Origin of the sequence: Limnohabitans sp., from assembly GCF_036804465.1 — a bacterium.
Lineage (GTDB): Bacteria > Pseudomonadota > Gammaproteobacteria > Burkholderiales > Burkholderiaceae_C > Limnohabitans.
Genome location: NZ_DAIRSK010000008.1, coordinates 34000 through 118616, shown reverse-complemented (window position 1 = coordinate 118616; position 84617 = coordinate 34000). Strand labels below are relative to the sequence as shown.

Sequence of the window (84617 nt, the reverse complement as noted above, 5' to 3'; positions counted from 1 at the left end):
CGTGTTTGCACATGACGGCGAGATGGTGCCCATGAGTTTGGTGAAAACCAATCAGGCGCAAGTCAGCGGCGCACGTGTGCTCTCGTCGCACAACGCTGCGGCCATTCGCAACATGCTGCACATGGCGACCATCCAAGGTGGCACAGCGCCCAAGGCGCAAACCATGGGCTACTCGGTGGGCGGCAAAACGGGCACCGCCCACAAGGTGGAAGGCAAAACCTACGCCAGTAAAAAATACCGTGGCTTCTTTGTTGGCATTGCACCCATTGACAACCCGCGCATCGTTGTCGCGGTGATGGTGGACGAACCCACGGGGGGTGCTTATTACGGCGGCGACGTGGCAGCACCTGTGTTCAGTCAAACTGTGCAGCAGACCTTGCGCATGATGGGCGTGCAACCTGACATGGCGGTCAAGCCCCAAGTGGTGACCCAGGTTGAGAAGGAGTCGTTTTGATGAAACGACTCCATAGCCCCCACGATGCCGCGCAGTGGCTGCGTACCCAAGTGAGAGGTGCGCTGCACACCGACAGCCGTCGTGTGGGTGCGGGCGACGGTTTCATCGCTTGGCCGGGTGGCGTGACCGATGGCCGCCAATTTGTGGCATCGGCTTTGAAGCAAGGTGCAGCAGCGTGTGTGGTCGAACAATCAGGCGCGGATGTCTTTGACTGGAAAGCGCACCCCGCCATTGCCACCTACGATGGCTTGAAAGCAGCCAGTGGTTGGATTGCCGCCGCCTATTACGAACAACCCAGCCTTGCGCTGGACGTGGTGGCCATCACCGGCACCAACGGCAAAACGTCCACCGCATGGTGGCTGGCGCATGCGCTGCAAAACGCTGGCCAGCGCTGTGCCATGGTGGGAACCTTGGGGGTGGGCGAAGTGGGCCAACTCGAAGTCACAGGCATGACCACACCCGACCCTGTGTTGCTGCAAGCCCGGCTGCGCAAGATGGCCGATGCGGGTGTGAGCGCTTGCGCCATCGAAGCTTCTTCCATTGGTTTGGCCGAGCATCGCTTGGACGGCACGCAGATCCGCGTCGCACTGTTCACCAACTTCACGCAGGACCATTTGGACTACCACGGCGACATGGCCAGCTATTGGCAAGCCAAGTTGGCATTGTTCAACTGGGCTGGTTTACAAGCGGCGGTGGTGAATGTGGATGATGCGCAAGGCGCGGCTTTGGCCATTGAGCTCAAAGCCCGCGGTGACTTGGGTGTGTGGACGGTCTCTTGTGCTTCCCATTCAGACGCTCACAGTCCAGCGGTCACCAGCGAACACCTGCCCGTGCAGCACATCGTGGCAAGCCAAATCAAGCACAGCGCCAAGGGCTTGCGCTTTGATGTGGCCGAAGGTGAAGAAATTCACTTCTTGGACACACAGTGGGTCGGTCATTACAACGTGAGCAATGTGTTGGGCGTCATCGCCTGCATGCGTGCGTTGGGCTACAGCTTGGCCCATGCTGTGCAAGCCTGCCGCGACTTGCCCGCCGTGCCAGGCCGCATGCAAACCGTGGGTGAGGTGGGCGAGCCGTTGGTGGTGATTGACTACGCCCACACCCCCGACGCTGTGGCGCAAGCGCTACACGCATTGGCGCCCTTGGCCAAGTCTCGCGGCGGTGAACTGAGCTGTGTGCTGGGTTGCGGCGGCGACCGTGATAGCGCCAAGCGTCCTTTGATGGCTGCCGCTGCCGAACAACATGCCCAACACCTTGTGTTGACCAGCGACAACCCGCGCAGCGAAGACCCGCAAACTATTTTGAACCACATGCTTTCGGGATTGACGCATCCTGCCAGCGCCATCGTGATGGTCGACCGTGCCCAAGCCATTGCACAAACCGTGCAAAACGCGCGTGCGCAAGACGTGGTGTTGGTGGCTGGCAAAGGGCACGAAGATTATCAAGAAATTTCGGGCGTCAAACACCCCTTCAGCGATGTTCAGCACGCACGTGAGGCCTTGCAACATCGGGCTGAACAAAGGAGGGCGCATGTCTGACATGAACCTCGGCTTAAAACAAATCAACGCATGGCTGACGGGTGCTCAGTTGCACGGCAATGCGGCTTTGACCATTCAACGCGTCAACACCGACAGCCGCACCTGCCAAGCGGGTGACTTGTTTGTGGCCTTAAAGGGTGAACGTTTTGATGCCAATGACTTTTTGCCACAAGTGGCAACTCTTGGAGCGACTGCTGCCTTGGCTGAGCGCGGTTTAGACGAGGTTAAGTTGGGCGGCGTTCAAGTGCCAGACACACGCATTGCTTTGGGTCAGTTGGCCAAAGGCTGGCGCGGCCAGTTCAACTTGCCCGTGATTGCCGTCACTGGCAGCAACGGCAAGACCACAGTCACACAAATGATCGCCAGTATCTTGCGGGCAGGTTTTGGCGATGACGCTTTGGCCACGCAAGGCAATTTGAACAACGACATTGGTGTGCCACTCACGCTGCTGCGCATGCGCGCCCATCACCGCATTGGGGTGGTGGAGCTCGGCATGAACCACCCCGGCGAGATTGCAGGCTTGGCGGACATGACCCAAGCTACCGTGGCATTGGTGAACAACGCCCAGCGCGAACACCAAGAGTTCATGGCCACGGTGCAAGCTGTAGCTCAAGAAAACGGCGAGGTCATCCAGGCCTTGCCTGCTGACGGCGTGGCCGTGTTTCCAGCGCACGACGAATACAGCCCGCTTTGGCAAGCTGTGGCAGGCAAGCGAGCTTGTATGCGTTTCTCGATGGCAACCAATGCAACCGATCACGCCGAAGTGCAATTGCTCAAAGCCGATTGGTTGAATGACCACTGGGCAGTTGAGGCGCAAACACCTGCGGGTGTATTGCGCACGCAACTGCACATTGCAGGCCGACACAACGTGGGCAATGCCTTGGCTGCCACGGCTTGTGCATTGGCAGCGGGGGTGTCATTGGCCACCATTGAGCAAGGCTTGCGCAGTTTTGAACCCGTCAAAGGCCGCTCACGCGCCTTTGGCATTGAGTGCCAGGGCCGTGCCATCACCGTGGTGGACGACACCTACAACGCCAACCCCGACTCGGTGCGTGCTGCGATTGATGTGCTGGCCGAGTTGCCTGCGCCACGTTTGCTCGTGCTGGGCGATATGGGCGAGGTGGGCACACAAGGCCTCGAGTTCCACCAAGAGATGGGCTTGTATGCCGCACAAATGGGCATTGAGCATGTGCTGTGCTTGGGCGACTTAGCCGCACACACAGCCACCGCCTGCGGCGCGAATGCACAACACATGAACGACATGGACACCTTGACACAACGCGTCTTGCAACTGCTGCCGCAGCTGGGCAGCGTGTTGGTCAAAGGCTCTCGCTCCATGAAGATGGAGCGCGTGATTGAAGCGATCACCGCCGGCCACGACCACCATTCCAAGGAAACCACGCCATGCTGTTGAACTTAGCCCAATGGCTGCAAACCCTTTCGCCAGAATTTGGCTTTTTCCGCGTCTTTCAGTACCTCACGTTTCGCGCAGTGATGGCAGCGTTGACGGCCTTGCTGATTGGTTTGGTGGCTGGCCCATTCGTGATTCGCCGCTTGGCTGCGTTAAAGATTGGCCAACCCATTCGTGAGTACGCCATGCAGTCGCATTTGGCCAAGAGCGGCACACCCACCATGGGCGGCGTGTTGATTCTGATTGGCATTGCGGTGTCCACCTTGCTGTGGGCTGATTTGTCCAATCGGTTTGTGTGGATTGTGATGATCGTCACGTTTGGTTTTGGCGCCATCGGTTGGGTCGACGACTGGCGCAAAGTGGTCAACAAAGACCCTGAAGGCATGCCGTCACGTGAGAAATACCTGTGGCAGTCGCTCATCGGCTTGTTGGCTGCGCTGTATTTGGTGTTCAGCATTTCTGAGAGCAGCAACTTGCGCGTGTTGGAGTTGTTTTATTCGTGGGTGCAGTCTGGCTTTGATGTGAGCTTGCCACCCAAAGCGGGATTGCTGCTGCCCTTTATCAAAGAGGTGAGCTACCCACTTGGCGTGTTTGGATTTGTGATCATGACTTACTTGGTCATTGTTGGTTCTAGCAACGCGGTCAACTTGACCGACGGCTTAGACGGCTTGGCCATCATGCCCGTGGTGATGGTGGGTTCGGCACTGGGCGTATTTGCTTATGTGACGGGTAGTTCGGTCTATTCCAAATATCTGTTTTTCCCCTACATCCCAGGTTCTGGTGAACTGATGATTTTTTGTGCTGCCATGGCGGGAGCAGGCTTGGCCTTTTTGTGGTTCAACACGCACCCCGCTCAGGTGTTCATGGGCGATGTGGGTGCCTTGGCCCTAGGCGGCGCACTGGGCACGATTGCCGTGATCGTGCGACAAGAAATTGTGCTGGCCATCATGGGGGGTATTTTTGTGGTGGAAGCCTTGTCGGTGATGTTGCAAGTGACTTACTTCAAATACACCAAGAAGAAATATGGCGAAGGTCGTCGCATCTTGAAGATGGCACCTTTGCACCATCACTTTGAAAAAAGCGGCTGGAAAGAAACCCAAGTTGTTGTGCGCTTTTGGATCATCACCATGCTGCTGTGCTTGGTGGGGCTCTCTACCTTGAAGCTGAGATAAGACGATGCAGCAACTCCACAACCAATCGGTGCTGATTCTGGGCTTGGGTGATTCCGGTCTGGCCATGGCGCGTTGGTGCGTTCGCAACGGTGCGCAAGTGCAAGTGGTGGACACGCGTGAACAGCCGCCGCATTTGGCTGGCCTGCGTGCTGAGTTGCCTGATGTGAAATTTGTGCATGGTGCGTTTGACGCCAGTTTGGTCGAAGGCCAAGGCGTGCGGGCGGTGTTCAAGAGCCCGGGCCTGAGTCCTGAGTCGGTTGCATCCGTGTGGCATGCAGCCTTGGCCGCTGGCTTGTGGGTGGGTACCGAGCTGACCCTGTTCGCCCAAGCATTGGCTGATTTACAAAGCAGCATGGCCTATCACCCCAAGGTGTTGGCCATCTCGGGCACCAACGGCAAAACCACGGTCACCTCTTTGACGGGGCAGTTGCTCCATCGGGCCGGCAAACGTGTGGCCGTGGCTGGCAACATTGGCCCAACCATGCTGGACACCTTGTCACAAGCACTCGACAAGGCTGTCCAAGCGCAAGCCGTAGCCCCTGCGGATCATCCGTTGTTGCCCCAGGTGTGGGTGTTGGAGTTGTCTAGCTTTCAATTGGAAGAGGTGACCAACTTTGAGCCTAGCGCTGCGAGCGTGCTCAACCTCACACAAGATCACCTTGACTGGCACGGCAGCATGCGTGCTTATGCAGCAGCTAAGGCGCGTATTTTTGGCAAGCATGGCGTGATGGTGCTCAACCGCGAAGACGCTGGCGTGATGGCCATGTTGTCCTTTACGCCCGCTGATGCGCCCGAAGTAGCCGCTAAGCCCACGCGAGCCAAGACAGCCCAGCCACAGCCGCGCAGCCACATCACCTTTGGTGGCGACATGCCGCAGCGACCAGGCGATTACGGCATTGAAACCGTCAATGGCATGACGTGGCTGGTGCGTGCGCTAGAAGCTGATGAAACTCGCAAGCGTAAAAAAGACGAGCTGGAAGAAATTCACATCCAACGCCTCATGCCCGCCGATGCGCTGCGCATCCGTGGCCGCCACAACGCACTCAACGCTTTGGCAGCTTTGGCCTTGGCGGGCAACGCAGGGGGTGACTTGGCGCCCATGTTGTTTGGCTTGCGTGAGTACACAGGCGAGCCCCACCGCATGGAAGCAGTGACCATCCTGAACGGCGTGGCGTATTTTGACGACAGCAAAGGGACCAACGTGGGTGCCACTGTGGCCGCCTTGCAAGGCCTGGGCGCGGACCACCGCTTGGTGGTGATTTTGGGTGGCGATGGCAAGGGCCAAGACTTTGTGCCTTTGCGTGAACCTGTGTTGCGCTATGCACGCGCCGTGGTGTTGATTGGCCGCGATGCGCCCGCCTTGCGTGAGGTGTTGCAGTCCACCGGCGTCAAGCTGTTGGACGCTGCGACCCTCGAGGAGGCGGTCAAGCTCAGTTGCGAGCAAGCCCATGCGGGCGATGCGGTGTTGTTGTCACCCGCTTGCGCGAGCATGGACATGTTTCGCAACTACGCGCACCGCGCCGAGGTGTTTGTGGGCGCCGTGAAGCATTTGGTGGCAGAAGCAGGAGGCATGGTGTGAGTGCTGTGCAGCAAATCAAACAAGGCTTTGGACGCCTGTGGGGTTCACAGCCTCAGGCCAGCATGGATGCCTTGCCTGTTCGTGTGCACGGCACCGAGTTCACGCGCACAGCGGCGTCGCCTGTGCATGTCAAAGGCTTTGACCAACCTTTGGTGTGGGTCACCTTTGCCTTGCTGATGTTTGGCATGGTGATGGTGTATTCGGCATCGATTGCCATTCCAGATAACCCACGCATGGGTTCAGGCTACGCACCCACACACTTTTTATTGCGCCATGCACTGTCGATGTTTGTGGCTTTTGTGGCTGCTTTGTTTGCATTTCAAATCCCGCTCAACACCTGGGAGCGCATCGCGCCTTGGGTGTTCATCGCCTCCATTGCCTTGCTCATCGTGGTATTGATTCCATTCATTGGCAAGTCTGTCAATGGCGCACGCCGTTGGATCAACTTGGGCTTCATAAGCTTTCAACCATCCGAGTTGGCCAAATTGGGCGTGTTGCTTTACGCCGCCAATTACATGGTGCGCAAGATGGATGTGAAAGAAAACTTCTTTGCCGCCGTGTTGCCCATGGGCGCGGCTTTGTCGGTGGTGGGCTTGCTGTTGTTGTCTGAACCCGACATGGGCGCCTTCATGGTGATCGCTGTGATTGCCATGGGTATTTTGTTTTTGGGCGGTGTGAACGCGCGCATGTTCTTCTTGATCGCCGCCGCCTTGATTGGCGTGTTCGCCCTCATCATCGCCACCTCCGAGTGGCGACGCGAGCGAATCTTTGCGTACCTTGATCCCTGGAGCATCAAAAACTCGCTAGACAAAGGTTATCAGCTGACGCATTCATTGATTGCGATTGGCCGTGGCGAAATTTTTGGTGTTGGGTTGGGCGGCAGCATCGAAAAACTGCATTGGTTGCCCGAGGCACACACAGACTTTTTGTTGGCCGTGATTGGCGAAGAATTTGGTTTTGTGGGCGTGGTGGCTGTGATTGGTATGTTCATGTGGCTGACGCGTCGCATCATGTACATCGGTCGTCAAGCGATTGCCATGGACCGCGTCTTTGCAGGCTTGGTCGCGCAAGGTGTGGGCATTTGGATGGGCTTTCAGTCCTTCATCAACATGGGGGTGAACTTGGGTGCGTTGCCTACCAAGGGCTTGACCTTGCCACTTATGAGCTATGGCGGTTCTGCGATTTTGTTGAACCTGATTGCCATTGCGGTGGTGCTGCGCGTGGACTTTGAGAACCGCGTAGTCATGCATGGGGGGCGCTTATGAGCATGAACCAGCGCACCGCTCTCATCATGGCGGGTGGCACCGGCGGCCACATCTTTCCAGGGCTGGCGTTGGCTGAGCAATTGCGCATCCACGGCTGGCATGTGCATTGGTTGGGGGCTCCGGCGCCCAGCATGGAAAGCCAATTGGTGCCGCCCCACGGTTTTGCGTATGAAACGGTTCAGTTCGGTGGCGTGCGAGGAAAAGGTGTCATGACTTTGGCGCTGTTGCCCATCAAGTTGTTGCGCGCCTTTTGGCAAAGCCTGTGCGTGGTGCGCCGTGTCAAGCCTGATGTGGTGGTGGGTCTGGGTGGCTACATCACCTTTCCCGCCGGCATGATGTCTGTGTTGTGGGGCGCGTCCTTGGTGTTGCACGAACAAAACTCAGTGGCAGGCCTGGCCAACAAAGTACTCAGTGGCGTGGCTGATCGCGTGTTCAGCGCCTTTCCCCACGTGCTTGCAAAAGCCGAGTGGGTGGGCAACCCCATGCGCGATGGCTTTATCAACCAAGCCGAGCCGGCGCAACGCTTTGCCGAGCGCACCGGGCCGCTGCGGGTGTTGGTGGTGGGTGGCAGCTTAGGTGCGCAAGCCTTGAACACCGTGGTGCCTCAGGCCTTGGCCAAGATTCCTCACGACCAACGTCCTGTGGTGACACACCAAAGCGGGGCTAAACAAATTGATGCACTCCGCACAGCCTATGCAGAAGCAGGCGTGCAAGCCGAGTTGACCCCCTTCATCGACGACACCGCGCAAGCCTTTTCCGATGCCGACGTGGTCATCGCCCGCGCCGGTGCCAGCACCGTGACCGAGTTGGCCGCGGTGGGCGCAGCAGCCATCTATGTGCCGTTCCCCCATGCGGTGGATGACCACCAAACCACCAATGCACGTTTTGTGGTGGATGCGGGAGGTGGCTGGTTGCTGCCACAAAACGAATTGAACGCGCAAGACTTGGCTGACCGATTGCAATTCATGACACGCCGCACCTTGTTGGCTTGCGCCGAGAAGGCCTATGCCGTGCGTCAGGTGCAAGCGGTGGCACAAGTGGTGGCTGCGTGCGAGCAACTCGCAGCGAAAGGAAAAAAATCATGAAACACGCCATTCGTCACATTCATTTCGTGGGCATTGGTGGCGCGGGCATGAGCGGCATTGCGGAAGTGCTGCTCAATTTGGGCTATGCCATCTCTGGCTCTGACTTGTCAGACAGCGTCGCCCTGAAGCGTTTGCAAAGCTTGGGCATTCAAACCTATGTGGGTCACCATGCCAAGCACATGGCGGGTGCTGACGCGGTGGTCACTTCCACCGCGGTGCAGGCTGACAACCCTGAAGTGGTGGCTGCGCACGCCAAACTGATTCCTGTGGTGCCGCGCGCCGTGATGCTGGCCGAGTTGATGCGCCTCAAAACTGGCGTGGCCATTGCAGGCACCCACGGTAAAACCACCACCACCAGTTTGGTGGCCAGTGTGCTGGCCGAGGCGGGCATGGACCCCACCTTTGTGATTGGCGGCAAACTCAACAGTGCAGGTGCGAACGCCAAACTCGGTTCGGGTGATTACATCGTGGTGGAAGCCGACGAGTCAGATGCATCGTTCCTCAACCTCTTGCCCGTGATGGCGGTGGTGACCAACATTGACGCCGACCACATGGACACCTATGGCCATGACTTCAACAAGTTGAAGGCTGCGTTCATTGAGTTTTTGCATCGCATGCCTTTTTATGGCGCAGCGATTTTGTGCACCGACGATGCCGCTGTACGCAGCATCTTGGCCGAGGTATCACGCCCCATCACCAGCTATGGTTTGAATGAAGAAGCACAGGTGCGCGCGGTCAATGTGCGTGCCGATAACGGATGCATGCACTTCACCGTGGTGCGCCGCAACGGGGTGACCTTGCCTGACCTCGATATCACCCTTAACTTGGCAGGTGAGCACAACGTGCTCAACGCGTTGGCTGCCATTGCGATTGCGGTGGAGTTGAACGTGCCCGATGCGGCGGTGCAAAAAGCCTTGGCCGAGTTCAAAGGCGTGGGCCGTCGTTTCCAACGCCACGGCGAAGTGGCTGCGAAAAAAGGGGGTGCGTTCACCCTCATCGAAGACTACGGCCACCACCCTGTCGAATTGGCCGCCACCCTCGCGGCGGCGCGTGGCGCATTTCCCGGCCGTCGTTTGGTGTTGGCCTTTCAGCCACACCGCTACACCCGAACGCGTGATTGCTTTGAAGACTTTGTAGCCGTCATGGGACGCGCTGATGTGCTGTGGCTGTCAGAGATTTACGCCGCAGGAGAAGCTCCGATTGCAGCTGCCGATGGCCGCGCACTTGCGCGTGCCATGCGAGTAGCGGGCCACGAAGCCTTGGTCTTTGTGGATGACGTGAAAAAGATGGCCCAAGTCATTGTCGACCATGCCCAAGCGGGTGATGTGGTGATGTGCATGGGCGCAGGTTCGATTGGCCAGGTGCCAGCCAGAGTGCTGGAGTTGGTGGAACAAAGCCAGAGCTAAACCATGACTTTCAATATTCAAACTGCCAAAGTTGCTGTCCTCATGGGCGGTCTGTCTGCTGAGCGTGATGTGTCCATCATGTCGGGCAGCGGCGTGCTCAAAGCACTGCACACCCAAGGCGTGAACGCCACATCGTTTGACCCTGCCGAGCGCGGCTTGGACGAACTCAAGCGCGAAGGCTACACCCACGCCTTTGTGGCATTGCATGGCCGCTATGGGGAGGACGGTGCCGTGCAAGGGGCTTTGGAGTTGCTGGGTATTCCCTACACAGGCTCAGGCGTGATGGCCTCTGCCATGGCCATGGACAAAGTCATGACCAAGCGCGTATGGCGTGCTGTGGGTTTGTCGACACCCGGCTATGTGTGTCTATCACCTCAAGACCAAACCGCAGACAACATCAACGCCATTCCTGCCAAGTTAGGTTTGCCTCTGATCATCAAGCCGCCGCGTGAGGGCTCATCGATTGGTATGAGCAAAGTCATGCAAGCTGGCGAAATCATGGCTGCAGCGCAGCTGGCCACACAGTTCGATCCAGACTTGTTAGCAGAAGAATTCATCAGCGGTCAAGAGCTGACCTGCCCCATCTTGGGTAATGGTCCTCATGCGCGCGCCCTACCCGTGGTGCGCATCGCGGCACCTGATGGTGCGTATGACTACAACCACAAGTACTTCACTGACGATGTGATGTACCACTGCCCCAGCGGTTTACCTGAGGCCCAAGAAAAAGAAATCCAAGCCTTGGTGGTCGCCGCCTATCGCGCCTTGGGCTGTCGTGGTTGGGGCCGTGCTGACATCATGGTGCGCGCCACGGACGGCAAACCATTTTTGCTCGAGATGAACACATCACCCGGCATGACCAGTCACTCCTTGGTCCCCATGTCTGCGCGTGCCGCGGGTATCAGCTACGAAGAGTTGTGCTTGATGCTGCTTGAGAGCGCCACACTCGATTACCCCGCAGGTCCCAAAGCCCTATGACCACACGCTACACCCACATGCGACCCCGACGCGAGGTAAATGCCTCGGTGGAGGTGCCGCTGGATGTCAAGCTCATGCACATGGCGGCATCGTTGATGTTCGTGGGTTTGGTGGTGGGTGCTTTGGTGGGCGGCGTTTGGGCCTTGGTGCAATTGCCCGCGTTTGCGCTCAGGGGCATCACCGTCAAGGGCGATGTCGAGCACAACAACGAAGTGACCTTGCGTGCCAATGTGGTGACCAAGTTCACAGGTAATTTTTTCACCGCCGATTTGGGTCGTGTGCGTAGCGCTTTTGAAAGCGTGCCTTGGGTGCGCATGGCCTCGGTCCAACGCGAGTTTCCCAATCGCTTACGCGTCACGCTTCAAGAGCACAAGCCTGTGGCCTTTTGGGGCGATGACGGTGAACAGCGCATGGTCAACAGCTACGGCGAAGTGTTTGAGGCCAATGCAATTGAATTGGATGACGACAAGATGCCCCGCCTGAGTGGGCCCGACAGCCAATCACAGCAAGTGCTGGCCATGTACTTGGCCATAGAGCCTGTATTCAAAGCTTTGAGCTTGGGTGTAGACAGCTTGGTCTTGAGCGATCGCGGCAGCTGGCGCGCCAAGTTGGCGCACGGGGCGGTGATTGAGTTGGGTCGCGGCAGTGTGGATGAGGTGATGGTGCGCGTACAGCGCGTGCAACACACCTTGGCCCAAGTCACGCAAAAGCTAGGCCGCAGGGTCTCAGCGATTGAATCGGCTGATTTGAGACACGACAACGGTTATGCGATTCGGGTGCGCGGGGTGAGCACGCAAGACGTGCCCGGCAAACGTTAACGTGCAGTAAAAGAGAAAGAACGAGGCTGTCATGGCAAAAGAATACAAAGATTTGGTGGTTGGCTTGGACATTGGCACAGCCAAGGTCATGGTGGTCGTGGCCGAAGTGTTGCCCGATGGTGAACTCAAACTCGCGGGCCTGGGTGTGGCGCCCAGCAATGGTTTGAAGCGAGGCGTGGTGGTCAATATTGATGCCACGGTGCAAAGCATCCAGCAGGCGTTGAAAGAGGCCGAGCTGATGGCCGATTGCAAAATCACACGCGTCTACACAGGCATTACCGGCAGTCACATTCGAGGTATCAATTCCACTGGCATGGTGGCGGTCAAGGACAGAGAAGTGACGGAGGCTGATGTGGCGCGCGTGGTTGAGACGGCCAAAGCCATCAACATCTCCACAGACCAGCGTTTGTTGTTGGTCGAAGCGCAAGAGTTCGTGATTGATGGACAAGAAGTCAAGCAACCCATTGGCATGAGTGGTATCCGTTTGGAGGCCAAGGTGCACATCGTCACAGGCGCGCAAAGCGCTGCAGAAAACATCATCAAGTGCGTGCGACGCTGCGGTTTGGACGTTGACCGTCTGATGCTCAACCCATTGGCTTCCAGCATGTCTGTGTTGACGGCCGATGAGCGTGAGTTAGGCGTTGCCTTGGTCGATATTGGTGCGGGCACCACAGATGTCGCCATCTTCACCAATGGTGCGATTCGACACACTGCCGTCATCCCCATTGCAGGTGACTTGATCACCAGCGACATTGCTATGGCGTTGCGCACGCCGACCAAAGATGCGGAAGAAATCAAAATTGAATCAGGCTACGCCAAACAGCTGTTGGCCGATCCAGATGTACAGGTGGAGGTGCCTGGTCTGGGTGACCGTACGCCACGCATGCTGAGTCGCCAAGCTTTGGCGGGCGTGATTGAGCCGCGTGTGGAAGAAATCTTTTCGCTGGTCCAGCAAGTGATTCGTGACTCGGGCTACGAAGAAGTGTTGTCGTCGGGCATTGTGCTGACGGGCGGCAGCGCGGTCATGCCGGGCATGGTGGAGCTGGGCGAAGACATTTTCTTGAAACCCGTGCGTCGGGGGGTGCCGCAATACAGCAGCGCGTTGGCCGACATGGTGGCGCAGCCGCGAGCTGCAACCGTGATGGGTTTGTTGGCGGAAGCCAGCGTAGACCGTCAACGCGGCTTGAAGGTTTCACAAAAGAGTGGGTCTGTCAATTCTTTGATGGACCGACTCAAAGACTGGTTTGTGGGGAATTTTTAAAAATGATTCCACACAGCTTACTTTACCTCGCGCGCGGCAGCCCACCGCAACGGCCGCACAGGCATCGACGATGCCGATTCTGTGCAGCCAATGCGCCACCCTCATAGAAGGAACGCAATGAACCACAGGCTAACAACAAACACTAGGCAACTGCAAATTTTCAGATTAGGAGAAACATCATGACCATCGAAATGATCGAAGTTGAAGCATTCAACTCAGGCACACAAATTAAAGTCATTGGCGTGGGCGGCGGCGGCGGTAACGCGGTAGAGCACATGATCAGCTCGGGCGTTCAAGGCGTCGAGTTCGTCACTGCGAACACGGATGCACAGGCTTTGCGCGTGAGTCATGCGCACAAAGTCATTCAGCTGGGCTCTAGCGGCTTGGGCGCTGGTAGCAAGCCAGAGCGCGGCCGTGAGGCAGCGGAAGCTGCGGTGGATGAGATCCGCGCGGCGTTGGAAGGTACCAACATGCTGTTCGTCACTGCCGGCATGGGCGGCGGCACGGGCACAGGTGCAGCCCCTGTGGTGGCACGCGTGGCACGTGAGATGGGCATTTTGACCGTAGGCGTCGTGACCAAGCCATTCGAATTCGAAGGCAGCCGTCGCATGGGCAACGCCGAAGCTGGCTTGGCCGAACTAGAAGCCAACGTCGATTCACTCATCGTGGTGTTGAACGAAAAGCTGATGGATGTGTTGGGTGAAGATGCCAGCCAAGACGAAGCCTTTGCATTTGCCAACGACGTGTTGAAAAACTCGGTTGGTGGCATTGCTGAGATCATCAATGTAGAAGCCTTGGTGAACGTCGACTTCGAGGACGTGCGCACCGTGATGAGCGAGACGGGCAAGGCCATGATGGGCACAGCAGCTGCCAGCGGTCCAGACCGTGCACGCATCGCCGCTGAACAGGCTGTGGCTTGTCCCTTGCTCGAGGGCGTGGACATGTCGGGAGCCAAGGGCGTCTTGGTGCTGATCACTGCTGCCAAGGGAGGCTTGAAGTTGTCTGAGTCGCGTGAAGCCATGAACACGATTCGCAAGTTTGCTTCTCCTGACGCACACGTGATTTATGGAACCGCTTACGACGAAAAACTGGATGACCAAATTCGCGTCACCGTGGTGGCCACTGGCCTGGCGGGTAGCCGTCGCGCTGCCCCTCAGTTGCAAGTGTTGCGCACGGGTACGGACGGCATGGGCTTTCCCACCACGCAAGCACCCAACGCATCACCTGCTGGCGTTTTGGCAGCGGCCACGGGTGGCTTGGCTGGTTTGGCAGCGGGCTTGGGCTTGGGAGCTGCCCCCGCGCAACCCAACTACGAATCCATGAACTCTCCCGCCGTTTGGCGTGGCAACCGCACCTCGGCAGCTGCCAAAGTCGATGCCTTGTCATCGGGCGGCATGGATGATTACGAAATACCAGCCTTCTTGCGCAAGCAAGCGGACTGAGAGGGTATTCATTAAAATCACACAGTGCTCAAACAAAGAACCCTTCAATCCCTCACCAAAGCCGTAGGTGTTGGTCTTCACAGCGGCCAACGCGTGGAGCTGACATTGCGCCCGGCTCAACCCGACACAGGCATCGTGTTTCGTCGGGTAGATTTGCCGCAGCCCGTCGATATTGCGATCTCTGCCAGGGCGGTGACGGATACCCGATTGGCTTCGACCATTTCTTATGGCGGTGCCAAGGTGTTCACGGTTGAGCATTTGATGTCAGCCTGTGCGGGTCTTGGCATTGACAACCTCTACATCGACATCACTGCTGAAGAGGTTCCTATTCTGGATGGATCCGCTTCGTCGTTTGTGTTCCTATTGCAAAGCGCCGGCATTGTGGAGCAAAACGCGGCCAAGCGTTTTATCCGTGTGTTGAAGACGGTAGAGGTGTCTGAAGGTGAGGGTGCAAACGTGAAGTGGGCGCGACTGGACCCACACCATGGCTACAAGCTCAGTTTTGAAATTGACTTTCGTCACCCTGCCGTTGATTCCACGGGACAAAGCGTGGTGTTTGACATGGACGTGAACAACTACACGCGAGACATTGCACGCGCCCGAACCTTTGGCTTCACCCGCGATGTAGAGATGATGCGTGCCAACGGCCTGGCTTTAGGCGGTGGTTTGGATAACGCCATCGTGATGGATGACTACAAAGTGTTGAACAGCGATGGGCTGCGCTACGACGACGAGTTTGTGAAGCACAAAATTCTCGATGCCATGGGTGATTTGTATTTGCTTGGCAAACCTTTGTTGGCCTCTTATGTGGCCTTTCGCTCGGGACACGCCTTGAACAACAAGTTGTTACGTGAGCTGCTCAGCCAGCCCGAGGCTTATGAAGTTGTGACGTTTGACGACGCACGCCAAGCACCCCAAGGCTTGGCGCAACTGGCGCCTGCTTGGTAGGTTTAGCGGCTGCGACCTGCTTTGTAAGAGCCGCTGGCGCTGCTTTGCAAATCACTGGCAGCAGCCAGCCTAGCCATTGACTGGCCTGCATGGGCATGCGTGATGGCAATACCCAGCGCATCGGCGGCATCTGGCCCGGGCAGCCCTGGCAAATGGAGTAAACGCTTCACCATTTCTTGGACTTGTTCTTTTTTTGCCATGCCGTGGCCCGCTACAGCCTGCTTCATTTGCAGGGCGGTGTACTCGGCCACGGGCAAGTTGCAAGTGGCCAACGCGGTGATGCATGCACCCCGTGCTTGGCCAAGCAAGAGCGTGGCTTGAGGGTTGACGTTGACGAACACAATCTCCACGGCTGAAGAGTCGGGTTTGTAGCGCTCCACCACTTCGTGAATGCCATCAAACAAGACCTTTAAACGCTCTGCCAAGTTGCCTTGCAATGCTTTGTTGGTCTTGATCGTGCCGCTGGCCACATACAACAATTGACTGCCGTGCTTTTCCACCACACCAAAGCCGGTGGTACGCAGGCCGGGGTCAATGCCAAGTATGCGCATCACGGCAGTTGTGCGCTGCCCATGCGCATCAAAATGATTTCGGTGCGGCCCGACAGGTATTCAGACTGTGGGAACTTTTGGTAATGCTTGGGGCGAGGCAGCATGACAGCCAAGCGTCCTGCCTCCCATGGCGTGAGCTGAGACGCTGGTTTTTGAAAGTAATGTTGTGCCGCGGCCTCGGCGCCAAAAATACCTTCACCCCATTCCACATGGTTGAGATAGATCTCTAAGATCCGTTGCTTGTCCAAAACAGCTTCAAGCATCACGGTCAGCACAAACTCTTGGCCTTTGCGAATCAAGGTGCGTTCACCCGAGAGAAATAAATTTTTGGCCAACTGCTGGGTGATGGTGGAGCCGCCCACCACTTTGGGGGTGGCTGTGCCTTGCGCTTTTTTACTTGCTTGCAACTCGGCCTTGGCGTTTTTGGCCCAAGCTTTTTCTATCGCCATCCATTGCACGCCATCGTGTTGGGCAAAGATGTCGTCTTCAGACGCAATCACTGCACGCTTGAGATGGTTGGAGATTTGGCTGTAGGGCACCCAGTCTTGACGCCAACGCAAACGGTCTTGGGTGGTGGCGATGCGCCATGCTTGCGAGCGCTCAAACGCGGTGGACTCAGGCGCCACACGTGCCATCACCGCAATGCGAGCCAAGAAGAAAAATTGCAGGCCCAACCCCGCCACCAACACCAGCAATAGCCAGCGCAGCCAAGGGCGAAAGCGTGTGGTGTTCATCGCGGGCTTTGATGGGGTTAATTGGCAGCTTGGCCGCCACGTGTTTGCAAGGTGTTGTCACGGCTGAAGATGAAGCGCGATACCACTGCCAGTTGGTCGGCTTGCTTGCGCATCTCTTCAGAGAATTCACCAAACGGGCCCGCCGCTGTGGCAATCGCTTGGGCGCGGCGATCAAGCTCAGCTTGGCCTGAGCCTTGCACCACTTCGGTGGCCAACACGCGGCCCTCGGTGTTGACGGTGATGATCATGGTCAATTCACCGTAGAGCTTTTGACCGCTGTTGCTGGTAGGAAAGTAGCGCGTGCCACGGTCTTCAATCTTGCGACGCAATGTGTCGTAGTAAAGCGCATAAGCCACTTGTTTGGTGGCTGGGCTCACATAGTGTTTACGCGGGCGAGCATTGTCTTGGTTGATGCGCTCTTCAATCTCAGCCAAGAGCTTGAGTAATTGGCGGCGTTTTTGCTCAATCGCATCTTGTTCGGCTTTTGACTTTTGCGGCTGAGGTGGGGGCAGTTGGGCGAGTACGTTTTTCACTTGCGCCAACAGCAGTGACTGCTCTTGGCGCATGGCAGCCACTTGGCGTTGCATAGCCTCGGCCATGTCGCCCACCGAGGTGGTGGCGGCGCTGGGCAGGGGAGAGGCAGCGCGGCCGTTTTTTTGTTCTCCGCCACCGGCCAGCTGCGTTTGCGCCAAGGCTTGGGCTTTTTCTGGCGCGTCCGCTTTGGCGCTTGTGTTGACCAAAATCACGTCCAGCGGTGTGTCGCTGAAGAGGCGCTCAAAGCGCTCGGGGGCTGCAATGCGCAGCGTGAGCAAAGCGCCGTGAATGGCAAAAGAAATGAACAATGCTTTGTGCAGCCTTGACCAATTCGACCATGACCCAAGCTTGAATGACAACGGCGAGGCCATCACACTGCAGAGCCTTGCATCGTGGTTGGCTCGTTCACATCCATCGCCAAAGCAATGGGCCCTGCTGCGCTGTCATCTTCGTCATCCGTCATCTCGGCTTGCTCAGTGCTAGAAGGTGCATTGGCTTCCAAGATGTGCAGCAGATGGCCGCTGATGTCTAGGCTGATGTCATCTATCGCACTGAGGCGCAGCTGAATGCGTGCGCCGCGAGGCAAGTCGTTGCCACCCAACACGGGCAAGACCAAGGGCAAGTCATCGGCACGTGCCATGGGCGCTTGGCCAGGGAAGACTTTGAACACCGTGGCACTGAGCTCGGTGATGCGGTGTTGCTTCAGGTATTGCAGCGTCCAGAAACGTTCCATGCCGTTTTGGTAGGCGTTGTAAGCGCCGTATGCGCCATCGAATGCCGAAATGATAGAGAACAGCTCGGTGTCTTTAGGTTTGAAAGGTGCGGCCAATGCGGCTGTGCTGCCGTGCTTGGCGCAGGCAATGATTTGCCATTGGTTGACAAGGTCGGTGTAGCGGCGCAGTGGGGAGGTGCTCCATGCATAGCTGGGCACGCCAATGCCCGCGTGCGGTAAGGCCTTGGTGCCCATGCGCACTTTGACGCCGGGCAGCAGGCTGGCTTGGCTGCGGTAGATGCCGGGGACACCGAGCTCGGCCATCCAATTGCCCCACGTGCTGTTGGCCAAAATCATGGCTTCGGCCACCATCAGGTCAAGGGGTGCGCCGCGTTGACGGATGCTGATTTGCACTTGTTCTTCGCCCGTGGGTGCTAGCCCACTTTTCGGATCCCGCGGTGCGCCGTCATTGCCCACCAAGCGGAAGTTGTAGTCAGGGCGGTTGAAGTTTTCGGGCTTGCCTCGCACCACTTCGCGTTGGGCTTTGAGGTGTTGGGCCAAGCGGAACAGGAAAGCGAGTTGTGCGCGTGGCATAGCGGGTTCTACAACGCCAGCAACGTGCATGAAGCTTGCGTCATTCAACCAAGCTTCGGTCACGATGGCGTCAAGTTGGTCGTGGCGTAAGTTGGCGGCAATCGGCACGCGCTCCACGCGCGTTTGGGTGCTTTGCAGGATGAGCGTGGCTTCATCAAAGCTGACATAAAGCGACACCGCAGGGCAGTCGCGTCCTTCTTGCAGGGTGTAGCGTTGCACCACATCGTCTGGCAGCATGGTGATTTTGTAGCCAGGCATGTAGACGGTGGACAAGCGGTTGCGGCCGAGTTGGTCAATCGCGTCGCCTGGCTTCAAAGCCAGCGCAGGCGCTGCAATGTGAATGCCGAGTGTGACGATGCCCGTGCCCAGGCCTTGCACGGACAAAGCATCGTCAATTTCAGTGGTTTGTGAGTCGTCGATCGAATAGGCTTGCACATGCGCCAGTGGCAATTCGTCCGCAATGGCGGGGGCTTGAAGGTTAGGAAAACCCGTGCCCTTGGGAAAGTTGTCAAACAAAAAGCGCTGCCAGTGGAACTGATAGGCCGAGTTGATGGCGCCTGCTTTTTGTAGCAACGCGAGCGGGGCGGTTTGAGTGGCGCGAGCTGCTTCGACCACGGCCTTGTATTCGGGCGCGTTTTTGTCGGGCTTGAACAAAATTTTGTAGAGCTGCGATTGGATGGGCGCGGGGCAGGCGCCTTGGGCCAGCTCGGCCGCCCAACTGTCAATCTGCGCTTGAATTTGTTTTTTCTTTTCGATGCCTGCAAGGGCTTGGGCAATCACCTCGGCCGTGGCCTTTTTGAAGCGGCCTTTGCCAGCGCGGCGAAAGTAATGCGGGGCTTCAAACAAGCGAAACAGCGCCGCAGTTTGTTCGGTGAGTGTGGCTTGGGTGCTGAAGTATTCGCGGGCGAGGTCGGCAAAGTCAAAGTCATCCTCGGGGGCGAATTCCCAGGCCAGGTCGAGCTCGATGGTGGCGCTTAAAGCTTGTGCCTCTCGCACCAAGTCAGCGGGTGAGGGCTTGTCAAACTTGAGCAGCACATGGGCGGCCTTGACCTTGAGTCGTTTGCCGGATTCCAACTCGATTTGGGCCGAGCTATCTGCTTCGGAAAGGATGCGGCCCGTCTGGAATTTTCCAGCGTCTTCAAACAATGCGTACATACAAAGATTGTCCCATGCGCCGTCTAGGGCGCCGGCTGCAAATTGAGAAATTCCAACACTTGGGGAAGGTAGGCTTCAAAGTTGCTGAGGGCATGGTCGCCTTCCTCCAGCAGCACTTGCTGCGCGCCAGGGTAGCGGGCTGTCATTTCGCGCCAGTCCAGCACCTCGTCGCCTTTGGCAATCAATGCCCACACACGTTCTGGGTGGGGCAGTGGGCCGACTTCTAAGGCGCTCAACTCGCCCACAAACTCAGCGTCAAAGAAAAAACGCTCGGCGGGATCGTGCCAAGCAGTTTGTTCACCAATATATTTGGCCAAATCGCGGGCTGGATCAATGGCGGGGTTGAGCAGCACCGCTTTGCAACCCCGCTGGGCCGCCAGCCAGGTGGCGTAAAAACCGCCCAGCGATGAGCCTATCACCGCCATGCGGTTTGCAGGCCAGTCAGCGGTACCCGATTGAATGAGGTCGCAAGCCGCCAAAGGCGAGGGCGGCAGCTGCGGACACCACCATTTGATGTGCGCAAACTGTGCGCCCATGATGGCCGCCATTTGTCGCGCTTTGACCGACTGGGGCGAGGAGCGAAACCCATGCAAATACAGCACATGGGTGGTGGATGTCTGGCTGGCTAAAGAATGGCTTGGCGTTGTCATGTCTCATGCTAGCAGCGCCACTCGAAGTGCCCCACAACAGGGGATAATCTGGCCATGTCTACCGTGATTCACAAACCCAGCCCGTTTCAAAGACTAAGGCCTTTGCTCAAAGGCTTTGATGGTCCTTTGGCGTTTGGCATTTTCATATTGGCCTGCGCGGGCATGTTGACCATGTACTCGTCTGGTTTTGCCAACGGTGCGCGATTTTTTGACCACGGGCGCAACATGCTGATCGCAGGCTTCATCATGTTTGTGGTGGCCCAAATTCCACCGCAGCGTTTGATGGCCTTTGCCGTACCGATTTACACAGTGGGTGTTGCTTTGTTGGTGGCAGTGGCCTTGTTTGGTTTGACCAAAAAGGGCGCACGCCGTTGGCTCAATATCGGCATCGTGATTCAGCCCAGTGAAATCATGAAAATCGCCATGCCTTTGATGTTGGCTTGGTGGTTTCAAAAGCGCGAAGGTCAGTTGCGCCCACTCGACTTTTTTGTGGCGGGTATGTTGCTGCTGATTCCTGTAGGTTTGATCATGCGTCAGCCTGATTTGGGCACTGCCATTTTGGTGTTGTCGGCGGGCATGGCTGTGATTTTCTTTGCGGGCTTGAGCTGGTGGCTCATCGTTCCCCCCATCATTTTGGGTGTCATGGGCGTGGGCTTGGTGGTGTGGTTTGAGCCTACCTTGTGCGCGGATGGATTCCGTTGGCCCATCCTGCACGACTACCAACAGCAGCGAATTTGCACCTTGCTAGATCCCTCGCGAGATCCGTTGGGTAAGGGCTTTCACATTATTCAGGGCATGATCGCCATTGGTTCGGGGGGCTTTTGGGGCAAGGGCTTTATGCAAGGCACGCAAACCCATTTGGACTTTATTCCAGAGCGCACCACTGACTTTGTGTTTGCTGCGTTTGGTGAAGAGTTTGGCCTCATTGGCAACTTGTTGTTGCTTGGCGCCTTCATCTTTTTGATTCTGCGAGGCTTGGCCATCGCGGTGGAAGGCCCCACGCTGTTTGCGCGCTTGTTGGCCGGCAGCGTGACCCTCAGCTTCTTTATCTATGCCTTCGTGAACATGGGCATGGTCAGCGGCATGTTGCCGGTGGTGGGTGTGCCCCTGCCTTTCATCAGCTACGGCGGCACGGCCATGGTGACACTGGGCTTAGGCTTAGGGATATTGATGTCGGTTGCCAAAGCCAAACAGTTGGTGCAGTCATAATTCGCGTATGATTTCACGTGAACCTACCCTTGAGCGATTGGCCATTGCCCGTCAACTGTTGTTAGAGCCTTTCGGTCTTGACGAGACCGACTTGGCTAAAACCTTGGCCGAAATCAAAGCGCACAAGGTTGACGAAGCCGATTTGTATTTTCAATACACCCGCTCTGAGGGCTGGAGCTTGGAAGAGGGCATTGTCAAAACCGGCTCCTTCAGCATCGACCAAGGCGTGGGCGTGCGTGCTGTGAGCGGCGAAAAAACAGCCTTTGCGTATTCAGACGATATCTCCAAAGCCTCTTTGTTGGACGCTGCACGGACGGTGCGCACGATTGGTGCAGCTGCCAAAGGCGGTCGCGTCAAAGTGGCTGCGCGCAAAGTGGCCCCTGGTCGTACTTTGTATGGCGGCTTGGACCCCATCGCTTCGCTCAACAGCACCGAGAAGGTCGAGCTCTTAGGCCGTGTCGAGCAAATGGCCCGTGCCAAAGACCCCCGTGTGATTCAAGTCATGGCCGGTTTGGCCAGCGAATTCGACGTGGTCATGGTGGTGCGCGCCGATGGCACCTTGGCTGCCGATGTGCGACCTTTGGTGCGCCTCAGTGTGACGGTGATTGCCGAGCAAAATGGTCGCCGTGAAGTGGGTTCGGCGGGTGGCGGTGGTCGCTTTGGGCTGGGTCATTTCGATGACGCGCTGGCGCAAAGCTATGTGGATGAAGCCGTGCAATGCGCCCTCACCAACCTCGATGCACGCCCTGCTCCTGCCGGCGAGATGAGCGTGGTATTGGGCTCGGGCTGGCCGGGCATCTTGTTGCACGAAGCGATTGGACACGGTTTGGAAGGTGACTTCAACCGCAAAGGCTCTAGCGCGTTCAGCGGCCGCATCGGCCAACGCGTGGCCGCCAAGGGCGTGACGGTGCTCGATGACGGCACCCTGCCCGACCGCCGTGGTTCACTCAATGTGGATGACGAAGGCAACCCCAGCCAAAGCAATGTGCTGATTGAAGACGGCATTTTGAAGGGCTACATCCAAGACAACATGAATGCCCGATTGATGGGTGTCAAGCCCACGGGCAACGGCCGACGTGAAAGTTACGCCCATGTGCCGATGCCGCGCATGACCAACACCTATATGTTGGGCGGTGACAAATCGCCTGAGGAAATTGTGGCTAGCCTCAAAAAGGGCCTGTATGCAGTGAACTTCGGCGGCGGCCAAGTGGACATCACCTCAGGCAAGTTTGTGTTTTCTACGTCTTTGGCGTATTGGGTGGAGAACGGCAAAATTCAATACCCGGTCAAAGGCGCGACCTTGGTGGGCAATGGCCCAGATGCCCTGACACGGGTGAGCTTGATGGGCAACGACATGCAACTTGACCCCGGCGTGGGCACCTGTGGCAAAGAAGGCCAGAGTGTGCCTGTGGGGGTGGGACAGCCGACTTTGCGCATTGATGGTCTGACGGTGGGTGGGACAGCCTAAAGGACATCGGCGTCACAGCTCCGATGTCCCGTGTCAACCCCAGCGCTTTGTCAGAAAACTGCCATATGCCTTGTGCTACATTTCAATTCATGAGTTCAAACCGTTTTTATTTTGCTTACTTCTTTATCTCACGCCCCCACGGCGGTCGAGAGATCTGAACGTAGCCCAAACGCTCTGAACTCCAAACCAACCGCCGGAATCCCCGGCGGTTTTTTTTTACCAAATCCTTTCATCACTTTTTTCAAACTTCAGGACGAGACCATGAAAACGATCCCCGCTTATGCGAGCCACGTTGAAATCACCAGTCAAACCGACGATCAACGTATCAAGGACATCACCGTGTTGCCTCCGCCCGAACATTTGATTCGCTTTTTTCCCATTCAGGGAACGCCTGTTGAAAAGCTCATCACCCAGACCCGCAAAACCATTCACCACCTCATGCACGGCAAAGACGATCGCTTGCTGGTGGTGATTGGCCCATGCTCCATCCACGACCCCGCGGCCGCGATGGACTACGCGCGCCGTTTGCAGCCGCTGCGCGAAAAATACGCCGACACCTTGGAGATCGTGATGCGGGTGTACTTTGAAAAGCCACGGACCACCGTGGGTTGGAAGGGCTTGATCAATGACCCGTATTTGGATGAGAGCTTTCGTATCGACGAAGGCTTGCGGATTGCACGCCAGTTGCTGATTGAAATCAACCGCCTTGGTCTTCCCGCAGGCAGCGAATTTTTAGACGCCATCAGCCCCCAATACATTGGCGACTTGATTTCGTGGGGTGCGATTGGGGCGCGAACAACCGAGAGCCAAGTGCACCGCGAATTGGCCTCGGGTATTTCTGCGCCCATCGGCTTCAAGAACGGTACCGACGGCAATATCAAAATCGCCACCGACGCGATTCAGGCGGCTGCCGGTGCGCATCACTTCTTGTCGATCCACAAAAACGGCCAAGTGGCGATTGTGCAAACCAAGGGCAACAAAGACTGCCACGTCATTCTGCGCGGCGGCAAAGCCCCCAACTACGATGCAGCCAGCGTCACCGCCGCCTGCGAAGAGTTGGCCAAAGCCAAACTTCCCGCTTCACTGATGGTGGATTGCAGCCACGCCAACAGCAGCAAGCAGCATGAGCGTCAGTTGGTGGTGGCCCAAGACATTGCCGCGCAAATCAGCGGCGGTTCGCACCAAGTGTTTGGTGTGATGATTGAGAGCCATATTTTGGGTGGTGCGCAGAAGTTCACACCTGGCAAGGATGATGTGTCTCAGCTGGAATACGGCAAGAGCATCACCGATGCATGTTTGGATTGGAACGACTCGGTGGCTGCGCTGGACGTGTTGTCTGAGGCTGTGGTGGCGCGTCGTCAGCGTTCGTGATTTTGGGTTGGTTCGGAGCTGGGTTGGTTTGGCCTGGCTTCGTTTCGTTTCGTTTCGTTTCGATGGCTGATACGCCGAGAGCGCGGTATCTGACTTGGCTTGACGTCCCTTCGGGCCGTGATGGCGCCAAATCAGACACCGCGCTCTCGGCGTTTGGGTGTACGAAAGACTTCATGCCTACCAATGGGTGTGCCCGCAGTGTTCTCGAACTGCGAGGCAGGAGCAGGCACCAAGACAGTTGAAGTGCTCACTCCCAGCACGCAGAGAAGTCAGTGCCTGATGCGACGCCATCACGGCCCGCAGGGACGTTAAGCCGTGTCAGGTGCTGGCCGCTCTGTGTGCGTGCGAAAGAAGCACAACGCGCTAAGACGAAAAGCAGGCGACCGACATCTGGGCGAAAGAGCTTACTCAGCCAAAGCCGCCAACAACTTGGCATGAATCCCACCAAACCCACCATTGCTCATACACAGCACATGGTCACCCGCTTGCGCAGCAGCCACCACTTGCGCAATGACTTCGTCCACCGAGCCCGCCACCAAAGCCCGCGCTCCCATGGGCAACAAAGCTTCCACCGCATCCCAGTCCAGACCGCCCGAGTGGCAAAACGCCAAATCGACATCTGCCAAACTCCAAGGTAGCTGCGACTTCATCGTGCCCAGCTTCATCGTGTTGCTGCGCGGCTCAAACACCGCCAAGATGCGTGCGTTGGGCCCCACTTTGCGACGCAGGCCGTCGACGGTGGTGCGAATGGCGGTGGGATGGTGCGCAAAGTCGTCGTACACCGTGAGCTCACCGCCCGCGCGTGGCACAGTGCCGCGGACTTCCATACGACGCCGCACGTTTTGAAACTCGGTCAATGAAGCCGCGGCTTGCGCAGGCGACACGCCCAGGTGCTCAGCGGCGGCGATGGCGGCCAAGGCGTTGAGTTGGTTGTGCACGCCCGTGATGTCCCACTGCACACGGCCCACTTCAAGGCCTCGGTGCAGCACGGCAAAGTTGTCGGGCTCGCCTTGGATAGACCATCCCTCTGAACCTGTCGCGTTGGTGTTGACGCCAAACTTGGCCACGCCGCTCCAGCAGCCTTGGTCCAACACACGTTGCAAGCTGTCTTCGTCTGCATTCACCACCATACGGCCGCTGCCAGGCACGGTGCGCACCAAGTGGTGGAATTGGCGCTCAATGGCGGCGAGGTCGTCAAAGATGTCAGCGTGGTCGAATTCGAGGTTGTTCAAAATCGCCGTGCGTGGGTGGTAGTGCACAAACTTGCTGCGCTTGTCAAAAAAGGCGGTGTCGTATTCGTCGGCCTCAATGACAAAGGGCGTGCGCTTGTGCGCGGCCACCTCAGCGTCCGAACTCAAACGGCCCAACCGAGCAGACACGCCAAAGTTCATGGGCACGCCGCCGACCAAGAAGCCCGGCTCTAAGCCCGCTGCTTGAAGAATCCAAGCCAGCATAGAGGTGGTGGTGGTTTTGCCGTGCGTGCCCGCCACGGCCAGCACATGTCGAGGCTGGCTCGGGTGGTTCAGTATGTTTTCAGCCAGCCACTGCGGACCGCTGGTGTAGCTGGCGCCGCTTTCTAAGATGGCTTCCATCAATGGGAATTTGGGGCTGCCGTCAGCCAAGTGGGCGCGCGAAACCACGTTGCCGATCACGTACACATCGGGATTGAGTTGGGCTTGCTCAGCACCAAAGCCTTCAATCAGTTCAATGCCAAGGCTGCGCAGTTGATCGCTCATGGGCGGATACACAGCTGCGTCGCACCCCGTTACCTGATGACCCGCTTCACGCGCCAATGCAGCCAGCCCACCCATGAACGTGCCGCAAATTCCCAAAATATGTATATGCATCCACCCATTTTAGGAGGGTGTTTCAGCGGGCTTTGAGCAAAGCGCACTGGGGGGCCTCACAATCACGCCCTATATGAATACGGTTCAAGAAGAAATTGCAGCCACCGCAGCCCGCATGGTGGTGGAAGAGGGGCTGGAATATGGCCCCGCTAAGCGTCGCGCGGTCAAGCAGCTGGGTTTGAACGCCCGTGCGCAGTTGCCCAACAACGACCAAGTGGAAGAGGCCGTGCGCGAGTACCTTGCGCTTTTTTGTGCCGACACGCAGTCGGCCGAACTCAAGGTCTTGCGCGAGTTGGCCGCGCAGTGGATGGCGCGCATGGCAGCCTTCAGACCGCATTTGGGCGGTGCGGTCTGGCGGGGCACGGCCACCGGTTTGTCAGACATTTATCTGCAGTTGTTCTGCGATGACTCCAAATCAGCTGAGATTAGCCTGATTGACCACCAAGTGCGCTATGAGGTCAGCACGGTTCAAGGTTTTCAAGGCGAGGCCATTGATGCCCTGAGCATTTTGTGTGCTTGCCCAGGCTTGCCCCAAAAAGTGCTGGTCCACCTGATGATTTATGACTTAGACGATCTGCGTGGCGCCTTGAAGCCAGATGGGCAAGGCAGATCGTATCGCGGAGATTTGGCGGCATTAAATAAGTTAATGAAGGATGTTGAATGACGATCAATACAAATAGACGTACGGCCATGTATGCAGGGGTGGCGGCGCTGGCGGCTATCGCAGGTGCTGGCGTGGCTTGGCAGCGTCATGCGGTGCAAGGCTCAAATGACATCGCAACGGATGTGATGCAAACTTTTTGGGCGGCTGAGTTTGACACCCCCACAGGTGAAACTTTGCCCATGTCTGCTTTTCAGGGCCGCCCCTTGGTGGTTAACTTTTGGGCCACTTGGTGCTCACCTTGTGTAGAGGAAATGCCTTTAATTGACGTCTTCTTTCGTCAAAATCAAAAAAATGGCTGGCAAGTCCTTGGTTTAGCGATTGATCAACCGAGCCGAGTTCGTCAGTTTTTGAGCCAATATCCAGTGAGTTACGCCATTGGCTTGGCTGGGTTGAACGGAACAGAACTGGGCAAAAATCTTGGCAACGAGGTGGGTGGTTTGCCCTTCACCGTGGTTTTGGATGCGCGAGGGCGTGTGATTCAGAGAAAAATGGGGAAATTGAGTTCCGAAGACATGCGCAAATGGGTGGCCTAGGTAGTTTTAACAACTTCTGATTTGTAAATTGGTGTAAATTAGCTGCTTATTTACAACAAATAGGATGTAGTTATGGATTTGCGAAAACTCAAGACGTTGATAGACCTGGTCTCTGACTCCAATGTGTCTGAACTCGAAATCACAGAGGCAGAAGGCACGGTCCGTATCGTTAAGAGTGCGCCAGCGCCTGTGGCGATGGTGACGCAAATGGCTGCACCCATGCCAGTGGCTGCGCCCGTGGCAGCTGCCCCAACGCCAGTTGCAGCCCCCGAGGTCGAGGCCGTGTCGGCTGGTCATGTCGTCAAGTCGCCGATGGTGGGTACCTTCTACCGCTCCTCTAGCCCAGGTGCCAAATCGTTTGCCGAAGTCGGCCAACAGGTCAAAGAAGGCGAGACCATCTGCATCATCGAAGCCATGAAGATCTTGAACGAGATTGAAGCTGACAAGGCTGGCACGATCACCAAAATCTTGGCCGAAAACGGCCAGGCAGTGGAATACGGCGCACCCCTGTTCATCATTGAATAAGGGGCGAGTCGTTCATGTTTAAAAAAATCCTGATCGCCAACCGTGGCGAAATCGCCCTGCGTATTCAACGCGCCTGTCGAGAACTGGGTGTCAAAGCGGTGATGGTCTATTCAGAAGCCGACCGTGACGCCAAGTACGTCAAATTGGCTGACGAAGCCGTGTGTATTGGCCCTGCGTCATCCGCGCTGAGCTACCTCAACATGCCTGCCATCATTGCGGCGGCTGAAGTGACAGACTCTGAAGCCATTCATCCTGGCTATGGTTTTTTGAGCGAAAACGCCGACTTTGCTGAACGCGTTGAAAAGAGTGGCTTTCAATTCATAGGCCCAACCGCTGAATCCATTCGCATCATGGGCGACAAGGTGTCGGCCAAGCAAGCCATGATCAAAGCGGGTGTGCCATGCGTACCCGGCTCTGAAGGCGAGTTGCCTGACGATCCTGCCACCATCAAGCGCATCGCCAAGAGCGTGGGCTACCCCGTCATCATCAAAGCTGCTGGCGGTGGGGGTGGTCGCGGCATGCGCGTGGTGCATACCGAAGCTGCCCTGATCAACGCGGTGGCCATGACCAAAGCCGAAGCGGGCTCGGTATTTGGCAATCCCGCGGTTTACATGGAGAAATACCTGCAAAACCCTCGCCACATCGAAATTCAAATCTTGGCTGATAAACACAAGAGCGCGGTGTATTTGGGTGAGCGCGATTGCTCCATGCAGCGTCGGCACCAAAAAGTGATTGAAGAAGCGCCGGCTCCCGGCATTCCACGCAAGTTGATCGAAAAGATTGGCGAGCGTTGTACGGCAGCTTGTAAAAAGATCAATTACCGCGGTGCGGGTACGTTTGAGTTTTTGTACGAAAACGGCGAGTTTTATTTCATTGAAATGAACACCCGCGTCCAGGTGGAACACCCTGTGACCGAATTCATCACCGGCGTGGACATTGTGAAAACGCAAATCATGGTGGCGGCTGGCTTGAAGCTGCCGTTCTTACAGCGTGACATCCAAGTGCGTGGCCACTCGATCGAGTGCCGTATCAACGCGGAAGACCCGTTTAAGTTCACCCCCTCGCCTGGCCGCATCACCATGTGGCACGCGCCCGGTGGCCCTGGCGTGCGAGTGGATTCACACATCTACACCAACTACTCCGTGCCGCCTAACTACGACTCCATGATCGGCAAAATCATTGTGCACGGTGACACCCGGGACGAAGCCTTGGCTCGCATGCGTACGGCATTGAACGAAACCTTGGTGGAAGGCATCAACACCAACATTGCGTTGCACCGCGAATTGATGGTGGACGCCAAGTTCATGGCCGGTGGCACCAACATTCACTACTTGGAAGAGTGGCTCGCTGCTCACAAGCGCTGATGTTTGAGTTGCGTCTGATGTGCCCCGAAGAAAGTGTTGAAGCTGCTTGCGAGGCGCTGGATGCACTCGACGCCCTGAGTGTGTCTGTCGAAGACGCCGATGCCCAAACCGATGCCGAGCAAGCCTTGTTTGGAGAGCCCGGCATGCCGCCACCCAAAGAAGGCTGGAAGCGTTCGCGCATCATTGCCTTGTTTGACCAAGAGTCGATGGCCCAAGACGCTTCACGTTTGTTGAGCTTGCAAGATTTTTTTGCCGACAGTCAAGTGCTGGGGATTCAACCGGTTGCTGTTCAAGACTGGGTGCGTTTGACGCAGTCGCAATTTGCGCCCGTAGAAATAACGCCTGAGTTTTGGATTGTTCCAACATGGCACGAGCCACCCGAGCAAGCCCAACACATCATTCGACTGGACCCAGGTCTGGCATTTGGCACCGGCACACACCCCACCACCCGCATGTGCTTGCGTTGGATTGCCTCACATGACATGAGCCATCAACGCGTGCTGGACTACGGCTGTGGTTCTGGCATTTTGGCCATTGGCGCGGCCATGCACGGTGCCAACCAGGTTGATGCCGTTGACATTGACAACGCCGCAGTGACGGCCACAGAGCGCAATGCCGATGCCAACCACGTGCGCTTGAACACAGGCTTGCCCGACAAAGCCTCGGGCCACTACCAAACTGTGTTGGCCAATATTTTGGCCACGCCGCTCAAGGTTTTGGCTCCGTTGCTACGCAACCACGTGGCCCCTGGTGGACAATTGGTGTTGGCTGGCATCTTGGAGCGACAAGCCCAAGAGCTCAAAGATGCTTACGCGCCGTATTGCACACTGCAAGTGAGCGACACGCAAGACGGCTGGATTTTGATGACCGCACACTGCTGACATGCACATCACCCACTGCCCCGAATGCCAGACTGCCTTTAAGGTGTCACCCCAACAGCTCGAGCTTGCCAAGGGCTGGGTGCGGTGTGGACGCTGTTCACATGTGTTTGAGGCGGCCTTGCACTTTGAAGCGTCCACCGAAATCCCGGCGCCACCTCAGCCTAGTGCCCATGCGCCTTCGCTGTTTCGTGCGGCGATGGCACCTGCCTCGGCCAGCGCACCCTCGGCTGCTTCTGTCGATGTCGCTATGCCTGTTGCGTGGCTGGCGGGGGCTACGTTGCTGTTGATGACCTTGGTCATGCAGTGGGTGCTTGTCCAACGCAATTGGTTGGCTGCACATGAGCCCGCTGTGCGCCCCTTGCTCGCATCCCTTTGCGCTTGCGAAATCACCTGGCCTCGTGAACCCGAGGCAGTCCTGATTGAAAGCAGCAGCTTTACCGAAAACCCGCAAGGTGGCTACACCGTTCAGCTGCGTTTGAAAAATACGCAACACCATCCCGTGGCCATGCCAGCTTTGGAGTTGAGCCTGACCGATTTACAAGACCAAATCTTGGTACGTCGTGTATTCACCGCACAAGAGTTGTCTGGCAAAGACCATGTCCAAGCCTTGCGCGATGTGCGCACGACCTTGAACTTTGACTTAGATGACAAGGTGAGCCAGCGCGTCATTGGTTTTCGTGCCTTCATTTTTTACCCTTAATTTTTGAAAGTTCTTGTATGGCATCGCTGATTTGCGGCTCGCTCGCGTTTGACTCCATCATGAGTTTTGAAGGTCGATTTGCTGAGCAAATCTTGCCGGATCAATTACACATCTTGAACGTGTCTTTCTTGGTACCCGCCTTGCGTCGTGACTTTGGGGGTTGCGCTGGCAACATTGCCTACAGTTTGAAAGCATTGGGCGGCACGCCCGTGCCCATGGCCACCTTGGGTACGGATGCAGCTGACTATTTGCAGCGTCTCACAACCTTGGGCATCTCAACCGAGTACGTTCGTCAAGTCGAAGGCAGCTATACCGCGCAAGCCATGATCATGACCGACCGTGACAACAACCAAATCACAGCCTTTCACCCCGGGGCGATGATGCAAGCGCATCTCACCAAGATTGAAAAACGTGACGACATCAAGTTGGCCATCATCTCGCCCGATGGGCGCGATGCCATGATTCAGCATGCCGAGCAACTCAAGGCGGCCGATATCCCATTTGTGTTCGATCCTGGCCAAGGTCTGCCGATGTTTGATGGCGCTGACTTGTTGAGGTTCATCGACCAAGCGACTTGGGTTACTGTCAACGACTACGAAGGCAAGATGCTGAGCGACCGCACGGGTCTGAGCCATGCAGAACTTTCACGCCGCGTCCAAGGCCTGATCGTTACCTTGGGTGCCCAAGGTTGCGAAGTGTGGATCAACGGTGAAATGACCCTGGTGCCGCCCGTGAAGGCCTCGGCTGTCGTCGACCCCACAGGTTGCGGTGATGCTTGGCGCGGTGCGCTGTTGTTTGGTTTGGAGCAAGGCTGGTCTTTGGCCAAATGCGCCGCTTTGGGTAACCAAGTGGGTGCTCTCAAAATTGCCCAACGCGGCCCACAAAACTACAGCGTGGATGGTTTATCCATGCCTGACTAAGCCGAGCTTGTGCGGGCGCGGTCAGCCAAATAGCGGGCAAAGAGCGGGCAAAGAAAAAGCCCGAGGCCTTGCGGCGACGGGCTTGAGCATCGGTAAACCGAGCCTTGATCAGTGACGATTAAGGCTTGCTTGCTGTTGGGAAAGGCCAAGCAGCTTGCGGGTTCAACGTGGTCTGTGCGCGGGCAGCGGGTGCTTTCGCAGCTTTCTTTGCAGCAGGCTTTTTAGCGGCTTTTTTCGCAGCTGGTTTTTTGGCAGCAGGCTTTTTAGCAGCTGTTTTCTTGGCGGCTACCTTTTTGGCAGCAGGCTTTTTAGCGGCTACTTTTTTAGCTGCTGGCTTCTTAGCTGCAACTTTTTTGGCAGCAGGCTTTTTGGCCGCTACTTTTTTAGCTGCTGGCTTCTTAGCTGCGACTTTTTTAGCAGCGGGCTTTTTGACCGCTACTTTTTTAGCTGCAGGCTTTTTAGCCGCGACTTTCTTAGCTGCTGGCTTTTTGGCCGCGACAGCTTTCTTTGCAGGGGCCTTTTTAGCGGCCGGTTTTTTTGCAGTTGCCATTTCTGTTCTCCTAGATCGAATTTAGATCATTGGGTGAAAAACACTTCGCACGGGTTTTGTGTGCAAAGCGATTCATGGCGCTGGACCCGGGTCCAACCCCATGAACAGGGTGTGTCTGACACGACGTCTCTATCACGGACGTTTTCGTAGGCGGCAGACAAATGAGGTGACATGTCGTTGAAATTCATCAATCCCAAGAAAGAGCACCACCCGATTGGTACTCAATCACTCGGGTTTCGAAGAAGTTACGTTCTTTCTTGAGGTCGATCATCTCGCTCATCCAAGGGAACGGGTTCTCCTCGTTGGGGAACAGCGCCTCTAAACCGATTTGTGTTGCACGTCGGTTGGCGATGTAGCGCAAGTAGCCCTTGAACATCGAGGCGTTCAAGCCCAACACGCCACGAGGCATGGTGTCTTCGGCATAGCGGTATTCAAGTTCGACGGCTGTCATGAACAAGGCGTTGATCTCTTCCTTGAACTCGGGTGTCCACAGCTGAGGGTTTTCGAGTTTGATTTGGTTGATCAAGTCGATGCCAAAGTTGCAATGCATGGACTCGTCGCGCAAGATGTATTGGTACTGTTCAGCTGCACCGGTCATTTTGTTTTGACGCCCGAGCGCCAAAATTTGGGTGAAGCCCACGTAGAAAAACAAGCCTTCCATCAAGCAAGCGAACACGATCAGCGACTTCAAGAGTGTTTGGTCGTTTTGCAATGTGCCCGTGTGGAAGTTGGGGTCCATGATGGCTTCGATGAAGGGAATCAGGAACTCATCTTTGTCGCGGATTGATTTGACTTCATGGTAGGCGTTGAAGATCTCGCCTTCATCCAAGCCCAAAGACTCGACGATGTACTGGTAGGCGTGCGTGTGAATCGCTTCTTCAAATGCTTGGCGCAGCAAGAACTGACGACACTCTGGCGCGGTGATGTGACGGTAAGTGCCCAACACGATGTTGTTGGCGGCCAATGAGTCAGCGGTCACGAAGAAGCCGAGGTTGCGCATGATCAAGCGGCGCTCGTCATCTGTCAGTCCATTGGGGTCTTTCCACAAAGCGATGTCGCGCGTCATGTTGACTTCTTGCGGCATCCAGTGGTTGGCGCAGGTGGCAAGGTATTTTTCCCAAGCCCATTTGTACTTGAACGGCACCAACTGGTTGACGTCGGTTTGGCCGTTGATGATGCGCTTGTCAGCAGCTGTCACGCGACGTGTGCTGGTGGCAGTGGCAGAGGGTGCTGGGCTGGGCTTGGCCTGCGCGGTGGCTGCCAGAGGCACTGTGGCGCCGTCATTCAGAGTACGGGTTGCCGCAACAGGCTGATCAGCAGGTGTCGCAGAAAGAGGTGGCAGTTCCATCGAGCGGTGAGGTAGTCCGCTTGCAAGAGGTGATGGCGATGAGGGCTTGACTTCTTCGTCCCAGGTCAACATAAGTTTTTATCCAATGTGTGAATTATGAATGCAACGAAGACAAACGCAAAGCATTCGTGATCGTCGTTACAAGTTTTTGTTGTATCACTGACACGATTCGCAGGTGGGGTCATCCACACCGCAGAACGCAATGTCTGTGGCGGGAATGGCATTCATCTGCGTTTGCGCAGCAGCGGCGGCTGCTTCGAGAGCACTCATACCACCGGCAGCTGGGCCCGAAGACACCGCGTTGTGTGAGCCAGCTTGTACAGTTGATTTCTCAACTTGCTGCGCGCTGGAGGTGCGAAGGTAGTAGGTGGTTTTTAAGCCGCGTAACCATGCGAGCTTGTAGGTCTCATCGAGTTTTTTGCCGGATGCGCCTGCCATGTAGATGTTGAGCGATTGGGCTTGGTCGATCCACTTTTGGCGGCGCGACGCAGCTTCAACCAACCATGTGGCATCCACTTCAAACGCTGTGGCGTACAAGGCTTTGACCTCTTGTGGCACGCGGTCAATGGGGCGCAACGAGCCGTCAAAGTGTTTGAGGTCCATCACCATCACGTCGTCCCACAAACCCAGGCGCTTCAAGTCGCGCACCAGATAGTGGTTGATGATGGTGAATTCACCCGACAAGTTGGACTTGACGGATAAGTTGCCAAAGCAAGGCTCGATGGAGGCATCTACACCAATGATGTTGGAGATGGTGGCTGTGGGTGCGATGGCCACGCAATTGGAGTTACGCATACCGTCTTTGGCGATCTTGGTGCGCAGTGCATCCCAATCCATGGTCTTGCTGCGGTCGACTTCTAGGTAGCCACCCCGCGCTTGAGACAACATGTCGAGCGAATCGATGGGCAAGATGCCTTGGTCCCAAAGCGAACCTTTGTAGCTGGCATATTGGCCGCGCTCTTTGGCCAATTCGGATGAGGCCCAGTAAGCGTAATAGCAAACGGCCTCCATGGAGCGGTCCGCAAACTCAACTGCAGCTTGTGAGGCATAAGGCACGCGCATTTCGTACAAGCTGTCTTGGAAGGCCATGAGCCCTAAGCCCACAGGGCGGTGACGCAGATTGGAGTCACGTGCTTTCTTGACGGCGTAGTAGTTGATGTCGATCACGTTGTCGAGCATGCGCATGGCCACTTTGATGGTGCGCTTGAGCTTGTCGTGGTCGAGCTCTTTGCCGTTGGGGCCGTCTATCAAGTGCTGAGACAGGTTGACGGAGCCCAAATTACATACCGCAGTCTCGGTGTCGCTGGTGTTGAGTGTGATCTCGGTACACAAGTTAGACGAGTGCACCACACCCACGTGTTGTTGGGGGGAGCGCACGTTGCATGGGTCTTTGAACGTGATCCATGGGTGACCCGTTTCAAACAGCATGGTGAGCATCTTGCGCCACATGTCCGTGGCTTGCAAAGTTTTGCTAGGCTTGATTTCGCCGCGCTTGGCTTTGGCTTCGTAGGCCACATAGGCGGTTTCAAAAGCAGTGCCGAACAAGTCGTGCAAATCAGGCACATCAGAGGGAGAGAACAAGGTCCACTCGCCTTTTTCCATCACGCGACGCATGAACAAGTCAGGAATCCAGTTGGCGGTGTTCATGTCGTGGGTACGACGGCGGTCGTCACCGGTGTTTTTGCGCAACTCAAGGAACTCTTCGATGTCCAAGTGCCAGGTCTCGAGATAGGTACACACTGCGCCTTTGCGCTTGCCGCCTTGGTTCACCGCTACGGCGGTGTCGTTGACGACTTTCAAGAAGGGCACCACGCCTTGAGATTCGCCATTGGTGCCTTTGATGTGGCTGCCCAATGCACGCACACGCGTCCAGTCATTGCCCAAACCACCCGCAAATTTAGACAGCAGTGCGTTTTCTTTGATCAACTCGTAGATGCCGTCTAAGTTGTCAGGCACGGTCGACAAGTAGCAACTAGACAGCTGTGACCGCAAGGTCCCGCTGTTGAACAAGGTAGGTGTGCTGGACATGAAGTCAAACGACGACAGCACTTCATAGAACTCAATGGCGCGGGTTTCGCGGTCGACTTCGTTGAGCGACAGGCCCATGGCCACACGCATGAAGAAAGCTTGCGGCAACTCAATCCGTGTCTTGCGCACATGCAAAAAGTAGCGGTCATACAAGGTTTGCAGGCCCAGGTAATCGAACTGCAAATCTCGGCTGGCTTTGAGGGCTGCGCCCAAGCGTGGCAAGTCAAACTGCAGCATGGCTGGGTCGAGCAATTCGTTGTCCACCCCTTTTTGAATGAACTGAGGGAAGTACTCTGCATAGTGCTGACCCATGTCTGCGTGCAGCACCTCTTTGCCCAACACTTCTTTGGCGATGGTGTGCATCAACAAACGTGCGGTGGCGTAGGTGTAGTCTGGGTCTTTTTCGATCAGCGTACGGGTGGCCAAGATCGCGGCCTTGTAGACCTCGTCCATCGGCACACCGTCGTATAGGTTGCGCATGGTCTCGGCCATGATGGGTTCGGGTTTGACGTCAGCCCCCAAGCCTGCGCATGAGTCGTTGATCAGCCGTTGCAGGTTGTTCAGGTCTAAGGCGACGCGTTGGCCGTGGTCCATCACGTGCAAAGTTGGCGCTGCTGGGGCTTTTTCTTCTTTGACATGGGCGCGTTCTTGGTTACGTCGCTCGCGGTAGAGCACGTAGACACGTGCAATTTCGTGGTGACCACCACGCATCAAGCCCAATTCGACTTGGTCTTGTACATCTTCGATGTGGAAGGTGCCGCCGCCTGGGCGTGAACGCATCAGGGCGCGGACCACGCCTTGGGTGAGGGCTTCGACCATCTCACGAACGCTGGCCGATGCCGCGCCTTGCGTGCCGTGCACGGCCAAAAATGCCTTCATCATGGCCACAGCAATCTTGGCGGGTTCGAACGGAACCACAGCGCCATTGCGGCGGATGATTTGGTAATGCGTCAACAAGGTGGGGGTTTGGGAGAGCGCGCGGTCGTGAGCGACAGAAGTGTGACCCATGGGGGTGGTGTGCACAGCGGTTTCTGCAGTTTGCATGTCTTTTTTCTTCCTTATGAGCAGTTCAATCGTGCCTTGCAAAAGCGGTGCATTGACCACTTTTCAAAAATCCAAGTCGACACTATATCTGGTGTTCGATGGTGTGCCAAGACGCTACAGGTAGTGTTTTGGTAGGAAATGCTTACATTTGAAATCTCGTCAAATGAAGTGACCTGCACGTTGATTTTTTGACACCTGTTTGAGCTCAGTGTTGGTGGGAGATTGGATGAGAGATCTAAGGTTGACGCCGTATTTCAAGTTGTTTAGGGCGCAGATGCGCATGGCGTCTCAGACTGAAATCTAAATTTACAAAATCTGCGAAATTAATTTTTTTTTGATGAATGACAGAAAATTAATTCTTCACAGGAAAACTGTCGTCAGACCATCCCAAAGATCGCTGCAAAAGCGCCCAATCAAAGCCTGCACCCGGATCGAGTTTGCGATTGGGGGCCACATGTTCGTGACCCAGGATGTGATGCAGTTGGTAGTGTTGTGCGATGGCTGCGCACACGCTGCTCAGCGTTTCATACTGAGGGGTTTCAAAGCTGAGACCGTCCAAGCCTTCGAGTTCAATGCCTATCGAAAAATCATTGCAGTTGTCGCGCCCTTGAAAACTGGATTGGCCAGCATGCCACGCGCGGTCGTCGCAGCTGACAAACTGAATCAGTGCGCCATCGCGGCGAATCACAAAGTGCGCGGACACTTCGGCGCCGCGTATGTGTTGGAAGTAAGGGTGCGCATCCCAGTCGAGCGTGTTGGTAAAGAGCGCTTCAATTTGCGGGCCACCGTACTCGCCAGGCGGCAGGCTGATGGCGTGCACCACCACCAAATCAATCGAGGTGTGGGCGGGGCGCGGTCCAAAGTTGGGCGACGGCGTGTGTTTGGCAAAGCGGTACCAGCCGTTGTGCCACATCGGCGTCATGGCCTCAACCTTCATGGCTATCGCGGTGTGCTGGGCTGCAATACGCGCCCTTGGCACCCTGCGTGATTTCGCTCTCTGGCACATGCGTGCCGCAATGCACGCAGGCCACCATCTCTTGTGGACCTGTGGGTTTGGCAGGTGGCGCTTTGGGCTTGCGTTGTAGGCGCAGCCACCAAATCGCCCCCACAACGATGAGCAGCAGGATCAGGTACTTCATGCGACTCGACCCAACACCACTTCCAAAACAAAGCGCGAGCCCGCATAGCCCAACATCAACAGACTCGTGCCAATGTAGAGGACACGCACGGCTTTGCGCCCGCGCCAGCCAAAACGACTGCGTGCAATCAACAGCACCGCAAAAGTCAACCAAGCCATGAGGGAGAAAACAGTTTTGTGATCCCAACGCCACGCCGCTTGTTGGCCATACAAACTGTCACCAAACAACCAACCAGCTGCCAAGGTCGCCGTCAGCAACACAAATCCAGCAGTCACAAACCGAAAGGTCAGCCGCTCCAGCGTCAGCAGCGGCAAGCCCACATGCGTGTCAGCGCCCATGCGCATGTTTTTCTCCACCCGGGTCATCATCGCTGCATGCACCACGGCTGCCGCAAACAAACCATAGGACGCCACTCCCAACGCCAGATGCAAAGGCAGCAAAGGCGAGGTCTGTGTGTGCAACGCGTTGCCGGGAAACACGCAAGCCAACATCACCACGAAAGCGCCCAGAAAAGACAAGGTCCAGCGGGAGCGCAATTGCGGAAACCAGTGTTGTTCGAGCGTGTAAAAAGTGATCACCAACCACAGGGTGACGGACAGCGCAGGTGCAAAACCAAATCGCAGACCACCGTCTTGCGGGGCAAACAGAGCGACCACAAGACCCAAGCCATGCAGCAGCCAAGGCGCCACGATCAAGCGGTGACCCATGCTGGGGGCCACGCGCGGGCCAATCAGAGCCGTGAGGGCGTAGGCGGCTGCCGTGGGAACGCCAAGCCAAAGGTTGAGCGAAATGTCGCTGGCTAAAATCATGACAACAGTTTAGCGTTTTGCTACACACGCACAAACAGCACCTCAAAGGGGGTTTTATGGCCTCAGCCCTGACCGACAAACTTTCGCGCCTCGTCAAACACATCAGCGGACAGGCCCGCATCACAGAAAGCAATGTGGCCGACATGTTGCGCGAGGTGCGCATGGCTTTGCTCGAAGCCGACGTGGCGCTGCCCGTGGTGCGCGACTTCATTGCCCGCGTCAAAGACAAAGCTTTAGGCCAAGATGTGGTGGGCTCACTCAAACCCGGCCAAGCCTTGGTCGCCATCGTCAACCAAGAGCTGGCGGCCACCATGGGCGAGGGCGTGAGCGACTTGAATCTTGCCGCCCAACCGCCCGCTGTGATTTTGATGGCTGGTTTGCAAGGCGCGGGTAAAACCACCACCACCGCCAAGCTGGCGCGTTGGCTCATCAACCAACGCAAGAAAAAAGTGCTGACCGTCTCGGGCGACGTGTACCGTCCCGCGGCCATTGAGCAGCTCAAAACCGTCACCGCCCAAGCGGGCGCCGAATGGTTCCCTAGTTCGCCCGACCAAAAGCCCGCCGACATCGCGCGCGCTGCGCTCGACTACGCACGCAAGCATTACTTTGATGTGCTGCTGGTCGACACTGCGGGTCGCTTGGCGATTGACGAGGCCTTGATGGCCGAGATCAAAGAGCTGCACCGCGTCTTGAACCCGATCGAGACCTTGTTTGTGGTGGACGCCATGCAAGGCCAAGACGCCATCAACACGGCCAAGGCCTTCAGCGATGCGCTGCCCTTGACCGGCATTGTGCTGACCAAACTCGATGGCGACTCTCGTGGCGGTGCGGCCTTGTCGGTGCGGCAAATCACAGGCGCACCCATCAAGTTTGCGGGTACCAGCGAGAAGCTGGACGGCTTGGAACTGTTTGATGCCACCCGCCACGCTGGCCGTGTGTTGGGCATGGGCGACATCTTGGCCTTGGTCGAGCAGGTCACGGCGGGTGTGGACATGGCAGCGGCCCAAAAACTGGCCGACAAGGTCAAACGCGGAGATGCATTTGATTTGAACGACTTTCTTGCACAAATTCAGCAAATGCGCTCCATGGGCGGCCTGTCCAGCCTCATGGACAAATTGCCCACCCAAATGGCGGCCAAAGCCGGTCAGGTCGACATGGACAAGGCCGAGAAAGACATAGGCCGCAAGCAAGGCATCATCCACAGCATGACCTTGCTAGAGCGCCGCAAGCCCGACCTCATCAAAGCCACGCGCAAGCGCCGCATTGCCGAAGGCGCTGGCGTGCAAGTGCAAGACGTCAACCGCTTGCTCAAAGAGTTTGAGCAAATGCAAACCATGATGAAGAAGATGAGCGGCGGCGGCATGATGAAGATGATGAAAAAGCTCGGCGGCATGAAAGGCATGATGGGGGGCGGCGGCTTCCCCGGCATGCGCTGAACCCGTTAAGCCGTCTCTTTCACCAACACCTCACCCCGCAGGGAATGCGGGTTGGCCTGCGTGATCTTCACATCAATCAGTTGGTTCATCAGTCGCTCAGGGTTGGGGCCGCCTTGGAAATTGACGATGCGGTTGCACTCGGTGCGGGCACGCAGCTCGGTGGCGTCTTTCTTGGCATAACCATCCACCAACACACGTTGCACCGTGCCCACGCGTTGCACGTTGATGTCGTGCATGTTGTCTTCGATGATTTTTTGCACCTCTTGCAAGCGGCGCAGCTTCACCTCGTGGGGGGTATCGTCATGCAGGTTGGCTGCAGGCGTGCCTGGGCGGGGGCTGAAGATGAAGCTGAACGAGTTGTCAAAGGTCACATCGTGCATGAGCTTGATCAGCTTTTGGTGGTCTTCTTCGGTCTCGCCAGGAAAACCCACAATGAAGTCTGAGCTCATCGCCATGTCGGGGCGAATGGCGCGCAGCTTTTTCACCGTGCTTTTGTATTCCATGGCGGTGTAGCCGCGCTTCATGGCCATCAAAATGCGGTCGCTGCCGTGCTGCACGGGCAAGTGCAAATGGCTCACCAACTGCGGCACCTTGGCATACACATCAATCAAGCGTTGCGTGAACTCGTTGGGGTGGCTGGTGGTGTAGCGGATGCGTTCGATGCCCGGGATCTCGGCCACGTACTCAATCATCAGCGCAAAGTCGGCAATCTCAGCCGTGCCACCCATGGCACCGCGGTAGGCGTTGACGTTTTGCCCCAGCAGCGTGACTTCTTTCACGCCCTGTGCGGCCAGGCCTGCAACCTCCACCAACACATCGTCAAACGGGCGGCTCACCTCTTCGCCACGCGTGTAGGGCACCACGCAGTAGCTGCAATATTTGCTGCAGCCTTCCATGATGCTCACATAGGCGCTGCCGCCGTCGACGCGGGCAGGCGGCAGGTGGTCAAACTTTTCGATCTCTGGAAAGCTGATGTCCACTTGCGGGCGCATGAGCGATTCGCGCTGGTTCAGCAACTCAGGCAAACGGTGCAAAGTTTGTGGCCCAAACACCACGTCCACATAAGGTGCGCGGGCAATGATGGTGGCGCCCTCTTGGCTGGCCACGCAGCCGCCCACCGCAATCTTGACGCCCTTGGCTTTCAAGTGTTGGATGCGGCCGAGGTCAGAAAACACTTTTTCTTGGGCTTTTTCGCGCACCGAACAGGTGTTGAAGACGATCAGGTCGGCTTGTTCGACATCGTTGGTTTTTTCGTAACCTTGGGCTTCGCCCAGCACGTCCACCATCTTGTCCGAGTCGTACTCGTTCATTTGGCAACCGAAGGTTTTGATGAAGACTTTGCGGCTCATGGCTGAGCCTCCCCGTGGGGATAAAAGCAGCGGTTCATGGTGTTGATCCAGAGGCTGTGAAAGAAGCTCTCCATTCTAAGTTGATGCAGTGCGGGCCTGTTTTTAGTGCTTTTATTGTTTTTATTGGTTGCGGCAATAATTTGCCAATCTCTGTGGAAATTAAAGCTTGTGTCAAATCATGCCGATACCCACTGACCAGCCCGAACAGGTGCGTGCCCTGCGCGTTGTTGTTTGGCTTCCTCAAATTGCACCCACTCAAGTGAATGGCCATGAAAAAATATTTAAGACTGATCATTGAAATCGTCATGGGCCTGCTGCTCGCAGGCGCTTTGGTTTTTGGTTACTGGAGCTACACCGGTAAAAACCATGCCATGGGCGAACTGACCGAAGCCAGCGAAGGCGCGACAGAAGCACAAGCAGAACTCGACAAACTGACCAAGGCATTGGAAGACGCCAAAGACAGGCTGGAAGAGTCTGAGCCAGCCGCCAAACAACTGGAGGCTTTGAAAGAGTCATTCACCAACGGCGTGGTCTTGCAAGACTACGAAGCATTCATCAAGGCTCAAAAAGGCCCTGTGACCAGCGAACGCCAATTGGGGCTCGGCGCACTGCGCTTGTTGACCAATGGTGCTGATGACCCCGAAACCATCAGCGCCTTCCAAAAGGCCATGGAGATGGCCGAGTGGTCCTCCCGATTGAAATCCATTTGCGCGGCGCAAAGGGCATTGGCTGCAGCGGGGCAAAAAGTCAAAGTATTGGCAGACTGTGCCGCTGAACATTCTGACGCCAAAGGCCACAAAAAAGGCCATGCCGTGCATTGGGACTATGCCGGTGACATGGGCCCAGAAAATTGGGGCGACGAGTTCCCCACCTGCGGCAAAGGCACCAAACAAGCGCCCTTGAACATCACAGGTCCTTTTGAGAAATCCAAAGACGTGTTGGTGGTCAACTACAAAGAAGGCCCACTGAAGATCTTGAACAATGGCCACACCATCCAAGTCAATGTGGAGCCGGGCAGCACATTGAAGATCAACAAAGATGTGTACAACCTGTTGCAGTTCCACTTCCACCGCCCAAGCGAAGAGCAAATTGACGGCAAGCCCATGGCCATGGTGGCGCACTTTGTCCATAAAAATGCCGATGGCAAGCTGGCTGTGTTAGGCGTGCTGCTCAATGACGGCAAAGACAACGCCGCCATTCAAACCCTGTGGAACAACGCCCCTAAGACCGAAGGCCCAGAAGTGGTGGTGGACAAGCTCAAGTTTGACCCCAGCAGTTTGGTGCCCGCCGCGTTGACGCACTACAACTATGAAGGCTCGTTGACCACGCCACCTTGCACAGAAGGCGTGAGCTTCTACATCTTGAAGACGCCTGTGGAGATTGGCAAAAAGCAAGTCATGGACTTCCCCTTCAAGCGCAATGCACGTCCTGTTCAGCCTCTGAATGGCCGCAAAATTAACGCCAATTGATGGCCTGAGCCCATGAAAAACGCCTGCTCTTGCAGGCGTTTTTTTGTGTCTTGATCAAGACAGCTTGGGCGGTGGTGAGGGCAGGGTGTAGAGCAGTGGCATGGCCACGGCCACCAGCAAGAACACCAACACCACAAAGATCAGCAGCAGCTTAGAGAATTCCGGCGTGTCTGGAAACTTGGCTTTGGGGGCAGGGGGCTGCTCAATTTTGATGGGGGGTAGCTGCATTCCCGCGCCATCGCGAACTGCTCGCGATCGAAACACATTGATCACGGGCATGCCATTGGCTTGCGTGCCGCTGAGGGTGCAGGCAATTTTCAAAGCGGCTTGAACCTTGGCCTGTGGCGAGGTGAATTGGCCTTGGCCATCCGCTTCCAACTCACGTACCTGGGCTGGGGTCAGTCCGCACAAACGCGCCACACGGGCATGGTCGAGTTTGCACAAGGCACGCAAACGCAGCATGGCCTGAGGGTCAATGAGATGCGCGTTCATTCACATGAACAGTTAGATGAGTTTGAGGCGCTCAGAAGAAGGCACCACACGCGTCAGGCGAACACCATAGCGGTCGTTCACCAACACAATTTCACCCTGAGCCACGATCGAGTTGTTCACCAACAGGTCCAGCGGTTCGCCCGCAATGCGGTCCAGCTCGACCACGCTGCCTTGGGTCAGACGCATCAAATCTTTGATCTTGATTTGTGCGCGGCCCACTTCGATGGATAAGTTCACCACGATGTTTTGCAACACCTCGGGGTTGATGTTGCCTGGCATGGTGGGTTTGAAATCCTCCAAGCTCGGTTCATCGTCGGCAGGCGCTGGCGCAGGCGCTGCGGCGACCTCCACGTCTGTGCGCTCAGAAGCGACAAGAGAGGTGGCCTCTGCGGCGTCAAGTTCTGGGGTTGGGTTGTCTTTTTCGTCGGTCATGATGGATTCCTATCTCAGGGTTTGCCGTGAACGTGTTCGTGGTCAATTTGCACCGCCACTTGTGAGCCGCGTGTGCCCACATTGACGTGAAATGCGGGGACGCCATTGGTGCTCATCAGCGCCGTGTCATCCTTTTTGAAGAACAACAAATCACCTTCTTGCAAATGGTTCAAGTGGTGCAGCGTGGTTTTGATCTCACCCATGGTGACTTGCAAATCCAGCTTGGCGTCGCCCACAGCGGCGGCGAGGGCCAAGCGCCATTTCTTATCTGACTCTTCGTTGCCTTCGCCGCTTTGCACACGGCTGCTGAGCAGCTCGCGCACAGGCTTCAAGGTGGCGTAGGGGTAGACCAAGTCAATGAAGCCTTTGCCACCGCTGGCCGTGGCCTCGGCTTCAAAGCGGCTCAGCACCACCAAGTCGTTTTCGTCGGCGATCTGGGCGAACTGAGGGTTGATTTCAGAGCTCACGTGTTCGCATTCGATGGGCATCAAGGGCCCCCACGCTTCAGTGAGTGAGCGAAAGAACACTTCCAGAATGATTTTGATGATGCGTGATTCAGTCGGCGTGAACAAGCGGCTGGGTGGTAACTCGCCCACGCCCTTGCCAAAGCCACCAAAAAAGCTGTCGAGCGAGCTGAACACCACATTGGGGTCGATGATGATCACCGAGTTGCCGCGCAGCGGATTCATGCGAATCATGTTGACCGACAGTGGGGCACGCAGGCCTTTGAGGTAGTCGCCAAATTTCAAAATTTGCACGCGTGTGGGGTTCACACGCGGGCTGGTACGCAGCACCTCAAGCAAGCCAAGTCGGAACAGCCGGATGAAGCGTTCGTTGATCATGTCGATCGACGACACGTTCACACCCAGGCTGCTGTCTTCGCTGGCGAGGTCGTGCTTGCGCACCCGCACGCTGTTGTTAAAGCCAGTGTCGGTCTCGATCGAACCGTCGCGCACGCCTTCCGACAGCGCGGCCAGTTCTTCGTCCGAGAGCAGGTTAGATTTCATGGCGGTTCAAAGTTACTGCATCACAAAAGAAGTGAAGAACACGTCTTCAATACCGCCGAAGTCTTCGTACTTCATGAGCATCTCGTTCATCACGACTTTGATTTTGGCGGCCAAGTCGATCCGAAAGTCAGTCTTGGCGACATCGGCTTCTGTGGTTTGGCGCATCACATCTAAGACGGCCGAGCGAATGGCAAATTCATGCTTTTTGACGTTGTCAAAGACGCGTGAGTCATAGTGCGTCATGATCGCCATCTGAACCACCATGACTTTTTTAGAGCCAGTGATGTTGGTCATGAATTCTTTGTCAATTTGCAGATAGGTGTTCTCAAAGCGTGTGGCTTCGGCATCCTTCTTGACTTTGGCCATGCTCTCAGGCGTCGCGGCTTTGGCGTTCGCCGCGTCTTTTTCTAACTCGTCCACTTTTTCGTGCGCCGCGGCTTCGCTCTTGCGTTCAAAGTAGCCAGAGAAATACAAGGTGCCGAATGTCACGGACATGATCAGGACGATCACGGACAACGCGATCACCAAGATCAAAAGAATTGGTTTCTTTTTCTTTGGTTCGCCTTCGACGACTTCTGGCGTCGGTGCTGCTGCTGCTTCTGTTGCCATTTCATTCTCCTAATGTTCAGATTGTCACGTGTAATTTATGCATAAAGGTCCAGCGAGGACGCATGGGCCTTGTTGCGGGAAAGGGTGGTGCTGGAGACAGTGCCTGATTCGTTGTCTTGCGCAGTTGAATTGTCTCTAACTTGGGACGGCTTGGCCGCATGGCCAGAGCTGTTGTGAGGGTTGTTGCTACCGCCTTGGCCCACGTTGACGTGACCGGCATGAATGCCAAAGTTAGCAAGTGCCTCACGCAAACGTTGGCTGCTGTTTTGTAACAAGTCACGGGTGAGCGGGTTGTCGGCGCTGAACACAGCATCGAGCTTGCCATCTTTCATCTCGAGTTGAATTTCAACCCCGCCCAAATGAGAGGGGCGCAGCGCAAATTTCATTTTCCATTCGCCGTCGCTGAGCTGCTTGTGCATGCGCGCGGCCATCTCAGTGGCCATCTTGTCGCTGAGCTGGTCATAGACATCGCCCATATGGGCGGCTGTGGGTGCGGCGTTGGCAGAGGTGGCTGGGGCCGCGTTGTGGCTGCGGCTCAGGGCTTGGGCAAAGCTGCTCAAGTTGCTCCCTTCCTGGGAGGATTCCTGTTGTTGCTCTGTGTTGCTGTTGCCGCCTGCATCTTCAGAAAAGCGCGACAAAAGAGCACTCACGTCTTGCTCGTCCACGCCTGTGCCAAACAGCGACAACACATCGAGTGTGCTGGGCATGGGCGCTTCGGCGTTGCCAGTCTGGACGGGCATCACGGCGGCGGGCAAGACGGTGATTTGCAATTGTTGAATGGCTGCCATGTCGCTGGGCGTCAAGCCAGGTAAGGGGGGCGCCACCAAGGTGGTGGCAGCTGCTGCCAAGCCTGCGCCAGAAGCGGCCAAAGGGGCTTGAGCAGAGGCAGCCATGGCCGCCAGCTGGGTGGCTATGGCACTCTCAGCGTCGGGGGCCGTGTACTGATTCGCGCCTTCAAAACCTGCGCCCATCGCTGCATGCAAGGCGGTGGTGTTGGCAGCTAGGCCAGAAGTCAGGGGGGTGGCGTGAATGCCCGCGGCAGACGCCAGCAAGGTGGCAGCTGTGGCGGTGGTGGGTGTTTGGGTCAATAAGTTGTGAATGGTCGACTCATCCAAGCCCATGGACTTGGCAAAAGCAGCCAAGCTCTCAGGGCTAGGCGCTAGTTTGGGGTCGGTGATGATGTGCATGTGTGGGCTCAGTGCCACCGATTGCAGCGCGGTCGCGGTGGCAACGTTGGGAGCTTGTTGGGCGGCAACTGCGTTTGCAGCGTCTAAGCTGATAACGCTTGTGGCAACGCTTGTGGCAACGGGTGAGGGGAGTGCGATGGGTGCAACAGGTGCGCCTTGCATCAGGTCTTCTAGCAAGGCATCCACATCCATGCGTTGTGCTTTTTGGGCCGCCGCCTTGTTGCGCTGGTGTGCATGCTTGGCAGCTTGCGTGTCTGACGCATCGTCTGCAGCGGATTGATCTGCGCGCGTCTCGCGGGGTGCACGTTCTGAATCAGACCGTGCGTGGCGACGCGGGTCTTCGGCTGGGCGCGAATCTTGTGTGTGTTCTTCGGTGGGGGGCTGCTCGGGCCCATCAGCGGCAAAAGTTTGCCGCTCTTGGGGCACCAAGCGCTCCATTTGGCGCGCCATGACCTCAGCGAAATCAAACCCCAAACTGGCGCCCGCAGACGCGCCTGCACCAGAACGCGCGCCCAGTGGCGCCGTGTTTGGGCTGCTGTTTGGCACCAGCGGTGCGGGTGGCATTTGAAGGTAGTTGGACAGGTTCATGGTGGTCTTTAAACGAGTTTGCCATCGAGTTAAGCAAGAACCGTGACAGGTCAGTATTTGCCGCTCCCAGCGCAAGGGCTCATCAGTGTCAGTTTGACTTGGCACATCGTTTGCTTGGTGAACATGCCTCGACAATTTTTTCAAGGCAAAAAGCAATCTAAACGTTCCACTTCCAACTGGATTTCATCAATGAGCACTCTCACTCTGTCAACGATTCGACAGAACTTGTCGAAATTTGACCTCTCCGGACTCAGTATTCCGGTGGTGGTGCTCGTCATCATGGCGATGCTGGTCTTGCCATTGCCGCCGTTGTTGTTGGACTTTTTGTTTACTTTCAACATTCTTATTAGCTTGGTGGTGATCATGATCGCCATCGGTACCCGCAAACCGCTTGAGTTTTCATCCTTCCCCACCGTGTTGTTGTTTGCCACCATGTTGCGCTTGGCGCTGAACGTGGCCTCTACCCGTGTGATCTTGGTGGACGGCCACACAGGCCATGAAGCTGCTGGCAAAGTGGTCGCAGCCTTTGGTGAGTTCGTGATTGCGGGTAACTATGTGGTGGGCTTCATCATCTTCGCGATTTTGATGATCATCAACTTCATTGTGGTGACCAAAGGTGCAGGCCGCGTCTCTGAAGTGAATGCTCGTTTCACCTTGGACGCCATGCCGGGCAAACAAATGTCGATTGACGCCGATTTGAACGCTGGCGTGATCGACCAAGAAACCGCCAAGCTGCGCCGCGCTGAGCTGGCCCAAGAATCTGACTTCTTCGGCTCCATGGACGGTGCCTCCAAATTCGTGAGTGGTGACGCGATCGCTGGCTTGTTGATTTTGTTGATCAACTTGATCGGCGGCTTGATCATCGGTGTGGTCCAACATGACTTGCCCGTGGCTGAAGCTGGCAAGATTTACACCTTGCTCACCATTGGTGATGGCTTGGTGGCTCAAATTCCGTCGTTGTTGCTGTCACTGGCCACCGCCATCATCGTGACACGCGTCACGACCTCCGAATCCATCTCTGAGCAAGCCTCACTGCAATTGGCCAACCCCACAGCCTTGTTCATCTCGTCCGTGATTTTGTTGATCTTGGGCATGGTGCCTGGCATGCCACACCTCATGTTCATCACCTTGGCTTTGGCCTCTGCGGGTCTGGGCTTGATGATCGTCAGCCGTGACGCCCAAGAAGAGCAAGCCGAACAAGCCGTCAAAGATGCGGTGCCAGTTGAAGGCCCCAAAGAACTCGACTGGGACGATGTGGACCAAGTCGATCTGATTGGTTTGGAAATTGGCTACGGCCTGATCCCCTTGGTCAACGCCGAAACCGGTGGCGAGCTGATGACGCGCGTCAAAGGCGTGCGCAAAAAATTGTCAGCCGAGTTGGGCTTTTTGGTCCAGCCTGTGCGTATCCGTGACGACTTGAACATCGACCCTGACGCTTACAACATCGTGCTCAAAGGCGTGGTGCGGGGCAAGGGCGAAGTCAAAGTGGGCCGCGAGCTGGCCATCAATCCCGGCCATGTGTATGGTCAATTGGAAGGCATTCCCACGCGTGAGCCCGCATTTGGCCTAGAAGCCGTGTGGATTGAGCCATCACAACGCGACCAAGCCCGCACCCTTGGCTACACCGTGGTCGATGCGGCCACCGCCATCTCGACCCACCTCAACAAAGTGCTGCGCGAAAACGCCTCTGACATGTTGAGCCACGACGAAACCCAACAGCTGCTCGACAAGCTCGCGGCCAAGTCGCCCAAGATTGTGGAAGATTTGGTGCCAGGCAAGTTGTCCTTGGGCATCTTGACCCGCACCTTGCAAAACTTGTTGGCCGAATCGGTGTCGATCCGTGACATGCGCACCATTGCTGAAGCCTTGACCGAGGCCAGCACCCGCACGCAAGACCCCGAACAACTCACCGCCATGGTTCGCCCCAAGCTCGGGCGCATGATCATGCAAAGCCTGATCGACAGCGACAACGGCTTGCAAGTCATGACGCTAGAGCCATCGCTGGAGCAGCTGCTGCACAACGTCTTGCAGCAAAGCCAGCCTGGCCAAGCTGTGGTGATGGAGCCTGGCTTGTCTGAAAACTTATTTGCCGGTTTGCGCGAAGGCGCGCGCACCGTAGAAGAAATGGGTCACCCCGCTGTGTTGGTGGTGTCCCCTGTGATTCGTGGCTGGCTGTCTAAAGCCTCACGATTCCGCGTGAACGATTTGACTGTGCTGTCTTACAGCGAAATTCCGGATGATCAGGCCGTCAAAGTGATCTACACCGTAGACGCCAAAGCCCGATAACCCGCAAACCCATCACAAAGACAGAGTGAGCTGAACCTATGGAACTCAAACGCATCCTTGCCCGCGACATTCGCGCCGCCAACGAAAAGGCCGTGGCCCAATATGGCCCGGACGTGCTCGTCATCTCGAGCGGTCAGGTCAATGGCTTGACCGAGCTGATCGTGGCGGTGGACTTGGCCCCCCTCACGCCTGAGGAGGCTGATCCGTTTGTGAAAACCCAATACGCCAGCACCTCCAAGCCAAGTGGCAAATTTGATGTGTTGCTGGGCCAAACCATCGACCAAAACAAACGCGATGCCCGCGAGCGCCAAGCCACCCAAGTCGCCAAGCCGCTCGTGGAAATGGCGGCCAAGCCTGGCCAAGCGGCCAAGCCCAAAGCCAAGCCTTCTGTCAAAGCGACCACTCAGCCCGTAGAGGAGACCACCCAACGCGCCGCCGAAGAACACGACAGCCTGCGTGGGCGCGAAATCGTGGCCTTGGTGCGCGAAGAGCTCAACTCGCTGCGCCGCGAATTCAAACTCGGTCAACAAATGGCGGCTTGGCAGCACGGCGGCATGCCCTTGCCCCCTGCCATTGCGCCTTTGCGTGATGCCCTGAACGATGCACCCATCCCCGTCGCTTTGCGCGCCTTGCTGATCGACAACATCAAAGACCACCACAACATGGCCGACGCGCTGGGTGCTTTGAGCCGCCAATTGGCCCATTCTGTGGAACAAGAACAAGTGCAAACACCGGTGTCAGGCATCCATGCTTTGGCTGGCCCCTCGGGCGCTGGCAAGTCCATGATGGTGGCCCGCTTGGCCCAACACGCGGCGCAATTGCATGGCAGCGAACAAGTCATGGTCATCAGCTTCCAAGACCAGCGTGCTGGCGCTTGGAACCAAACCCAGTTGTTGTGCGCCCAATCAGGTGTGGACGCTTTCCGTGCCACCAACGCGTCGACCCTCAAGCTCTTGCTCGACGAACACACCAACCGCAAACTCATCTTGATTGACACCGCTGGTGTGCAAATGAACGAGCGTTTGGCTGAAATTCGGGCCTTTGATTTGAACGTGCAGTGCCATGCAGTGATTCCAGCCGACGCATCGGCCGCCAACATCCGCCGTGTCTTTGACAGCGTCGACAACGTCTGGGCCTCCTTGATGCTCAGCAAGCTCGACGAATCCACGCAACCCTGGGCTTTGTTGCAGTTCTTGATCGACAAGGCCTTGAGCGTCTCCGTCGCCAGCCACGGCGAGCGCACAGCAGACTTGGTGCAAGACGTGTCTTTGGCAGGTTTGGTGCAATGCGCGCTCGACAACTTGCCTTTGCCCGAAACCGAAGCACACCTTCAACTCAATGCCCGCGAAGCTGCCGTCAATGAGCTGGCGGCTTCCAAACTGGCACAGATTGCAGCCAAATTTAAAACCGAAACCACAGGCATGACCCATGAGTAATTCACGCAGAACAGAAGTCATCGGCATTGCCAGCGGTAAAGGTGGCGTGGGTAAAACCACCACCTCTATCAACTTGGCGGTGGCGCTCACGCAACTGGGCCACAGCGTCATGCTGTTTGACGCCGATCTTGGTTTGGCCAACGCACAAATTGCCTTGGGCGCTCGCGCCGAATACAACTTAGGCCACTTCCTCGCAGGTCAAAAAACCCTGCAAGAAATTCTCATCACCACCCGCCAAGGCGTGAAGCTGATTCCAGGTGCCTCGGGCATGCAAGAGTTGGCGGGCCTCAGCGACCTCCAAGCAGCCAGCATCGTGCAGTCGTTTGGTGTGTTGGCCGACGACGTGGACTATTTGATCGTCGACGTGGCCGCAGGCATTTCGCCATCCGTGTTGTCGTTCTTGGCCGCATGCCAGCGCCGATTCATCGTGGTCAAAGACGATCCATCGTCCATTGCGGACGCCTACGGCACCATCAAGATCTTGAGCAAAGAGATGGGGTTGGATGAAATCTACCTCTTGCCCAACATGGTCAAAAGCCAGTCCGAAGGCTGGAAGTTGTATAAAAAACTCAACGACGTCTGTGTGCGTTTCTTGGGTGAGTCGGTGCACTACCTCACCTCGATCGAAGACGACGAGATGGTGTTGCGCGCACTCAAAAAATACCAGTCGGTGATGGAACTTGCCCCTGGCACAGCCGCTGCTCGTGATTACATGCGCTTAGCCGAGGCATGCACACACTTGCGATCTATTGACCACCCCTCGGGCGGTCTGCAATTTTTCATGGAGCGACTGATGCAAAACAGTTCGTCTGAGACATGAGAGCACTATCACCTATCGAAATGTACGGTTCTTGCAAGCCCAAGGGCGAGGACTTGGTCATGGCCCATTTGGGACTGGTCAAACGCGTGGCCTTACACTTGAAGGCCCGTATTCCCGCCTTCATGGAGCTCGACGAACTCATTCAAGTTGGCATGATTGGCTTGCTCGAAGCTTCGCGCGCCTTCGATCCTGTCAAAGGCATTGAGTTTGAAAACTTCGCTCACAGCCGTGTGCGCGGTGCCATGTTGGACGAGGTGCGACGCCTGTCGTTTCTTCCTCGCTCGGCCGTGGCCTTCAACAAAGAACACAACACCACGGTACACGCTTTGGCAGCCGAGTTGGGCCGCACGCCCACCCAAGCCGAAATTGCTGAGTACATGGGCAAAGACTTGGAAGAGTTTCACCGTGAGCGTGGCAAAGCCAAACGCTTCGAGACCTATTCCATGGAAGTGGTCACCGAAGAGGTCATGTCCATTGCCGACGACAGCTCGCAGCAACCCGAAGTGATTGTGGAAGAGGCGCAGTTCATGGACGCCGTGACCGACGCCATTGCCCAATTGCCCGAGCGCGAACAGCTCGTCATGCAGCTCTACTACGTGGAAGAGTTCAACCTCAAAGAAATTGGCGAAACCTTGGGCGTCAGCGAGTCGCGCGTGAGCCAAATTTTGTCGTCTGTGGTCAAAAAACTGCGAGGCACCCTCAAAGTGGGTGATGCCTCTTCAACCGAGAAGGTCGAGACAAGGAGACGCGCATGAGTAATTTCATGATGAACATGATCTCTTGGGTCTTGTTGCTCTTGGTCATCTTGACGCTCTACCTCATCGACAAGGTCAATCACTTGGCCAAGATGTACGAGGCGCCTCAACCTGACAACCAAGGCACGTCCGGTATGTTGGGCATGTCAGAGTCAGAACCAGAAATCCCTGGCGACCTGTTGTTTTCTGGCCTAGAGGGCAAAAAGCTCTGGGACGCCATGAATGGCAAACAAGTCGAGGGCTTTGACGCCAGCATGATCGAGGCTTTGCGTCCCCACTACGAACCCATTTTGCGTGAACACATCACGGCCACCTTCAAAGACGGCCTAGAAGAGGTGGGCGGCGACGAAAGCAAAGTGCCCAGCTCGATGCGCAAAATCTCCACCGCCCGTGGCTTCATCCAGTCTTGGTTGCCGCCGCAGCATTTGGGCAGTATTTACCGCTCAGCCTTGGAGTTTGCGGGCAGCTATGCCAACGACCCCAACCCTGATGTGCTGGTGCGTTTGAAGCAAACGGTGGACAGCGTGGTGGACATGCTCTACCAACGCGTGGGCATCACCAACGAAGTTCCATTTTCCGAGTTCTTATTTGAGGACGTTCCCGTGGCCGATGCGTCAGACACCAAAGACACCATGCTGGCCTTGACCGATCAGACCGCCAAGGCAGAGGTGCTGGGTGACGGCTTGCTAGAAGACAGCATGTCGCGTCAACTCACGCCCGAAGAACTGGCCCAGGGCCGCGAGCAAGTGCAAGCCTATGAAGACGCACAGCGGCAAGAAGTTGCCGCTGAGACAGTCGAGGCGGTCATGCTGGCAGAGCCAATGGCTGCGGCCTTGCCGCAAGAGACGAGTGACGCTGAAGTCAAGCCTGTTTAAGATGAATCCAGCTCAAGTTTGCGCAGACTCTTCCGATACTGCTGGTGTACGTTAAGAAACACCCAGGAGTTATCAGATGCGAGCCAATTCACGAGCCATTCAAAGTTACGGCGATGTCAAAGTCGGCAGCGGTGTTGCCTCGGCCAACAATGTGCAATTGATTCAAATGTTGTTTGATGGGTTGCTGGAGAGTTTGTCTTCGGCACGTGGCCATATCCAGCACAAAAATATTTCTGAAAAATCCAAAGCCATTGCACGCGCCAGCCGCATCGTGATTGGCCTGCAAGGCGCTTTGGATTTTGAAAAAGGTGGCGATCTGGCCAACAACCTCAATGAGTTGTACAGCTATGTGACCCGCCGCTTGTTTCATGCCAATGCCCACAATGATTTGGCGGCTTTGGACGAGATTCATGGTTTGATGCGCGAAATTCGCGACGCTTGGGATGGCATGCCATCTCTGGTGCCAGCGAGTAACCGACCTGCCAGCATGATGAACTGATAACGCTTTTCTGTTTTTCAGCAGAATTGCCTTATTTATCAGTTAATCTTGCAGACTGTTTGGGACAATTTTTAGGCGCATCCAAGTTCATAGACTTGGGTGCGCCAAACTGCTTGGGGAGAGCGTGAGATGTCAGCAATTATTGGTTTGGTCGTTCTGTTCATTTGCGTGTTCGGTGGTTTTGTGATCGCCGGCGGCAGCATGGCGCCCATTATCAAAGCCACCCCATTCGAGATGTTCATCATTGGTGGTGCTGGCGTGGGTGGCATGATCACCGGCAACTCAGGCGCCATCTTCAAAGGCGCTTGGGGCGGCATGGGGCGTGTGCTCAAGGGGCCACGCTACAAAAAGGACGACTACATCGCCATCATCGCGGTCATTGCCAAACTGATGAAAACACTCAAGGCCGAAGGCGCTGTGGCGATGGAATCTCATGTGGAGAACCCCGAGGCCAGTGCCATTTTTGGGGAATGTCCCAAAATGCTGGCCGACCATGGCTTGGTGGGATTGATTTGCGACACCATCCGTTTGATGGTGGTGTCCTCTGGCACCTTGAGCCCTTATGCGGTGGAAGACGTGATGACCACCTCGATCAAGCACCACCACCACAGCGAAATGCAAAACGCAGATGCCATCTCTACCCTCGCAGGCGCATTGCCCGCGCTGGGTATTGTGGCCTGCGTGTTGGGCGTGGTGAAGACCATGGGCGCGATTGACCAGCCACCGCCTGTGCTGGGCGCCTTGATTGGTGGCGCGTTGGTGGGAACGTTCTTGGGCGTGTTCTTGGCTTACGGTATTTTTGAGCCCTTTGGCAAGCGCTTGGTACAGATCATTGACGAAGACAGCGAGTGCATGAAAGTGGCTCAGCAAGTCATCATTGGCAACATGCATGGCTACCCCGTTCCTCTGATCATTGAAGGGGCCCGGGTGTGTATCAACCACCATCAGCAGCCTACCTTTGGCGAACTCTTTGACGCGCTGAGGAAATAATGGCTACCGAACAAGACGAGGCCGCCGCCGCACAAGCGGCTGCCGCAGCGGGCGAAACAGACAAAGCCGACAAAGACAAAGAGGCTGCCCCTGCGCCCGTCATCATCATCAAGAAAATCATTGATGAAGGTCACGGCGGTGCTCACGGTGGTGCTTGGAAGATTGCGTTGGCCGACATGATGACGGCCATGATGGCCTTCTTCTTGTTGATGTGGCTGTTGGGCGCGTCCAACGCAGACCAGCGCAAAAGCATTGCCGACTATTTCAAACCCACCTCACAAAGTTTGGTGGCCATTGGTCAACTCGCGGGCTCCAACGGTGTGTTGGGTGGCCGATCCATCATTGACCCCGATGGCTTTCCGTTTGCAGCCAAGCAAACAGGTCTTTTGGAACGCTTGACCCCGCGCTCAGAAGGTGGCCCCAACCCCAGCACTGACCCGGGCAAAGAAAACGACAACCCCTACTCAGACCCTGACAAGCTCACGCCTGAGCAGAAAAAAGAAATTGCTGCCGCACAAGAAAAAGCTGACTTTGACAAACTCGAAAAAGAGATTGAACAAAAGCTCTCAGAAAACAAAAAACTGGCGGGCCTGAAGGACCAAGTGGCGGTCACCCGTGACAAACAGGGACTGCGCATTGAGATCATCGACAAAGCCGACTTTGCCATGTTCCCCAGCGGCGGCATGAGCATGCAGGGCAAGGCGGCCAGCTTGATCAGTGAAATTGCCGCCTCGTTGGCGGACATGCCCAACAAGATTGCCATTCGTGGCCACACCGACAGCGTGCCCTTCAACAACAAAGAAGGCCGCAACAACTGGTCTTTGTCTGCTGAGCGCGCAGAAGTGACCCGTGCTTTGCTAGAAAAGAGCGGCATCAGGGAAAGTCGATTCGCCCGCATTGAGGGTGTGGCTGACACCGACCCGTTCAATCCCAAAGACCCTCGCGACCCTCGTAACCGTCGCATGAGCATCACGGTGCTCTACAACGACCCAGACTAAACGCGTGGCCTAAGCCGCAGGCCGCAGCTCGTACTTGTTGATCTTTTCAATCAAGGTGGTGCGCTGCAAATTCAGCAGCTTGGCGGTGCGTGACACGTTGCCAGAGTTGCGGCTCAGCGCTTGTTCGATGATGCTGCGCTCAATTTGCGCCATGCGTTCTTTGAGCGACAAGCCTTCGGGCGGCAACTGCGGCATGCCTTGCGCCAACATGATCAGACCCTCAATCTCGTTGTCCTCGTCCTGTGACTCGTCGCCCATCTCGGCCAGCACCTCGGGCGGTGGCGTCATTTCCATCTTGGCCAGCAAAGGCGCTTGCGCTTGCAGCTCGGCTTGCGCAGACACCAAACCTTTGGGCAGCAGGGTGGGGGGGATGGCGCGCAAGTCCAACTCTTGGCCTGCGTACAAGGTGCTGAAGCGGTCCACCACGTTGGAGAGTTCACGCACATTGCCTGGCCAAGGGTACTTTTGCAAAGCCGCCATGAAGTCGGGTTTGAAGCGAATCGGCTGCTTGCCAAAGTTGGCGCATTTTTTAGCAAAAAAAGCCAACAACTCGACCACATCTGTGTTGCGTTCACGCAACGGAGGTGTCACCATGGGCAACACATTGAGGCGGTAGTACAAGTCTTCGCGGAACCGACCAGCGGCTATTTCGGTTTCTAAATCACGGTGCGTCGCTGCCACCACACGCACATCCACCTCCACTTGGCGGGTGCCGCCAATCGGGTCGACGGTGCGTTCTTGCAACACGCGTAGCAACTTGACCTGCATGTCCAGCGACATGTCGCCAATTTCATCCAAAAAGATGGTGCCGCCGTGCGCCAGCTCAAATCGACCAATGCGGTCCGCCACAGCCCCCGTGAAAGCGCCCTTGCGGTGGCCAAACAGCTCGCTTTCCAACAAATCCTTGGGGATGGCTGCGCAGTTGATGGGAACAAAGTTGGCACCGCAGCGCTCCGATTGCTCGTGCAAAAGCCGAGCCAACAGCTCTTTGCCTGTGCCGCTTTCACCCGTGATCATCACAGTGGCGTTGGAGTTGGCCATCGTGGCCACCAATTGGCGCAAGGTAGCAGCTGACTCGCTAGAGCCAATAAAGTGTGTGGTGGGCTTCATGTCAAAAATTCCTACAGATCATTGTCGATGACAAAAAATCTTTCACAAGACAGAAAAAGTATTCGTATTTCAAATTGTTAAAGGTGCAAGGTTCTGTGCCGAATCAAAGGGGAGACCTCTCAAGGACACAGACATGAACCGCACCACCCTTTGGGCTGTCACAGCCTCCGCACTTTTGTTGAGCGCTTGCGCCAACACGCCACCGCCCATGCAGACGCAAGTTCGCGTGGAGGAGAGCGCCAGCATGATCACGCCCATGACCCAAAAGCGTGAGACCTTGGTGGCCACAGGCTATGCGGTCATTAGCATTCAAAACCACCGTAATGCATCCCAACAACGGTTGCTGGCCATCCGCGCCTCCAAACTTGACGCCTACCGCGCCTTGACAGAGCAGGTCTATGGCCAACAGCTCGATGCCAGCACCACCGTGGCTGACATGACCGTGATGAGTGACACGTTCCGTGCCCGCGTGGAAGGCGTCATCTACGGCGCAGTGTTGGTCAGCATCACCCCGGTGGGTGACGACACATATGAGACCACCTTGTCCTTGGACCGCAACTTGGTCAGTGATTTGCGCGCCTTGTACATTGCCAGCCTGAGCCAAAAGCGCTAAGCGCCCATTGAGAAAGAATGCGCGTATGTGGACTTTGTCACGCCAGCACCTCTGCCTTGTGGCCGTTTGGTTGGTGGGAGCGGGTGTCAATGTTTCAGTGGCCGCTGACTTGAGTAGCGAAGAGCGGCTGCAGGCCATTCGCAGCGCCATGGTGGACGCCGCCATGAAGTCCAACACCCGCGTCAGCGCCAACAGCTGGATGGAGAGCGACGGCAAGCTGCGCGAGCTCAACCGCTTTTCATCTGAAATCAAGCTGCGCGATTTGCAGATGCCCCAATTCACCCGCGATGCGGGCACACAACCACAGGCTGAGTTGGCCGTCACGAACACCGTAGAGGCCGTGCAACCTGACCGCTGCGAAGCGCCTCAGGCCAAAGCCCCTTTGCGTCACGTCATGACCCTGGGCCTGGACTTGTCTGCAGTCTTGGCCCCCGCGCAGCGCTACCAAGCGCAGCAACTTGGGTTGGTGGCGCGCACGCGTTTGTTGCAAGCCGCTGCCCGCTCTGAGCGATGGCGCCTCATCAGCACCTCAGCACAGACGCGAACCTATGACCGATTGATTCACGGCCAAGGCGAAGAGCATGTGCAATGGCACGCCCAACTCACCGTCACGCCTGTCCCTTGGGCGGGGGGGGCTGATGACTTGTCGTCGTTTGGTTTGACCCTGCAAGTCAGTGGCCCGGGCCCACGACAAGGCTGGTTCACCGCACAAGAGCTGGTGCTGCCCAGCGTGTCCGTCCAAACCCACGGCACCCCCAAAGTGGGCGCTGACACCCATGCCGCCATTGCCCGCGCCGTGGCTGCCATGGCCAGCCTGCTTGACAAACAACTGGCCTGCGAGCCGCAAACTTTTTCGGTTGAGCAATCCAACGGTCGCTTGTCCCTGAATGCGGGTAGCAACGCGGGCTTGCGTGTGGGAGACAGGCTCATGATTGCCGACCCTGCCGTCTTGCCACGTCACACGCTAGAACCAGGGGCACTTGACGCCGCCGTGTTGGCCGAAGTTAAATCGGTCACGCTCTACCAAGCCGAAATCAAACAAGTGGCGGGCCGCAAACAAAAATTCAATGGGGCCTGGGTTGCTTGGCCCTATACCTACTAATCAATTGACGGGAGAACCGACCATGATCACGCTTATCACTTCCGTTCGCGCTTGGGCTTGCTGCCTGGTCTTCGCGATCCCTGCCTTGGCAATGGCTGCCAGCCCAGCCGTGCGCGGCACCTACAAAGTGGAGACAGGGGACACCTTGGACAAAGTCATCCGCAAAACCATGCCCGACAGCCCTTTGCGAATCGACATTTTGCGCAACGCCTTTGTGCAGCAAAACCCCCAAGCCTTCACCAAATCGCCTCCGCGCGCGTTGGTGGCTGGGGCCGTGCTCAATGTGCCCAGCCACGATGACTTGTTGCGCACCCACCTCGTGGCGGGTCAAGCCATGGGCAGCAGTGGTGTGCAGCGTGGCGGTGGTTATTCCACGGCAGACATGAACATGAACGAGCGCAAAAACTGGGTGCGCTTTCCCTAAGTTCCAGCATGGCCATCTTGGGTCCTGAAGGCGTCCACGCCATCACGCGCACGGCGCCTGTCCACATGGACATGCGCATCGCTTATGTGGAGGCGCCCGTGGCCCGCCAACTGGGTTTGCACGACGGACAAGTGGTGCAAGCCACTGCCACCGTGGTGAACCAACAGCTCAAGCTCGCGCTCAACGAACACATCTTCAACCTACCCCTGCAGCCCTACATCAAAGAGGGCGACTTGGTGCAGCTGCGCGCCCAGATGCTGCCGGCAGGCAAGTGGGTGCTGCAGCTCTTGCACTCAGGTCACTTTGCGGGGCCAGACGCAGCGCCAGCGGGCATGCCCACGCGCTTGAACACCTTGCTGTTTCAGCCACCTGGCTTTGCCAATTTGCTGAGTTTGTTGCGACCTGGGGTGTTGGAGGCTTTGATTCCGCCTGTCGTGGATGCAGCCGAATTGAAAAAACGCATCCAAGCCCAGCGCCTGAGCATGGGCAGCTTGCAGCCCCAGGCCTTCAAGCGCTTCATCTTGGGCCACACCAAACCCAGCGAAGTCAGCTTGGCCGACGGCGAGCCCGTGGCCGACAACACCAAAGTGCTGCTGCGCTTGCTCATGGCTGAGCGTCAACGCGTGCAAGAACATGACAGTGTTGAGACCCAAGACAGCCTCAAGCACGCGTTGGATGAATTGGAAGCTGCGCAAGTGCAAGCAGGCCAAACCATCCACAAAGGCGACTTGCACTTTGGCTTGGTCATCCCCTTTCGGGATGCCGACCCCGTGGAGTTGGAATTCGAGCAAAAAGGCAACAAGCCTGGCCAGCCCAAAAACCCCTTCGTGGTGAATATGCACACCAACAGCCGCGTGCTGGGCGAAGTGTGGCTCAAAACCACCATCAGCCCCAACGCGCAGGTCGACCTGACGATGTGGGCCTTGCGCAAAGATGTGGCTGACCTGGCCAAGTTCAACGCGTCTGACTTGACCGACGAGCTCGAAAGTGCAGGCCTGCACATGGGGAGTTTTCAGGTCTACAACGCACCGCGCCCCGACGCGCTGCAAGACCTGCCGCCGCCTGAACACGGCAGACTGATTGACACCCGCGTATGACCGACAAGCACTACATGCAAGCGGTGGCCTTGGAATATGGTCGCAACAAATCGCCCGTGCTGTCGGCCAAAGGGGACGACGAGCTGGCGCGTCGCATCGTGGCTGAAGCTAAAAAACAGGGCGTCTATGTGGCCGAAGACCCACGTCTGCTAGCCATGCTCAGCCGACTCGATGTAGGCCAAGAAATTCCAGAGGAGATGTTCACCGCGGTGGCCGTGATTTTGGCGTGGGTGTATTGGCTCAAGGGCATGCAGCCCGGGGATGAAAAGCCCAAACAGGCTTAGCGGCTTGATCGCTTTTAGGCGTCTGCGTAGCCGCGGCCCATGCTGCCGCGTCGCGTGCGCGAGACTTTGCCTAGGCGGTCGTAAATTTCAACCGAGCTGGCGGGGTCTTGTACTTGCAAACTTTGCAGGGCGCCACGGATGGCGTCAATTTTTCGAACAATCAGCACTTCGTTGCGGCGATGCATGTCGCGGCAATGGGCCATCTGCTCTTTGAACCCGTCCCACTCGGGGCCAAGCGCGTCCGCGGACTCGGGGCCGTGAATGCCAGCGAGCTGCGCGAGCTGCCCGAGCAGCTCGTTTTTGGAGGCTTGTGACGCTTCGAAGGCGTCAAGGTTTTGCACCTTCAAGTGCTCGAACTCAAGTTCGAGCATGTCTTGCAGTGTTTGCGCCAAAGCCAAGGCTTGCTCCAGGTTGGAGCCCTCCAAAGCCGTGACGTGGGTGGTCATTTCGGTCAAGTGCCGATCAGTTCGAAATCATTTTTTCGAGGGCCACAAAGTTTTCGGCAATGCGGCGCGGGTTCACAGGGTAGTTGCCTTCCTTGATCGCCTGCTTAATGGCTTCAACTTTGGAACGATCGAAGTCTGGCTGTGCCTTGACTTGTTGGGCAACGTTGCTCAAGCTCACTTTATCTGCTCCTGCTGAAGCTGTTTTCTCCAGCGATGGTGCCAGCTCTTCTTTGGCTTGCGCGGCAGAAGGGCCACGTTTTTCGACGTTGTCGATGCTGTTGCGAAGCACAGCGTTCGATTGCGTCATACGGCCGTAATTTGAAATTGCGTCATTCATGATGTTCTCACTTTCTCTAACCTGTGATTCAGGTCAAAACTTTTTCACAACAGTTCAATCGACCCCAAATTTTAGAACTTGAGGGCTTTTTTTGAATTAATTTTTAAATACCACTTTTCACCTCAGTTTCGCGGCATTCGGTCCAGTGATCACGCCATACAGTGATCGACCCGACTCGACATTTTTTAAGCGAATTTGTTCACCTAAACCACCTTCTTGCAAAGCTTCCGCACGCATGGTGATAGAAAAACCTTGCCCTTCACCCGCGGTGACCTGCACCTCATGCCCGCGTTTGACCAAGATGGCGTTTTTCACGTCATACGAGCGAAGCGGGGTGTTGGGTACCAGGTCACGCACCAGCTCCATATTTTTGATCAATTTGGCATCAGAAATGATTTGGTTTTCCATGCCCGCTGCGGGCATCTCGGCAGAGTTGAACATGGCGGGCGTGATGACCGTGCCACGCTTGAGCAACTCTTTGGACACCAGCACCTTGTGCAACACAGGGGCGGGGGCGTTGGCGCGGTTGGGCGGCGCGAAGGCTTGAGCCGAGTTCAGGTTGACGAAAAGCTGCCACACTGGTTGTGCACAGCGCACGCGGATGGCGGGTTGGTTGGGAAACGGGTGCTCAAACTGCATGGTTTGTTGACAGCTTTGCACCGTGATGCGGGGGTCTACAGGCACCACTTGCACCTGTTTGCCCTGAAAAGAAGGGTGGTTGGCAGCCCATTGCAGGGCTTGTTTTTGCAACACCTCAAAAGCCGTGTCTGTTGCCACCGAATCGGCCGCAAACCCAAGCTGGGCCTGGCTTAGCACGCACACGCCCAGCCACAAACCCCAGCGCTTCAAGCGTGGCGTGTCGGCATTTTTTAGGCACGGCATTTGCATAGTCATAAGGGTCGGTGTGGAAGTTTTGACATCAGTTCAGACCCAAGCCTTCATGCAAGAACGAAGCCAACTTTTAAAACGGACCGACTGAACGGAGCCTTCATGCGACTCGACCCGTCTTCAAACCCCCAGGTGACTAACGCCGACGCCACCGGCATGCCCAAGCTGCCACGCAGTCAGCTGGCCTTCGCCCGCACGGCCCCCGCGTTCACGCGTGCCATGGCCAGTGCCAATCAAAATGGCGCATTGCAAAATGGTGCATTGGCTCCCGAGGGCAGCACACCCACCTGGAGCACCTCGGTGCGTTCAGGCCAAACCTTGACTGGCATCGTGCGCGAGCAAATGGCCGCGCGTGGTGTGAACATTTCTAACAACGAGGCCATGCGCTTGGCACAAAGCGTGGCCCGTTCCAACAACATCAGCAATGCCGACATGATCCACCCAGGTCAAAAGTTGAACTTGGATGGGCTGAACCTTCCTTTGCAACAAGCCCAGGCCGTGAACCAAGCCATTGCCGCCAACAAGGCAGCCGCTGCGATGGCGGCGACCACGCCCGCTGTCACGCCTGCGGCCAACGTCAACACACTCAACACCAACACCGCCATGGCCAACACTGCTTTGGCGGGCACAGCCCAAGTGCAGTTGCTCACCCGATCAGACCGCAGTGGCCATGTGGTGCTGGAGAAAACCATTGACCGCGCGATTGAAAAAGGCTTCATCCCCGCGCAAGACAAACAAGCGGTGATGAACAAAATTGTGCAGCTCTCGCAAGAGCACCGCTTTGCCCCCGATGACTTTGCGCGCCTCACCCTGATGGAGAGCGATGGCATGAACCCCAAAGCGTCCAACAGCCGTTGCCACGGCATCATCCAGTTTTGCGACGGCCCCGACCGAGGTGCCGCCAGCGCGGGTTTTGGCGCCAACCCCAAAGCCATTTTGGGCCACAGCGTGTTGAAGCAGCTCGACATGGTGGGCAAGTACTTTGACGACACGGGCCTGAAAAACTTCGGCCCTGTGGGTCTGGATGATTTGTATTTAACTGTGCTCACACCTGCCGCTCGCAATGAAACGCGGCCCAACGCGGCTCTGAACATTCAAGGCCAGCAAGCGGCTTACTTGCATGTGAACCGCGACGTGCGTGCGCCCATCACGCGTAATTCGATTTTGGCGGGTTTGCACCAAAACGCCAACGAACGTTTGGGCACTGACGTCGCGCAGCGTCCGTCGTTGCAGGCGGCACGTTTGAGTGCTTATGCGGCGCAGGCGGCGGTGTCGGAAGTTCGTTGATTTTCTGCCTACGGCGCGAGTGGCTGGGTGTGTGGCCCTCCTCATGCTGCAAGCAGAAATCGTCGGGTCCACACACCCAGCCACTCACGCCGTAGGCAGAAATCGTCGTGGCCGCACACCCAGCCACTCGCGCCGTAGGTAGCAATCATCGTGGCCACACACCCAGCCACTCGCGCTGCGTCGTGACTGGTTGGTATGAGCGGCAAACAATTGCCGCTGTTGCCGTCAAAACACCGTGGCACGGCTCTTGCATAAATCGACACGAGGTCTCTTCACTTGAGGCCATGTGTCAACAAACAGGAGTCTTGCCATGGACGTTTTTAAATCAGCCTTTGGAATTCACGAGCGTGCGCTTGGCGTGAGAAGCCAACGCATGGAAGTGCTGGCGCGCAACATCGCCAACGCCGACACGCCTAACTACAAAGCACAAGACGTCGATTTCAAGGCCATGCTCAAAGACGTCAAGACTGAATATTTGACGGCGACCAATGACAAGCATTACGCGGGCATTCAAGAAGGCCCGGACAACGGTATGCGATTTCGCACCCCATTCAACAGCTCATTCGACGGCAACACCGTTGAGATGAACGTCGAGCAAGCTCAGTACGGTAAAGCGGCCAGCGATTACCAAGCGACCTTGCAATTTTTAGAAAACCGCATTGGTGGCCTTCGCAAAGCCCTGCGCGGGGAGTAACCGATCATGCAACTCGACAACGTTTTCGGCATTGCAGGCACAGCGCTCAACGCGCAAGCCATCCGCATGAACACCACCGCCTCCAATTTGGCCAACGCCAACTCGGTGGCGGGCTCAGAGGAAGAGGCCTACCGTGGCCGCCGTCCTTTGTTCAAAGCTTTGATGGAAGAACACATGACCCATGGCGGCGCGCAGTTTGTGGGCGGCGTCAAGGTGGACCGCATCGTCAACGATCCAGCGCCCATTCGCAAAACTTGGGAGCCAGGCAATCCTTTGGCCGACAAGGAAGGCTATGTGTATCACTCCAACGTGAACGAAATGTCAGAGATGGTGGACATGATGGCCGCCTCTCGTTCTTACCAAAACAACGTCGAAGTGGTGAATACCGCACGTCAACTGATGATGCGCACCCTTGAAATTACCAAGAGTTAATCATGGCCACCACCGCAACCTCCTCACTGCCTAGTGGCATCGTCAAGTACGAAGACTACCAAGCGCAACAAAAAGCCAAGCCCACCAATGAAAACATGGGCCAGACGGAATTTTTGACACTCTTCACCACACAGCTGAAGAACCAAAACCCCTTGGACCCTGTCAAGAACGAAGCCTTCGTGGCCCAGTTGGCGCAGTTCTCGCAACTCGAAGCCACCACTGCCATGAAGACCAGCATGCAAAACTTGGTCTCTAGCTTGGCCAACGACCGTTTGCTAGGCGCTACTTCCTTGATCGGCAAAACCGTGGGCGTGCCCGATGGTCCTGTGATGGTCACCGACACCACCGTGTCGCAAGGTGTGGTCAATGCGCCCACTGGCGCAGACGGCATCAAAGTCCAAATCTTCAACGACAAAGGCATCTTGGTGCGCACCCAAATCATGGGCGCTCAGCCTCCAGGCGACGTCACCATTGCTTGGGACGGCACCAATGACGGCGGTACCACAGTGCCCAATGGCACTTACCGCTATGTGGCCTCGGTCAACAGCAATGGCTCGGTCACCAAGCCCACCGTCAACACCTACGCCCAAGTCACGGGTGTCAGCAGCGCTGGCACCGCAGACGGCACCATGTTGCTGGAAGTTGCCGGTGGCAAAACGGTCAACTTGGCCGATGTCAAACGCATCAGCTACTAATTTCAAGATCTCAGAATTTCTCTCAGGAGCTAAAGCACCATGTCTTTTTATACCTCTCTCACGGGTCTGAATGCCGCCACCGCACAGCTGGGCGTCACCTCCAACAACATTGCCAACGTGTCCACCACGGGCTTCAAACGAAGCCGTACCGACTTTGGTGACATTTTTGCCACTTCACCGCTGCAAAAAGCCTCGGCCACCATCGGTCAGGGTGTGTCTTTGAAGCGTGTGGTGCAAGAGTTTGGTCAAGGCAACATGATGTTCTCGTCCAACACCCTTGACTTGGCGATCAGCGGCGACGGTTTCTTCCCGCTCAAATCACAAGACGGTTTCCAAGACATCTTTACCCGTAACGGTGTGTTCATGATGAACGACCAATACAACGTGGTGAACTCAGCAGGCCAGCGTTTGATGGCAGCGTCAGTTGACTCGTCCGGCAAAGCGAACTTGGACGACATGAACGTGTTGACCATCCCGCAAAAAACCACCGGCATGGCTAAACAAACCAGCAAGGTGTCACTCGGTTTGAACTTTCCTGCGGACGCAGAAGTGATCTCCAAAGAATTCAACCGCAACGACCCCGACACCTACAACAAGAGCACCGCGCTCACCGTGTATGACGCGGGTGGTAACTCTTACTTGGCCTCGGTCTACTACGTCAAGACCCAAAACGCCAGCCAAGAAACCCCCAACAACAAATGGCAAACCTATGTGTATGTGGGCGACAAGCTGGTCAACGCCTCTTTGCAGCAAGCCACCAACTCGGTGGGCGAAGAGATGTACGTCAACAAGTACGGTGCGCTCAAAGCCAAGAGCGACTTCAAGACGCCCGAAGAAATTGCCGAATTGAACAGCAGCTTCTCTAAGAAAACCATCAAGTTCTCTTTGGACAACTTGACCGACATCCGAACCTCTCAACCTGCCACTGTCGTCGCGGGTTTGTCCACCGACATGGGCACGGGCTCTAACGACGGCATTGACTTTGCCAACTACGACAAACTCAACAAATCAGACTTGTTGCTCAAGCAGGGCAGCAGCGCGGTCACCTATGGTTTGAAAGCCTCAGGTTTGACCTCAGCGGATGAGGTCAGTGTGAACTTCAGCGCTGATGCCGAACCCGTGGTGGTGCCATCCATTGATGGTGTGCCACCAACCGTGCAAGACGTCGCCAAAGCCTTGAACCTGAACGCAAGTTTTACCTCCTCCTACGTGGCACAAGCAGCTTCCAAGATGACGCTGGTCGACGTGTCGTTTGGAACCCCAGCGTCGACGACAGCTTTTTCTTCGTTCAACATGACTGTGGCGGGTACCACGCTCAATATCAAAGATTTAAAACCAAAAACTGCCGACTTGGCAGGCTTGGCCACTGAATTGCAAACACGCTTGCGTTCAGAAGACCATGGCAAATCAGACATCAGCGTGACCGCCAATGGATCCAATTTGGTCATCAAAGATGCGGGAGGCCGTAAGTTGTCAGGCATCAGCCTGAGCAAACCAACGGATTCTGTCGGTGTGTTGCCTTCGTCCATCAATGAAACCATGGGTGAGCTCAAGATCACAGCCCTAGACCCCAATGTCAGTGCGAGCGCCATCAATGCTGCGTTCACGCTGACCCAGGGTGCAGCGACCAACATAGGTACATTGCCTGTGATCACTACAACGCCCAATGAGACGGAATACCCTCGCTTCACCGCAACCTACACCGTGGCTGGCAATGCACCATACAAAGCTGTCTTGGGCACTGGCACCAACGAAGTCGTCATCACCAGCGAATCCACAGACAGCGCAGGCATTTTTGTTGAAAAGCTCAATGCCAATAGCCAGTTTTCGCTCACCTACTCTGCGGCCCTGAACGGCGCGGGTACTGGCATTGTCGTGACAGCCAAAAACCCATCCACCACAGGTGCCAACAAGATCACTGAAGATCTCAAGCTCTCGAACAGCCTCAATGCAGGATTTGCGACCGTTCTTGGTACGGGTGTGTCGGCCCCTTCGGAATTCGCTGGCAAAAAGAGCGTGGATGACTTGAAAAACCTGTTCAGTGTCAACGTGGACGGCTCCATTGACTCGGTCAGCGTGGGCTTGGACCACTTGGTCGACACCATGGCCAACTTGCCAGACACAACCAGCAGAAAGCTGTCGGGCACACAAATCGCCGCCGAGCTCACCAATGTGATGGCGCGTCAATACGGGGATGAAAAACCTTTCAACTTTTCCACAGTGGGCGACCCCACCTTCTTTGTGGAGCTCACGCGTGCAGACAAAACCACGCTCGACCCATTGCCCATTAAATTAGCCCCTCACGGCGACTTGCGCACCGAAGACTTGGTGCGCGAGGTACAAAAACAAATCAACGACGACAGCGTCTACAGCGGCAAGATCAAGGTCTCCTACGACACCCAAAATCAAAAGCTGGTGTTCACGCCTGCTGACAACGGCAAAGTCACCGTGTCCAGCGATCAAACGGCAATGGATTTGGCAGACCCCTTGGTGCAAGGTGTCAACGATTCATCGGTGGGCTTGAAGTTGGCACCGTCTGTGTCCACCTCACCCTTCAAACCGCTCAACGAACAACGTTACGGCATGAAGGTTGAATACGATGCGGTGAAACAAACCTTTGTGTTCAAGTCGGGCACCACAGGTGATGACTCAGGCTTGTCCATCACTGGCATTCGCCCAGGCAGCTTGGCCACCCAGTCATCCAAAGGCTTGGGCATGACGGGTGACCCCGCCAACTATGTGGTGATACCTTCTACGGTGGATGCCTTGCGCGGCGTTTCCTCGACACCCGCGGTGCTCAGTGGCAACCCACTGGCAGTGAACGTGGACAACAACTTCTCGGTGGACGAAACCAACAACCAGTTTGTGGTGTCGGTCAACGGCATCACGGGCACGGTGATCGTGCCACCCAAAGACACCTACACCTTGGGCACCTTCATGGAGGCCTTGCAAGACGGTATCAACGGCTTGCAGAGCGCCTCTAGAAATGGCCTCACACCTGACTCTGTCAACGGTGTCAAGGTGAGCTACGACGCCAAATCCAACGCGCTGCAGTTCACCACCGGCACAGCCTCGACTGACTCGTACATCAAAGTCACGGGCGATGCGCGTTGGGGCTTGGACGGTTTGGATGCCCAGTTTGGCAACACCACCAGCTGGATCAAACCCACCCCCTTCAAAGACGAAAAAGGTGCCACGGTCTACATCGACGGATTCGGTGAGGAATCATCCACCGCCACAGGTTTTGACACCTTGCCTGCTTGGTCGCCGGTTTACTTTGACAAAGGCGAGCTGACCTTTGACACCGCGGGTAACTTGGTATCACCCAAACAAGGCGCGCAGTTGGACACGGTTTACTTGCCAAACGGTAAGGGCGCTTTGACCATCAACATTGACTATGCCAAATCCACGCAGTTTGCGTCACCGTTCTCGGTGCTCTCGCAGTCACAAGACGGCGCACCCGAAGGTGACTTGGTGGGCTTGGCGATTGCCGATGACGGCTTGGTGTCTGCCAGCTTCTCCAACGGCGCACAAAAGTCACTGGGCAAAGTGGTGTTGGTCAACTTCTCCAACCCGTCTGGTTTGCGCCAGATTGGTGACACCAACTACTACAAAACCTCTGATTCAGGCATCCCTAAATACGGCGAAGCCGGTTCTGCGGGCTTTGGCACCGTGCGCTCAGGCGCGACAGAACGTGCCAACGTGGACTTGACCCAAGAATTGGTGGACTTGATCACCGAGCAGCGTAACTTCCAAGCCAACGCCAAGGCCATGGAAACCAGCACCTCGATGACGCAAACCATCATTCAGATCCGCAACTAATCTGACTGATTAAAAGAACGACCTAAGAGAACGCCATGGACCGCTTATCCTTCAACGCGATGGCTGCGATCAATGAAGACCGCTACATCCGTCAGCAGTTGTCCAACGACATTGCCAACGTCACAACCGCGGGTTTCAAGCAAACCTATGCAGCCACCATCCAACCGCACCAGGCGGTGGGTGAGGGCTTTGACTCTCGCTTGCAGCCACGTCTGTACACCACCGACCGTGTGCGCTTGGACCCAGGCCCTTTGATGGTCACTGGCCGCGATTTAGACGTGTCCATGAACCACAAGACGGTTTTGGGTGTCAACGGCAATGACGGCAAACTGGCATTTACCCGTCGGGGTGACCTGCGTGTCAACCCCAGTGGTGTACTTGAAACAGGCTCGGGCCACATCGTGCAAAGCCAAGATGGCGGCCCCATCACCATTCCCGTGGGCTCGCGCATCAACATCACCAACACCGGGCTAATTTACGCCTCAGACCCCACCCAGCAGGGCATCCCTCAAGAGCAGCTGGTGGGCATCCTGATGCTGCGCGATGCCAGCACCACCAACCTCATCAAACGCGAAGACGGCTTGTTTCGGGTTGACGAAAAACCAGTTGGCACGGACTTTGCAACTGGTCCTGAGCCAGTTTCTTTGACACCGCAGGCTTTAGAAGGCAGCAGTGTCAATCCAATGGCATCGATGGTGAAGCTGATTGAACAGAGCCGCTCGTTTGAGCACCAGGTTCGTTTGATCAAAGAAAGCAAATCCAACGATGAGTCGGGCGCTTCCATGATGAAGGCGTCTTGAATTTGACAGATTAAAAGGGGCTGAAAGCCATGGATGCATCATTGTGGGTAGCCAAAACCGGTCTTGACGCGCAGCAGACGCGCATGAACGTCATCTCCAACAACTTGGCCAACGTGAGCACGACTGGCTTTAAACGCGACCGTGCCGTGTTTGAAGACTTGCTCTATCAAAACGTCAAGCAGCCCGGTGGTCAAACCACCAACAACACCTTGTCACCCACCGGCTTGATGCTGGGTACGGGTGTCAAGATCAATGCCACCGAAAAGTTGCACTTGCAGGGCAACTTGATCAACACCCAATCGCCGCTGGACTTGGCGATCATGGGCAACGGCATGTTCCAAATTCAAATGCCTGACGGCACCACGTCGTACACGCGCGATGGCAACTTCAAGATCAACAACACGGGCCAAGTCGTGACCGCGTCTGGCTTCCCGCTGATTCCCGCCATCACCATTCCTGCCAACACGGCAGCGGTGACCTTTGGTCAAGACGGCACAGTGTCTGCCGAGCTCGATGCCGGCGGTGGTTCACAAAACATTGGCCAAATTCAAATTGCACGCTTCTTGAACCCAAGTGGTCTCAAGCCCATTGGCCAAAACTTATTTGAAGCCTCTCAAGCCAGCGGTGTGGCGCAGGTGCTCACGCCTGGCCTGACCGGCGCTGGCGCTTTGAAACAAGGTTCGCTTGAAGCCTCGAACGTGAACGTGGTGGAGGAGATGGTCAACATGATCGAAACCCAACGCGCTTACGAGATCAACTCCAAGGCCGTCTCGGCCGTGGACGGCATGCTCAAGTTCTTGAACCAAAACATCTGATTGAGGTTCCCCATGACAGCACTTCGTTTTCTCGCCCTGTTTGCCATTGTGTATTTGTTGCAAGGCTGCGCCACCGAGCCAGTCGACATGGTGTTGCGACCCTCGCCCGAATTTCAGCCGGTCTATCCCTTGGCCAGCGACCGGCAAAAAATTGCCACTGGCGGCATCTACAGCAATCGGCAAAGCGATGCCTGGTTTGGCCGTGGCCGCAATTACCAAGTGGGCGACATCATCACCGTGTTGTTGAACGAATCCACCCAAGCCGCCCGCACCCAAAACACCGATGTGAGCCGTGAATCCAAAAACTCATTGCCCACAGGTTTGAACACCAAGATCGCCGCCATCAGCCCATTGTTCAATGGCATCGACCTCAACAACAACAACAACAGCTCCAAAGGCGCAGGCAAGGCCGATCAAAAAGCATCGCTAGAAGGTTCGGTCGCAGTCACCGTGGTTGAAATTTTGGCCAACGGCAACTTGATGGTGCGTGGCGAGAAAAAACTGGGCCTGACCGAAGGCACCGAAGTCATTCAAGTCTCTGGCGTCATTCGCCCCGAAGACGTGGGCCCCAACAGCACCGTGCAGTCACGCCGCTTGGCCAATGCCCAAATCGCCTACCGCGGTTCAGGTGATCTGGCCAACGCCACCCGAGCCGGCTGGGGTACCAGCTTGATGCACAAATACTGGCCTTTTTAAATTCGATCGGGTCACTCATGAATCGCCTCTCTCTTTTTGTCCGTGCCTGTTTGGTCGGCGTGTGTGTGTTGGCCGCAGGTGCAGCGCAGGCTGACCGCGTCAAAGACTTGGCCACACTGGCCGCCCAACGTCCCAACCAATTGATTGGTTACGGCTTGGTGGTTGGTTTGCAAGGCACAGGCGACGATGCCTCGGTGCCGTTCACCACACAAAGCATGAAAGCCATGCTGTCGCAAATGGGTGTGCGCATTGACGGTCCTTTGACCGACTTTGAAACCGCCGCCACCGTGGCGCGTGTCAACATACCCAACACAGCTGCCGTGTTGGTCACTGCCGACTTGCCAGGCTTTGCCAAGCCTGGTCAGCGCATCGACATCAACGTCTCGGCCATCGGCAAAGCCTCTAACTTGCGAGGTGGTAGCTTGATCATGACCGCCATGCGCGGCGTAGACGGCGAAATTTATGCCTTGGCCCAAGGCGCCCTCACAGCGACGGGTATTGATGCCGGTGCTGCAGGCTCTAAGGTGTCGATTGGTGTGCCCACTTCGGCCCGCATTCCTGGCGGCGCGATTGTGGAGCGCATTGTGGACACGCCTTTTGAGTCTGCTGAAAACGTGATCTACAACATCCGCGAAAGCGACTTTTCTACCACCGCGGCCATCGTCAACGCGATCAATAAAAAATTTGGCGGTGACGTGGCACAAGCCATTGATGGTGTATCGGTATCGGTACGAGCCCCCAAAAACTTGAACCAACGCGTCGCTTTCATGAGCGAAATTGAAGCCTTGGAAATCACCCCGGGCGAGCCACCTGCTCGCGTGGTCATCAACTCACGCACAGGCACGGTGGTGATCAACCGCGCGGTGCGCGTCACAGCTGCGGCGGTGTCGCACGGCACCATCTCGGTCGCTATCTCGGCCACCAACGAAGTGTCGCAACCCAATGCCTTTGCAGGCGGCCAAACGGCCGCTGTTCAAAACGCCGACGTCCAAGTGGCCGAGCCCAACAAGCCCATGTTCTTGTTCCAGCCTGGTGTTGAGCTGCGTCAAATTGTGGATGCGGTCAACCAAGTGGGCGCCACGCCGTCTGCGTTGATCGCCATTCTTGAAGCCCTGAAAAGTTCTGGCAGCTTGCGCGCCGAGCTGGTCATCATCTAATCGAGCATTGACATGAGTAGCCCCGTTGACACCTCTGCCGCCCGGTCTTACACAGACTTCACGGGTCTGGGTGAGCTGCGTGGCAAAGCGCAGAAAGACCAAAACAGCGCCTTGCGCGAATCTGCGCAGCAATTTGAAGGTCTGTTCATTCAAATGATGCTCAAGTCCATGCGTGAGGCCAACGAACCCATGAAGGACGATGACAACAAATCGCAAGCGCTGGACACCTTTGAAGGCATGTTTGACAAAGAAGTGTCTTTGCAAATGTCCAAACGCGGCGCTTTGGGCGTGGCCGACTTCATGGAACGCGCCGTCAAACAACAACAAGCCCCCGCACCCAGCACCGATGAGTTGCTCAAGTCGCGCGGCAAAGGCATTGCTTTGAATCCCAAGCAGCAGCCTGTCCTTTTGCCCACTGCAGCCGAGTTGAGCAAAGGTTTTGCGCTAGAAAAAGCGCTGCCCCTGAAGAGCTTGAACGAGTTCAAGTCACCCTTGACGGGAGGCCGTAAATGAGTGACATGCTCGGCATCAGCAGCAATGCGATTGGTGCCTACCAACGTGCCTTGAGCACGGTGGCCAACAACATTTCTAACGTCAACACCGAAGGCTACTCACGCCAAGACGTGGTGCTCAAAGACTCTGCGCCTAAAAAGCTGGCCAACATGTATGTGGGCACAGGCACGATTTTGCAAAACATCAAACGTCAATACGACGCCTTTGCTGAATCCAACCTGCGCAACAGCACCAGCGACTTGGCCAGCCAAAAACCCATGGTCGATTACGCCAAGCGCGTGATGGACATCATGGGCGACAAAAGCATTGGCCTGAGCTCTGCGTTTGACGACTTCTTTGCTGCCGCCGGCGCTTTGTCGACCGATCCTGCGTCCACTGTGCAGCGCACCAGTTTTTTGCGCAGCGCCGATGGCGTGGCTTCACGTTTTGGTGAACTCAATACACAGCTTGAATTGATCGCCACAGAAACTCGCCAAGGCGTGGAGAGTGTGGCCGCTCAAATCAACACCTTGACCAGTCAATTGGCGTTGATCAACCAAAGCATGACCAAGTCGCCCACGCTGGAGAGCCAACCTGCTGAGCTGCTAGACCGTCGCGATTTGACCTTGCGTCAACTGTCCGATTTGGTGCGTATCAAAACCACTTTTTCGATCAATGGCTCGGTCAACGTCAGCTTGGGCGCGACCATGACGCAAGGCCTGGTGGTCAACGGCAACAAAGCCCGCCCTATTGGTATCGATAGCGCAGTCCAAGGAAAGATTGAACTCGTTCTCGACCCCTATGGCAAAACCGAATCTCTGTCGAGCGCCAGTGGTGGACAGCTGGGTGGATATCAAAGCTTCATCAGCCAAGTGCTTGACCCAGCGCAAAAGAATTTGTCAGCTCTGGCGCAAACCTTTGTCTCAGAGACCAACACGATTCAGAAAAACGGCATTGATGGCTACGGTCAAATGGGCACAGACTTGTTTGCAGTGGATGCCAAAGCCAGCTCACCCGCAGCAGGCATGCATCTGGCTGTCAATGACGGCATGCGTGTGGCCACAGCGGCTCAGTTTCGAGTGGGTGAGGGCAACACCAACATCACCACCACCCGTGCCACTGTTAAATTCACGGGCATCACACCAGTCACTCAGCTCAGCAACTCACAGCTGGTCAACAACCCCAACGCTGCGGCCGGTGTGACCTTCAAGGTCGATGGTGCGCGTGTCTTCACACCCGTCACCGCCTTGTCTGCAGGCGTCAAAGCTGCTTTTTATTTAGACGAGGCAGAGCCAGGTCAACAGTTGCAGGTCCTGACCCGCGATGGTCGCCAGTTGTTGGGCCAAACATTGAGCGAGACAGAAAAGTACCAGCTGTTCACGCCAGACAACGGCTTTGCTCAAAACGCCAATTATTCAGATGCTTATCTGAACCAAACAGGCAACAAAGCTTACCGTGGCATAGACATGTTTTATGGCGCCAAAGCCGAGGTGCTGTTCGGCCAAAACTTTGACCAATACGGCGCTGCAGGCGAGTCTTTGCCTTTGGCTGCATCGATGGAAACCTCTCGTATTTCTTCGAGTGATGCCAAGATTCCAGCCGGCGCGATCACGGTCAACGGTTTGGCATTGCCAGCATTCGATGCCAATACCGATTCAGAAATCATCATTTCAGGCACTGTTGTTGGAACGCCTTCCACCGACTTTAATTTTCAAGCGGTGGTGGGCGGCCAAGTCGTCGGCGCCAACATCCTGTCGGCCAACACGGGCAGCATGAGCCAAATGGCGGCGGCTTTAAACGCCAGTTTGCAAGCGCAGGGCGTGGTCGGCATTGTGGCGACCGCCATCAACAACAACGCGGACATCCGCATCACAGACGGCAAAGGCCGAGATATCAGTGGCGCTTCCTTGCTGCCTACATCGCTCGAAAATGGCGCTGCGGGCGGGGATGTTCAGGTCAATTCAGCCGCTGTTCAAGTGGCCAACTGGATCAACGGCAGCTCTCAAGCCACGGTGCTCAACCCCATGTTTGGCATCACCCCCAATTCAGGGTTTTCTAAATTCCAAGCCACCTTGGGTGGCGTGTCTTTTGACTTGAACCCTATCGCTGCCACCAACCTCAGCAGCCTCGCTGAAGTGTTGCAGCAGCAATTCAGAACCAAGGATCAATCCACCGACATCAGCGTGGTATTAGATGGTGCGCATTTGAAAATCACCGACACACGTGGCCGTGCGTTTAAAAACTTTGCACTCATTCCTACCGATGAAAACTCATTGGCCACTGGCGGTCGGGTAGAAATTACCAACAGCAATGTGTCCCAAACCCATGTGCGCGCAGAGGTTTTCTCGCAGGTGCGCGTGCCTGTGTCGCAGTTGAACATGGCCAAGCCTTTGACGATCAACGGCCAAGTGATCAGCGGCTACAACAGTGTCAATCAGCTGGTGGATCAAATCAATGCCTCCAATGCGGGCGTCACTGCCGCGATTGAAACCAACGGTGAATTTGTGCTGACTGACCCTTTGGGAAGTCCCATTCGCATCAATGCCACCACCGATGGCAACGCCTTAGACATCCAACCCAACACCTACAACGCGCAAGTGCGTATGGTGCAAGTGGTGCGTGATATCCGCGTGTCAGCCGCCGACATCGATTTCAACAAGCCATTGACCATCAATGGCATGAGCATGAGCGAGGCCGCTTACCAACTGCCTTTGAACGTGCCTTCATCCGTCCAGTTTGGCTTCCCAGCCAAATCTGTATCGGCAGCAAATCCTACAAATTTAGTCAAAGCACTCAACTCATTGAGCAGCATCAGCCAAGTCTCCTTGCCTGACGCTGCGCACACGCTCAAGCTAGAGTTAGCAATAGACGGTGCTGCGGTGACTTTGAGCAACTTGAGGGACACCTCGCAAGTGACCCAAACCATTGGATTCACTGCGCCCGCCTTGGCTGCGGGAACACAAATCAATGTGGGGGGTGTTCAGGTCACACTTCCAGTTCTTCCCGGTGCCAACAATGGGGATATCGTCGCTGAGAGTGTTCGTACGGCCTTGTTGGCAAGTCCAAAGTTCAGTGGATACAGCATCACACGCCAATTGAACGAGCTCGTTTTGGTGTCGCCCGAGGGAGGGACGCCCGTCAATTTTTCAACCACCTTGAACATGGGTGCTGCCGGTGAAGATGTGGATCTCACCGCCGGTGTGGCAACAACATCCGGCGTGACATTGCCCCAGCTCATCACAACAACACTCAATACGGCTGGTTATACCAATATTGATGTCAAGCTAGAAAATGGCGCCTTGATTTTTTCCAACACGGTTGGAAAACAAGTCACGCCCATGGCGTTGAATTCCATTTCAATAGCCAACCCTCTCCTTTCTGCAAGTGCAGGCACCATCGATAAGACCTTTGCAGAGTCCTATGTGGCGTTCGAGAGGAATGGTGCGGTTGTTATTTCCTCTAACAGCGCAGATGCGCTGGACGTGGACATCAAAAACTCATTTGTCTTCAAATCTCAAGGCAATGAGGTGGCGCCAGAAAAGGGCATCTCCACATTGCAAGGATTTGTGGATCGCATCAACGCCAAGGTATATCAAACAGGCGTGGTGGCTGAGATTGACTTGTATGGTGACTTGAAGCTCAGCACAACAGATGAAAAGGGCACCCTCGCCATTTCGATTGGCCCTGGTAAAGATGCTCTGGGCAATCAAACCCCCAACGCCCTGGGCCTAGATCCCATGGACTATGGTGTCACCGAGCGTTTGAAACGCAAGCTGCAAGACCCCGACTTCATCAGCGACATTCGTGTCTCGTTTGGCAGCTATGGTGATCCCAAGGTATTTGGTGACCCTGCTGACCTCTCCAAGATGGGGCTGCGTACGGGCGCGTTTATTGAAGCAGGATCGCCGGATGAGTTGCTGCTCTTCATCACAGGCAAAGGTGCTGCCAAAGTCGCAGTAGGTTATGAAGGCGCGCCAGACAATGTGCGCGACAGTTTGCGCGCTCAGTCGCTCAACATCAAATTCACGGCTGAAAACCGCTACACCATCACCGATGCGGCCACAGGCACTGAGCTGGCTGACCGTTTTTATGACCCAACGGTGTTGGAGCCCGTGGTGGAGTTTCAGGGCTTGCAAGTCAAGCTCAGCCATGCGCCCGCTGTGGGCGACAGCTACAAGATTGACGGCAACTTTGACGGTTTGGGCAACAACGTCAACATGCTAGAGATGGTGGACTTGAACAAAAAGCCCACTGCCAACGGCAAAACCATTGCCAATACCTACATTGACCAAATCAACAATGTGGGTAACTTGGCCCAGCAAGCCATCATCACCCAAGAGGCGTTGACAGTGGTCAATGACCAAGCCGTTTCTGCGCGTGACAAAGTGTCGGGCGTGAACCTAGACGACGAAGCCGCTGCCCTGATTCGCTATCAGCAGGCCTATCAGGCGTGCGCCAAAGCCCTGCAAATTTCAGGCGAGTTGTTTGACTCCATCATTCAAATCCGTTGATCAAGGTAAATCATCATGAAAATTTCTACCAGCCTTTACTTCGATCGTGCAACGCAACAACTCGGCGGCGTTCAATCCAGACTCACCAAGGTGCAAGAGCAACTCTCTACAGGCTTGCAAATTGTCAAACCCAGCGATGCACCCGACAAAGCGTCCTTGGTCACGCGGCTAGAGTCTGAGTTGGCGCGCCAATCTGGCTACCAAGACACACTCAAAGCGGTCAACGTGCGTTTGACCGCAGAAGAAACGGCTCTTAAAAATACCAGCGATGTGATGTTTCGCATCAAAGAGTTGGCTGTGCAGGCTGCCAATGACACCTTGGGCGCTCAAGATCGACAAAGCATTGCCCTCGAGTTGGGCTCTTTGCGCGATCAAATTCTGAGTTTGGCCAACAGCCAAGACAGCAACGGCAACTTCTTGTTCTCGGGCAGCCGCGCGGGTGAAGAAGCATTCAGCAAAGACAGTAACGGTCGCATCATTTACCAAGGCGACCACGCCCGCATGAAGGTCAACGTGGGTGATAACCGCCAGATGAACCTGAACTTGCCCGGCTCCGACATCTTCACGCGCGTGGTGCGTGATGACGGCAAAGGCGGCAAGGTGGGTGTTGATTTTTTCCAAGCCCTAGATGACCTGACCCAGGCCGTGAAAACTGCGGATCGCACAAAAATGCAACGCGGCATTGGCGAAATAGACACCTTGCAAATGGGTGTCAGCGAGGGCTTGGGGCAAATTGGCGCTGACCTGAGCGTGGTTGACATGCAAACCACCGTGCTGGACCAAGTGGTGTTGCGTTTGCAAACCACGCGCTCGGACATTGAAGACCTTGATTACACCGAAGCCATCACCCGTATGAACAAAGACCAGTTGGCTTTGGAGGCTGCGCAAAGCAGTTTTTCAAAGATTTCACAAATGAGTTTGTTTAAATTTTTGAATTGATGGCTCAAGCTTTTCATTGAAGTGCCGACCTATCGCTTGAATAAATTTCTATGGCCACCACCACCCCTACCTCATCGTTGAGCTCCGCCACCAGCACAGCCTTGGCCTCCTCAACGGCGGCTGTGGCTGCTGCGAACAAGGCGGCTGCGCAAAAATTAGTGACCTCACTGGGCGCAGGCTCTGGGGTGGATGTGACCGCTTTGGCGAAAAACTTGGTCGATGCTGAGCGCGTCCCCAAAGAAAACGCCATCAATGCGAAGATCACCAAAAACGAATCGCGTATTTCTGGCTACGCTGCCATGTCATTCGTCTTGTCAGGTGTACAAACGGCGTTGACAGCGCTCAAAGATCAAAACAATTTCAACGCCTTAGGCGTGTCCAACAGCAATGCCGCTGCTTTTTCAGTCACCACCAGTGCCACAGGCACAGCTGGCAGCCATGACATCGAGGTCTTGCGGCTAGCCAAGGCACAGCGCAGCGTGAGCAACGGCGTGGCCACGGGTGCCACACCCCTCAACGGTGGCTTGGCCATGAGCTTGTCGCTCAGTGTGGGGAGCCCCGTGCCTACTGCATCCACCATTCAATTGGCGGCAGGCAAAGATACCCCTCAAGACATTGTCAACGCCATCAACGATGCCCAAAAAGGCGTCACTGCAAAGTTGGTCAACACTGGCGACGGCAGCGCCACACCCTATCAAATTGTGTTGTCTGGCGCCATAGGTGCAGCCGGTGCTTTTAGCCTCACACCCAATTATTTGGCGGGTGCAGGCTCGCCCGGATTGACTTTTTCAAATGCCAACCCAGCCAATCAAACGGCCACAGACGCATCTGTCAAGATCGATGGCATCAGCTACACCCGAACCACCAACACGCTCAACGATGTTGTGCCGGGTTTGACCTTGAACCTCAAAGCGACCACCAGCAGCGTCGCCACCATTGACCTCACCCGTGACAACACCGGTGTGAAAGAAAAAATGGCGGCCTTTGTCATGGCTTACAACGATGCACAGACCATTTTTAAAGAAGTGTCTGACCCCAAGTCCACGCTCGAAACCTATGGCGCCACCTTGTTGGGTGATTCATCGGTGCGCTCTATCAAACAGCAGTTGCGTGACATGGTCATGGGTCCATCTTCCACCCCAGGCACGGCGGTAGGTGCGCTATGGCAAATGGGTGTCAGCATCGACATGCAAGGCACCATGACCCTAGACAGCACCAAACTTGAAAACGTGTTGAGCAACAACTACGCCGACGTCGTCAAAACATTCACTGGCAACCAAAACGGTTTGTCTGTTTACAGCACTGCCAATGCAGGTGTGGCTGGTGATGCGGTGAAGAAAATTTCCAAGCTGTTGGGGCCAACCGGTATTTTGCAAACCCAAAGTGGCTCGGCCACCACGCAAAACACCAAGTACAAAGAAGACTTGACCAAGCTGCAAACACGCATGGACAGCTTGCTACTTCGCTATCAAAAGCAGTTCTCCGCCATGGACAGTTTGGTGGGCGGCGTCAATGCTCAAAAGACCAGCCTCAAATCTACGTTTGAAGGCATGATGGCCAACCTTACGGGTAAATCTGGCTAATTAATTAATCACCATTGCTTACTTTTTAGCCATTTCACGATTTTTTTCGTGCAATGGCTAAAGTTGTTGGACGAGCTACCGAATATGTTCTACGCAACCTAGCGGCAAGTTTTTGCCGCTGCGAAAGGATGGTTCTTATGCTCCCTGAATTGACCGGTGGTAATTCCGCCCCTATAACAACACCCACACCTGTGCGTAGCAAGCCAGCTGCGCCTACTGCTGCGCCCCCTACGCCAGAGGATGCGCCCAAAGTGCAGGCGCCCAAGCCAGTTGATATCCAGGTAGACACACAAGCTTTGAAAGAAAAGTTGATGGAGTCTATTCAGAATCTCAATCAGGCCATGCGTGATGGTGGAAGAAATTTAAATTTCCATATGGATGAAGCAGTGGGTGCGCCTGTGGTCACGGTGAAGAATGCGGATACGGGTGAAGTGGTTCGTCAGTTGCCCAATGAAGTAGTTGTGCGAATTGCGCACAACATTGAAGAGTTCAAAGGCTTGCTGCATAACAAACTCACTTAATAATTTTTTCAAATCACTCAAGTAATTTCTGAGAGTGACGATTCACCAGCCATCAGGGAAACAAATTCGTGTTTCTCTGGCAATAACCCCTCAGTGATGACTTTTTAGGAGAAACATCATGTCAGTGATCAACACCAACGTAAAAGCTCTTGCAGCACAAGGCTCGCTGAGCAATGTGAACAAGACCTTGCAAAACTCAATGGAGCGTCTGTCCACAGGTTTGCGTATCAACAGCGCGAAAGATGATGCAGCCGGCTTGGCCATCACCAACCGCATGACTTCCCAAATTCGTGGCTACAGCATGGCCATTCGCAATGCCAACGACGGCACTTCTATGCTGCAAACAGCTGAAGGCGCCATGGGCCAAGTGAACAACATGCTGCAGCGCATGCGTGAACTGTCGCTTCAGTCAGCCAACGGCGGCATGACAACTACTGACCGCGAAGCTTTGCAAAACGAAGTGACAGAGTTGAAAGCTCAAATTCAAGAAGTGGCAACCAGCACCAACCACAACACCATCAAATTGTTGGACGGCTCAGCTGGCAACATCAAATTGCAAACTGGCGTGAAAGCCGGCGACATGATGAGCGTTGGTTTCTCTTCTGTTCAAACCAAAGATTTGGGCTTGGGTACCTTGAGCACAGTGAGCTCTGTCGGTGGTTTGCTCAACGGTAACGTCAACGCAGCATTGACAGACGGTTCTTTGACTTTGAACGGTGTGTCTGTAGGCGCCTCATTGGCGGGTTCTGACGACATTTCTTCTTCTGACAAAGCAGCCAGCGCAATTGCCAAGGCCGCAGCCATCAACGCTGTGTCTGATCGCAGCGGTGTGTTTGCCGTTGTAAGCAAAAACGAAGTGGCTGGCTCGGTGGCTACGGCTGCAACTGCCAGTGAATTAGGCGTGGTCAAGATCAACGGTTTTGAAACTGCTGGTTTCTACATGTCTGGCAACAAAGAGATTGATCGTACTTCTGTGGTTCAAGCCATCAACGACATCGCTGACCGCACAGGCGTTCGCGCTACCAACACCTCAGATGACAACCAAGGTATTTCCTTGGTGGCTGCTGATGGCCGCAACATCGTGTTGGGCTTGGGTACTACCAACGTATCCGTCGCAACACTTGCTCAAATGGGCATGGCTGCTGCTGGTACTTATGTGGGTTCATACCAACTCAACACCAAAGACGGTTCTGCCATCACGGTGGGCAGCACTGTGGCGACTTCTCAGACAAGCGAGATTCGCTCAGGCATCCGTTTTGGTACCTACACGTCTGGTCAAGCACAAGCGGCTACAACCACGCGTGCCTCATCTGCACTCGCCCCTGCGGCTGCCACATCTGGTGTGTTGAACGGCAACACCCTGGTCATCAACGGTGTGGGTATTCAAGGTGCTCAAGGTGCGGACGACGATGCTTCGTTTGAGAACACAGGTTCGACCAAAGCCGCGAGCGCGATTGCAATTGCAGCTGCCATCAACAAGGCTTCTGATGTGACTGGTGTGACTGCCAAGGCCAACGCCAACTCCATCAAAGGCACTGGTTTTACTGCTGCAGCGATCACCACCATCCGCTTGAACGGCATAGACATGACAACCACCTTGGGTACCAGCTCTACCCGTGAAGACGTGTTGCAAATCTTCAACTCACGTTCCGGCGAAACAGGCGTGACTGCATCTGCTTATGGTGACGGTATTGAGTTGGTTGCTGCCGATGGCCGTAACATTTCAATCAGCACTGATGCTGGTGGTGCTGCCGCTGCTGCTGGTTTGGGTTTGACAGGCATGACTGTGGGTGCCACGGGTGCTGAAACAGCTTATTACGCTGGTGTCACGTTGTCATCTGACAAAGCTTTCACATTGAACAGCGGTAGCGAAGGCGACACGTTGAACTTCAAATCCTTGGGCTTTAACGAAGGCACCTTTGGTGGCGCCAACGACGGTGCAAAAGTGGCTGAAATCAACATCTCCACTGTGGCAGGTTCAACCTCCGCCCTGTTGGTGATTGATGCTGCGATCGAGCAAGTCGGTAAGAACCAAGCCAAGACCGGTGCCTTCTTGAACCGTTTGGATGCTGTGGTCAGCAACTTGACTGAGTCGAGCCAAAACATGTCTGAGTCACGCAGCCGTATCTTGGATACAGACTACGCGACAGAGACGACCAATTTGGCGAAGTCACAGATTGTTCAGCAAGCAGCTACAGCCATGTTGGCGCAAGCGAACCAATCGGCGCAAAGCGTGCTCAGCTTGCTCAAGTAATTTGACGGCTTAGTGCATCAAACGGGCAAACCACTTTTAGGTTTGCCCGTTTTTAGTTGTTTATGACTCATTATTTGCGTCCATTTATTTTTTAAAAAAATTACTTAAATCCCCTCAAGTTTTTCAGTCTCGATCCGATCTACAGACAACGGCATAGTTTTTGCAATTGTTTGTCTTGCGTGTGCAAGTTGCATTTACACAAACGCGATATCAAAGGATAGATCATGGCTTCGATTTCACTGAATCTCAATTTGGCCCCCTCCAGCTACGGGAGCTCCGCCTATTCATCAGGCTCGGATGTCTCTGCATATACCTCGGCTGACATCGCGGCATTGACAGTTAGGCAAGTCAGTTCTTTGACAACCACACAGGTTGCAGCGCTCGATCCAGCAGCTTTTGCCGGTTTTACGACAGCTCAAATTCCTGTTTTAAGTGACACCAGCTTGTCGGTGGTCTCATCTGCGCAGCTCAGTTCTCTGTCCAATGACCAGTTGGGTTCATTGCTGGCAAAGCAACTGAAATCCATCTCCACGGCCAATATCGCCAGCCTGAGCACCAGCCAAATTTCGTCGATCAAGGGCACCCAAATCACGGGGCTGACCACGCAGCAGGTGCAGGCACTCACCACATCGCAAATTCAGGCAGTGGCCACCAGTGCCATCCAAGCCATGTCGGTAGACCAAATTTTTGGTCTCATCACGGCACAGATTGCTGCCATTGGCACAGGTCAATTGGCTGCGCTGACCGTCAAGCAAATTGCTGGCATGGAAGCTGCCGATGTGCAAGCTTTGGGCTCTGATCAGTTGCGTTCGCTCAGCACGGCCCAGGTGCGTGCTTTCACTTCTGCCCAAGCCACAGCGCTGACGTCATCCCAAGTCAACGCGCTCACTACATTGCAAGTCAATGCCTTGAGCTCTGCGCAAGTCAAAGCCCTCGACACGGTCGATGTGGCCGCCATGGGCACAGACCAAATTCAAGCCTTGTCCACCGCGGGTGTGGCGGGTTTGAGCACAGACCAAATGGCGGCGCTCACCAGCTCTCAATTCAAGAGCATGGCAGCAACCCAGTTGGCGACCTTGTCCAATTCACAAATCAAAACGGTAGACACCGTGGATTTGGCGCAGCTCTCCACTGATCAGCTGCAGTCACTCAAAGCCACCACGGTGGCGGGCTTGACCACGGCGCAACTGGCCTCGTTGAGCACCACTTTGCTTCAAGCGCTCACCACGGGCCAAATTGCGAGTTTGACCACGGACCAAGTGGTTGCCTTGACTACCACACAAGCTGAAAAACTCACGGCCACGCAAGTGGCTGCTTTGACATCTGTGCAAGTGGGCGCTTTGCAAACAGATGACTTGGCCAAGTTCTCTTCTACACAAATTCAATCCTTGTCTCTGTCTGGCGTCAAAGCATTGACCAGCGCACAAGTGTCCAACTTAGGCACGGCACAAATTGAAAAGCTCACCACTGCGCAAGTTGCAGCACTCAGCAGCGCACAGTTATCTGTCCTCACTGCGCCCCAATCAGAAAAACTAAGCACTGAGCAACTCTCGGTGTTGACAGGCAAGCAAGCGGTGGGCTTGACGACGGCTAACTTGGCCGCGATGACCACCACCCAGTTGCAGTCCATCAACACGGCAGCGGTTGCGCTGTTGAGCACCGCGCAAGTGGCTGCCTTGACCACCGCCCAAATAGATGACCTGACG

General features: G+C 55.8%; 75 protein-coding genes and 1 pseudogene. 54 read left to right on the top strand and 22 right to left on the bottom strand.

From position 1 onward, the window contains the following. The 13 genes from V7Q41_RS06110 to lpxC form a co-directional block, all read left to right on the top strand. A partial coding sequence (locus V7Q41_RS06110; protein WP_333844252.1) for a penicillin-binding transpeptidase domain-containing protein occupies positions 1 to 454 on the top strand: 454 nt, incomplete at its 5' end. Further along, positions 454 to 1992 carry a UDP-N-acetylmuramoyl-L-alanyl-D-glutamate--2,6-diaminopimelate ligase gene (locus tag V7Q41_RS06105; RefSeq protein ID WP_333844250.1) on the top strand — a complete coding sequence of 513 codons (1539 nt, stop codon included), beginning with the start codon at positions 454 to 456 and terminating at the stop codon, positions 1990 to 1992. The genes V7Q41_RS06110 and V7Q41_RS06105, both read left to right, overlap by 1 nt. Further along, positions 1985 to 3406 (top strand): UDP-N-acetylmuramoyl-tripeptide--D-alanyl-D-alanine ligase, encoded by a 1422-nt coding sequence (locus V7Q41_RS06100; RefSeq protein WP_333844247.1) that lies wholly within the window; start codon positions 1985 to 1987, stop codon positions 3404 to 3406. The genes V7Q41_RS06105 and V7Q41_RS06100 overlap by 8 nt, the downstream gene beginning before the upstream one ends. Then, positions 3397 to 4575 (top strand): phospho-N-acetylmuramoyl-pentapeptide-transferase, encoded by a 1179-nt coding sequence (mraY, locus tag V7Q41_RS06095; RefSeq protein ID WP_333844244.1) that lies wholly within the window; start codon positions 3397 to 3399, stop codon positions 4573 to 4575. The genes V7Q41_RS06100 and mraY overlap by 10 nt, the downstream gene beginning before the upstream one ends. Before the next feature lie 4 nt (positions 4576 to 4579). After that, a complete protein-coding gene (murD, locus tag V7Q41_RS06090) occupies positions 4580 to 6154 on the top strand; it encodes a UDP-N-acetylmuramoyl-L-alanine--D-glutamate ligase (RefSeq protein ID WP_333844242.1) in 1575 nt (524 codons plus the stop codon). Positions 6155 to 6216: 62 nt separating this feature from the next. Continuing rightward, positions 6217 to 7419, top strand: a complete 1203-nt coding sequence (gene ftsW, locus V7Q41_RS06085; protein WP_333844263.1) for a putative lipid II flippase FtsW — start codon at positions 6217 to 6219, stop codon at positions 7417 to 7419. A 2-nt stretch (positions 7420 to 7421) separates the two neighbouring features. Then, entirely contained in the window at positions 7422 to 8504 is a 1083-nt protein-coding gene (gene murG / locus V7Q41_RS06080; RefSeq protein WP_333844260.1) for an undecaprenyldiphospho-muramoylpentapeptide beta-N-acetylglucosaminyltransferase, read from the top strand. Further along, positions 8501 to 9910 carry a UDP-N-acetylmuramate--L-alanine ligase gene (gene murC / locus V7Q41_RS06075; RefSeq protein WP_333844239.1) on the top strand — a complete coding sequence of 470 codons (1410 nt, stop codon included), beginning with the start codon at positions 8501 to 8503 and terminating at the stop codon, positions 9908 to 9910. Before murG ends, murC begins: the two co-directional genes overlap by 4 nt. A 3-nt stretch (positions 9911 to 9913) precedes the next feature. Next, positions 9914 to 10885: a D-alanine--D-alanine ligase gene (locus V7Q41_RS06070; RefSeq protein ID WP_333844237.1), complete on the top strand. Its 972-nt coding sequence runs from the start codon at positions 9914 to 9916 to the stop codon at positions 10883 to 10885. After that, on the top strand, positions 10882 to 11703 hold the full coding sequence (locus V7Q41_RS06065) for a cell division protein FtsQ/DivIB (RefSeq protein ID WP_333844234.1): 822 nt from the start codon (positions 10882 to 10884) through the stop codon (positions 11701 to 11703). The genes V7Q41_RS06070 and V7Q41_RS06065 overlap by 4 nt, the downstream gene beginning before the upstream one ends. A 31-nt stretch (positions 11704 to 11734) precedes the next feature. Further along, positions 11735 to 12964, top strand: a complete 1230-nt coding sequence (gene ftsA / locus V7Q41_RS06060) for a cell division protein FtsA (protein WP_333844232.1) — start codon at positions 11735 to 11737, stop codon at positions 12962 to 12964. 179 nt (positions 12965 to 13143) lie between these two features. Next, positions 13144 to 14406, top strand: a complete 1263-nt coding sequence (gene ftsZ / locus V7Q41_RS06055) for a cell division protein FtsZ (RefSeq protein WP_333844229.1) — start codon at positions 13144 to 13146, stop codon at positions 14404 to 14406. A 24-nt stretch (positions 14407 to 14430) separates the two neighbouring features. Beyond that, complete coding sequence (gene lpxC / locus V7Q41_RS06050) at positions 14431 to 15354, top strand: UDP-3-O-acyl-N-acetylglucosamine deacetylase (protein ID WP_333844226.1); 924 nt, start codon at positions 14431 to 14433, stop codon at positions 15352 to 15354. Between the two features lie 2 nt (positions 15355 to 15356). On the opposite strand, the gene ruvC is transcribed toward lpxC, so the two are convergent. Genes ruvC through V7Q41_RS06025 form a run of 5 tightly spaced genes read right to left on the bottom strand, consistent with a single transcriptional unit; the run spans position 15357 to position 20284 of the window. Next, on the bottom strand, positions 15357 to 15905 hold the full coding sequence (gene ruvC / locus V7Q41_RS06045) for a crossover junction endodeoxyribonuclease RuvC (RefSeq protein WP_333844223.1): 549 nt from the start codon (positions 15903 to 15905) through the stop codon (positions 15357 to 15359). Continuing rightward, on the bottom strand, positions 15905 to 16639 hold the full coding sequence (mtgA, locus tag V7Q41_RS06040; RefSeq protein ID WP_333844221.1) for a monofunctional biosynthetic peptidoglycan transglycosylase: 735 nt from the start codon (positions 16637 to 16639) through the stop codon (positions 15905 to 15907). The genes ruvC and mtgA overlap by 1 nt, the downstream gene beginning before the upstream one ends. Positions 16640 to 16656: 17 nt before the next feature. After that, the gene (locus tag V7Q41_RS06035) at positions 16657 to 17544 is read right to left on the bottom strand and encodes an energy transducer TonB (RefSeq protein WP_333844218.1); all 888 of its coding nucleotides are present in this window, start codon (positions 17542 to 17544) and stop codon (positions 16657 to 16659) included. Then, positions 17544 to 19634: a ribonuclease catalytic domain-containing protein gene (locus V7Q41_RS06030; RefSeq protein WP_333844215.1), complete on the bottom strand. Its 2091-nt coding sequence runs from the start codon at positions 19632 to 19634 to the stop codon at positions 17544 to 17546. Before V7Q41_RS06030 ends, V7Q41_RS06035 begins: the two co-directional genes overlap by 1 nt. 23 nt (positions 19635 to 19657) lie before the next feature. Next, positions 19658 to 20284 carry a YqiA/YcfP family alpha/beta fold hydrolase gene (locus V7Q41_RS06025; protein WP_333844212.1) on the bottom strand — a complete coding sequence of 209 codons (627 nt, stop codon included), beginning with the start codon at positions 20282 to 20284 and terminating at the stop codon, positions 19658 to 19660. Positions 20285 to 20338: 54 nt separating this feature from the next. Here V7Q41_RS06025 and rodA point away from each other — a divergent pair, with 54 nt between their 5' ends. The 3 genes from rodA to V7Q41_RS06010 all read left to right on the top strand — a co-directional run bounded on the left by rodA (position 20339) and on the right by V7Q41_RS06010 (position 24332). After that, positions 20339 to 21493, top strand: a complete 1155-nt coding sequence (gene rodA / locus V7Q41_RS06020) for a rod shape-determining protein RodA (protein WP_333844209.1) — start codon at positions 20339 to 20341, stop codon at positions 21491 to 21493. A gap of 7 nt (positions 21494 to 21500) precedes the next feature. After that, entirely contained in the window at positions 21501 to 22961 is a 1461-nt protein-coding gene (gene tldD / locus V7Q41_RS06015; RefSeq protein WP_333844206.1) for a metalloprotease TldD, read from the top strand. 261 nt (positions 22962 to 23222) lie between these two features. Then, positions 23223 to 24332 (top strand): 3-deoxy-7-phosphoheptulonate synthase, encoded by a 1110-nt coding sequence (locus tag V7Q41_RS06010; RefSeq protein WP_333844203.1) that lies wholly within the window; start codon positions 23223 to 23225, stop codon positions 24330 to 24332. A 404-nt stretch (positions 24333 to 24736) separates the two neighbouring features. On the opposite strand, the gene mpl is transcribed toward V7Q41_RS06010, so the two are convergent. Beyond that, positions 24737 to 26179, bottom strand: coding sequence for a UDP-N-acetylmuramate:L-alanyl-gamma-D-glutamyl-meso-diaminopimelate ligase (gene mpl / locus V7Q41_RS06005; protein WP_333844200.1), 1443 nt, complete (start codon positions 26177 to 26179; stop codon positions 24737 to 24739). A gap of 73 nt (positions 26180 to 26252) precedes the next feature. Here mpl and V7Q41_RS06000 point away from each other — a divergent pair, with 73 nt between their 5' ends. The 7 genes from V7Q41_RS06000 (at position 26253) to V7Q41_RS05970 (ending at position 31766) form a co-directional block, all read left to right on the top strand. Continuing rightward, the gene (locus V7Q41_RS06000) at positions 26253 to 26843 is read left to right on the top strand and encodes a hypothetical protein (protein ID WP_333844197.1); all 591 of its coding nucleotides are present in this window, start codon (positions 26253 to 26255) and stop codon (positions 26841 to 26843) included. Then, on the top strand, positions 26840 to 27376 hold the full coding sequence (locus V7Q41_RS05995) for a TlpA family protein disulfide reductase (protein ID WP_333844195.1): 537 nt from the start codon (positions 26840 to 26842) through the stop codon (positions 27374 to 27376). The genes V7Q41_RS06000 and V7Q41_RS05995 overlap by 4 nt, the downstream gene beginning before the upstream one ends. A gap of 72 nt (positions 27377 to 27448) precedes the next feature. Beyond that, the gene (gene accB / locus V7Q41_RS05990) at positions 27449 to 27901 is read left to right on the top strand and encodes an acetyl-CoA carboxylase biotin carboxyl carrier protein (protein WP_333844193.1); all 453 of its coding nucleotides are present in this window, start codon (positions 27449 to 27451) and stop codon (positions 27899 to 27901) included. Between the two features lie 14 nt (positions 27902 to 27915). Continuing rightward, a complete protein-coding gene (gene accC, locus V7Q41_RS05985; protein ID WP_333844191.1) occupies positions 27916 to 29265 on the top strand; it encodes an acetyl-CoA carboxylase biotin carboxylase subunit in 1350 nt (449 codons plus the stop codon). Further along, positions 29265 to 30146 (top strand): 50S ribosomal protein L11 methyltransferase, encoded by an 882-nt coding sequence (prmA, locus tag V7Q41_RS05980; protein ID WP_333844257.1) that lies wholly within the window; start codon positions 29265 to 29267, stop codon positions 30144 to 30146. Before accC ends, prmA begins: the two co-directional genes overlap by 1 nt. Position 30147: 1 nt before the next feature. Beyond that, a complete protein-coding gene (locus V7Q41_RS05975) occupies positions 30148 to 30846 on the top strand; it encodes a zinc-ribbon and DUF3426 domain-containing protein (RefSeq protein ID WP_333844189.1) in 699 nt (232 codons plus the stop codon). A 17-nt stretch (positions 30847 to 30863) separates the two neighbouring features. Continuing rightward, a complete protein-coding gene (locus tag V7Q41_RS05970) occupies positions 30864 to 31766 on the top strand; it encodes a carbohydrate kinase family protein (RefSeq protein ID WP_333844186.1) in 903 nt (300 codons plus the stop codon). A 118-nt stretch (positions 31767 to 31884) separates the two neighbouring features. Here V7Q41_RS05970 and V7Q41_RS05965 read toward each other — a convergent pair whose 3' ends face one another. From V7Q41_RS05965 to V7Q41_RS05940, 6 genes are all read right to left on the bottom strand, one after another. Next, on the bottom strand, positions 31885 to 32316 hold the full coding sequence (locus tag V7Q41_RS05965) for a histone H1-like DNA-binding protein (RefSeq protein WP_333844184.1): 432 nt from the start codon (positions 32314 to 32316) through the stop codon (positions 31885 to 31887). Positions 32317 to 32503: 187 nt separating this feature from the next. Further along, a complete protein-coding gene (locus V7Q41_RS05960; protein WP_333844181.1) occupies positions 32504 to 33736 on the bottom strand; it encodes a ribonucleotide-diphosphate reductase subunit beta in 1233 nt (410 codons plus the stop codon). 84 nt (positions 33737 to 33820) lie between these two features. After that, positions 33821 to 36736, bottom strand: coding sequence for a ribonucleoside-diphosphate reductase subunit alpha (locus tag V7Q41_RS05955; protein ID WP_442918808.1), 2916 nt, complete (start codon positions 36734 to 36736; stop codon positions 33821 to 33823). Between the two features lie 352 nt (positions 36737 to 37088). Further along, on the bottom strand, positions 37089 to 37658 hold the full coding sequence (gene ampD, locus V7Q41_RS05950; RefSeq protein WP_333844179.1) for a 1,6-anhydro-N-acetylmuramyl-L-alanine amidase AmpD: 570 nt from the start codon (positions 37656 to 37658) through the stop codon (positions 37089 to 37091). Positions 37659 to 37662: 4 nt separating this feature from the next. After that, on the bottom strand, positions 37663 to 37875 hold the full coding sequence (locus tag V7Q41_RS05945; RefSeq protein ID WP_333844176.1) for a PP0621 family protein: 213 nt from the start codon (positions 37873 to 37875) through the stop codon (positions 37663 to 37665). Beyond that, positions 37872 to 38684 carry a cytochrome C assembly family protein gene (locus V7Q41_RS05940; RefSeq protein ID WP_333844174.1) on the bottom strand — a complete coding sequence of 271 codons (813 nt, stop codon included), beginning with the start codon at positions 38682 to 38684 and terminating at the stop codon, positions 37872 to 37874. Before V7Q41_RS05940 ends, V7Q41_RS05945 begins: the two co-directional genes overlap by 4 nt. A gap of 56 nt (positions 38685 to 38740) precedes the next feature. On the opposite strand from V7Q41_RS05940, the gene ffh reads away from it, so the two are divergent. After that, positions 38741 to 40120 (top strand): signal recognition particle protein, encoded by a 1380-nt coding sequence (gene ffh, locus V7Q41_RS05935; protein WP_333844172.1) that lies wholly within the window; start codon positions 38741 to 38743, stop codon positions 40118 to 40120. 5 nt (positions 40121 to 40125) lie between these two features. Here ffh and miaB read toward each other — a convergent pair whose 3' ends face one another. Further along, positions 40126 to 41469 (bottom strand): tRNA (N6-isopentenyl adenosine(37)-C2)-methylthiotransferase MiaB, encoded by a 1344-nt coding sequence (gene miaB / locus V7Q41_RS05930; RefSeq protein ID WP_333844170.1) that lies wholly within the window; start codon positions 41467 to 41469, stop codon positions 40126 to 40128. Between the two features lie 269 nt (positions 41470 to 41738). On the opposite strand from miaB, the gene V7Q41_RS05925 reads away from it, so the two are divergent. Beyond that, positions 41739 to 42938 carry a carbonic anhydrase gene (locus tag V7Q41_RS05925; RefSeq protein WP_333844169.1) on the top strand — a complete coding sequence of 400 codons (1200 nt, stop codon included), beginning with the start codon at positions 41739 to 41741 and terminating at the stop codon, positions 42936 to 42938. Between the two features lie 54 nt (positions 42939 to 42992). Here the strand turns inward: V7Q41_RS05925 and V7Q41_RS05920 are convergent, their stop codons facing one another. Genes V7Q41_RS05920 through V7Q41_RS05900 form a run of 5 tightly spaced genes read right to left on the bottom strand, consistent with a single transcriptional unit; the run spans position 42993 to position 47253 of the window. Beyond that, positions 42993 to 43430: a hypothetical protein gene (locus V7Q41_RS05920; protein ID WP_333844167.1), complete on the bottom strand. Its 438-nt coding sequence runs from the start codon at positions 43428 to 43430 to the stop codon at positions 42993 to 42995. 12 nt (positions 43431 to 43442) lie between these two features. Beyond that, entirely contained in the window at positions 43443 to 43862 is a 420-nt protein-coding gene (fliN, locus tag V7Q41_RS05915) for a flagellar motor switch protein FliN (RefSeq protein WP_333844163.1), read from the bottom strand. 14 nt (positions 43863 to 43876) lie between these two features. Continuing rightward, complete coding sequence (gene fliM / locus V7Q41_RS05910) at positions 43877 to 44869, bottom strand: flagellar motor switch protein FliM (protein ID WP_333844161.1); 993 nt, start codon at positions 44867 to 44869, stop codon at positions 43877 to 43879. A gap of 12 nt (positions 44870 to 44881) precedes the next feature. Continuing rightward, the gene (locus V7Q41_RS05905) at positions 44882 to 45478 is read right to left on the bottom strand and encodes a flagellar basal body-associated FliL family protein (RefSeq protein WP_333844159.1); all 597 of its coding nucleotides are present in this window, start codon (positions 45476 to 45478) and stop codon (positions 44882 to 44884) included. A gap of 35 nt (positions 45479 to 45513) precedes the next feature. After that, entirely contained in the window at positions 45514 to 47253 is a 1740-nt protein-coding gene (locus V7Q41_RS05900) for a flagellar hook-length control protein FliK (RefSeq protein WP_333844157.1), read from the bottom strand. A gap of 189 nt (positions 47254 to 47442) precedes the next feature. On the opposite strand from V7Q41_RS05900, the gene flhA reads away from it, so the two are divergent. The 8 genes from flhA to V7Q41_RS05860 all read left to right on the top strand — a co-directional run bounded on the left by flhA (position 47443) and on the right by V7Q41_RS05860 (position 55912). Then, entirely contained in the window at positions 47443 to 49539 is a 2097-nt protein-coding gene (gene flhA / locus V7Q41_RS05895) for a flagellar biosynthesis protein FlhA (protein ID WP_333844156.1), read from the top strand. 38 nt (positions 49540 to 49577) lie between these two features. After that, positions 49578 to 50975 carry a hypothetical protein gene (locus V7Q41_RS05890; protein ID WP_333844153.1) on the top strand — a complete coding sequence of 466 codons (1398 nt, stop codon included), beginning with the start codon at positions 49578 to 49580 and terminating at the stop codon, positions 50973 to 50975. After that, entirely contained in the window at positions 50968 to 51795 is an 828-nt protein-coding gene (locus V7Q41_RS05885; RefSeq protein ID WP_333844151.1) for a MinD/ParA family protein, read from the top strand. Before V7Q41_RS05890 ends, V7Q41_RS05885 begins: the two co-directional genes overlap by 8 nt. Next, a complete protein-coding gene (gene fliA / locus V7Q41_RS05880) occupies positions 51792 to 52550 on the top strand; it encodes an RNA polymerase sigma factor FliA (RefSeq protein ID WP_333844149.1) in 759 nt (252 codons plus the stop codon). Before V7Q41_RS05885 ends, fliA begins: the two co-directional genes overlap by 4 nt. Continuing rightward, complete coding sequence (locus V7Q41_RS05875) at positions 52547 to 53425, top strand: hypothetical protein (RefSeq protein WP_333844147.1); 879 nt, start codon at positions 52547 to 52549, stop codon at positions 53423 to 53425. Before fliA ends, V7Q41_RS05875 begins: the two co-directional genes overlap by 4 nt. 76 nt (positions 53426 to 53501) lie before the next feature. After that, positions 53502 to 53924 (top strand): flagellar export chaperone FliS, encoded by a 423-nt coding sequence (gene fliS / locus V7Q41_RS05870; RefSeq protein ID WP_333844144.1) that lies wholly within the window; start codon positions 53502 to 53504, stop codon positions 53922 to 53924. A 129-nt stretch (positions 53925 to 54053) separates the two neighbouring features. Then, the gene (motA, locus tag V7Q41_RS05865; protein ID WP_333844142.1) at positions 54054 to 54914 is read left to right on the top strand and encodes a flagellar motor stator protein MotA; all 861 of its coding nucleotides are present in this window, start codon (positions 54054 to 54056) and stop codon (positions 54912 to 54914) included. Further along, positions 54914 to 55912 carry a flagellar motor protein MotB gene (locus V7Q41_RS05860; protein WP_333844139.1) on the top strand — a complete coding sequence of 333 codons (999 nt, stop codon included), beginning with the start codon at positions 54914 to 54916 and terminating at the stop codon, positions 55910 to 55912. The genes motA and V7Q41_RS05860 overlap by 1 nt, the downstream gene beginning before the upstream one ends. Before the next feature lie 9 nt (positions 55913 to 55921). Here the strand turns inward: V7Q41_RS05860 and V7Q41_RS05855 are convergent, their stop codons facing one another. Further along, a complete protein-coding gene (locus tag V7Q41_RS05855) occupies positions 55922 to 57022 on the bottom strand; it encodes a sigma-54 interaction domain-containing protein (protein ID WP_333844135.1) in 1101 nt (366 codons plus the stop codon). Positions 57023 to 57155: 133 nt separating this feature from the next. On the opposite strand from V7Q41_RS05855, the gene V7Q41_RS05850 reads away from it, so the two are divergent. The 5 genes from V7Q41_RS05850 to V7Q41_RS05830 are packed head-to-tail and all read left to right on the top strand — an operon-like array spanning position 57156 to position 60542. Continuing rightward, positions 57156 to 57635, top strand: coding sequence for an LPP20 family lipoprotein (locus V7Q41_RS05850; protein ID WP_333844133.1), 480 nt, complete (start codon positions 57156 to 57158; stop codon positions 57633 to 57635). Between the two features lie 25 nt (positions 57636 to 57660). Continuing rightward, on the top strand, positions 57661 to 58737 hold the full coding sequence (locus V7Q41_RS05845) for a hypothetical protein (protein WP_333844130.1): 1077 nt from the start codon (positions 57661 to 57663) through the stop codon (positions 58735 to 58737). A 22-nt stretch (positions 58738 to 58759) separates the two neighbouring features. Continuing rightward, on the top strand, positions 58760 to 59161 hold the full coding sequence (locus V7Q41_RS05840; RefSeq protein ID WP_333844128.1) for a type IV pilus assembly protein FimV: 402 nt from the start codon (positions 58760 to 58762) through the stop codon (positions 59159 to 59161). An 8-nt stretch (positions 59162 to 59169) separates the two neighbouring features. After that, positions 59170 to 60258, top strand: a complete 1089-nt coding sequence (locus V7Q41_RS05835) for a hypothetical protein (protein WP_333844126.1) — start codon at positions 59170 to 59172, stop codon at positions 60256 to 60258. Further along, a complete protein-coding gene (locus tag V7Q41_RS05830; protein ID WP_333844123.1) occupies positions 60255 to 60542 on the top strand; it encodes an EscU/YscU/HrcU family type III secretion system export apparatus switch protein in 288 nt (95 codons plus the stop codon). Before V7Q41_RS05835 ends, V7Q41_RS05830 begins: the two co-directional genes overlap by 4 nt. A 14-nt stretch (positions 60543 to 60556) precedes the next feature. Here the strand turns inward: V7Q41_RS05830 and V7Q41_RS05825 are convergent, their stop codons facing one another. The 3 genes from V7Q41_RS05825 to flgA all read right to left on the bottom strand — a co-directional run bounded on the left by V7Q41_RS05825 (position 60557) and on the right by flgA (position 62213). Then, on the bottom strand, positions 60557 to 60988 hold the full coding sequence (locus V7Q41_RS05825; protein WP_333844121.1) for a flagellar protein FlgN: 432 nt from the start codon (positions 60986 to 60988) through the stop codon (positions 60557 to 60559). 16 nt (positions 60989 to 61004) lie between these two features. Beyond that, complete coding sequence (gene flgM, locus V7Q41_RS05820) at positions 61005 to 61325, bottom strand: flagellar biosynthesis anti-sigma factor FlgM (protein WP_333844118.1); 321 nt, start codon at positions 61323 to 61325, stop codon at positions 61005 to 61007. Positions 61326 to 61442: 117 nt separating this feature from the next. Continuing rightward, positions 61443 to 62213, bottom strand: a complete 771-nt coding sequence (gene flgA, locus V7Q41_RS05815; RefSeq protein WP_333844115.1) for a flagellar basal body P-ring formation chaperone FlgA — start codon at positions 62211 to 62213, stop codon at positions 61443 to 61445. Positions 62214 to 62315: 102 nt separating this feature from the next. On the opposite strand from flgA, the gene V7Q41_RS05810 reads away from it, so the two are divergent. The 16 genes and pseudogenes from V7Q41_RS05810 to V7Q41_RS05735 all read left to right on the top strand — a co-directional run. Further along, positions 62316 to 63500: a LysM peptidoglycan-binding domain-containing protein gene (locus V7Q41_RS05810; protein ID WP_333844114.1), complete on the top strand. Its 1185-nt coding sequence runs from the start codon at positions 62316 to 62318 to the stop codon at positions 63498 to 63500. 310 nt (positions 63501 to 63810) lie between these two features. Continuing rightward, on the top strand, positions 63811 to 64194 hold the full coding sequence (flgB, locus tag V7Q41_RS05805; protein WP_333844112.1) for a flagellar basal body rod protein FlgB: 384 nt from the start codon (positions 63811 to 63813) through the stop codon (positions 64192 to 64194). Between the two features lie 6 nt (positions 64195 to 64200). Then, positions 64201 to 64626 carry a flagellar basal body rod protein FlgC gene (flgC, locus tag V7Q41_RS05800; RefSeq protein ID WP_333844109.1) on the top strand — a complete coding sequence of 142 codons (426 nt, stop codon included), beginning with the start codon at positions 64201 to 64203 and terminating at the stop codon, positions 64624 to 64626. A gap of 2 nt (positions 64627 to 64628) precedes the next feature. Next, positions 64629 to 65321 carry a flagellar hook assembly protein FlgD gene (locus tag V7Q41_RS05795; RefSeq protein WP_333844107.1) on the top strand — a complete coding sequence of 231 codons (693 nt, stop codon included), beginning with the start codon at positions 64629 to 64631 and terminating at the stop codon, positions 65319 to 65321. A gap of 39 nt (positions 65322 to 65360) precedes the next feature. After that, positions 65361 to 69143, top strand: a complete 3783-nt coding sequence (locus tag V7Q41_RS05790; protein ID WP_333844105.1) for a flagellar hook-basal body complex protein — start codon at positions 65361 to 65363, stop codon at positions 69141 to 69143. Positions 69144 to 69178: 35 nt separating this feature from the next. Beyond that, positions 69179 to 69943 (top strand): flagellar basal body rod C-terminal domain-containing protein, encoded by a 765-nt coding sequence (locus V7Q41_RS05785; RefSeq protein WP_333844103.1) that lies wholly within the window; start codon positions 69179 to 69181, stop codon positions 69941 to 69943. Positions 69944 to 69972: 29 nt separating this feature from the next. Further along, on the top strand, positions 69973 to 70758 hold the full coding sequence (gene flgG, locus V7Q41_RS05780) for a flagellar basal-body rod protein FlgG (protein ID WP_333844101.1): 786 nt from the start codon (positions 69973 to 69975) through the stop codon (positions 70756 to 70758). Between the two features lie 12 nt (positions 70759 to 70770). Next, complete coding sequence (locus tag V7Q41_RS05775; RefSeq protein ID WP_333844098.1) at positions 70771 to 71454, top strand: flagellar basal body L-ring protein FlgH; 684 nt, start codon at positions 70771 to 70773, stop codon at positions 71452 to 71454. Between the two features lie 17 nt (positions 71455 to 71471). Continuing rightward, positions 71472 to 72611 carry a flagellar basal body P-ring protein FlgI gene (locus V7Q41_RS05770; RefSeq protein ID WP_333844095.1) on the top strand — a complete coding sequence of 380 codons (1140 nt, stop codon included), beginning with the start codon at positions 71472 to 71474 and terminating at the stop codon, positions 72609 to 72611. 12 nt (positions 72612 to 72623) lie between these two features. Next, on the top strand, positions 72624 to 73124 hold the full coding sequence (locus V7Q41_RS05765) for a rod-binding protein (protein ID WP_333844093.1): 501 nt from the start codon (positions 72624 to 72626) through the stop codon (positions 73122 to 73124). After that, positions 73121 to 77614 carry a flagellar hook-associated protein FlgK gene (gene flgK / locus V7Q41_RS05760; RefSeq protein WP_333844091.1) on the top strand — a complete coding sequence of 1498 codons (4494 nt, stop codon included), beginning with the start codon at positions 73121 to 73123 and terminating at the stop codon, positions 77612 to 77614. The genes V7Q41_RS05765 and flgK overlap by 4 nt, the downstream gene beginning before the upstream one ends. Positions 77615 to 77629: 15 nt before the next feature. Further along, entirely contained in the window at positions 77630 to 78553 is a 924-nt protein-coding gene (gene flgL, locus V7Q41_RS05755; RefSeq protein ID WP_333844088.1) for a flagellar hook-associated protein FlgL, read from the top strand. Between the two features lie 50 nt (positions 78554 to 78603). After that, the gene (gene fliD / locus V7Q41_RS05750; protein ID WP_333844086.1) at positions 78604 to 80136 is read left to right on the top strand and encodes a flagellar filament capping protein FliD; all 1533 of its coding nucleotides are present in this window, start codon (positions 78604 to 78606) and stop codon (positions 80134 to 80136) included. Positions 80137 to 80273: 137 nt separating this feature from the next. Continuing rightward, positions 80274 to 80657, top strand: a complete 384-nt coding sequence (locus V7Q41_RS05745) for a flagellar protein FlaG (protein ID WP_333844084.1) — start codon at positions 80274 to 80276, stop codon at positions 80655 to 80657. 118 nt (positions 80658 to 80775) lie between these two features. Further along, positions 80776 to 82911 carry a flagellin N-terminal helical domain-containing protein gene (locus tag V7Q41_RS05740; RefSeq protein WP_333844081.1) on the top strand — a complete coding sequence of 712 codons (2136 nt, stop codon included), beginning with the start codon at positions 80776 to 80778 and terminating at the stop codon, positions 82909 to 82911. 224 nt (positions 82912 to 83135) lie between these two features. Further along, positions 83136 to 84617, top strand: a pseudogene (locus V7Q41_RS05735) (heme utilization protein); the annotation flags it as partial.

What these genes read in the sequence shown, in the direction of transcription:
- ftsA (WP_333844232.1), top strand. Translation starts at nt 11,735, where the DNA reads ATGGCAAAAGAATACAAAGATTTGGTGGTTGGCTTGGACATTGGCACA.
- flhA (WP_333844156.1), top strand. Translation starts at nt 47,443, where the DNA reads ATGAGCACTCTCACTCTGTCAACGATTCGACAGAACTTGTCGAAATTT.
- V7Q41_RS05955 (WP_442918808.1), bottom strand. Translation starts at nt 36,736, where the DNA reads ATGCAAACTGCAGAAACCGCTGTGCACACCACCCCCATGGGTCACACT.
- V7Q41_RS05965 (WP_333844184.1), bottom strand. Translation starts at nt 32,316, where the DNA reads ATGGCAACTGCAAAAAAACCGGCCGCTAAAAAGGCCCCTGCAAAGAAA.
- V7Q41_RS05830 (WP_333844123.1), top strand. Translation starts at nt 60,255, where the DNA reads ATGACCGACAAGCACTACATGCAAGCGGTGGCCTTGGAATATGGTCGC.
- V7Q41_RS06030 (WP_333844215.1), bottom strand. Translation starts at nt 19,634, where the DNA reads ATGTACGCATTGTTTGAAGACGCTGGAAAATTCCAGACGGGCCGCATC.
- flgL (WP_333844088.1), top strand. Translation starts at nt 77,630, where the DNA reads ATGAAAATTTCTACCAGCCTTTACTTCGATCGTGCAACGCAACAACTC.
- flgM (WP_333844118.1), bottom strand. Translation starts at nt 61,325, where the DNA reads ATGAATGACGCAATTTCAAATTACGGCCGTATGACGCAATCGAACGCT.
- V7Q41_RS05995 (WP_333844195.1), top strand. Translation starts at nt 26,840, where the DNA reads ATGACGATCAATACAAATAGACGTACGGCCATGTATGCAGGGGTGGCG.
- flgK (WP_333844091.1), top strand. Translation starts at nt 73,121, where the DNA reads ATGAGTGACATGCTCGGCATCAGCAGCAATGCGATTGGTGCCTACCAA.
- V7Q41_RS05925 (WP_333844169.1), top strand. Translation starts at nt 41,739, where the DNA reads ATGAAAAAATATTTAAGACTGATCATTGAAATCGTCATGGGCCTGCTG.
- V7Q41_RS05920 (WP_333844167.1), bottom strand. Translation starts at nt 43,430, where the DNA reads ATGAACGCGCATCTCATTGACCCTCAGGCCATGCTGCGTTTGCGTGCC.
- V7Q41_RS05835 (WP_333844126.1), top strand. Translation starts at nt 59,170, where the DNA reads ATGGCCATCTTGGGTCCTGAAGGCGTCCACGCCATCACGCGCACGGCG.
- V7Q41_RS05885 (WP_333844151.1), top strand. Translation starts at nt 50,968, where the DNA reads ATGAGTAATTCACGCAGAACAGAAGTCATCGGCATTGCCAGCGGTAAA.
- tldD (WP_333844206.1), top strand. Translation starts at nt 21,501, where the DNA reads ATGATTTCACGTGAACCTACCCTTGAGCGATTGGCCATTGCCCGTCAA.
- mtgA (WP_333844221.1), bottom strand. Translation starts at nt 16,639, where the DNA reads ATGAACACCACACGCTTTCGCCCTTGGCTGCGCTGGCTATTGCTGGTG.
- murD (WP_333844242.1), top strand. Translation starts at nt 4,580, where the DNA reads ATGCAGCAACTCCACAACCAATCGGTGCTGATTCTGGGCTTGGGTGAT.
- V7Q41_RS05740 (WP_333844081.1), top strand. Translation starts at nt 80,776, where the DNA reads ATGTCAGTGATCAACACCAACGTAAAAGCTCTTGCAGCACAAGGCTCG.
- V7Q41_RS06000 (WP_333844197.1), top strand. Translation starts at nt 26,253, where the DNA reads ATGAATACGGTTCAAGAAGAAATTGCAGCCACCGCAGCCCGCATGGTG.
- ftsZ (WP_333844229.1), top strand. Translation starts at nt 13,144, where the DNA reads ATGACCATCGAAATGATCGAAGTTGAAGCATTCAACTCAGGCACACAA.
- motA (WP_333844142.1), top strand. Translation starts at nt 54,054, where the DNA reads ATGTCAGCAATTATTGGTTTGGTCGTTCTGTTCATTTGCGTGTTCGGT.
- V7Q41_RS05810 (WP_333844114.1), top strand. Translation starts at nt 62,316, where the DNA reads ATGCGACTCGACCCGTCTTCAAACCCCCAGGTGACTAACGCCGACGCC.
- ffh (WP_333844172.1), top strand. Translation starts at nt 38,741, where the DNA reads ATGGCCTCAGCCCTGACCGACAAACTTTCGCGCCTCGTCAAACACATC.
- V7Q41_RS06105 (WP_333844250.1), top strand. Translation starts at nt 454, where the DNA reads ATGAAACGACTCCATAGCCCCCACGATGCCGCGCAGTGGCTGCGTACC.
- flgG (WP_333844101.1), top strand. Translation starts at nt 69,973, where the DNA reads ATGGATGCATCATTGTGGGTAGCCAAAACCGGTCTTGACGCGCAGCAG.
- rodA (WP_333844209.1), top strand. Translation starts at nt 20,339, where the DNA reads ATGTCTACCGTGATTCACAAACCCAGCCCGTTTCAAAGACTAAGGCCT.
- V7Q41_RS05790 (WP_333844105.1), top strand. Translation starts at nt 65,361, where the DNA reads ATGTCTTTTTATACCTCTCTCACGGGTCTGAATGCCGCCACCGCACAG.
- V7Q41_RS05840 (WP_333844128.1), top strand. Translation starts at nt 58,760, where the DNA reads ATGATCACGCTTATCACTTCCGTTCGCGCTTGGGCTTGCTGCCTGGTC.
- V7Q41_RS05825 (WP_333844121.1), bottom strand. Translation starts at nt 60,988, where the DNA reads ATGACCACCCACGTCACGGCTTTGGAGGGCTCCAACCTGGAGCAAGCC.
- V7Q41_RS05845 (WP_333844130.1), top strand. Translation starts at nt 57,661, where the DNA reads ATGTGGACTTTGTCACGCCAGCACCTCTGCCTTGTGGCCGTTTGGTTG.
- V7Q41_RS05855 (WP_333844135.1), bottom strand. Translation starts at nt 57,022, where the DNA reads ATGAAGCCCACCACACACTTTATTGGCTCTAGCGAGTCAGCTGCTACC.
- V7Q41_RS05975 (WP_333844189.1), top strand. Translation starts at nt 30,148, where the DNA reads ATGCACATCACCCACTGCCCCGAATGCCAGACTGCCTTTAAGGTGTCA.
- V7Q41_RS05940 (WP_333844174.1), bottom strand. Translation starts at nt 38,684, where the DNA reads ATGATTTTAGCCAGCGACATTTCGCTCAACCTTTGGCTTGGCGTTCCC.
- flgC (WP_333844109.1), top strand. Translation starts at nt 64,201, where the DNA reads ATGCAACTCGACAACGTTTTCGGCATTGCAGGCACAGCGCTCAACGCG.
- V7Q41_RS05860 (WP_333844139.1), top strand. Translation starts at nt 54,914, where the DNA reads ATGGCTACCGAACAAGACGAGGCCGCCGCCGCACAAGCGGCTGCCGCA.
- V7Q41_RS06035 (WP_333844218.1), bottom strand. Translation starts at nt 17,544, where the DNA reads ATGGCCTCGCCGTTGTCATTCAAGCTTGGGTCATGGTCGAATTGGTCA.
- V7Q41_RS05785 (WP_333844103.1), top strand. Translation starts at nt 69,179, where the DNA reads ATGGACCGCTTATCCTTCAACGCGATGGCTGCGATCAATGAAGACCGC.
- fliS (WP_333844144.1), top strand. Translation starts at nt 53,502, where the DNA reads ATGCGAGCCAATTCACGAGCCATTCAAAGTTACGGCGATGTCAAAGTC.
- V7Q41_RS05775 (WP_333844098.1), top strand. Translation starts at nt 70,771, where the DNA reads ATGACAGCACTTCGTTTTCTCGCCCTGTTTGCCATTGTGTATTTGTTG.
- fliM (WP_333844161.1), bottom strand. Translation starts at nt 44,869, where the DNA reads ATGAAATCTAACCTGCTCTCGGACGAAGAACTGGCCGCGCTGTCGGAA.
- accC (WP_333844191.1), top strand. Translation starts at nt 27,916, where the DNA reads ATGTTTAAAAAAATCCTGATCGCCAACCGTGGCGAAATCGCCCTGCGT.
- V7Q41_RS06010 (WP_333844203.1), top strand. Translation starts at nt 23,223, where the DNA reads ATGAAAACGATCCCCGCTTATGCGAGCCACGTTGAAATCACCAGTCAA.
- mpl (WP_333844200.1), bottom strand. Translation starts at nt 26,179, where the DNA reads ATGCATATACATATTTTGGGAATTTGCGGCACGTTCATGGGTGGGCTG.
- V7Q41_RS05900 (WP_333844157.1), bottom strand. Translation starts at nt 47,253, where the DNA reads ATGAACCTGTCCAACTACCTTCAAATGCCACCCGCACCGCTGGTGCCA.
- V7Q41_RS05875 (WP_333844147.1), top strand. Translation starts at nt 52,547, where the DNA reads ATGAGTAATTTCATGATGAACATGATCTCTTGGGTCTTGTTGCTCTTG.
- V7Q41_RS05770 (WP_333844095.1), top strand. Translation starts at nt 71,472, where the DNA reads ATGAATCGCCTCTCTCTTTTTGTCCGTGCCTGTTTGGTCGGCGTGTGT.
- V7Q41_RS05795 (WP_333844107.1), top strand. Translation starts at nt 64,629, where the DNA reads ATGGCCACCACCGCAACCTCCTCACTGCCTAGTGGCATCGTCAAGTAC.
- V7Q41_RS05970 (WP_333844186.1), top strand. Translation starts at nt 30,864, where the DNA reads ATGGCATCGCTGATTTGCGGCTCGCTCGCGTTTGACTCCATCATGAGT.
- murC (WP_333844239.1), top strand. Translation starts at nt 8,501, where the DNA reads ATGAAACACGCCATTCGTCACATTCATTTCGTGGGCATTGGTGGCGCG.
- mraY (WP_333844244.1), top strand. Translation starts at nt 3,397, where the DNA reads ATGCTGTTGAACTTAGCCCAATGGCTGCAAACCCTTTCGCCAGAATTT.
- fliN (WP_333844163.1), bottom strand. Translation starts at nt 43,862, where the DNA reads ATGACCGACGAAAAAGACAACCCAACCCCAGAACTTGACGCCGCAGAG.
- ruvC (WP_333844223.1), bottom strand. Translation starts at nt 15,905, where the DNA reads ATGCGCATACTTGGCATTGACCCCGGCCTGCGTACCACCGGCTTTGGT.
- V7Q41_RS05745 (WP_333844084.1), top strand. Translation starts at nt 80,274, where the DNA reads ATGCTCCCTGAATTGACCGGTGGTAATTCCGCCCCTATAACAACACCC.
- miaB (WP_333844170.1), bottom strand. Translation starts at nt 41,469, where the DNA reads ATGAGCCGCAAAGTCTTCATCAAAACCTTCGGTTGCCAAATGAACGAG.
- flgA (WP_333844115.1), bottom strand. Translation starts at nt 62,213, where the DNA reads ATGCAAATGCCGTGCCTAAAAAATGCCGACACGCCACGCTTGAAGCGC.
- ampD (WP_333844179.1), bottom strand. Translation starts at nt 37,658, where the DNA reads ATGACGCCGATGTGGCACAACGGCTGGTACCGCTTTGCCAAACACACG.
- V7Q41_RS05850 (WP_333844133.1), top strand. Translation starts at nt 57,156, where the DNA reads ATGAACCGCACCACCCTTTGGGCTGTCACAGCCTCCGCACTTTTGTTG.
- V7Q41_RS05765 (WP_333844093.1), top strand. Translation starts at nt 72,624, where the DNA reads ATGAGTAGCCCCGTTGACACCTCTGCCGCCCGGTCTTACACAGACTTC.
- V7Q41_RS05960 (WP_333844181.1), bottom strand. Translation starts at nt 33,736, where the DNA reads ATGTTGACCTGGGACGAAGAAGTCAAGCCCTCATCGCCATCACCTCTT.
- V7Q41_RS06070 (WP_333844237.1), top strand. Translation starts at nt 9,914, where the DNA reads ATGACTTTCAATATTCAAACTGCCAAAGTTGCTGTCCTCATGGGCGGT.
- V7Q41_RS06100 (WP_333844247.1), top strand. Translation starts at nt 1,985, where the DNA reads ATGTCTGACATGAACCTCGGCTTAAAACAAATCAACGCATGGCTGACG.
- flgB (WP_333844112.1), top strand. Translation starts at nt 63,811, where the DNA reads ATGGACGTTTTTAAATCAGCCTTTGGAATTCACGAGCGTGCGCTTGGC.
- ftsW (WP_333844263.1), top strand. Translation starts at nt 6,217, where the DNA reads ATGGATGCCTTGCCTGTTCGTGTGCACGGCACCGAGTTCACGCGCACA.
- murG (WP_333844260.1), top strand. Translation starts at nt 7,422, where the DNA reads ATGAACCAGCGCACCGCTCTCATCATGGCGGGTGGCACCGGCGGCCAC.
- V7Q41_RS06025 (WP_333844212.1), bottom strand. Translation starts at nt 20,284, where the DNA reads ATGACAACGCCAAGCCATTCTTTAGCCAGCCAGACATCCACCACCCAT.
- V7Q41_RS05890 (WP_333844153.1), top strand. Translation starts at nt 49,578, where the DNA reads ATGGAACTCAAACGCATCCTTGCCCGCGACATTCGCGCCGCCAACGAA.
- fliA (WP_333844149.1), top strand. Translation starts at nt 51,792, where the DNA reads ATGAGAGCACTATCACCTATCGAAATGTACGGTTCTTGCAAGCCCAAG.
- accB (WP_333844193.1), top strand. Translation starts at nt 27,449, where the DNA reads ATGGATTTGCGAAAACTCAAGACGTTGATAGACCTGGTCTCTGACTCC.
- V7Q41_RS05905 (WP_333844159.1), bottom strand. Translation starts at nt 45,478, where the DNA reads ATGGCAACAGAAGCAGCAGCAGCACCGACGCCAGAAGTCGTCGAAGGC.
- V7Q41_RS05945 (WP_333844176.1), bottom strand. Translation starts at nt 37,875, where the DNA reads ATGAAGTACCTGATCCTGCTGCTCATCGTTGTGGGGGCGATTTGGTGG.
- prmA (WP_333844257.1), top strand. Translation starts at nt 29,265, where the DNA reads ATGTTTGAGTTGCGTCTGATGTGCCCCGAAGAAAGTGTTGAAGCTGCT.
- fliD (WP_333844086.1), top strand. Translation starts at nt 78,604, where the DNA reads ATGGCCACCACCACCCCTACCTCATCGTTGAGCTCCGCCACCAGCACA.
- V7Q41_RS06065 (WP_333844234.1), top strand. Translation starts at nt 10,882, where the DNA reads ATGACCACACGCTACACCCACATGCGACCCCGACGCGAGGTAAATGCC.